134 protein-coding genes and 1 riboswitch (2 of these 135 running past the window's edge) are annotated in these 110,287 nt (G+C 49.3%); of the genes, 68 read left to right on the forward strand and 66 right to left on the reverse strand.

Annotated elements, in window-relative coordinates; all coding sequences use genetic code 11:
• The 5 genes from KNQ18_RS06085 to KNQ18_RS06105 form a co-directional block, all read right to left on the reverse strand.
• Window positions 1-159: the beginning of a hypothetical protein gene (locus tag KNQ18_RS06085; RefSeq protein ID WP_215084107.1), read on the reverse strand. The gene continues 189 nt to the left of window position 1, outside the view; 159 of the gene's 348 nt are visible here — the first part of the coding sequence; the start codon lies at window positions 157-159; the stop codon falls past the left edge of the window.
• Window positions 160-264: 105 nt separating this feature from the next.
• On the reverse strand, window positions 265-969 hold the full coding sequence (locus KNQ18_RS06090; protein ID WP_215084109.1) for an AAA family ATPase: 705 nt from the start codon (window positions 967-969) through the stop codon (window positions 265-267).
• A 10-nt stretch (window positions 970-979) separates the two neighbouring features.
• Window positions 980-1,687 (reverse strand): hypothetical protein, encoded by a 708-nt coding sequence (locus KNQ18_RS06095; RefSeq protein ID WP_214805014.1) that lies wholly within the window; start codon window positions 1,685-1,687, stop codon window positions 980-982.
• An 81-nt stretch (window positions 1,688-1,768) separates the two neighbouring features.
• A complete protein-coding gene (locus KNQ18_RS06100) occupies window positions 1,769-2,326 on the reverse strand; it encodes an alpha/beta fold hydrolase (RefSeq protein ID WP_215084111.1) in 558 nt (185 codons plus the stop codon).
• Window positions 2,326-2,487, reverse strand: coding sequence for a hypothetical protein (locus tag KNQ18_RS06105; protein WP_215084113.1), 162 nt, complete (start codon window positions 2,485-2,487; stop codon window positions 2,326-2,328). The genes KNQ18_RS06100 and KNQ18_RS06105 overlap by 1 nt, the downstream gene beginning before the upstream one ends.
• A gap of 90 nt (window positions 2,488-2,577) precedes the next feature.
• On the opposite strand from KNQ18_RS06105, the gene KNQ18_RS06110 reads away from it, so the two are divergent.
• A complete protein-coding gene (locus KNQ18_RS06110) occupies window positions 2,578-3,240 on the forward strand; it encodes a Type 1 glutamine amidotransferase-like domain-containing protein (RefSeq protein ID WP_215084115.1) in 663 nt (220 codons plus the stop codon).
• Window positions 3,237-3,794, forward strand: coding sequence for a histidine phosphatase family protein (locus tag KNQ18_RS06115; RefSeq protein ID WP_215084117.1), 558 nt, complete (start codon window positions 3,237-3,239; stop codon window positions 3,792-3,794). The genes KNQ18_RS06110 and KNQ18_RS06115 overlap by 4 nt, the downstream gene beginning before the upstream one ends.
• Before the next feature lie 5 nt (window positions 3,795-3,799).
• Here KNQ18_RS06115 and KNQ18_RS06120 read toward each other — a convergent pair whose 3' ends face one another.
• Entirely contained in the window at window positions 3,800-4,072 is a 273-nt protein-coding gene (locus KNQ18_RS06120; RefSeq protein ID WP_214770276.1) for a hypothetical protein, read from the reverse strand.
• Window positions 4,073-4,219: 147 nt separating this feature from the next.
• On the opposite strand from KNQ18_RS06120, the gene KNQ18_RS06125 reads away from it, so the two are divergent.
• Both KNQ18_RS06125 and KNQ18_RS06130 read left to right on the forward strand, forming a co-directional pair.
• A complete protein-coding gene (locus KNQ18_RS06125) occupies window positions 4,220-4,756 on the forward strand; it encodes a PadR family transcriptional regulator (protein WP_075642403.1) in 537 nt (178 codons plus the stop codon).
• 1 nt (window position 4,757) lies between these two features.
• Window positions 4,758-5,222 (forward strand): DUF4188 domain-containing protein, encoded by a 465-nt coding sequence (locus KNQ18_RS06130; protein ID WP_214770274.1) that lies wholly within the window; start codon window positions 4,758-4,760, stop codon window positions 5,220-5,222.
• A 35-nt stretch (window positions 5,223-5,257) separates the two neighbouring features.
• On the opposite strand, the gene KNQ18_RS06135 is transcribed toward KNQ18_RS06130, so the two are convergent.
• On the reverse strand, window positions 5,258-5,416 hold the full coding sequence (locus KNQ18_RS06135) for a DUF1272 domain-containing protein (protein WP_214770271.1): 159 nt from the start codon (window positions 5,414-5,416) through the stop codon (window positions 5,258-5,260).
• Window positions 5,417-5,552: 136 nt separating this feature from the next.
• On the opposite strand from KNQ18_RS06135, the gene KNQ18_RS06140 reads away from it, so the two are divergent.
• The 6 genes from KNQ18_RS06140 (at window position 5,553) to KNQ18_RS06165 (ending at window position 9,592) form a co-directional block, all read left to right on the forward strand.
• Window positions 5,553-5,978: an Lrp/AsnC family transcriptional regulator gene (locus tag KNQ18_RS06140; RefSeq protein ID WP_149427436.1), complete on the forward strand. Its 426-nt coding sequence runs from the start codon at window positions 5,553-5,555 to the stop codon at window positions 5,976-5,978.
• The gene (locus KNQ18_RS06145; RefSeq protein ID WP_215084119.1) at window positions 5,975-6,733 is read left to right on the forward strand and encodes an aminoglycoside phosphotransferase family protein; all 759 of its coding nucleotides are present in this window, start codon (window positions 5,975-5,977) and stop codon (window positions 6,731-6,733) included. The genes KNQ18_RS06140 and KNQ18_RS06145 overlap by 4 nt, the downstream gene beginning before the upstream one ends.
• Window positions 6,734-6,757: 24 nt before the next feature.
• Complete coding sequence (locus tag KNQ18_RS06150; protein ID WP_215084121.1) at window positions 6,758-7,381, forward strand: Type 1 glutamine amidotransferase-like domain-containing protein; 624 nt, start codon at window positions 6,758-6,760, stop codon at window positions 7,379-7,381.
• A 136-nt stretch (window positions 7,382-7,517) separates the two neighbouring features.
• Window positions 7,518-7,952 (forward strand): MarR family winged helix-turn-helix transcriptional regulator, encoded by a 435-nt coding sequence (locus tag KNQ18_RS06155; RefSeq protein ID WP_215084123.1) that lies wholly within the window; start codon window positions 7,518-7,520, stop codon window positions 7,950-7,952.
• 59 nt (window positions 7,953-8,011) lie between these two features.
• The gene (locus KNQ18_RS06160; protein ID WP_215084125.1) at window positions 8,012-8,995 is read left to right on the forward strand and encodes a ring-cleaving dioxygenase; all 984 of its coding nucleotides are present in this window, start codon (window positions 8,012-8,014) and stop codon (window positions 8,993-8,995) included.
• A gap of 54 nt (window positions 8,996-9,049) precedes the next feature.
• Window positions 9,050-9,592 carry an NADPH-dependent FMN reductase gene (locus KNQ18_RS06165; protein WP_050678013.1) on the forward strand — a complete coding sequence of 181 codons (543 nt, stop codon included), beginning with the start codon at window positions 9,050-9,052 and terminating at the stop codon, window positions 9,590-9,592.
• A gap of 59 nt (window positions 9,593-9,651) precedes the next feature.
• Here the strand turns inward: KNQ18_RS06165 and KNQ18_RS06170 are convergent, their stop codons facing one another.
• The 3 genes from KNQ18_RS06170 to KNQ18_RS06180 all read right to left on the reverse strand — a co-directional run bounded on the left by KNQ18_RS06170 (window position 9,652) and on the right by KNQ18_RS06180 (window position 10,464).
• Window positions 9,652-9,861, reverse strand: coding sequence for a hypothetical protein (locus tag KNQ18_RS06170; RefSeq protein WP_029341800.1), 210 nt, complete (start codon window positions 9,859-9,861; stop codon window positions 9,652-9,654).
• Between the two features lie 75 nt (window positions 9,862-9,936).
• A complete protein-coding gene (locus KNQ18_RS06175; protein ID WP_023468416.1) occupies window positions 9,937-10,107 on the reverse strand; it encodes a hypothetical protein in 171 nt (56 codons plus the stop codon).
• A 12-nt stretch (window positions 10,108-10,119) separates the two neighbouring features.
• Window positions 10,120-10,464 carry a DUF2200 domain-containing protein gene (locus KNQ18_RS06180; protein ID WP_050678012.1) on the reverse strand — a complete coding sequence of 115 codons (345 nt, stop codon included), beginning with the start codon at window positions 10,462-10,464 and terminating at the stop codon, window positions 10,120-10,122.
• Window positions 10,465-10,546: 82 nt separating this feature from the next.
• Between KNQ18_RS06180 and KNQ18_RS06185 the strand changes: the two genes are divergently transcribed.
• Window positions 10,547-11,251: a hypothetical protein gene (locus KNQ18_RS06185; protein WP_215084127.1), complete on the forward strand. Its 705-nt coding sequence runs from the start codon at window positions 10,547-10,549 to the stop codon at window positions 11,249-11,251.
• Here the strand turns inward: KNQ18_RS06185 and KNQ18_RS06190 are convergent, their stop codons facing one another.
• Entirely contained in the window at window positions 11,252-12,280 is a 1,029-nt protein-coding gene (locus tag KNQ18_RS06190; RefSeq protein ID WP_214770240.1) for an ABC transporter permease, read from the reverse strand.
• Complete coding sequence (locus tag KNQ18_RS06195) at window positions 12,280-12,996, reverse strand: ABC transporter ATP-binding protein (protein ID WP_215084128.1); 717 nt, start codon at window positions 12,994-12,996, stop codon at window positions 12,280-12,282. The genes KNQ18_RS06190 and KNQ18_RS06195 overlap by 1 nt, the downstream gene beginning before the upstream one ends.
• A 154-nt stretch (window positions 12,997-13,150) precedes the next feature.
• Here KNQ18_RS06195 and KNQ18_RS06200 point away from each other — a divergent pair, with 154 nt between their 5' ends.
• Together KNQ18_RS06200 and KNQ18_RS06205 are read left to right on the forward strand one after the other, a co-directional pair.
• On the forward strand, window positions 13,151-13,738 hold the full coding sequence (locus KNQ18_RS06200) for a TetR/AcrR family transcriptional regulator (RefSeq protein WP_215084130.1): 588 nt from the start codon (window positions 13,151-13,153) through the stop codon (window positions 13,736-13,738).
• Window positions 13,735-14,265 carry a nucleotidyltransferase family protein gene (locus KNQ18_RS06205; RefSeq protein WP_174316350.1) on the forward strand — a complete coding sequence of 177 codons (531 nt, stop codon included), beginning with the start codon at window positions 13,735-13,737 and terminating at the stop codon, window positions 14,263-14,265. The genes KNQ18_RS06200 and KNQ18_RS06205 overlap by 4 nt, the downstream gene beginning before the upstream one ends.
• A gap of 1 nt (window position 14,266) precedes the next feature.
• Here KNQ18_RS06205 and KNQ18_RS06210 read toward each other — a convergent pair whose 3' ends face one another.
• Genes KNQ18_RS06210 through KNQ18_RS06220 form a run of 3 tightly spaced genes read right to left on the reverse strand, consistent with a single transcriptional unit; the run spans window position 14,267 to window position 17,475 of the window.
• The gene (locus KNQ18_RS06210) at window positions 14,267-15,520 is read right to left on the reverse strand and encodes a hypothetical protein (protein WP_215084132.1); all 1,254 of its coding nucleotides are present in this window, start codon (window positions 15,518-15,520) and stop codon (window positions 14,267-14,269) included.
• Between the two features lie 30 nt (window positions 15,521-15,550).
• Window positions 15,551-16,807: a hypothetical protein gene (locus tag KNQ18_RS06215; RefSeq protein ID WP_215084135.1), complete on the reverse strand. Its 1,257-nt coding sequence runs from the start codon at window positions 16,805-16,807 to the stop codon at window positions 15,551-15,553.
• A 5-nt stretch (window positions 16,808-16,812) separates the two neighbouring features.
• Window positions 16,813-17,475 carry a hypothetical protein gene (locus KNQ18_RS06220; RefSeq protein WP_215084136.1) on the reverse strand — a complete coding sequence of 221 codons (663 nt, stop codon included), beginning with the start codon at window positions 17,473-17,475 and terminating at the stop codon, window positions 16,813-16,815.
• 157 nt (window positions 17,476-17,632) lie between these two features.
• Between KNQ18_RS06220 and KNQ18_RS17405 the strand changes: the two genes are divergently transcribed.
• A complete protein-coding gene (locus tag KNQ18_RS17405; RefSeq protein ID WP_255359375.1) occupies window positions 17,633-17,755 on the forward strand; it encodes a hypothetical protein in 123 nt (40 codons plus the stop codon).
• 201 nt (window positions 17,756-17,956) lie between these two features.
• Here the strand turns inward: KNQ18_RS17405 and KNQ18_RS06225 are convergent, their stop codons facing one another.
• Genes KNQ18_RS06225 through KNQ18_RS06250 form a run of 6 tightly spaced genes read right to left on the reverse strand, consistent with a single transcriptional unit; the run spans window position 17,957 to window position 25,758 of the window.
• Window positions 17,957-18,484, reverse strand: a complete 528-nt coding sequence (locus KNQ18_RS06225) for an HAD-IIIA family hydrolase (protein ID WP_064299819.1) — start codon at window positions 18,482-18,484, stop codon at window positions 17,957-17,959.
• A 17-nt stretch (window positions 18,485-18,501) separates the two neighbouring features.
• Window positions 18,502-21,120, reverse strand: a complete 2,619-nt coding sequence (locus tag KNQ18_RS06230) for an ABC transporter permease (RefSeq protein ID WP_215084138.1) — start codon at window positions 21,118-21,120, stop codon at window positions 18,502-18,504.
• Between the two features lie 14 nt (window positions 21,121-21,134).
• Complete coding sequence (locus tag KNQ18_RS06235) at window positions 21,135-21,551, reverse strand: NUDIX hydrolase (protein ID WP_214723299.1); 417 nt, start codon at window positions 21,549-21,551, stop codon at window positions 21,135-21,137.
• 51 nt (window positions 21,552-21,602) lie between these two features.
• Complete coding sequence (locus KNQ18_RS06240; protein WP_215084141.1) at window positions 21,603-24,245, reverse strand: ABC transporter permease; 2,643 nt, start codon at window positions 24,243-24,245, stop codon at window positions 21,603-21,605.
• Window positions 24,246-24,264: 19 nt separating this feature from the next.
• Window positions 24,265-25,035: a hypothetical protein gene (locus tag KNQ18_RS06245; protein WP_215084143.1), complete on the reverse strand. Its 771-nt coding sequence runs from the start codon at window positions 25,033-25,035 to the stop codon at window positions 24,265-24,267.
• A gap of 27 nt (window positions 25,036-25,062) precedes the next feature.
• Window positions 25,063-25,758 (reverse strand): ABC transporter ATP-binding protein, encoded by a 696-nt coding sequence (locus KNQ18_RS06250; protein WP_023468400.1) that lies wholly within the window; start codon window positions 25,756-25,758, stop codon window positions 25,063-25,065.
• Window positions 25,759-25,926: 168 nt separating this feature from the next.
• Here KNQ18_RS06250 and KNQ18_RS06255 point away from each other — a divergent pair, with 168 nt between their 5' ends.
• Genes KNQ18_RS06255 through KNQ18_RS06275 form a run of 5 tightly spaced genes read left to right on the forward strand, consistent with a single transcriptional unit; the run spans window position 25,927 to window position 30,601 of the window.
• Complete coding sequence (locus tag KNQ18_RS06255; protein ID WP_214804988.1) at window positions 25,927-26,784, forward strand: efflux RND transporter periplasmic adaptor subunit; 858 nt, start codon at window positions 25,927-25,929, stop codon at window positions 26,782-26,784.
• On the forward strand, window positions 26,784-27,461 hold the full coding sequence (locus KNQ18_RS06260) for an ABC transporter ATP-binding protein (protein WP_133207334.1): 678 nt from the start codon (window positions 26,784-26,786) through the stop codon (window positions 27,459-27,461). The genes KNQ18_RS06255 and KNQ18_RS06260 overlap by 1 nt, the downstream gene beginning before the upstream one ends.
• Window positions 27,458-28,603: an ABC transporter permease gene (locus KNQ18_RS06265; protein WP_133207333.1), complete on the forward strand. Its 1,146-nt coding sequence runs from the start codon at window positions 27,458-27,460 to the stop codon at window positions 28,601-28,603. The genes KNQ18_RS06260 and KNQ18_RS06265 overlap by 4 nt, the downstream gene beginning before the upstream one ends.
• 16 nt (window positions 28,604-28,619) lie before the next feature.
• A complete protein-coding gene (locus KNQ18_RS06270) occupies window positions 28,620-29,291 on the forward strand; it encodes a response regulator transcription factor (protein ID WP_215084145.1) in 672 nt (223 codons plus the stop codon).
• On the forward strand, window positions 29,288-30,601 hold the full coding sequence (locus KNQ18_RS06275) for a HAMP domain-containing sensor histidine kinase (protein WP_215084147.1): 1,314 nt from the start codon (window positions 29,288-29,290) through the stop codon (window positions 30,599-30,601). The genes KNQ18_RS06270 and KNQ18_RS06275 overlap by 4 nt, the downstream gene beginning before the upstream one ends.
• 67 nt (window positions 30,602-30,668) lie before the next feature.
• On the opposite strand, the gene KNQ18_RS06280 is transcribed toward KNQ18_RS06275, so the two are convergent.
• The 4 genes from KNQ18_RS06280 to KNQ18_RS06295 all read right to left on the reverse strand — a co-directional run bounded on the left by KNQ18_RS06280 (window position 30,669) and on the right by KNQ18_RS06295 (window position 33,632).
• Entirely contained in the window at window positions 30,669-31,475 is an 807-nt protein-coding gene (locus KNQ18_RS06280; protein ID WP_214770204.1) for a phosphotransferase, read from the reverse strand.
• A 164-nt stretch (window positions 31,476-31,639) separates the two neighbouring features.
• Entirely contained in the window at window positions 31,640-32,185 is a 546-nt protein-coding gene (locus KNQ18_RS06285) for a P-loop nucleotide/nucleoside kinase family protein (protein ID WP_215084149.1), read from the reverse strand.
• Between the two features lie 11 nt (window positions 32,186-32,196).
• Window positions 32,197-32,607, reverse strand: a complete 411-nt coding sequence (locus tag KNQ18_RS06290; RefSeq protein WP_215084151.1) for a group-specific protein — start codon at window positions 32,605-32,607, stop codon at window positions 32,197-32,199.
• Window positions 32,604-33,632: a serine hydrolase domain-containing protein gene (locus KNQ18_RS06295; RefSeq protein ID WP_215084153.1), complete on the reverse strand. Its 1,029-nt coding sequence runs from the start codon at window positions 33,630-33,632 to the stop codon at window positions 32,604-32,606. The genes KNQ18_RS06290 and KNQ18_RS06295 overlap by 4 nt, the downstream gene beginning before the upstream one ends.
• 134 nt (window positions 33,633-33,766) lie before the next feature.
• Between KNQ18_RS06295 and KNQ18_RS06300 the strand changes: the two genes are divergently transcribed.
• Genes KNQ18_RS06300 through KNQ18_RS06310 form a run of 3 tightly spaced genes read left to right on the forward strand, consistent with a single transcriptional unit; the run spans window position 33,767 to window position 35,165 of the window.
• On the forward strand, window positions 33,767-34,261 hold the full coding sequence (locus tag KNQ18_RS06300) for a sigma-70 family RNA polymerase sigma factor (protein ID WP_050677992.1): 495 nt from the start codon (window positions 33,767-33,769) through the stop codon (window positions 34,259-34,261).
• Window positions 34,258-34,713, forward strand: coding sequence for a hypothetical protein (locus tag KNQ18_RS06305; RefSeq protein WP_215084155.1), 456 nt, complete (start codon window positions 34,258-34,260; stop codon window positions 34,711-34,713). The genes KNQ18_RS06300 and KNQ18_RS06305 overlap by 4 nt, the downstream gene beginning before the upstream one ends.
• A 14-nt stretch (window positions 34,714-34,727) precedes the next feature.
• The gene (locus KNQ18_RS06310) at window positions 34,728-35,165 is read left to right on the forward strand and encodes a GNAT family N-acetyltransferase (protein WP_215084157.1); all 438 of its coding nucleotides are present in this window, start codon (window positions 34,728-34,730) and stop codon (window positions 35,163-35,165) included.
• Here the strand turns inward: KNQ18_RS06310 and KNQ18_RS06315 are convergent.
• A complete protein-coding gene (locus KNQ18_RS06315; RefSeq protein WP_133207323.1) occupies window positions 35,157-35,540 on the reverse strand; it encodes a GNAT family N-acetyltransferase in 384 nt (127 codons plus the stop codon). The genes KNQ18_RS06310 and KNQ18_RS06315 overlap by 9 nt on opposite strands.
• A complete protein-coding gene (locus KNQ18_RS06320) occupies window positions 35,537-36,202 on the reverse strand; it encodes an HAD family hydrolase (RefSeq protein WP_215084159.1) in 666 nt (221 codons plus the stop codon). Before KNQ18_RS06320 ends, KNQ18_RS06315 begins: the two co-directional genes overlap by 4 nt.
• A gap of 45 nt (window positions 36,203-36,247) precedes the next feature.
• On the opposite strand from KNQ18_RS06320, the gene KNQ18_RS06325 reads away from it, so the two are divergent.
• Window positions 36,248-37,093, forward strand: coding sequence for an alpha/beta fold hydrolase (locus KNQ18_RS06325; protein ID WP_215084161.1), 846 nt, complete (start codon window positions 36,248-36,250; stop codon window positions 37,091-37,093).
• Window positions 37,090-37,779 (forward strand): alpha/beta fold hydrolase, encoded by a 690-nt coding sequence (locus KNQ18_RS06330; RefSeq protein WP_215084163.1) that lies wholly within the window; start codon window positions 37,090-37,092, stop codon window positions 37,777-37,779. Before KNQ18_RS06325 ends, KNQ18_RS06330 begins: the two co-directional genes overlap by 4 nt.
• On the opposite strand, the gene KNQ18_RS06335 is transcribed toward KNQ18_RS06330, so the two are convergent.
• Window positions 37,741-38,604 carry a sensor domain-containing diguanylate cyclase gene (locus tag KNQ18_RS06335; RefSeq protein ID WP_215084165.1) on the reverse strand — a complete coding sequence of 288 codons (864 nt, stop codon included), beginning with the start codon at window positions 38,602-38,604 and terminating at the stop codon, window positions 37,741-37,743. The two genes, KNQ18_RS06330 and KNQ18_RS06335, sit on opposite strands and share 39 nt — an antisense overlap.
• 137 nt (window positions 38,605-38,741) lie before the next feature.
• Window positions 38,742-39,260: a DUF4256 domain-containing protein gene (locus KNQ18_RS06340; protein WP_215084167.1), complete on the reverse strand. Its 519-nt coding sequence runs from the start codon at window positions 39,258-39,260 to the stop codon at window positions 38,742-38,744.
• A gap of 197 nt (window positions 39,261-39,457) precedes the next feature.
• On the opposite strand from KNQ18_RS06340, the gene KNQ18_RS06345 reads away from it, so the two are divergent.
• From KNQ18_RS06345 to KNQ18_RS06355, 3 genes are all read left to right on the forward strand, one after another.
• Complete coding sequence (locus KNQ18_RS06345) at window positions 39,458-39,850, forward strand: hypothetical protein (protein WP_050677983.1); 393 nt, start codon at window positions 39,458-39,460, stop codon at window positions 39,848-39,850.
• A gap of 109 nt (window positions 39,851-39,959) precedes the next feature.
• Window positions 39,960-40,649 (forward strand): ABC transporter ATP-binding protein, encoded by a 690-nt coding sequence (locus tag KNQ18_RS06350; RefSeq protein ID WP_050677982.1) that lies wholly within the window; start codon window positions 39,960-39,962, stop codon window positions 40,647-40,649.
• Between the two features lie 62 nt (window positions 40,650-40,711).
• Window positions 40,712-41,680: an LLM class flavin-dependent oxidoreductase gene (locus KNQ18_RS06355; RefSeq protein ID WP_215084169.1), complete on the forward strand. Its 969-nt coding sequence runs from the start codon at window positions 40,712-40,714 to the stop codon at window positions 41,678-41,680.
• A gap of 73 nt (window positions 41,681-41,753) precedes the next feature.
• Here KNQ18_RS06355 and KNQ18_RS06360 read toward each other — a convergent pair whose 3' ends face one another.
• Window positions 41,754-42,482, reverse strand: coding sequence for an SDR family oxidoreductase (locus KNQ18_RS06360; protein WP_023468374.1), 729 nt, complete (start codon window positions 42,480-42,482; stop codon window positions 41,754-41,756).
• Between the two features lie 30 nt (window positions 42,483-42,512).
• On the opposite strand from KNQ18_RS06360, the gene KNQ18_RS06365 reads away from it, so the two are divergent.
• The 13 genes from KNQ18_RS06365 to KNQ18_RS06425 all read left to right on the forward strand — a co-directional run bounded on the left by KNQ18_RS06365 (window position 42,513) and on the right by KNQ18_RS06425 (window position 53,041).
• Entirely contained in the window at window positions 42,513-43,010 is a 498-nt protein-coding gene (locus tag KNQ18_RS06365) for a hypothetical protein (RefSeq protein ID WP_215084171.1), read from the forward strand.
• A 282-nt stretch (window positions 43,011-43,292) separates the two neighbouring features.
• Window positions 43,293-43,835, forward strand: a complete 543-nt coding sequence (gene amaP, locus KNQ18_RS06370) for an alkaline shock response membrane anchor protein AmaP (RefSeq protein WP_064299846.1) — start codon at window positions 43,293-43,295, stop codon at window positions 43,833-43,835.
• Window positions 43,836-43,850: 15 nt separating this feature from the next.
• Window positions 43,851-44,057, forward strand: a complete 207-nt coding sequence (locus KNQ18_RS06375; RefSeq protein ID WP_035397250.1) for a DUF2273 domain-containing protein — start codon at window positions 43,851-43,853, stop codon at window positions 44,055-44,057.
• Between the two features lie 42 nt (window positions 44,058-44,099).
• Window positions 44,100-44,537, forward strand: a complete 438-nt coding sequence (locus KNQ18_RS06380) for an Asp23/Gls24 family envelope stress response protein (protein WP_023468370.1) — start codon at window positions 44,100-44,102, stop codon at window positions 44,535-44,537.
• Window positions 44,538-44,831: 294 nt separating this feature from the next.
• Window positions 44,832-45,014 (forward strand): hypothetical protein, encoded by a 183-nt coding sequence (locus KNQ18_RS06385; protein WP_214723254.1) that lies wholly within the window; start codon window positions 44,832-44,834, stop codon window positions 45,012-45,014.
• A 107-nt stretch (window positions 45,015-45,121) separates the two neighbouring features.
• On the forward strand, window positions 45,122-45,880 hold the full coding sequence (locus tag KNQ18_RS06390) for an SDR family oxidoreductase (RefSeq protein WP_064299848.1): 759 nt from the start codon (window positions 45,122-45,124) through the stop codon (window positions 45,878-45,880).
• Between the two features lie 116 nt (window positions 45,881-45,996).
• The gene (locus KNQ18_RS06395) at window positions 45,997-46,911 is read left to right on the forward strand and encodes a methyl-accepting chemotaxis protein (RefSeq protein ID WP_231884657.1); all 915 of its coding nucleotides are present in this window, start codon (window positions 45,997-45,999) and stop codon (window positions 46,909-46,911) included.
• A gap of 160 nt (window positions 46,912-47,071) precedes the next feature.
• On the forward strand, window positions 47,072-48,589 hold the full coding sequence (nikA, locus tag KNQ18_RS06400) for a nickel ABC transporter substrate-binding protein (RefSeq protein WP_214723252.1): 1,518 nt from the start codon (window positions 47,072-47,074) through the stop codon (window positions 48,587-48,589).
• Complete coding sequence (locus KNQ18_RS06405; RefSeq protein ID WP_215084173.1) at window positions 48,589-49,524, forward strand: ABC transporter permease; 936 nt, start codon at window positions 48,589-48,591, stop codon at window positions 49,522-49,524. Before nikA ends, KNQ18_RS06405 begins: the two co-directional genes overlap by 1 nt.
• Window positions 49,521-50,348: an ABC transporter permease gene (locus KNQ18_RS06410; RefSeq protein WP_251133304.1), complete on the forward strand. Its 828-nt coding sequence runs from the start codon at window positions 49,521-49,523 to the stop codon at window positions 50,346-50,348. The genes KNQ18_RS06405 and KNQ18_RS06410 overlap by 4 nt, the downstream gene beginning before the upstream one ends.
• A complete protein-coding gene (locus KNQ18_RS06415; protein WP_214723248.1) occupies window positions 50,296-51,042 on the forward strand; it encodes an ABC transporter ATP-binding protein in 747 nt (248 codons plus the stop codon). Before KNQ18_RS06410 ends, KNQ18_RS06415 begins: the two co-directional genes overlap by 53 nt.
• A 35-nt stretch (window positions 51,043-51,077) precedes the next feature.
• Window positions 51,078-51,758: an ABC transporter ATP-binding protein gene (locus KNQ18_RS06420; RefSeq protein WP_215084177.1), complete on the forward strand. Its 681-nt coding sequence runs from the start codon at window positions 51,078-51,080 to the stop codon at window positions 51,756-51,758.
• Window positions 51,752-53,041, forward strand: coding sequence for an MATE family efflux transporter (locus KNQ18_RS06425; protein ID WP_215084179.1), 1,290 nt, complete (start codon window positions 51,752-51,754; stop codon window positions 53,039-53,041). Before KNQ18_RS06420 ends, KNQ18_RS06425 begins: the two co-directional genes overlap by 7 nt.
• Window positions 53,042-53,081: 40 nt before the next feature.
• On the opposite strand, the gene KNQ18_RS06430 is transcribed toward KNQ18_RS06425, so the two are convergent.
• Window positions 53,082-53,681 carry a TetR/AcrR family transcriptional regulator gene (locus tag KNQ18_RS06430; RefSeq protein ID WP_215084181.1) on the reverse strand — a complete coding sequence of 200 codons (600 nt, stop codon included), beginning with the start codon at window positions 53,679-53,681 and terminating at the stop codon, window positions 53,082-53,084.
• Window positions 53,682-53,791: 110 nt separating this feature from the next.
• On the opposite strand from KNQ18_RS06430, the gene KNQ18_RS06435 reads away from it, so the two are divergent.
• A complete protein-coding gene (locus KNQ18_RS06435) occupies window positions 53,792-54,319 on the forward strand; it encodes a hypothetical protein (RefSeq protein ID WP_215084183.1) in 528 nt (175 codons plus the stop codon).
• Between the two features lie 18 nt (window positions 54,320-54,337).
• On the opposite strand, the gene KNQ18_RS06440 is transcribed toward KNQ18_RS06435, so the two are convergent.
• A complete protein-coding gene (locus KNQ18_RS06440) occupies window positions 54,338-54,721 on the reverse strand; it encodes a hypothetical protein (protein ID WP_029341748.1) in 384 nt (127 codons plus the stop codon).
• 145 nt (window positions 54,722-54,866) lie between these two features.
• Here KNQ18_RS06440 and KNQ18_RS06445 point away from each other — a divergent pair, with 145 nt between their 5' ends.
• Window positions 54,867-55,274, forward strand: a complete 408-nt coding sequence (locus tag KNQ18_RS06445; protein WP_023468357.1) for a hypothetical protein — start codon at window positions 54,867-54,869, stop codon at window positions 55,272-55,274.
• A 25-nt stretch (window positions 55,275-55,299) separates the two neighbouring features.
• On the opposite strand, the gene KNQ18_RS06450 is transcribed toward KNQ18_RS06445, so the two are convergent.
• Entirely contained in the window at window positions 55,300-55,869 is a 570-nt protein-coding gene (locus KNQ18_RS06450) for a recombinase family protein (protein WP_064299856.1), read from the reverse strand.
• Between the two features lie 199 nt (window positions 55,870-56,068).
• On the opposite strand from KNQ18_RS06450, the gene KNQ18_RS06455 reads away from it, so the two are divergent.
• Both KNQ18_RS06455 and KNQ18_RS06460 read left to right on the forward strand, forming a co-directional pair.
• The gene (locus tag KNQ18_RS06455) at window positions 56,069-56,542 is read left to right on the forward strand and encodes a hypothetical protein (protein ID WP_029341746.1); all 474 of its coding nucleotides are present in this window, start codon (window positions 56,069-56,071) and stop codon (window positions 56,540-56,542) included.
• Window positions 56,532-57,254, forward strand: a complete 723-nt coding sequence (locus KNQ18_RS06460; protein WP_251133305.1) for a nucleotidyltransferase domain-containing protein — start codon at window positions 56,532-56,534, stop codon at window positions 57,252-57,254. The genes KNQ18_RS06455 and KNQ18_RS06460 overlap by 11 nt, the downstream gene beginning before the upstream one ends.
• A gap of 67 nt (window positions 57,255-57,321) precedes the next feature.
• Here KNQ18_RS06460 and KNQ18_RS06465 read toward each other — a convergent pair whose 3' ends face one another.
• Window positions 57,322-58,107 carry a pentapeptide repeat-containing protein gene (locus KNQ18_RS06465; protein ID WP_215084185.1) on the reverse strand — a complete coding sequence of 262 codons (786 nt, stop codon included), beginning with the start codon at window positions 58,105-58,107 and terminating at the stop codon, window positions 57,322-57,324.
• 44 nt (window positions 58,108-58,151) lie between these two features.
• Between KNQ18_RS06465 and KNQ18_RS06470 the strand changes: the two genes are divergently transcribed.
• The 4 genes from KNQ18_RS06470 (at window position 58,152) to KNQ18_RS06485 (ending at window position 59,920) form a co-directional block, all read left to right on the forward strand.
• Complete coding sequence (locus KNQ18_RS06470) at window positions 58,152-58,580, forward strand: GNAT family N-acetyltransferase (RefSeq protein WP_215084187.1); 429 nt, start codon at window positions 58,152-58,154, stop codon at window positions 58,578-58,580.
• Entirely contained in the window at window positions 58,580-59,203 is a 624-nt protein-coding gene (locus KNQ18_RS06475; RefSeq protein WP_215084189.1) for a hypothetical protein, read from the forward strand. The genes KNQ18_RS06470 and KNQ18_RS06475 overlap by 1 nt, the downstream gene beginning before the upstream one ends.
• Window positions 59,204-59,235: 32 nt before the next feature.
• Window positions 59,236-59,565: an antibiotic biosynthesis monooxygenase gene (locus tag KNQ18_RS06480; RefSeq protein ID WP_064299862.1), complete on the forward strand. Its 330-nt coding sequence runs from the start codon at window positions 59,236-59,238 to the stop codon at window positions 59,563-59,565.
• A gap of 118 nt (window positions 59,566-59,683) precedes the next feature.
• Complete coding sequence (locus KNQ18_RS06485; RefSeq protein ID WP_064299863.1) at window positions 59,684-59,920, forward strand: hypothetical protein; 237 nt, start codon at window positions 59,684-59,686, stop codon at window positions 59,918-59,920.
• A gap of 1 nt (window position 59,921) precedes the next feature.
• Here the strand turns inward: KNQ18_RS06485 and KNQ18_RS06490 are convergent, their stop codons facing one another.
• Complete coding sequence (locus tag KNQ18_RS06490) at window positions 59,922-61,178, reverse strand: hypothetical protein (RefSeq protein ID WP_215084191.1); 1,257 nt, start codon at window positions 61,176-61,178, stop codon at window positions 59,922-59,924.
• A complete protein-coding gene (locus tag KNQ18_RS06495) occupies window positions 61,175-62,443 on the reverse strand; it encodes a hypothetical protein (RefSeq protein WP_215084193.1) in 1,269 nt (422 codons plus the stop codon). Before KNQ18_RS06495 ends, KNQ18_RS06490 begins: the two co-directional genes overlap by 4 nt.
• Window positions 62,444-62,597: 154 nt before the next feature.
• Here KNQ18_RS06495 and KNQ18_RS06500 point away from each other — a divergent pair, with 154 nt between their 5' ends.
• Entirely contained in the window at window positions 62,598-63,416 is an 819-nt protein-coding gene (locus KNQ18_RS06500) for an alpha/beta fold hydrolase (RefSeq protein ID WP_215084195.1), read from the forward strand.
• Window positions 63,417-63,487: 71 nt separating this feature from the next.
• Here the strand turns inward: KNQ18_RS06500 and KNQ18_RS06505 are convergent, their stop codons facing one another.
• The 9 genes from KNQ18_RS06505 to KNQ18_RS06545 all read right to left on the reverse strand — a co-directional run bounded on the left by KNQ18_RS06505 (window position 63,488) and on the right by KNQ18_RS06545 (window position 74,402).
• On the reverse strand, window positions 63,488-64,519 hold the full coding sequence (locus KNQ18_RS06505; protein ID WP_215084197.1) for an NAD(P)/FAD-dependent oxidoreductase: 1,032 nt from the start codon (window positions 64,517-64,519) through the stop codon (window positions 63,488-63,490).
• A 55-nt stretch (window positions 64,520-64,574) separates the two neighbouring features.
• Window positions 64,575-65,297: an energy-coupling factor transporter transmembrane component T family protein gene (locus KNQ18_RS06510; protein ID WP_215084199.1), complete on the reverse strand. Its 723-nt coding sequence runs from the start codon at window positions 65,295-65,297 to the stop codon at window positions 64,575-64,577.
• The gene (locus KNQ18_RS06515; RefSeq protein ID WP_251133306.1) at window positions 65,269-66,798 is read right to left on the reverse strand and encodes an ABC transporter ATP-binding protein; all 1,530 of its coding nucleotides are present in this window, start codon (window positions 66,796-66,798) and stop codon (window positions 65,269-65,271) included. Before KNQ18_RS06515 ends, KNQ18_RS06510 begins: the two co-directional genes overlap by 29 nt.
• On the reverse strand, window positions 66,795-67,367 hold the full coding sequence (locus tag KNQ18_RS06520) for an ECF transporter S component (protein ID WP_215084201.1): 573 nt from the start codon (window positions 67,365-67,367) through the stop codon (window positions 66,795-66,797). The genes KNQ18_RS06515 and KNQ18_RS06520 overlap by 4 nt, the downstream gene beginning before the upstream one ends.
• Before the next feature lie 100 nt (window positions 67,368-67,467).
• A riboswitch (TPP riboswitch) is annotated at window positions 67,468-67,567 on the reverse strand.
• A 95-nt stretch (window positions 67,568-67,662) separates the two neighbouring features.
• The gene (locus KNQ18_RS06525; RefSeq protein WP_023468341.1) at window positions 67,663-68,340 is read right to left on the reverse strand and encodes a 50S ribosomal protein L25/general stress protein Ctc; all 678 of its coding nucleotides are present in this window, start codon (window positions 68,338-68,340) and stop codon (window positions 67,663-67,665) included.
• A gap of 291 nt (window positions 68,341-68,631) precedes the next feature.
• Window positions 68,632-70,182, reverse strand: coding sequence for a GNAT family N-acetyltransferase (locus KNQ18_RS06530; RefSeq protein WP_149427377.1), 1,551 nt, complete (start codon window positions 70,180-70,182; stop codon window positions 68,632-68,634).
• Between the two features lie 12 nt (window positions 70,183-70,194).
• On the reverse strand, window positions 70,195-70,725 hold the full coding sequence (locus KNQ18_RS06535) for a glycerol-3-phosphate acyltransferase (RefSeq protein ID WP_215084203.1): 531 nt from the start codon (window positions 70,723-70,725) through the stop codon (window positions 70,195-70,197).
• On the reverse strand, window positions 70,722-73,331 hold the full coding sequence (locus KNQ18_RS06540) for a DEAD/DEAH box helicase (protein ID WP_215084205.1): 2,610 nt from the start codon (window positions 73,329-73,331) through the stop codon (window positions 70,722-70,724). Before KNQ18_RS06540 ends, KNQ18_RS06535 begins: the two co-directional genes overlap by 4 nt.
• Window positions 73,332-73,361: 30 nt before the next feature.
• Window positions 73,362-74,402, reverse strand: a complete 1,041-nt coding sequence (locus KNQ18_RS06545) for a tyrosine-type recombinase/integrase (RefSeq protein ID WP_149427374.1) — start codon at window positions 74,400-74,402, stop codon at window positions 73,362-73,364.
• A gap of 429 nt (window positions 74,403-74,831) precedes the next feature.
• Between KNQ18_RS06545 and KNQ18_RS06550 the strand changes: the two genes are divergently transcribed.
• The 9 genes from KNQ18_RS06550 (at window position 74,832) to KNQ18_RS06590 (ending at window position 83,968) form a co-directional block, all read left to right on the forward strand.
• Window positions 74,832-75,233: a CoA-binding protein gene (locus tag KNQ18_RS06550; protein ID WP_023468336.1), complete on the forward strand. Its 402-nt coding sequence runs from the start codon at window positions 74,832-74,834 to the stop codon at window positions 75,231-75,233.
• Between the two features lie 178 nt (window positions 75,234-75,411).
• Window positions 75,412-77,382 carry a DNA topoisomerase IV subunit B gene (gene parE / locus KNQ18_RS06555; RefSeq protein ID WP_215084206.1) on the forward strand — a complete coding sequence of 657 codons (1,971 nt, stop codon included), beginning with the start codon at window positions 75,412-75,414 and terminating at the stop codon, window positions 77,380-77,382.
• A complete protein-coding gene (parC, locus tag KNQ18_RS06560) occupies window positions 77,375-79,780 on the forward strand; it encodes a DNA topoisomerase IV subunit A (RefSeq protein WP_215084209.1) in 2,406 nt (801 codons plus the stop codon). The genes parE and parC overlap by 8 nt, the downstream gene beginning before the upstream one ends.
• A gap of 300 nt (window positions 79,781-80,080) precedes the next feature.
• Window positions 80,081-80,551, forward strand: a complete 471-nt coding sequence (locus KNQ18_RS06565) for an NUDIX domain-containing protein (RefSeq protein ID WP_231681758.1) — start codon at window positions 80,081-80,083, stop codon at window positions 80,549-80,551.
• A 286-nt stretch (window positions 80,552-80,837) separates the two neighbouring features.
• Window positions 80,838-81,485: a hypothetical protein gene (locus KNQ18_RS06570; RefSeq protein WP_214804938.1), complete on the forward strand. Its 648-nt coding sequence runs from the start codon at window positions 80,838-80,840 to the stop codon at window positions 81,483-81,485.
• Window positions 81,482-82,276, forward strand: a complete 795-nt coding sequence (locus KNQ18_RS06575) for a DUF3307 domain-containing protein (RefSeq protein ID WP_214804936.1) — start codon at window positions 81,482-81,484, stop codon at window positions 82,274-82,276. Before KNQ18_RS06570 ends, KNQ18_RS06575 begins: the two co-directional genes overlap by 4 nt.
• 28 nt (window positions 82,277-82,304) lie before the next feature.
• Entirely contained in the window at window positions 82,305-82,874 is a 570-nt protein-coding gene (locus tag KNQ18_RS06580) for a histidine phosphatase family protein (RefSeq protein WP_251133307.1), read from the forward strand.
• Window positions 82,871-83,731, forward strand: a complete 861-nt coding sequence (locus KNQ18_RS06585) for a ComEC/Rec2 family competence protein (protein ID WP_069941047.1) — start codon at window positions 82,871-82,873, stop codon at window positions 83,729-83,731. Before KNQ18_RS06580 ends, KNQ18_RS06585 begins: the two co-directional genes overlap by 4 nt.
• A 21-nt stretch (window positions 83,732-83,752) precedes the next feature.
• On the forward strand, window positions 83,753-83,968 hold the full coding sequence (locus KNQ18_RS06590) for a DUF3006 domain-containing protein (protein WP_050677950.1): 216 nt from the start codon (window positions 83,753-83,755) through the stop codon (window positions 83,966-83,968).
• A gap of 33 nt (window positions 83,969-84,001) precedes the next feature.
• On the opposite strand, the gene KNQ18_RS06595 is transcribed toward KNQ18_RS06590, so the two are convergent.
• A complete protein-coding gene (locus tag KNQ18_RS06595; RefSeq protein WP_050677949.1) occupies window positions 84,002-84,229 on the reverse strand; it encodes a hypothetical protein in 228 nt (75 codons plus the stop codon).
• Between the two features lie 222 nt (window positions 84,230-84,451).
• Between KNQ18_RS06595 and KNQ18_RS06600 the strand changes: the two genes are divergently transcribed.
• From KNQ18_RS06600 to KNQ18_RS06610, 3 genes are read left to right on the forward strand one after another with little or no spacing between them, the layout of a single operon-like run.
• Window positions 84,452-85,360: an AAA family ATPase gene (locus tag KNQ18_RS06600; RefSeq protein ID WP_058265957.1), complete on the forward strand. Its 909-nt coding sequence runs from the start codon at window positions 84,452-84,454 to the stop codon at window positions 85,358-85,360.
• A 2-nt stretch (window positions 85,361-85,362) separates the two neighbouring features.
• Window positions 85,363-86,409 (forward strand): DUF58 domain-containing protein, encoded by a 1,047-nt coding sequence (locus tag KNQ18_RS06605; protein WP_050677947.1) that lies wholly within the window; start codon window positions 85,363-85,365, stop codon window positions 86,407-86,409.
• Complete coding sequence (locus KNQ18_RS06610) at window positions 86,406-87,380, forward strand: hypothetical protein (protein ID WP_215084211.1); 975 nt, start codon at window positions 86,406-86,408, stop codon at window positions 87,378-87,380. The genes KNQ18_RS06605 and KNQ18_RS06610 overlap by 4 nt, the downstream gene beginning before the upstream one ends.
• A 14-nt stretch (window positions 87,381-87,394) precedes the next feature.
• Here the strand turns inward: KNQ18_RS06610 and KNQ18_RS06615 are convergent, their stop codons facing one another.
• Window positions 87,395-87,748 carry a winged helix-turn-helix transcriptional regulator gene (locus KNQ18_RS06615; RefSeq protein WP_215084213.1) on the reverse strand — a complete coding sequence of 118 codons (354 nt, stop codon included), beginning with the start codon at window positions 87,746-87,748 and terminating at the stop codon, window positions 87,395-87,397.
• A gap of 111 nt (window positions 87,749-87,859) precedes the next feature.
• On the opposite strand from KNQ18_RS06615, the gene KNQ18_RS06620 reads away from it, so the two are divergent.
• Complete coding sequence (locus tag KNQ18_RS06620) at window positions 87,860-88,582, forward strand: SDR family oxidoreductase (protein WP_064299880.1); 723 nt, start codon at window positions 87,860-87,862, stop codon at window positions 88,580-88,582.
• A gap of 69 nt (window positions 88,583-88,651) precedes the next feature.
• Here KNQ18_RS06620 and KNQ18_RS06625 read toward each other — a convergent pair whose 3' ends face one another.
• From KNQ18_RS06625 to KNQ18_RS17470, 3 genes are all read right to left on the reverse strand, one after another.
• Window positions 88,652-89,170, reverse strand: coding sequence for a hypothetical protein (locus KNQ18_RS06625; protein WP_215084215.1), 519 nt, complete (start codon window positions 89,168-89,170; stop codon window positions 88,652-88,654).
• 326 nt (window positions 89,171-89,496) lie between these two features.
• Complete coding sequence (locus KNQ18_RS06630; RefSeq protein ID WP_050677942.1) at window positions 89,497-89,823, reverse strand: hypothetical protein; 327 nt, start codon at window positions 89,821-89,823, stop codon at window positions 89,497-89,499.
• 159 nt (window positions 89,824-89,982) lie between these two features.
• A complete protein-coding gene (locus KNQ18_RS17470) occupies window positions 89,983-90,987 on the reverse strand; it encodes a helix-turn-helix transcriptional regulator (protein ID WP_215084217.1) in 1,005 nt (334 codons plus the stop codon).
• A 113-nt stretch (window positions 90,988-91,100) separates the two neighbouring features.
• On the opposite strand from KNQ18_RS17470, the gene KNQ18_RS06640 reads away from it, so the two are divergent.
• A complete protein-coding gene (locus KNQ18_RS06640) occupies window positions 91,101-91,952 on the forward strand; it encodes an alpha/beta fold hydrolase (protein WP_215084220.1) in 852 nt (283 codons plus the stop codon).
• Here the strand turns inward: KNQ18_RS06640 and KNQ18_RS06645 are convergent.
• Window positions 91,940-92,608: a hypothetical protein gene (locus tag KNQ18_RS06645; protein WP_029341707.1), complete on the reverse strand. Its 669-nt coding sequence runs from the start codon at window positions 92,606-92,608 to the stop codon at window positions 91,940-91,942. The genes KNQ18_RS06640 and KNQ18_RS06645 overlap by 13 nt on opposite strands.
• A 145-nt stretch (window positions 92,609-92,753) precedes the next feature.
• On the opposite strand from KNQ18_RS06645, the gene KNQ18_RS06650 reads away from it, so the two are divergent.
• The gene (locus KNQ18_RS06650; protein ID WP_215084222.1) at window positions 92,754-93,290 is read left to right on the forward strand and encodes a flavodoxin family protein; all 537 of its coding nucleotides are present in this window, start codon (window positions 92,754-92,756) and stop codon (window positions 93,288-93,290) included.
• 79 nt (window positions 93,291-93,369) lie between these two features.
• Complete coding sequence (locus KNQ18_RS06655; RefSeq protein ID WP_029341705.1) at window positions 93,370-93,687, forward strand: hypothetical protein; 318 nt, start codon at window positions 93,370-93,372, stop codon at window positions 93,685-93,687.
• Window positions 93,688-93,728: 41 nt separating this feature from the next.
• On the opposite strand, the gene KNQ18_RS06660 is transcribed toward KNQ18_RS06655, so the two are convergent.
• From KNQ18_RS06660 to KNQ18_RS06710, 11 genes are all read right to left on the reverse strand, one after another.
• Window positions 93,729-94,028, reverse strand: coding sequence for a putative quinol monooxygenase (locus tag KNQ18_RS06660; protein WP_029341704.1), 300 nt, complete (start codon window positions 94,026-94,028; stop codon window positions 93,729-93,731).
• A complete protein-coding gene (locus KNQ18_RS06665) occupies window positions 94,028-94,393 on the reverse strand; it encodes a YciI family protein (RefSeq protein ID WP_215084223.1) in 366 nt (121 codons plus the stop codon). Before KNQ18_RS06665 ends, KNQ18_RS06660 begins: the two co-directional genes overlap by 1 nt.
• 93 nt (window positions 94,394-94,486) lie before the next feature.
• Window positions 94,487-94,948, reverse strand: coding sequence for a YflT domain-containing protein (locus KNQ18_RS06670; RefSeq protein ID WP_023468312.1), 462 nt, complete (start codon window positions 94,946-94,948; stop codon window positions 94,487-94,489).
• Window positions 94,949-95,034: 86 nt separating this feature from the next.
• The gene (locus tag KNQ18_RS06675) at window positions 95,035-96,708 is read right to left on the reverse strand and encodes an FTR1 family protein (protein WP_215084819.1); all 1,674 of its coding nucleotides are present in this window, start codon (window positions 96,706-96,708) and stop codon (window positions 95,035-95,037) included.
• Window positions 96,692-97,924 (reverse strand): iron uptake transporter deferrochelatase/peroxidase subunit, encoded by a 1,233-nt coding sequence (gene efeB / locus KNQ18_RS06680; protein WP_251133308.1) that lies wholly within the window; start codon window positions 97,922-97,924, stop codon window positions 96,692-96,694. Before efeB ends, KNQ18_RS06675 begins: the two co-directional genes overlap by 17 nt.
• Before the next feature lie 2 nt (window positions 97,925-97,926).
• Window positions 97,927-98,745 (reverse strand): iron uptake system protein EfeO, encoded by an 819-nt coding sequence (efeO, locus tag KNQ18_RS06685; RefSeq protein WP_149427363.1) that lies wholly within the window; start codon window positions 98,743-98,745, stop codon window positions 97,927-97,929.
• A gap of 134 nt (window positions 98,746-98,879) precedes the next feature.
• Window positions 98,880-100,583: a DUF2339 domain-containing protein gene (locus KNQ18_RS06690; protein WP_215084225.1), complete on the reverse strand. Its 1,704-nt coding sequence runs from the start codon at window positions 100,581-100,583 to the stop codon at window positions 98,880-98,882.
• A gap of 139 nt (window positions 100,584-100,722) precedes the next feature.
• Window positions 100,723-101,799: a C39 family peptidase gene (locus KNQ18_RS06695; RefSeq protein WP_058703424.1), complete on the reverse strand. Its 1,077-nt coding sequence runs from the start codon at window positions 101,797-101,799 to the stop codon at window positions 100,723-100,725.
• A gap of 183 nt (window positions 101,800-101,982) precedes the next feature.
• Window positions 101,983-103,032, reverse strand: a complete 1,050-nt coding sequence (locus KNQ18_RS06700; RefSeq protein ID WP_050677930.1) for an oxidoreductase — start codon at window positions 103,030-103,032, stop codon at window positions 101,983-101,985.
• A 73-nt stretch (window positions 103,033-103,105) separates the two neighbouring features.
• Entirely contained in the window at window positions 103,106-103,591 is a 486-nt protein-coding gene (locus tag KNQ18_RS06705) for a GNAT family N-acetyltransferase (protein ID WP_064299892.1), read from the reverse strand.
• 222 nt (window positions 103,592-103,813) lie between these two features.
• A complete protein-coding gene (locus KNQ18_RS06710) occupies window positions 103,814-104,686 on the reverse strand; it encodes an SDR family NAD(P)-dependent oxidoreductase (protein ID WP_023468304.1) in 873 nt (290 codons plus the stop codon).
• Window positions 104,687-104,846: 160 nt separating this feature from the next.
• On the opposite strand from KNQ18_RS06710, the gene KNQ18_RS06715 reads away from it, so the two are divergent.
• Both KNQ18_RS06715 and KNQ18_RS06720 read left to right on the forward strand, forming a co-directional pair.
• A complete protein-coding gene (locus tag KNQ18_RS06715) occupies window positions 104,847-106,310 on the forward strand; it encodes a potassium/proton antiporter (RefSeq protein ID WP_215084227.1) in 1,464 nt (487 codons plus the stop codon).
• An 82-nt stretch (window positions 106,311-106,392) separates the two neighbouring features.
• Window positions 106,393-106,803, forward strand: coding sequence for a hypothetical protein (locus tag KNQ18_RS06720; protein WP_214723189.1), 411 nt, complete (start codon window positions 106,393-106,395; stop codon window positions 106,801-106,803).
• A gap of 47 nt (window positions 106,804-106,850) precedes the next feature.
• On the opposite strand, the gene KNQ18_RS06725 is transcribed toward KNQ18_RS06720, so the two are convergent.
• Window positions 106,851-108,035, reverse strand: a complete 1,185-nt coding sequence (locus KNQ18_RS06725; RefSeq protein WP_214723187.1) for a hypothetical protein — start codon at window positions 108,033-108,035, stop codon at window positions 106,851-106,853.
• Window positions 108,036-108,056: 21 nt separating this feature from the next.
• The gene (locus KNQ18_RS06730) at window positions 108,057-108,653 is read right to left on the reverse strand and encodes a DUF1129 family protein (protein WP_029341691.1); all 597 of its coding nucleotides are present in this window, start codon (window positions 108,651-108,653) and stop codon (window positions 108,057-108,059) included.
• A 148-nt stretch (window positions 108,654-108,801) separates the two neighbouring features.
• Here KNQ18_RS06730 and KNQ18_RS06735 point away from each other — a divergent pair, with 148 nt between their 5' ends.
• Window positions 108,802-108,948 carry a hypothetical protein gene (locus KNQ18_RS06735; protein ID WP_023468299.1) on the forward strand — a complete coding sequence of 49 codons (147 nt, stop codon included), beginning with the start codon at window positions 108,802-108,804 and terminating at the stop codon, window positions 108,946-108,948.
• A 35-nt stretch (window positions 108,949-108,983) separates the two neighbouring features.
• On the opposite strand, the gene KNQ18_RS06740 is transcribed toward KNQ18_RS06735, so the two are convergent.
• Together KNQ18_RS06740 and KNQ18_RS06745 are read right to left on the reverse strand one after the other, a co-directional pair.
• Complete coding sequence (locus KNQ18_RS06740) at window positions 108,984-109,775, reverse strand: PP2C family serine/threonine-protein phosphatase (RefSeq protein ID WP_215084229.1); 792 nt, start codon at window positions 109,773-109,775, stop codon at window positions 108,984-108,986.
• A gap of 18 nt (window positions 109,776-109,793) precedes the next feature.
• Window positions 109,794-110,287, reverse strand: partial view of an alpha/beta hydrolase gene (locus KNQ18_RS06745; protein WP_215084231.1) — the 3' portion only. It continues 427 nt past the right edge of the window; the window shows 494 of its 921 coding nt (coding positions 428-921); its start codon lies off the right edge, out of view; it ends in the stop codon at window positions 109,794-109,796.

Genomic DNA, 110,287 nt, shown 5'->3' on the forward strand with positions numbered 1-110,287 from the left:
CTGACATTCCATAGGCTGCGAGAGAATGGTGGTAGATCGTTTTTGTAAGTGGATCGCTGCTGAATTCGCAGTGACGTATAAGACGTGTCGATTCCATTCCTCTTCGTTGAAAAGTGAATCCATCATCGTGATAAAAGCTTGACCGGAAATGAAGTTCATCGGACGACCTCCTTTCTTATAATGTGTATATCCTGTACATGTTTTTAGAAAACCTATATTTCAAATATTACAAAAAAACCACCTCCAAAAGAGAGGTGGTTAACGTTATCCTGCCAGTTCAAGCATCTGAACGAACGCGACGTCCGGATCGGTCGTCTCGAATCGGTTCAACCAATCCTTGAAGTCGCCTTCGTACAAAATACGACCTTGATGGAGAAAGATGACATGGGCATCGGTATGCAATAGATCGTGTAATTGATGGGTCGAGAAGAGGCACGTTTGACCGTTTGCTGTCATCTGCTCGAAGCGTCGCATGATATGAAGCCGTATTGCCGGGTCGACCCCGCTCGTTGGCTCATCAAAGATGTAGAGCGAACGTGGTACTGTCGTCAACAGGGTGACGAACAACCATTTCTTTTCGCCAGCGGACATTTTACCGATTTTCATCTCCCACAGATGAGCGAATAAATCGAGCTCTCGTGGCTGTTTCAGATGACGCGTATACGTCTCTTGCTTGCGATATGCTTTCAAACGAGCGAGCCGACCGACGAAGACGGCGACATCCTTACCCTTTAATTCATCCGAGTAATAGATGAATTGCGTCAAATAGAGAATGTCCGAGATATCGGGTAAGTCTAGTTCTCCGGACGTGATCGGTAAGGCACCGGTCATGCAATCAAACAGTGTCGTTTTCCCGGCACCGTTCATCCCGATCAAGACGTTCAATTTTCCGGGAACAAGCGAAAAGGAGACATCGTGTAACAGATCAGGTGATTTCGGATAGTTGAAGCGTACGTGTTGAACGTGCATCTGAATCCTCCTATCGGGTCAGCAATGACATGAGATTAAAGCGTTTGACAGAGAATAGACCAAGTAACAGATAAACGACGAGTACGACGGTCAAGATAAGTAACGATGCTCCCGTAACGTGCTCAGAGACGGCGAGACCAAGTGTTTTCATGACATAAAAAGGATTCAAGTAACTGTACCAGCGATCCGGTTGGTTACTTGCGAACAAGAACAGCGGATACATGACGATGTTGATTAATGTCGACATACTCGAAATCTTTGCCGGAAGCATCGTCAAGGCGATACTTGCAAAAGCAAGCGGGATACTGAGCAACAAGACGAGATAAGCGAGTAACAACGTCAAAGGTGAGAAGAAGCCGAATACAAGCATCAAGATCGTCGTAAAGACCGTCAAACTAACGGCTGCAAACACGAGCTGAACGAGTACGAGTGCGAGAATACAACCAATCTTACTACCGGAAATCATGATATACGTCTTCATCAAACCATGCTCCCGCATCCGGGCAAGTTGGAGTCCGATGCCATTCACGTAAATCGAAAGTAAGATATAGCCCCAAAAGAGCGCGAGGAATGAGAGGAAACTGTTCTCGGTGAAGTCGAGGCGTGACCCGAAGACAAAGGCGAGAATCAACGGGAAAATCAACGACCAAAAGACCGGAATCTTATCCGTCAGCATGATTTTTAAGTAGAGTATGAAGTAGCTAGGAATCGAATACATATGTGCCTCCAATCAGTGTGTCGAATCAAGCTTATATTAAGTATACGTTTGGAAATGGGAAATAGTTCCTTTGAAAAGAGCTTAAGAATCACCTGAAATCAAACGATGTAACGCATCGACAACAATATGGGGGGCATCCTGTTGAATGAAGTGCCGGCTGTTTGGAACTTCGATCAACAAGCCTTGGATCGACTGTGCAGCAGTTTGTCGTTGCAATTCGTGCCACAATAGTTGCGCCTCACGCGAATAATGATCTTTTTTACCAGCAGACAGAACAATGACTGGAAATGGGTAGAGGATATCAACGTTCGTCGCTTCAATACTCTCTTTAAAATCTTTGTATGTACATTCGAGCGTGAATTGTTTTTTGTATATGGATTGGAACGTGTTTGGCATCACTGGTAAGAAGCGTTGAATATAGGACTCTGGTGTTGCATCGATGAGCAATAGACCTTTCATTTCACTTGGATATTGCGATGCAAATTGTCGAACTAACGTGCCGCCATAGGAATGACCCACAAGAATAAAGGGTGGTTTGAGAGATAAGGTATGGATCAAACGGCGAAGGCGATTCACGCTCTGGCGACTAGTCTCGGAATCATGCTGCATACTACCACCGATGTTCGTACGGTCATACATCAAGATCGTCCAAGTCCTTCAACTTGATCCATGATTGGTTGCCAGGTTGAAAGATCTTGTCCATATCCATTTTCAAAGATAAACGTTGGTTGATTGGAAGTTCCGAGAATCAGACGATAGTGTAACGTCGTTTCAGGTAACGTCATTAAGTCGAAAGACATATGATTCCTCCTATTCTAGTGGGAATAAAAGTAAGGATACCAGAAAGAAACAAATATTGTAAACTGAAGCAAAGGACAGGAGGTATCATGATGGACTATTTATTAACGTCTGATGGGATACAAAATCCATCGATTCACAACGCGTTACGCGAGATGCTCAGAAAACCGATTGAGGAATGCCATGCCATCGCGATCACGACAGCTTCCTACGCATTAGGCAGAGGAACGGACCTCGCTGTCAACTTCATTCAAGGAAAAGATGAGGCACCGATGGTCGATTTAGGATGGAAGTCAGTCGGTCTGTTGGAATTATCAGCGGTCTCGGTAATTGATCCAGCAATTTGGCAACCAGCGGTCGAACAAGCGGATGTCATTCTCGTTAATGGTGGTGATCCACTCTTTCTATATCACTGGTTCGTCGAATCGGGCTTCGATCGACTATTACCGCAACTGACCGGTGTTTATGTCGGGATGAGCGCCGGTAGCATGGTCCTTACGCCACGAATCGGAACAGATTTCGTTGGATGGAAAAAGACGCCGGAGCAATCGGACGCAACATTAGGTCTCGTTGACTTTTCAATTTTCCCACACCTCGATCATCCGCAATTACCAGATAATCACTTACAAGCTGCCAAATCTTGGGCTGAGACATTGACGAATCCGGCGTACGCGATCGACGACGCGACAGCGATCCGTGTTATCGGTTCGAACGTAGACGTGATTTCTGAAGGAAAGTGGGTCCAGTTGCGATGAGGACGCTCTATTTCATTCGCCATTGCGAATCGATCAAAACAGGCAGTGATCGAGGGCGGGGATTAACGGATGCAGGTCAAGAACAAGCGCAGGAACTCGTAGCGTTCTTTGAAGCGCTGCCGATTGACGCCATCTACTCGAGTCCGATGCAACGGGCGATGGACTCCGTTCGCCCACTTGCTGAGCAACGAGGTTTGCCGATCTACGAGGCAGCGTTTCAGGAACGGTGTTTTCAGGAAACAGACGAACGTTTATCACCTGAACGGCTAGAAGAACTGTTGAAGCGATCATTCCAAAATGATGATTACGCGCAAAAAGGTGGAGAGTCGAATCAAATAGCACGCAATCGTGCTCTAGTAGCCATCGATCAGCTACGTAAAACCCACCCGCACCACCGATTGGTCGTCGCGACGCATGGTCTCGTGTTGGCGTTAGTGCTCGAACACTACACTGGGCGACCGGCAAATGAGTGGCTGGGCGCGATGGGGAGTCCAGCAATCCATCAGCTGACGTGCGATGCAGACGGGAAAACGTCTCATGAACAACTCTTGTAAAATGATTAAATCTGCCCGCTGAAGATGAAACCGAGAAAGAGCAATAGTAACACACCAAGTGGAACGGCACAGGCGAGACTAACGTATTTGAGAATTCCCGGTTCGCGTCGTTTGATGGCAACGATCCCGAGTCCGATTCCAAACAGATAAATGACAAGTCCAATCGGTATCGTAAGCATCGAGTTTGGTCCGAACGACCAGTTGAGCGGCGGGAAAATCATAGAGGCGATGAGCAGACCGAGCAAACTAAAGAAGAGAGAAGTTTTAGCATATGTCATGTGAGAACTCCTTTTAATTAAGTATGTGAACAAGAATTCGGATTTAAAATGAGAATTCCTGCTTCATCCAGTAAATTTCCTGTTTGGCATTTGAATGAACGGGAACTATATCTAAAAGATACTATCTTTTAGATATAGGAGGGACCGATGCCAAAAGAAAATATGACCCGTTATGCGATTCTCGGACTTCTTGCAAGCGGATGTACGTCTGGTTATGAGATGAAACACACGATCGATACGAGCTTGAATCACTTTTGGAAAATCAGCTTCGGACAAGTCTATCCGACGCTGAAACGGTTAGAAGCGGAAGGTTTGATCGTTGAAGAGGTCACGGATGGGGAACGGAAACAATTCGCCCTGACGGAAAACGGGCATGCAGAGCTCGAGAGGTGGGTCGCTGAACCGTCCGTCGAACTGCCGGTGCAACGGAACGACCTGTTGTTGAAGCTGTACTTCGCTCGACATGCTTCAAAAGAGGTCACCTTGCAGAAAATTCAGGAGCACGCGCGATTGCTCGAAGAACGACTTGAGACGTATCAAGCGATCGATGCGATGATTCGTTCTTATCCGGACTCGAATGATGCCGTCTATTGGTTATTGACGCTTGATTATGGCATTCGGAAGACACGTGCGTTACTCGATTGGTGTGACGCTTCCCTTGAGACCCTTGAAGGAGGAAATTGACATGAAACGGATCATTGCGACTCCGAACAAAGACGTCGTCGTGTTTATCATCGGTTTACGGATCAATCGTCTGCGTTCCGTCCGGCAATGGTTGCCGACGGTCCAGGCGATGGGACCGATGCTACAAGAGTGTTATGCAAACGATGTCGGTCTGATTTCGCATGAGTCACTTGTCGGTTGGCGTTCCGTGACGTTGATTCAATATTGGCGTTCGACGGAAGAATTGATGGCATATGCCCATGGTTCCCGTCATTTGACGGCGTGGAAACGATTCAATCAGAAGGCACGGACATCAGAAACGGTCGGGATCTTTCATGAAACGTTCGAAGTCAGCAATTATGAGTCGATGTATGTCAATCTTCCAACCCGAGGTCTAGCGAAAGCACTCGGGGAGTCGGCGATCAAGCCGCATCAAGAACAAGCAAAAGGACGCTTAGCCGAGCGGCAATCACAAGAGACGATCTAAATAGACAAAAGACGGGTGCCGAGGCATCCGTCTTTTTATGTCGCGACTGGCGTGACGGGTTCAAGCATCTCCCCGCAGTTTTGGCAAATATGCTCGAGCGTTTTCGTACACGGTTCGCAAAACGTACAAGCGTGCGAGCACTGATAGACTGTCGTTTCAATCGTTTCTTGACACCGGACACAGGTTGATTCCATATGTATCACCTCCTGTAATTAGTATAAGAAAAGCATTTTGAGGAGCACAGTAGGAGAACATAGGGAAAGGCTATATTTTCCTTTGATTCCGTGTTAATTTGAAGAAAGTGGTTTTAATTCGAAAGGGAGATGAAAAATGGACCAAATTGATCAACAGATTGTCCGGATTCTGCAAGACGATGCCCGGATTCCATGGTCGGAACTCGGACGACAGATCGGGTTATCGGCACCTGCCGTCATCGAACGGGTCCGAAAAATGGAGGACGCGGGAATCATCGAAGGATTCCGCGCTGTCATTAATCCAGAAGCACTCGCGCAAGGGTTACTCGCGGTCGTCATGTTCGAAGAGACACGCTGCGCAGGCTTAATTGAATTTTGTAAAGGACATCCAGAAGTCGTCGAGTGTCACCGCCTGACCGGTAGCTATAACTTCATGGTCAAGTTGCAAACCGCGTCCGTTGCAACACTGGAACGTTTTCTCGATGACGCATCGGTCTACGGCAAACCGTCGACCTGGATTCGACTGTCGACGCCAGTGCCGTTCACGGGATATACGGTATGACGGAAGCGACACTTGTACGGATCGAACAACTGACGGGAGATATCGAGCACGTCGAACAACTCGGTGAGCAAGGGGGAACTTCGATTGTGTACCGGATTGAAGCAAAGAAAGGGAGTTACTTACTAAAGACTGCTACGGAAGCGAGATACCTAGAATGGCTCGCAGAAGAAGCAATTGTCTTAGAAGAATGGATGCAACGAGAACCAGGGTTCCTACCTGAGTACGTTGGTTTTTTTAAGACGGAACAGCAAAACCATCTCTTGATGCAGTGGCGAGACGGGATGACGTTGACGACAGCTTTAAGACAGGCGACAAGCGAGCAACGGATTCAGCTGTGGCAAGCGTTCGGAACGTATCTTTTCCAGTTTCATCAACGTACGACAGGGGGAACGTCACAGGAGTGGTTAACGGAACGACTTATGACAGCGGAACGTTATGTCGCATCTGCTTGGACTTCCGGTACGTTGGATTTACTGAAACGATTAAAGTCCTCCTGTCCGGAGCCGATAACTGCCAGTTGGATTCATGGAGACTGTACGACGGACAATCTGTTCATCGCGACGGACGGAACGCTGTCGTTCATTGATGTCGGAGCGATGAGACCGGGCGATCGGCGGTATGACATCGCTCTTGCGATCAGTCCAATCATCGATGATCCGTCAGCCCTTGATGCCTTTTATGAAGGCTACCGTTTTGAGCGACTGACTAAACGAGAATTTGATTATTACGAACACGGACTGTATTCCTTTTTCTAAAAAGCGTTGCAAAGGAGAAAAAAGATGAACCTCATGCTAATCGGAGGCGGTCAACTGGTTGCTCCGTCTCATCAATTCATCAATCGGCATGTCGTTCAACTGACGAAACACGCGCCACATATCGTCTTCCTGCCGACGGCAAGTCGAGATGAATCGTTATACCAATACCAATTTCGAGATACATATGAAGCACTTGGAGCGATCGTCTCGGTCGTCACGCTATTTGACGACGAACTATCCATGGCGACGCAACGACGATTAATAGAGTGTGCCGACATTCTTTATGTCGGCGGTGGCAATTATCCGTTACTCGTTCAGATGCTTGCTCTAAAAGGCATGGATCTATGGCTTGAACAAGCCGTTAAGCGTGGAATATGGTACGTCGGTGTCAGTGCTGGAGCGATCTATGCGATGGAATACGGGATCCGTACGAGTGAGGACGAAACGGACTATTGCCTGGATACGGGGCAAGGCTGGCTGAGCGGTTGTATCTGTCCTCATTTAAACCAGGAAAAACGGGCAACCCGTTTTCAGGAACACCTGCCTCAAATGAATCACGCGATCGGATTACCTGATGATACGGCGTATATTCTTTCTGGGACAGATCACTATCGATTAGGAGAAGGGCACGTGCTTTGTTTTAAATGATGATAAACGCTTCGAACATCTAAAGTGTTTATCATCATTTAAAGTGATTCAAAACAGTTGACGAACAAAAATCAGGATGGTATATTTATCTCGAATTAAAGATATATGAATTGAAGATACAAAAGAGGTGAACGAAATGACACGACCGAATCCGAACTTGAAAGCATTGACGGTCATGGTGCGCGCAGTTGATGCGTTACATGAAGTCATCAAGAAGGATGTTGCGCAATGGGGATTGAACCCGACGGATTTTTCGGTTCTTGAGTTGCTGTTTCACAGGGGCAGGCAACCGATTCAATTGATTGGGAAAAAAGTCTTGATCACCAGCAGTAGCATCACCTATGTCATCGATAAGCTCGAAAAGAAAAATTACGTTGTCCGAAAAGCATGTCCAGAGGATCGGCGTGTGACATTTGCGGAACTGACCTCTGAAGGACACCAACTGATGGAAGCTATTTTTCCAAAGCACGAGCAAGCAATCAATCAAGTATTTCAAGGAATAGCCCCGTCAGAACTCGAAGCATTCATCGAGACAGCCAAAACGATCGGCTATCAAGCAAAAAAACAATAAAAAATTTTTAGGCTGATATCTCGAATTCAAGATAATAACCATTAAAGGAGCGATTTTTCATGAATGAATTAAAAGGAATCCACCACGTGACAGCGATTACGAGCAGTGCCGAGAAAAACTATGACTTCTTTACGAACCTCCTAGGGATGCGATTGGTCAAGAAGACCGTCAATCAGGATGACATCCAGACGTATCACTTATTCTTCGCTGATGATAAAGGATCTGCAGGCACGGATATGACATTCTTTGATTTCCCTGGTATCCAAAAGGGATCACACGGAACGAATGAAATCTTCAAGACAGCGTTCCGTGTCCCAACGGATGCGGCACTCGAATACTGGATCAAACGCTTTGACAAATACGACGTCAAGCACCGTGGTATCAAAGAACAATTCGGCAAGAAGACGCTCTCGTTCGTCGATTTCGATGAGCAACAATACATGTTGATTTCTGACGAGCATAATCAAGGTGTCGCTTCCGGCACACCGTGGCAAAATGGTCCGGTACCCCTCGAGTTCGCGATCACGGGACTCGGTCCAATTCACATCCGGATCGCGGAATTCGACAATTTAAAAGCGGTACTCGAACAAGCGATGTTGATGCGAGAAGTCGATCAAGCTGGTTCCCTGCACTTGTTCGAGATGGGCGAAGGAGGAAACGGCGCACAAGTCATCGTTGAGCACAACGTCGTTCTACCAAGCGGACGTCAAGGATTCGGAACGGTGCACCACGTCGCTTTCCGCGTTGAAGATACGGCTGCCTTACAGGAATGGATCGAGCGGATGCAACAACTACGCTTCAACACGTCCGGTTACGTCGATCGCTTCTTCTTCGAGTCCCTCTATGCCCGTGTCGCGCGCGGTGTTTTGTTCGAATGGGCAACGGATGGTCCTGGTTTCATGGGTGACGAGCCATACGAAACGGTCGGGGAGAAATTGTCGTTACCACCATTCCTCGAGCCGCAACGAGAACAGATCGAACAAATGGTCCGTCCGATCGATACGGTCCGGAGCACTCGGAAAATCGAAAAAGAATACCTTTAAGAGAACGCTACGATAACGTAACTAATCGCATCTAAATAAGAGGAGGAAATGAAGATGGAGAAATTAAACATTGGCATCATCTTAGGGTCAACACGTGAAGGACGTCTCAGCCCACAAGTCGGGAACTGGGTCAAACAACTGGCTGATCAACGAGGTGACGCGAACTATACGATTCTTGATATCGCGGACTACAAATTACCGCTCCTAGGTGAAAAGGATGGGGATGCGTCGGGTGCTGCTGCTTGGTCGAAGGATGTCGCAGCACAAGACGGATTCGTCTTCATCGTTCAGGAATACAACCACTCAATCGCAGCGTCACTCAAGAACGCGCTCGATTATCTACGGGTCGAATGGAACAATAAAGCAGCAGGGATCGTCTCTTACGGTTCTGTCGGTGGAGCTCGGGCGGCAGAACACTTGCGTGGCATCCTCGGTGAGTTATTGATTGCCGATGTCCGGGTGCATCCAGCGTTATCCTTGTTCACTGATTTCGAGAATGGATCGGTCTTAAAAGCGGCAGCCGTTCAAGAAACATCGGTCAACCAGATGCTCGATCAAGTCATTCCGTGGGCAACGGCATTAAAAACGATTCGCTAATTCGTGATTGATCAGAAAACCCCCTCATTTCGCTGAAATGAGGGGGTTTTCTATCGTTGTCATGTACAACACGACGTGACGCGGCGCAGATCCTTTTCTTGAATGTAAAGCGTGTGTTGGCGGACTTTATAAGGAATGTCAGCCGCTTGAAGACGTTCGAGATAGTGACCCGTCGGAGCGACCGTCCATTTCACATATGTTGTTGCGGCATTCGGTGAAGCAAGACAGATGAGTAGCAAAAGCGGAAGGATCCATTTTCGAATCTTCAATCGTATACCTCCTTCATTATTTCAAATACTGTATTAATGATTTTATTGTTTAAATCAAAAACTAAAAATCACGACTCACGTCAACAAAAAATAACTGACCATCAAGCCGACCAACAGACCACTAAAAGCAAGTCGATAGACGGGTGAACGATGGGTTCCTTTATTTCGTTTGACTTGATAGACGATGAAATAGGTCACACTGGTCACCATGACGAGGATCGCCAGTGTACTGAGTAAAGTAGACATCAGCATTTCTCCTTATCGTAAGATTTTAGCTAACGCTTTTCCTTTCGCCAACTCATCGACGAGTTTGTCGAGAATCCGGATGTTACGAATGTGCGGATCCGTTAGATTTTCCACACGAATCCCGCAGATGACGCCAGTGACTAAAAATCGGCGTTCGTTCAGGTCGGGTGCGTGCTCGAAAAAGGCTGCGACAGTTTGGGTTTGTATGGCTTGTTCAAGAGTTGATTGCGTGTGTCCGGTCAACCAGAACAGCACGTCATCAAGCTCGTCTTGCGTCCGTTGCTTGCGCTCGACTTTTTGACGGTATACCTGATACAGCTGCTGCATCGGCATTTGAAATACTTTTTCGTAACTCATCTGAATCGCCTCCTTTCATGGTAACATATGGGAAAAGGTCTTGTGTCAAGGATTTTAAGTCGGTTTGGAGGTGCAGGATGAAATGAGACGTCGAATCATTGGAATGACTTTCATGACGTGCCTAGTACTATTTTTAGGCGTCGTAGGTGTAAAACTATCGTATCAGGCATTGATCGATCCACCGATTGATCAATCGACAGGAAACTGGGTACGTGTTCCGAGTACGATTTTACCGACTAAAAAGGTCATCTATGCGAAAAAAGAGCAAATCATCAAACAACTGGATTCTTCAAAAAGCGGGCACGAAGGATATCGGAAGGAACCTAAAAAGAAAAAACCGATTGAGCTTGGACGAGGTTTCTTGACGGATGCGATCAATCAAATCGCTCGTGTGACTCCTTGGATTGTCGCTTTAGTGATCATCTTCTATCTGTATCGTCGACAACGATTCAACCGCATGCAGTGGTCATTTCCACCAAGGCATCAACCAAAACGAACCGCTCTATCGCTAACGCTAACGCCTGAAGTCCAGTCCTCATCAGAAGACAGTATTCTTGATTCAAAAATTCGTGAAGCAGTGCGCGCGTTCAATCGGTCACTTGCTCCAGCGCAACAGCGACGGACACATGAGACGCTGACGGAGTGGTTAACACGTTTAGAGGTCACGGTTCCGTATGAGATGTATCAGCTCGTTCGGTATGCCGACGTGGCAGAACAGACACTTGATCCTTCTCGACGGACTGTTTTCCTTGAACAGCTTAAGCAAAATCAGACACGGCTCGTGTAATCAGCCGTGTCTTTTTTGGTGTCCGCGATATTTATTGAGAGCGAGCATGTTCAACAGGAACAACACTGCACCATAGAGGAATAATCCAAGCCAGTACGGCCAGATGCTTGACCAACCGTTGCCGTAGACGAGCACCTCCTTGATCGCGCTCGCTCCGTAGAAAATCGGGGTGATATATCCGATGTTACCGAGTCCATACGGGATTAAATCAAGCGGAATCAAGCCCGAGAAGAAAATCTGCGGAATGATCGTAAAGGGAATCAACTGGACGACTTGTAATTCAGACTGAGCAAAGATTGAAATCGTTGCGCCGAACAAGACTGCGACGACGGCAAGTCCAAGCATCGTCAGAAAGACCCAGATGATCGAGCCTTCAGATGGTAAGTCAAGAACGGTCGTCGCGTACAGGACGACAAGAATTGCCTGGATGGAAGCGAAGACGCTATAGCCGAGCGTATAGCCGAAGATGACGTCGGTTTGGCGAATTGGTGTCATCATCAATCGCTCGAGCGTGCCGCCACTGCGTTCCTTGACGAGTGCCATTGCCGATAAGATAAAGACGAAAAAGAAGGAGAACAAGGATAAAAAGACGAAACCAAGCGCATCAAACGTCGATTGATCGACATTTCCGTAAAGATAGTTCGTCTCGAGTTGCATCGTCGGTTGCAGGGATGCCAATCCAGCTTGAATCTCACGTAACGCTTTTGAACTTTTCGTTGAAGGTTCGCGGAGGTTCAACGCTAGCTGATTGTCTTTCATATCTAAGACGACGTCGACCGTTTCATGATCCTTTAGATAGGCGTCAGCATCGCTGCCGTTATATGTTTTAATCGACAGATCCTGTTTTTCGATCGCTTGCGAGACTGGAGCCGGTACATCTTGACTGATAGCGACGACAGGCGTGTAATCATCGTTTCCAAGTAGGAAATAGATCAAGGTGAAGATTAGTAATGGAGCAAGCAAAATCAGTCCGACGCTTCGTTTATCGTTCAACGTTTGACGGATGACCCGTCGTGCGAGTTGCCACATTACGTCACGTCCTTTCCAGCGAGCAGGAACAGTTCCTCGACCTGACCGTTTTCAGTCTGCGCAAGTAAACGGTCGAGCGGATCGTAGGCGATGATCCGACCGTTATAGATCAGTGCTGCCCGGTCGCATTCGTTGATTTCATCCATGACATGGGTCGAAACGACGATCGTCGTGCCTTGCGTACGGATCGCTTGGAATTGATTCCAAATCTGGCGACGTAACACTGGATCGATCCCGACGGTCGGCTCATCCAGAAATAGGACGCTAGGGCGATGCAGGATCGAGATGGCGAGGGACAATCGTTTCTTCATCCCGCCGGAATAATGGCGAACGAGCTTTTTTCGATCATTCGTTAAATCGACGAGTGTCAAGACCTCGTCGATTCGTTTTGCTAAATCCTGACGGGACATATTGTATAAGGAACCGAAAAATTGCAGGTTCGCAAGGCCAGATAAATCCTCGTATAAGGCATCGTTTTGTGGCATGAAACCAATCTGCGATAACATCTTGAAATTTGGTATCGAAGTGTCGCCAATCTGAATCGAACCTGCGTCTGCTTGGATTGCACCAATCATTAAACGAATCAATGTCGTCTTTCCGGAACCTGACGGACCGAGCAAACCACAAATTTCACCGGACGGAATCAAAAGATCAATCTGTTGGAGGACATTCTGTTGATGAAATGATTTTGATACACCTTGTAATTGTAGATCCATCGTATTCTCCCTCCTTTTATGAAATAATTATTGAACAACGTGTTGATTAATTTCATTATAAAAGGGAGAGAAACTGGGAGCAATGACCAGTTAACGTTCATCTGTCGCTTAAGCGACACATCTCGATAAAATGTTGAAGAAAGAGGCGATTTCGATGAAAAAACAGGATTTACGCGTTATCCGGACCGACCGGAGGATACGCGAGACGTTCCTTCAGCTGATCGACGAAGTTGGATTTGACGCCGTGACAATTAAGTTGTTGACGGAACGGGCGGAAGTCAATCGCGGGACGTTCTACCATCATTACGCGGATAAATACGAACTGCTCGAGCGGATGACGAATGAGGTTTTTGAAAAGATCGAAGCGACGTTCGAACGCGAGATTCCATTCGTCCTGATCAACAAAACGGAGGACTCACCATACCGACGAATCATCCCGTTTCTAACGTTTCTTTATGAACACCGGACGCTGATGCGGATCTTACTCAGTCCGACGAGTGACGGGATGTTTCGGAAGCGAGTCCGTGATTACATGCAACAGATTCTGTTCTCGGGACTACCGGAACAAGGAAAACGGCTTGTTCCAGAAAATTATCTCATTGCCTATCTCTCAGCCGCCCATCTCGGTGTCATCGAATCCTGGTTGAGCCACCCAAACGAGACATCACCGGATGAAATTGCGCGAATCATCTTTACGATTTCGATGGAAGGACCGTTTCGAGCAGCGGGGTTCCGGCGATGAGTCTTGAGCAAGTCTTAGAAAAAGTCGTCGTTTGTTTGCAGCGAGAACGGATTCATTTTGGTATCGGTGGTTCATTATTGTTGGCGCAGCATGGACTACCAGTTGTACCGCGCGACATCGATCTCGTCGTCGCGTTAGCGGACGCCGAACGAGCAGTCCAACTGTTGGCGGACATGGGGACTGTCGTCGAACAAGACAAGACGTCACTTTATGCGACGGAAGTGTTCCAGGAATTTATCATCGAAGGAATCGATATCGATTTGATGAGCGGACTGCAGATTCGTCATGGTGAGGGCGTGTTCATCTATCCGTTTGATGAACAATCGATTGATTCAACTGGACGTCCGTTCATGGCACTCATCGATTGGTACGTCATCTATCAACTGATTCCAGGACGGGAACAAAAGGTCGCGATGATTGAACAGTATCTCACGAAACAGGAAGTGGACCATGAGCGACTGGAACAGCTGAGACGACTCGTTCTTCCAAAAGCAATAAGGAATCGGATAGATCAATGGCTGAACTAACTCATAAGTCGCGCAATAAAACTACTTCGTTCGTTGCCGGTAAGTAAGCATGAACGGAGTCGAGTAGTCCGCAGAGGACGTACTGATCGAGCGCATGGTCGAAGACATAATATGGCTTTAATGTCAGATAAGGCATGAGTGCGTCACGTATGGCTTTTTTCGGCACGCTATTAGGCAACGGTTGTGACGAGTCATGGTAGAGCGCGATAATCGACTCGTTATCAACGATTAGGCTGACTTCATAAGTTTCTTCAATCAGGAGAATCGTCAAACGACGTTTATGAGCGAGATTTGGGTCGTCATGTGTTCGGCGTACTTTCACGTTAATGAATGGAAAATCCCGATAGATTTCCTGAATCGTCCACGCTCCTGACTCCTCAGGATACTCCGCAGCGATGAGGTCTACAGCAATTGACTTACAAGTCATCAATGTCCCATCGGTCAACGGTCGGTAATCCGGGTGTGGCGTTTGAGCTTCGGCATCGCGTGCCGTGACGGCGTCTCTCCGTTTAATCAATTTGCGCGTGTAGGAGAACGTAGATGGTTTGTCCCATGTCACGATCTCATTCATGGCAACGGACGAAGTGTCTGGATCACTAAAGGGATACGTGAGCGAGTCGTTTTGAGAAACAAAGATTTCCTCGATTGTATGCGCCTGTATTCGTTGTTGATCACCAGGAGCTGAAAAGAACCGTATCTGTTCTGTAATGATCGGTGTGATTTGAACAGGTGACAGTGAAAACGATTCAGTCGGATAATTGTTGCTCAGGGCGGGGGTTCCATACACACTGAAAAAATCAAGCGCTCCGTCGTCCGTCAATTCAAGCGAAATGAAAAAACCAGGGAAGAGGCGAATTCCGTTTTGGCAGCTGACATACTGATACAGCGAATCTTGGTGCTTCAGTAACATGAACTCCTGGTCGAACGTCATTCCTAATTCTTGCTCTAGCCAGGAAGTTTGTGTGTCTGAATCACGCAAGTCCTCTGGAAGAGAATAAATTGTGACATCACCATGTTTGTTGATTGATGTCGTTCGTCGTGTAGCTGTATCGACTTGAATCTCTATCGTACCGTCTGGATAACTCTCGTCTTCAGACCAAGGGCCGTGATTGATGGGGAACCAACACGTCTCAAGCGAATATTGCGTTTCACCACGAATTTTTTCACGGCGATAGAAGGTTTCATGTAAAACATAATCGTTCAGTTGATATTTATCTTGAATATGGGAGATTAAATCTTTCGTTAATGGATGCAACTCGTTCACTCCTTCGTATCTATCTTCACTTTATAGATTGCGCAATAAAACGACTTCATTTGTTGCCGGTAAGTAAGCATGGTTCGAGTCAAGCAAGCCACAAAGAACGTATTGACCTTTTGAAGCGGCAAACACATAACGCGGCGTGAGTAAAAGGTACGGACGTAATGCGTTGAAGATGATGTCTTGCTGCTCATCTTCGAGCTCCGGTGCGCTAACGGAATCGCACACGGTATGGAGTTCCTGATCGTCGGTCAAGCTAATCCAGTGAAGCGTCTTTTCGTCAAGGAGAATCGTGACGCGCCGATGCTGATCAACATAGGACGTCGGATGCGCGCGTGACAATTTGACAGCAAGGTAGGGATGTTGCCGGTAAATGTGACGAATCGCCCATTGTCCTGATTCACTAGGGTAGACGTTTTGGACGATTTCTTGAATCGTAATTCGACAGGCGTTCACCGTCTTTTGCTGGATCGGACGAAAATCAGGATGTTCGGATTGCGTGATCACATCCTCTGCTGTCACGCTTGCTGCTGATTGGATAGGATGGCGTTTGAGAATTGAAGAGGACGGATTTGTCCACGTTAAGATGTCATTTCGATCGAGTGACGACGTGAAATCCAGTTTACTAGGCACAAGGATAGACCCTTCTTGCGTCACGACCGTCTCGACGACGGTATGCGCGTATTGATGTCCTGGTTTTGTATAGGAGAACCATTTTAGTTGTTGTTTAGTTAGCGATTCGATGTCCTCGAGCGTTAAGGCGAAAGGTTCCTGTTTCACATGATGATCAAGCGGATGAGGACCGTATAGGAACAACTCATCGAGTTGACCGTTGTCCGTTAACGTCAGATGAATGAAACAACCGGGAGACAGCCGAATCCCTTCATGACAACTCACATAACTAAAAAAAGTGTCGTTTTCTTCTTCTACCATAAAATGCGTACCATGGATCATGTCGGTCTCTGATTCGATCCAAGCCATCCGAGTGGTTGGATCACGTAAATCGTTCGGAACGGAATGAATCGAGGTCGGACCGTGTAAGGATAACGTCGTCGTTCGTTTCGTAACAGGGTCAATCGTAATCTGCACGGTTCCTTCGGGAAGCATCGTGCCATCCTCTTCCTCGATAACCGATGCACCTCGCGGAATCCAAAACGTTTCAAAAGAGTAGACGGTTTGGTCGTTTATTTTGTGTCGAGCGAAAGATGACTCATAGAGAATGTAATCATTTAACTGATACTTCTCGAGAATGTATTCAATTAGCTGTTTTGTTAAAGGATCCAAAGGATTCACTCCTTTTCTTGTACGTCTTCTGTATCGTCAACTAAGGTCGGAACGACGAAGTCGGGTAAGGTATTAAACAGGCGATCGGCCGTCTCAAAAAACGGTTGATTCGAAACAACATTCACGACATCTGCATCGTAGCTGAACGCAAAGATAGACATGTTTTCCTGCATGGAGACGATGACCGTTTTTTCTGGTCTTTCGGAGTAGTAGTGCGTTCGGTATTCAATCCGGAAGACATTTGGTTTGGTCGACCAGATGACAAGATCATTCCAACTCGCGTGGGAATGTAAGTAAGAATACAGGTGTTGAAAATCGGTAACATGTTTCAGTTCAGCGACGATGAAACGTTTGTCCGCAAGTGGTGTTAAATCATTATATGTAATTGAACAAAAGCGACATAACGCTTCAAACTCTTCTTTGTCATAACGATTCACCTCTACACAGACGAATAGTGGGAAAGCTTGTAATCGATGAAACCACTGCTCAAGAAATGAACTTTCAAACGAGGAGGATTCATCGTCTGGATTCGTAAAGATGCTAAAAGCTGACGTGTAGTCTTGTTCGATGACGAAGCGCAAATTATCAGGGTCTGAAAAATCATTTGGAATCAATTGAAGATCATCATCGTAATAATAAGGCATGTACTCAAATGTTAATTGCAACATATTCACCTCTGTTTCGTACGTTCAGTGTAACGTGAATCCCTTCATAATGAAGGAGAATTGAAAATTATTACATAATTGTAAGGGTTCAAAATATAGTGAATGTAATATTATAGTAGAATAAATATAAGAGAACCATTGAAATATAGGAGGAAAAAAAGTGTCAGATTTTAATCTAGCTATGAACGTGTTATTCGGAAGTGTCCATATCATCCTCATGGCGATGGCTGTTCCATCGATCATCTACGCGCTTTATCTATTACGAAAAATCGCTAATAAATGATTGCAGGGATTTATTGGTAATAAAAAGAAGATAGTTAAAGTACCTACGCATTATTTAAAGGAGGCGATAACATGTCATTTTGGACATGGTTTGCAATCTTATTTGTGTTAGCGGTTAGTGTCTACGCATCTTCTCAACCAAAACGTTCGAAGAAATAACAAAGGCGCGACTTCCATTGTGGAAGCGCGCCTTTTCGTTTATTCAGTTTTGCGTATCGAGCCAAGCGATCGCGTCCGTCAAGTTGTCGGCAATGTAGTCAACGTTTGCTTGTTCCATTCGGTCAGCGTAATCACGAATGGAGCTCTCTCCGGCACCGGTTCGAACTAAGATTTTGATACACCCGGCGTGCGCAGCAGCCATCATATCACTCCAGCGATCCCCGATGACGACACATTGCTCGAGTCGGAGATCGTGTTTTGCTTGTGCCTGCCATAATAAATTTGGTGATGGTTTGCGACAAGTGCAGCGATCTTCCGCTGCATGCGGACAAATCAGCGTATCATCAAAGCCGAAGCTCTGTAATTCTGTTCGAAAATCCTCTTCGCGGGCCAAGCCTTTTGAGATACCAGGTTGATTCGTAAACGCAATCAGTAAAATCCCTTGATTACGTAAGCGTTCGATTAGCGAAGGAACGTAAGAAAATAACGCAAACGTTCCAGGGTAGTGGACGGTGGCATCTCCACCAATCGTTCCGTCCCGGTCAAGAAATATTGCCTGAATAGAATTCATGTGTACAACTCCTTAGTTTACGAAGCATCTTTTAGTTCTTGATACGGTTGGACACGTGCGGCCAGTTGTGCTGGGATAAAGGCAGCGATGACACCGAACAGAATCGGTAAGGAAAGCGATACGCCAATCAACAACGGTTCATTCCACGGAACGAGATCGTACAAGACATAAATCGTCGAATAGGCAACGATCAGTCCAATGATGCCGGAAATTAAACCGACGAGGAAGCCTTCGAGGACGATCAACTGACGGATCGCGCCGTTCGTCCAGCCGAGTGCTTTTAAGACGGCAAGTGAAGCGCGGCGATCGGTGACGTTTTGCCACATAATCTCTCCCGTCGTCAAAATAGCGATCGTGATCGCAATACCCATCGTCACGTAATGCATCGGACCGACTTGCAGGGCAACGAATTGACCAAGCCAAGACGTATAAAGAACACCTTGTAAATGGAACGTCACGAATAAGAAGAACGTCAGCAGTGCCGTCGGTAGAGCGATTGAGAGGACGGACAGGCTATTGCGCTTCCATTTCCCGATCAGTTCCTTTAGTGCGAGTGTCGCGGTCGAACGAAGCTTTAGTCCGACACGAGCCGCCTTTGCATACTCGCCTGTTTTGATCGCTTCGTACGGTGAGATGCGGCGAATCGTCCACGCCGACCAAGCGGCGCCAGCGAGGTAGATGACAAGACTGAATAGCGCGATCCAGAGGAGGCTCCAGCCGTTCATCGCTTCATTACGGACATATGAGAAGATGCCTTCGACGATCAAGGCGATTGTTGAAACGAGTCCAGCGAGGATCGCCGCCTCGATCAAAACGATTTTGTAGAGGTCCTTCGTCCGCCAGCCGAGAGCGAGTAAGACGGCAAATTCTTTCCGGCGGGCGAGCATCGAGACATAGCTCGTCGCGAGGACATAGACGATGGCTACGGCAAGCATCGCGAAGATGACACCGGAGAACCCGACGCTCGTCTCGCGGAAGATTGTCATCGCAGCACCGATGTGGATCAAAGGTTGTTCAATCCAACCGAGCGTCTTCCCGTCATCGATCACCTTCGTGACGACCGGTTGAGGAGAGGAACCTTTGGTGATCGTAGCGATGAGACCGGTTTCTCGCTCGATTTGTTGCTTCACGTCTTGGAGTAATTGTTCGGACTTCTCACCCATCTGTTTGGCACCACTGATTTTTAAACGGATGGACGAAATGGATTGTTTTCCGTTGATCAGTTGAGCGGCGTTTAAGGTCGTTAAAATATTCGGTGAACCCGTCAATAGGTCAACCGGGTTATTCGATGAATTGATGGTAGGTGACGGATTGATCGGCTTTCCTGTTGCATCAAGGACCAGATTAGCGGTCGCCGGGCGATACGTTTCTAACGGTAGTTCATTCAACGGATCTTTGGATACTGTGATTTTTTTCGGGTCAAACAATCCGATGACATCAAAGTCGACGGTTGGAGTAAGTTCAGATACTTCTTTCGTGTCTGTATCTTTGACTTTCATCTTGCTGAACTTGACGGGACGGTATCCTTTTGAGGGGAGGATGGGAATATCAAAAAGCGATTGATCAGTTTGAAGCGTCTCGCTGTTCAACGAGTAGGCTTGACTCCATCGCTTCGGAAACGGGCTATCGGTTGCAGTATAGTTTAAAGCTCCCGTCCGGTAGAGTAGCTGTCCAGATGAGGTGACTTCAAGTTCTTTTCGTTTCACGGAATCTGGTTTTGCTAAAGCATTGAACAACAGTGAATCTAGACGTTTTGCGGAAATACGTTTCGTTTCGAGTGTTTTACTTTTAATCGTTCCTAAATAATCCTGTAGTTCTGATTGCTGTTGGAGGCGGTCGATCGTCTCCGTCTGTTGTTGTTCCGTTTTAAATGGTAAATCAAGCCGTTCGATTTTAAAGTCGGTATATCCCGCATCTGAAGTATTCGGATTGATGAGGATCGGTAACGTAAAACCGTTAACGACATTAGATGTCGGATTTGCTTGGTCCGTCTCTTCGAAATAACGGGATGTGGGACTTTTCTTGACGCTTTTATCGAGACCGACGAGGCGTGCTTCTTGTTCCGGGTCGATTGCGACAATCATCGCCATCTTCGAAGGGTTGATATCCTCGACGAAGAAGTTATCGAGGTTTGGGATGCGTAATTCAGAAGAGACGTCACTCTTGATGGCATGGATGTTGGTCGTGAAGAGCTTCTCCTTCTTCAATCCGGAATCACTGTACTCCGTGCGAGAAATGCGATAGAACCCAGGGGCTTTCGGAGCTGTCATCTGATCTTTGATGGTTAGACCGATATTGGCATATCCTATCACCGCTACTGGCGCGGCAATGTCCACATCCTCGATCTGTTTGATTTTTTCATACTGTGCGAAAGAAATACCACCTGTAATACTGTTTAAGTAGTTGGGCTCCAGCAAATCATTCGACTCCGTCGACATCTGACTGCCTTTCGGTCGAACGACGATATCATACGCGGACGACCATTTCTTTTGTAACGTCTGTTCGACCGTACCCTGACTTGAATCGGTCAAGTTGAACATCAGACTGAGTCCAGCGCTGATGATGAGCGCACCGACGAGCGTCAAAATGAATTTTCCACGTTGCCGGCGCCACTGGTTTAAGACAAAACGAAACATCGTCATTCCTCCTTTTATGGGGTAAAAGCTACGAAAAACGGATGAGACTGTTCATCTAAGATATGTATGATTCGTTCGCTGAAGTTCGACCACGTTACGCGTCGTAACACTTCTTCGAGCGGGAAAAAACCGACTGCTAAACTTTCGCTGCTCGTCTGCGGTTGACCACCAATCGCTTTTGCAAGCCAACAGGTCGCACAGACATTCGCCTCGAGATTTTGATAGATGCCGCAAAATTTCACGATTTCAATCTCAATTCCAGACTCTTCTTTGACTTCGCGAATGATACCGTCAGCTGCACTTTCCCCAGGCTCGACGATGCCACCCGGAAACTCCCAACCGCGATCTGGTCCTTGGATCAAAAGAATCTCGTTTTGGTCATTCAAGACGACCGCTCCTGCTGATAACGAATAAATCGATGTCGGTAACATAGATTTCCTCCTTTGGCGGAGGGACAACGTCTGTTGCCCCTCCGCCAAATATTAAGATGCATCTTTCAGTTCTTGATACGGTTGAACACGAGCGGCCAGTTGTGCTGGGATGAACGCCGCGATAACACCGAACAGAATCGGTAAGGCGAGCGATACGCCAATCAACAACGGCTCATTCCAGGGAACAAGATCGTATAGAACGTAAATCGTCGTGTAGGCGACAATCAGCCCAATGACTCCAGAAATCAGACCAACAAGGAAACCTTCGAGGACAATCAACTGTCGGATTGCGCCGTTCGTCCAGCCGAGCGCTTTTAAGACGGCGAGAGATGCACGGCGATCGGTGACGTTTTGCCACATGATCTCACCCGTCGTTAAAATAGCGATCGTGATCGCAACACCCATTGTCACGTAATGCATTGGACCGACTTGCAGGGCGACGAACTGACCAAGCCACGACGTGTAAAGGACACCCTGTAAATGGAACGTCACGAACAGGAAGAAGGTCAAAAGAGCTGTCGGTAAAGCAATCGAGAGGACGGACAGGCTATTGCGCTTCCATTTCCCGATCAGTTCCTTTAGTGTGAGTGTCGCGGTCGAACGAAGCTTCAGTCCGACACGAGCCGCTTTCGCGTATTCACCGGTCTTGATCGCTTCGTATGGTGAGATGCGACGGATCGTCCACGCCGACCAGGTCGCACCAGCCAGGTAGATGACGAGACTGAACAGCGTGATCCAGAGGAGACTCCAGCCGTTCATCGCTTCGCTCCGAACGATTGAGAAGATTCCTTCGACAATCAAGGCAATCGTCGAGACGAATCCGGCGAGGATTACCGCCTCGATCAAGACGATTTTGTAGAGATCCTTCGTCCGCCAGCCGAGTGCGAGTAAGACAGCGAATTCTTTCCGGCGGGCGAGCATGGAGACATAACTCGTCGCGAGGACATAGACGATCGCGACAGCAAGCATCGCGAAGATAACACCGGAGAACCCAACGCTCGTCTCTCGGAAGATTGTCATCGCAGCACCGATATGAACCCATGGTTGTTCAATCCAACCGAGTGTCTTGCCTTGTTCGACGACTTTTGTGACGACGGGTTGCGGGGAAGAACCCTTAGTGATCGTAGCGATGAGCCCGGTTTCTCGCTCGATTTGTTGCTTCACGTCTTGGAGTAATTGTTCTGACTCTTCACTGACGGTCGAAGCCCCTTTGATTTTTAGACGAATCGACGAAATCGATTTTTCACCATATGTCTCTTTTGCAACATCAAGTGTTGTTAGAATATGCGGTGAGTTTGTCAGTAGTCCGACCGGGTTTCCAGACGATTGAATTTTTCGAGCTGGATTGATCGGTTGTTGTTTTTCGTCAAGAACTAAATCAGCCGTTGATGGTCTGTACGTCTCCATCGGTAACTGATTTAACGGATCTTTTGAAACCCGAATGTTGTCAGCATCATATTGTCCGATGATGTCCATCGAAAAATAAGGTACGACGTAAGGGAGCATTCCCGGATCTTTCGAGTTAAATTTTTTACCCGTCGATTGAATCGAGCGATAACCGAATGTAGGGACATTAGTTTCAGAAAAACTCCAATTTTTTAATTTTGTTGGAGCTGTTTCAACGGCATACGCATTGGACCAGCGTGTAGGAAAGGGACTTTTAGTAGACTTGTATTTTAGTGGACTCGTTTTAAAGAATAGACCTACCTCAGTGGAACCAGTAGCGTCACGATTCATGAATCGTGTCGTTTTTCCATTCAATGAATTTAGAAAAATACGTTGCATATCCATGACGGAAACTGTTTCCTTCTGTAGAACTTTTGCTGGGTAGTCATTTAAAGATGAATTAAACGACGTTTTGTGCAGATCTTCTTTTGCAAGACGATTGATAAACGAGTGTTGCTCTTTGGCAGTCGAGAAAGGTACCTTTAATTTTTCGACTTTAAATGAAAAATTACCGCGACTCACGGCATCGGGATCGATGATGACTGGGATGGTATGGAATGAGCCATCACTTCCTCCTTTACGATATTGGTCCGTTTCTTTAAAATACCGTGAATTTTTACCTTTAAGAATACTCTTGTCTAGTCCGACAAGTTTAGCTTCTGCGTCTGGATCGATTGCAACGAGAAGTGTCAGGTGATTCATCGTAAGATTCGAAAACTCTTGTATCGGTCTGGTAGAGAATGTTTTCTTTTCTGGAGCAGGATTTTTTAATCCCTGGGCAATATGATAGGACTGATCATAAAGGCGCTCTTTTTTAATACCCGAGTCATCGTATTCTTGCGTCGTTAACCGATATACTCCGTCTTCTTTTGGGAATTTTAAGACCTTCGGAACGTTAACATTGATGCTTGCATAACCCATCACGGCGACGGGTGCCGCAATTTCAATGTCGTTCATTTTTTTGATGGTTTCGTATTGTTTGAAGGAAATCCCACCATCGATTCCATTCAAATAGTTCGGTTCAAGTAAATCATTTGACTCACTTGCAAGTTGACTTCCCTTCGGTCGCACGACGATGTCATAGGCAGACGCCCATTTTTTTTGTAATGTCTGTTCGACCGTTCCTTGACTGGAGTCGGTCAAGTTGAACATCAAACTGAGTCCGGCACTGATGATGAGCGCACCGACGAGCGTCAGGATAAATTTCCCGCGCTGCCGGCGCCAGTGATTGATGACGAAACGAAGCATATGTAGTCTCCTTTGCTTATTATTGGGAGATTTGCGTCTTTAAATAATGTGCAAGATCTTGTTCGAAATGGTGAATCGCTTGTGCATCGAGTGCTTCTGCTTCTGCTTGCGCCGCGTAGCGGGTGACGAAGTAAGGGGAGAGTGGCGTCACCAGATGAATGCGCTCCGTCCAGTCTGTCAACGATTCATGGCTTCGCCGCTTGAGGGCACGTGGTAAGCGTTGATTAAAATCAAATAGCATCAGGCGCAATGATTCTTCAGGCGGAGTAAGCATCGATTGAAGGTTTGCTTGTTGGACATAACTTTCAGGAGATGGTTGGACCCAATGGTTTGCTTCACTTTCAGATTCTCGTGATTGTGATGAACGTCGCCGACGACGAAGAATCCGGTATCCTACGAAAGCAATGAGTACAAGTACAGCGGTGAAGAATAGAAGTTTGTTGGAAGAAGACGTACTTTCTACGATATTCATTAACGAAAGCGGAGGGAGATTTTTTACTTTTCGATCACGTGGTGTTCCACCCGTATTTTTATTTTGTTCATCGGACTCACCTAAATCGATGCCGTCTTCTAGCTCATCGATTTTGTCATCGAAATTACAACTATTTTTTGTGAAGAATAAATTGTATAAGTCATTATGATTACATCCCCGCACGATCGTCGTCTCCTGTTCCGAGAAGTCCGCATTCTGAAACGCTTCATACGCGGACTGCGTCGATACCGATAGCAACAGAAAAACGACAATCGAGCCGATGAAGCTCGTGATTAATTTGGCACGAAACGATTGCAACGCGAGATACCTCCTCGTTAACAGTACTTAGACACTTTGCACCGTGCGCTTCCGGCGATCTTCGACGATTCGTCCATCCTGCATGAAGAGAATCCGGTCAGCACGTTCGGCGAGTTCTAGGTCGTGTGTGACAAATAAAACGCCACACTTGGCTTCACGATGCAGCTCTAGTAACAACTCGAAGATTGCGTCACCGGTTACGGAATCGAGATTACCGGTTGGCTCGTCCGCGAGAATCCATTGCGGATGATGAAGCAGGGCACGGGCAATCGCGACCCGTTGTTGTTGTCCACCGGATAATTGAGCCGGTAAAGCATTCCTTTTATCGTCGAGTCCAACCCGTTCGAGCAGCTCGAGAATCCGCTCCTCTTGATTGAAAGAGGTCTTTTGCTTTAACAAGGCGACCTTTAAGTTCTCGGACACCGTCAGTGCCGGTAATAAGTGAAACTGCTGGAAGATGAAGCCGATCTCTTGCGAGCGGAATTGCGATAACCGTTTGTTCTTCCAAGACGTGATGTCCTGTCCGTCATAAAGAATCTGACCGGACGTCGGGCGATCGAGTGAACCAAGGAGACTCAGGAACGTTGATTTTCCAGACCCGGATGGACCGACGAGTGCCGTCACCTCACTTTGCGAAAACTGACCGTTTAGTTGATGCAAGACGTCGGTCCGGACACCGCTTCGTTCGAATGTATGCGAAATATCTTGAAAGGTAATATCCATATGACCACTCCTTTTACATAATTTGGTTATGTTCAGTGTATTATTTTTAGAAAATTTTGTCTATTGCGTTTTTATTTCTGACCCAACCACTTTTTTTACATTTGTTCATAGTTGGTTCATAACTTCTCCTTATGATCGGATTAACACCAATCAAGGGAGGCATTTAACATGAAACGAACACGCAAGAAATGGTTATGGATCAGTGGAGGGGTCATCCTGGTACTCCTATTAATCGGTTCCACGCTCTTTTTAGGACGAGGAGAAGCACAAGGAACGAAGGAGGTCGTCGAGTCGAAGACATTAAAAACATTCTTCTACTTTTCAGGCACGCTTGAAGCGAAAGATCGACAGACGGTCATCAGTGATCGTGATGTCCGCGTCACCGACGTTCGCTTTGAAGAAGGGGATACCGTCAAATCAGGTCAAACGATCATCAGCGTCGAAGGAGGAGAAGATGTAAAGGCACCTCGCTCCGGACAACTCGTTCGTCTTGACGTCGCGGAAGGCGAAGCCTATGCCCCGAATACCGTCCTCTTCGTTGTTGCAGACAACAAAGAGTTGATCGCTCGTCTGAAAATTGATGAACAAGATATCGAACGGATTGAAGTTGAAGATGCGATTGAACTACAGACGGATGCATCTGATAAAACCATCAACGGGAAGGTCGAATCGATTAGTCCGGAAGCTGTGACGGAAAATGGAAGTACGTATTTCAATGCAAAGGTATCGATACCGAGCTCGTCAAACTGGTTACCCGGCATGACGGTCGAGGGACGTTTACCATATCAACTCGCACAAGATGTACCTGTCTTATCGCTCGATGTCATTTCGTATTCGAAGTCGGATCGTCCGTATGTGTATGTGAAAAAAGACGGGGAAACGACTCGTCAATACATCGAGACGGGCGTGACGGACGGACAGGATATTGAAATCAAGTACGGATTGTCCGCCGGAGACGAAGTCTTCCTGCCGAGTGAAGACGGTGGTTCCGGTCTTCTTCCGACCCCACCAGGAGGTGCGTCCTGATGCCGGTCGTTGACTTGCAAGAAATCCAAAAATCTTACGGCGAAGGAACCAATCGTCACATCGTCCTCGATCGAGTATCGCTGACGATCGAGGCTGGTGAATATGTGACGATCCTCGGACCTTCGGGTTCAGGAAAATCAACGCTGATGAACATCATCGGATGCCTCGATGTCGCTTCAAACGGCGTCTATCGCTTGCAGGAGCAGCTCGTCCACGATCTATCCGAGGATCAGCTAGCGACGATCCGCAATGAAGAAATTGGCTTCATCTTTCAACAGTTCCAGTTGCTACCGCGCATGAGCGTCCTACAAAACGTCGAATTACCGCTCATCTATGCCGGCGTCTCGCGCAAAGAGCGCCGCGCACGATCGCTTGAGCTCCTGGAACGTGTCGGATTGACAGATAAAGCCGATGCCTTACCAAGTCAACTGTCCGGTGGTCAACAACAACGGGTTGCGATTGCCCGGGCGCTCGTGACGCGACCGACGATCTTACTCGCCGATGAGCCGACCGGAGCGCTCGATCAAAAGACAGGGAAACAAATCATGGAGTTGTTCGAGAGCCTCTCAGAGGAAGGGAAGACGATCATCATGATCACACACGATGTCAATATTGCTAAGCAAGCCCGCCGGATCATCCGGATCGAGGATGGTCAGGTGACGGAGGTGACGACATGATTCGCGAAACGTTACGGATGGCATGGTCGAATATCTGGCATCATAAGATGCGGTCGTTCTTGACGACGCTTGGTGTCATCATCGGTGTCGCATCGATCATCGCCTTGATTTCGATCGTCAACGGCGCGACGGCCTCAATCAACGAAGAGGTCGCGTCGTTCGGTGCCAATAAATTAACGGTCCAAACGACAGAGACGCCGTTGAAAGAAGGATTATCACCTGCACAACTGGAAGAGTTAAACACGATTAAAGGAACACGCGGTGTCTCACCGACCGTTTCGACGGTCCGGGACGTCCGTGTCGAAAATCACACGCTCGACCAAGTGACGATCGAAGGACGAAACCACATCTATTACCGGGAATCAGAAGATGTCCCGCAAGGACGTGGTATCGTCATCAGTGATGTGAAACAACAGACGCATGTCGCCGTCGTCAGTCCGTCCGTCGCCCGGACGCTCTATCCGGGTCAGGTCGCGATCGGTAAGACGATCAAGCTCGATGGACTCGATTACCGGATCGTCGGTGTCAGTGACGCGGATGGCGATCAAATCGTCATTCCCTATACGACAGCCCTGCGGACGCTTGGGGTGACAGCCGTTAAGCAAGTGGATGTCTTCAAGACGGACGCGGCAGACGTCGCGACCGTCAAACGGGATGTCTCGGCAAAGCTGTATCAATTCTATAACGGACGCGACGATACGTATGACGTCGTCAGCTTGGATGAAGCACTCGATTCGATTGACCAAATCAATACGATGCTCTCGCTCCTGTTGACGGGTATTGCGTCGATTTCCTTGATCGTCGGCGGAATCGGTATCATGAACATGATGCTCGTCTCGGTCACAGAACGGACGACGGAGATTGGCTTGCGAAAAGCACTCGGTGCGAAACCACGTACGATCCGCCTACAGTTCCTCTTGGAATCGATCTTGCTGTCCTTGATGGGTGGGCTGATCGGGATTCTTGTCGGAGCGATGCTCGCATTTGGCGTCAGTTTGATGATTAGTACACCGTTTACACTCTCCGTGAGCACGATTCTGCTTGCCGCCGGATTTTCGATCGGTGTCGGCGTCTTGTTCGGTTATATGCCAGCGCGAAAGGCGTCCCGTTTGAATCCGATCGAAGCCTTACGAAATGTTTAAGTGAAGGAGGAGGACGATGGTAACGATTTTGATTGCCGAAGATGACCGGAATGTCCGTCTACTATTAGGTGAGACACTCCGGTCCGCCGGCTTTACGGTGATTGAAGCGAGAGACGGAAAAGACGCCCTCGATCAACTCGATCAGAAACACGTCGACCTCGTCGTGACGGATGTGATGATGCCGCACGTTTCAGGGATTGAACTGGTTGAACTGCTGCGTGAATTCGGGTACGAACAACCTGTCTTGATGTTGACAGTGCTGGATTCCTTTCAGGATAAGGAATCCGGATTCACGACCGGTGCCGATGATTATATGGTCAAGCCAGTTGATTTGGACGAGCTCTTACTGCGGATCCGAGCGCTGTTACGCCGGTCAAAGATCGTAGCAGCACAAGAATTAATCGTTAATTCCCTGCAACTACGGATGACGGATGCGACGGTCGTAACGCCTCGTGGTGAGATACCGTTGCCACAGAAGGAGTTTCAACTGCTCTATCGCTTGTTGGCACATCCGAAGCAGATTTTTACACGTCAGCAGTTGATGGACGAAATTTGGGGACATGATGTCGAGAGCGACAGTCGGACGGTCGATGTCCACATCAAGCGGTTGCGTGACAAGTTCAGTGCCTATGATGATTTTACGATCGAGACGGTCTGGGGACTCGGTTATAAGGGAGTGATCCAGTGAAACGCTTCGTCCGCTCGATCTCTGGTCGCTTTTTCGTCATCCTCTTCGGTTTATTGTTACTACCACTGCTGTTACCGTTCATCATGACGGTCTGGTTCCAGTTCCAAGAAGTCGATCAAGACCTAAATAATCAATTGCAACAACGAACGGATCAGATTGAACGATTGATGCAAGACCAAAACCTGTCGTTCGCTGAAGCGAGTCAATACATGGATCAGTCTTTGATTCAAACGACACAATACACGTCGCTCAATCAAGTACAGTCATTATCGGCGTCAGAACGTAACCAGTTACAGCAAAAGGGTGAGATCACGATCGATGGAACATGGATCGAACCGTCGCGATATATCCGTCAGATGGAGACAGGATATCTCGTTTCGACACCGATTGCCGGGCAACGGATCCTTGACGGATTACGAGCGTCAGCTGGGATCGGTATCGCAATCACGATCGGCGTCGCCTTCATCCTGACCTGGCTCGCCGTCACGCTCGTGACACGACGGATTCGTCGCATCAGTGAAGCGGCAATTGAAGTGACGAACGGGAACTATGATGTCTCGATCACGGAAGGCGGAAATGATGAGGTCGCGCTCCTCGTTGAAAACTTCAACCACATGACCGAAGCACTGCGACGAAACGACCATCTTGCAAAGGATCTCGTCGCCTCGATCTCGCATGAGCTGAAGACACCGATTGCTTCGATTCAAGGATTTTCTAGGTTGTTACAGACAGAAGAAAATCTGAATAAACGGCAGCAGTACTTGACGATCATGGAGCAAGAGAGCACCCGTCTATCACGCTTGACTTCGAATCTGGTCCGCTTGTCGCGGCTTGATCATCAGACGATCATCGAGCGGAAACGGTATCGCCTCGACGAACAACTTCGGACGAGTCTTTTGTTACTGGAACGACAATGGACGGAGAAATCACTTCGACTGGAGCTCGATTTACCGGAAGTGTCCGTCGAGTGGGAAGAGGAACTGATGCAGCACGTCTGGCTCAATCTGCTGGAGAACGCGATTCGTTATTCGCCAGAATCGGGAGTGTTAGAAGTGACTTTGCATGAAGGAAAGAACATTCGTGTCACGATTCGCGATGAAGGACCAGGAATCGCGGAACAGGACTTACCGTACGTTTTCGATCGCTTTTATCAGGGCGAACAGTCACGAGCGAATGAAGGACATGGTCTTGGTTTATCAATCGTTAAACGAATCATCGATTTACATGACGGTGAGTTGACGATTAAGAATCATCCAGATCAAGGAGCAATCGTGACCGTTATGTTGATGGCGCACGAGACGCGAGAATGAAGACAGACGAAAAGGAGCGTGAACTTACACGGTTTTATCGTGAAGTGTGACGCTCCTTTAGTATGTGTTAGCTTAAGTTATTTGCATTGGTAAACCACTTCTCCCCATGTTCCGCGATGAAACGGTATTCCGCGCGGTAATGTGTGTCGTGACCCTCTTCTTTCATCTTGATGAAGGCAGCATCACCTTCCGCAGCTCTTTGATCAATCAACAGATACAGGACTTCGATGCGCAACAATAACATGGATCGCAGTTCGGAACGCGGTCCTTCATAGCCATACGCATCAAGGAACCGACTCACTCGCTTGGCGAAACGTGTGTCATCTTGCTCCGGTGAATAAGCAAGAACGGATCCGTCAGGTGCTTGTCGTCTGCTGCTAAGCGGAACGAACGTATAGAGCGTGTAGACGATGTCCCAAGCACGTGGACCGGGTGCTGCGAGGTCAAAGTCAATCACGCCACTCAGTTTTTGATTCTGAAAAATCGTATTGTAGACGGCAAAATCGTTGTGGCAGATGACTTCGTGTGGAGTCGGTGTATTGAGCAACGGTGCCCAGTCCGGTGAGACGTCGAAGTCGACTGTCGCGTCATGATACTGGCGCATCAGATGCGCAACATCGTCTAATATGTCGTCATGCCACATGTATGCTTTTAGCGGATAATCGGCCGTTTCGCCAGGGAGGAAGGTCAGGATCTCTCGATTTTGTTCGTCGATGCCGACGAAACGCGGAACACCGGATAGACGTTTAGCTTCTAAGTGGCATAATAACCGTTGGACGTTGTTGCTGTTCTCCTTTTGTGAGCGATAGACATGCTCACCTTTTTGATAGACAGCAGAGACATTTCCACCAGTCAGTCGTTGTTCTTCAGACATGAGTGTTCCTTCTTTCTTTTGTAATCGGTTACATATTCGCTGGTCTTTTTGAATGCGTTTATGAAGAAGCGGGTGGTCATTGCTGCGAGACGGGAGGCGACGATCAAAATACCGAAAGAAGGTCGAATCTCATGCGGGTGCTTTACACGCGATTGTCATGTTCTTCAATCAGTCAACATCTCATCGAAAAGAGCATCAAGCGACGGATCCGTGACATGGTCGAGGAATGTGTCAACGTCTTCCGTCGAACGAAGACGAACGATTTTGTCCGCTTCACTGGAAACTGGCGGCTCGATTCGTTGCCGCTGATAGATGTCGTGGTACGACGAGTCGCCACGAATCTCTCGTCCATCGCGTTTGGAGTGAGTCAGTCGGTCTGCAATTGTCACTTCGGGTAAATCGAACCAGACGAGGATCGAGCGGAACGTCGAACGAGAGAATGGATCTAATAATTGTTTCCGACCAATCCGCGAGGTGTTGGCATTACATAAGATAATCGTCTCGACGGAAGACGTGATTGCCTGTTCGATCAACCATCCCGTCAAGTCATGTTTGATCTGATTCGGTCCTTCTGTTGGAACGAGGTCCGGATAATGTTCGAGCAAAAAGCGTGCTTGAAGATCCTGATCGATGACAAGGCTTGATGAGAGACGTTGAGCAAGCTGTCGTGCGAACGTCGTTTTCCCAGCATGGGTCGGTCCAGTCGTCAAGAGGACGGTCCTCATGACGTCAGTTGTTCTTCCGGTAAGCGATCGGCGAGAATCTGCGCGAGCCAGTCTTCCTTCGTCCCGAAGCAAGGAGTCGTCCGTCCGATATGATAAAACGTACTGACCAATGGTCCGGTGAAGTAGGTCGCATCCGGCATGCATAAGTAAATCGGGCGATTCGTCGCGAGCGCAATCCCGAGTTCGACGTGACTACTTTTTCCTGCTGGTAACACGAGGACGAAGGCGTCCGCTTGTTGCACGGCTTCGAATTCAGCAAGACCAATCTTTCGTAATGCTTCGGGATCCTCTGCCCGATCATTCATCGTCCAGTCGTATGTTAAATCGTGTCCACGCAAGCGGAGTTCATCGCGGAGCCAGCGGACGGTCAACGTGTGATCAAAGCGAGAAGCGATATAAAGGTTCATGTATGGATTCCTTTCTCAAGTAAAAGTAGTTCGATGGCCTGAACGAGCGCGTAGGCTCCGTCAGACGTATTCGATAAGACAGTGACGATCGTTTCCGATTGTGGATAATAGGCGGAATGAAAGCTGACACCCGGGTCGTAACCCATGATGTGCCACTTCTCGTGCGAGGCATCGAGTCGTTTCAGCCAGACGCCGTAACCATAAGACGCAACATCGTTGACTTTGACGTGGGGATGAAACAGTTGCGCGGTCATCGATTCAGACAGCAACTGATGCGTCAGAAGACTTCGCCAGAAACGTTCCATGTCTGATGCTGTGAGGAAGGCACCGCCATCTGGTCCGCCAATGATCGGTAACGCATAGTGATTCGTTCGCCACGTTCCGTCTTCATTCTCGATGTGGCCTGTGGCTGTATCCGCCGGTAGCGAGTCGAGTCGGAAGTAACCAGACTGTGTCATTTGCGCATGAGCGAATAATTCGTTCGTCACGTAATCCGAGAAGGGTTGTTTCGTCAATTGTTCGATCACGAGACCGAGCAGGATGTATCCCGCATTGTTGTAATGAAAACGTTCGCCCGCAGTGAACTGTCTTTTTTGGTCCTGAAACAACGGTAAAAAATCGATGGGACGACGCAAACGGTACATTGGGAGATCTTGAAAGACCTCCTCGAAATCGGTCATCGTCGCTTCGTCAAAATAATCACCGATGCCTGACGTATGGGTTAACAGATGATGTATGGTCACACCGTCTAGATTGATTCCTATGTCCGGTAGAATCGTCGCGACGTGTTCGTCGAGTGCAACCTTTCCTGCCTCAACTAACCGTAAGATGGCGACCGCCGTGAAGAGTTTCGCACCAGAAGCAATTCCGAATCGTGTCGTTTCTGTGTTCGATACGCGGTAGCCCCGATGTGCGAATCCGTTAGCATGGCTAAAAATTTGTTCACCTTGCTGGTGGATGGAGACCGCCCCTTCGAGGTGCGTAAGCTCCGGTAAAGCAATGAGTTTCTTGTACACGTTCATCATCCTCTCTGCTTCCCATCCTATCGAATTCATTCATGCAAGAAAAGGGAATTATAAGAAAAATTTGAAAAAATGAAACTTTTTAAACGTGTCGCGTATCTAATAGGGGAGTGATTGCAAAAAAGGAGGATGCCGATGTGTTTCGAAAGTCAGGTGCAGCATTATCCGACGCTGCTTTTGAAGCAGCTTTATTCGCAGAAGAAGACTATGTGTACCGTATTTCCTTCATTTATCTGAGAGAGGAGGCGGCAGCGCTTGAGAACGTCCAAGAGGTCGCGTACCGGGCATGGCGTGGACGAAAGAGTCTACGGAATGCTTCGTATTTTAAGACGTGGTTAACGCGCATCACGATGAATTGCGCTTTCCAGCAACACCGAGCGTCGTTTCAGCCGCTCGCGATCGAACCCAGTCAAACGACGTCGTTTGAAGAGCGTCTCGTCGATCGCTTGTACTTGGATGATTTACTGGATGTCCTCGAGCCGACCGAGCGTTCGATCGTCTACTTCCGATATGAAGAAGATTTGTCATTGCAAGAGATTGCGCAAACCTTCAATGTGCCACTGAGTACGATCAAAAGCACGTTGTACCGCGCACTCGAGAAAGTACGACGACAGAAGGGGATGAGTCTATGAATCACGATCCAAAAATCTTGATCGACGTACCGTCATCTGTCAGGCAACGAACAATCCAAGGTATCCGTAAAGCAAAACGGCGCCGGCGCTCGTTACAAGCTGCTTGTCTCGCTGCCGGTCTGACGATCATCGGTTTCAGCTCCTTGCATGAGACCGTTCCCGAACAATCATCGCAATCGATGAGGGTCGGCATGTATTATGATGAACAGTTTTACAAAGTAGCAAAAGAGATGACGAATTTAGACTGGCAACAGCTGAAAGGGAAACGACTTGGGGTCACGGATGATGTCTTGACCGATACGCAACTAGAACAGGACACATCTGATTTTGCGTCGAACCTTGATGCGTTTACCGTCTATCAAATCAAGGATGATCCGGTATCTGAGCACGTGCTGGTCGTCGGTGAGGAAGAGGGTCGAGAACGGGTGATGATTCTGTCGCCCACACGATAAGGGGGGAGAGAAATATGACCATCCGGTCTTGGAAAGAAGACGATCTACCGCAATTGGTCGGATTGATGACGCACCTTGGTTATCCGGCAAGCGAGGACGTCTTACGCGAACGATTTTCGCGGATCACTCGTCATCCGGATTATGAATTGCTTGTGTTAGAAGACGACGATATGCTTCTCGGCTGCGTCGGTCTCTTTCAGGCGCAAGCGTTCGAGCATGATACGACCTATGTCCGAATCGTCGCGTTTGTCGTCAACGCGAAACATCGTCGGCAGGGAATTGGACGCCGTTTGATCCGAGCAGCGGAAGACTGGGCGCATGCAAGAGGAGCAACTGCCGTTTTACTGAACAGTGGTAATCGACCAGAACGCGAAGCAGCCCATCACTTTTATAACGCGATGGGCTACAGCGTAACGAGCACGAGTTATTCGAAGTCGTTGGCTTCATCGTGATTTACGGAAACCATGGAAAGCACGAAATTCTTGTTGTTCATAAAAGGAAGCAGATTGACGGGTTGCCAGGAGATCGATCCGCGTCGGATAGGTGAGTTGCAAGTGATCGAGTAACTGTTGTCCGTACCCACGCTTGCGTGCGTTTCGGCTGACGAGGAGCTCACAGACGAACGTCGTCACTGAACCGTCCGTTAAAGCGCGGACATAGGCAAGGATTTCTCCGTCAGACTCAAGGACAAAAGCGGCATTCGCATTCATCCACGCGTTGCGGGTCCGCTCTTGATCAGCAACGAGATCCTGCCACCCTTCTAATGCGTTCAATCGATGAATCTGCTCAAAATCGTCAGGTTGGAAACGGCGAATCTGTTCCGTCATGGCTGGTTCTCCTTTCGTATCAGGTCTTGGAGTGGAGCAGGTAACTGGCACCAGTCCGAAAATTGCGTGTCGGTCAACGGAACATCGCCTGTGCGCTTCCAAAGCGCCTGCATGCCGAGGGCGCGCGCCGGTAAGATGTCGTGGTCGTAATTGTCGCCGACATAAAGGACTTCGTCCGGGCGAACACCTAAACGGTCCGTTAAGCGCAAGAAAAATGCCGGATCCGGTTTACGGACGCCTTCTTGTTCCGAGATCCCGATCTGCGTAAAGGAGGGAGACAGTCCGATTGCGTCACAGACGGCACGTTGGAACGTCGTCCGACCGTTCGACAGTAAGCCGATGGGTAGCTCAGGCGGTAATTGCGCAAAAAAGGCATCGACTCCCGGAAAGCTCCGTGCGAAGATCGGGTAACGCGTCATGTAGTCATGTAGCAGTACTTCAACAGAAAGCGACAACTGGAAGCGGCGAATCATTTCGGCATAGACGACGTCCTTCCAGACCCGACCGTCTTGATCAAGCAATAAGAACGTCGTGATGTAGTCGTCGATCGGAACATGCGCAACTTCACTAAAACGTTGATGCTGATCCCGAAGGAAACAGGGAAGAGAACCGGACCTGTCATGTAACGTCTCGTCTAAATCAAACAATAGCGCACGAATCAAGAGTAACACCACCTTTTTAATTATAGATATAGAGGAGCGATTGTAATGGAACGCTTTATTCAGAAGCAAGGAAAACAAGTGACGTATTATGATGACGGTTCGACAGGTCGACCGTTGTTACTCCTACCCTCGCTCGGTGGGACGTATCAAGACTGGGCGGACATTCTGACTAAACTGACACCGGACTACCGCGTCGTCAGCTTTCATCCGCACGAATGGTCGAATGATTACATCGACGGGACGACTGGCATCTTACGCCAAATCGACCAGTTCCTTAACGTGATAGATATCACGACTCCAGTCACACTCGTCGGTCATTCCTATGGTGGACTCGTCGCGCAAGCTTTTGCTTTACATCATCCAGAACGCGTCGCCGGTCTCGTCCTCGTGGATGCGACGTCCATTGATTTAGCAGAACTCGATCAGCTTGATACACCAGTGCTCGACCGAGAAGGGGATGACGCTGTCTGGATCGACCGGTTTGCGGAACTATCAAAAGCAACTGATTTACGTGACCGTTTTCCGGACGGGGATGACCGCACGGATTGGAACCCGGCGTATTACCGCTCGATGCATGCGATCATCTCGCAGTGGAAAGATGATGCGAAAGATCTTCAACCACGCATGCGCGATCTCGGTGTTCCGTTGACCGTTCTTGGACGGGACAAAGCGCAGTCAATCGAGTCGATGATTGCTGCTGGTTTTCCAAAAGACGAACTGGAGCGGATGGAAGAGAAATGGCAGGAATTGATTCTGCGACAGGCGAATCTATCCTATCAGACGAACGTGACGTTCGTTCCGGGAACATCGCACCTGATGCATCGCGATCGTCCGGACGTCATCGCAAACGCGATATTGACACTACATCAATTTAAGGAGTTTACCGTATGACACGTATGTATGTACTACATGGTTTAATGGGGACGGCAGCAACACACTTTGCACCACAGCTATCCGCTTTAGCGGATGATTTTACGTTCATTCCGATTGATCTGCCTGGTCACGGAATGACGACGGAGCCGGCAACGGAGGATTACTTATCACAAGCAACACGTGCCATCCGCGAACGGATGGCACAGGAAGGTCCAGGATGGATTCTCGGGTTGTCGCTCGGCGCGACGCTTGCGATGCAACTGGCGCTCGACCCACCGGACGAACTCGAAGGGGTATGTATCACGGGTTTTTCACCATTCATTCCTAAAGCGATGGAACCGCTGATGCGCAAGCAACGAGAGTTCTTCCTCGACCTCGAACAGCAGGTACCGGAGATTGCCGACCAATTCGAGCAGTTGCATGGTCCTGCCTGGAAAACGACGGCGCGGGCAGTTCTCGATTTGATGACGTTCCGTTTCCCGGCACTGACGGAAACGATGCTGCAGTCGATCACCTTGCCGGTCATCATCCTAAATGGAACGAATGAAACATACGAAGTCGACGCAACCGCGTTCGTTGCGGAACATGTGCCGAACATCATCGTCTTACCAGTCGAGGGAGCGGGGCATACAGCGAATCTCGATCAACCGGAACGCTTTAACACCTTATTGCTTCAAGCGCATCAATCCATGCTGACGACTTAAGCGTTCGTTTATCTTCTCTTGATACATCTGTTCATCTGCCTCATGCAGGACGTCGTCGACACGGCGTCCTGTTGTTGTATGAACGGCACCGATTGCGAGCCCGATTTCGTGCGTCGCGAACGTCGAGCGAACGTGTTCGACGAATCCCTCAAACGTCTCAATCGACGGACTCTCATCAATCAAGACGAATTCATCGCCACCGATCCGGTAGCCATGATCTGTCAAGCGGCGGATGCAAAGTCCTGTTTGTTCGAGCAAGGCATCACCGACCGCGTGACCGAACCGATCGTTGAGTTCTTTTAGTTCATTCAAGTCAAGCAGAATCAACCCATAAGTCGTCTTCTCTTGATCGAGTGTGCGGACAGCCTCGTTGAAGGCATGGCGATTCCCAAGACGTGTCAAAGCATCGATCCGGTATTGATCAAGCAATGCCTGTTGTGATTTCAACTGCTCGTCAATGTTACGGATCACCCCTTGGATGGCAACGATCTGTCCATTTTCACGAATTGGTGTCGCATATTCTTCGAACCAGATGTACGTTCCATCATTCGTCCGCCAGCGTTGCCGAAACGGCTGATCGTAGTCACAGTCGCCCGAAATCTTCGACATCAAGACTTCGATGTCTTCCGGATGAATCCGCGCGAAACACTCGTCTGGATCCATGTAGCTAGCTGCTGTCACGCCTTTCCCCATATGGTCATCGAGGGAAGGACTGATATAACAAAACCGATATTCCGGCTGGACTTCGAACACGTAGAAGATATCTTTGCACAATGCGATTGTATCCGGCTGTTGCTGGCGGAATAACCGGAAACTGATCAACATGAGAAGACCACCGACAATCAATCCCAATACAAATATGACGTCCACCTCCTCTATTCATCGACCATCATATCATAATTGGGTTTTATTACCTATAATTTACAAAAAACACTCTACTTTAATCGTAGAGTGTTTTTGGATTAGTCTAGCTCAATGCAGACACGAAATCCTCGGCTCGCATAATAGGAATCCGCCCCGTTGTGATAGATGAACGTCGTCTGATAACGACGATCTCCGAATAAGGCGCCACCTTTTTGACGAATCACGTCCGGCGTCTTAAGCCAGCTGGACGTTTTTTCGTCAAACGAAAACTGCGTCTGCAGTGTTTGATACTGTTCAGGTGTTAAGAGATGCACCTCTAGCGTCTCAATCATCGACTCGACACTTGCGGCAGGCGCATTTTTCTTTCGACCAAGCCGAGCGGATTCGTCCAGACAGACGCTTCGACGACCAGACGGACTCTCTTTGACAGTGTCGACGATGACGAATCGTCCATCAAGGGTTACGACATTCGGCTCTCCGCCTGTCTGTTCCATCCAAGCGAGGGCTGCTTGTTTCGAAGACGTCAGTCGTGACTCGACCTCGTCATACGAAAGACCCTCGTGGCGATCAGGAGTAGCTTCAAAACGATCACGAAAATTCGTGAATTGGTCCTCCATCGGTAAAACCTCACTTTCCTAGTTCCTTTTTTCCATTATTCAATGAATCCGCTCCCAGTGCAATTGTTTAGTGACTGAATAAGTCAATCTGAAGACAATTGACAAATGAAATCGGACTGCCTACACTAATTGTACATATCCGGTTTCTGTTGCGATTGCGCGAACAGGAACGACATTCAGGAGAGGAGCCCAACCGTATGCGCTGGATCAGTTATGCGGCTGTTGTGACGATTCTTTCGTTCTTAGCGTTCACAGCGTATTCGTTCTTGACGACGATCGACTTTGAGATCGTCTATCAGTTCGGAACGTTTGCGATGACGTTATCTTATTTTATCTTTGGTTTACCAATGTTGTGGATTGTTCGCCACTATCCGTTAACCCTTCGTCTACTCATCTACGTGACGACGAGTGCTGTCGTCTTATTTCTATTCATCGGTCTATATGAAGCGTGGCATGATGCGTCACTGTCTCCGTTACCACCATTCGGTAGCATGATCCAATTCACGGCTCTCGCTTGCCTATTGTTCGTCTTACCGTATGAACTCGTCTATCGTAAAAATTTCGTCTCCATTCAACCACGTGTTTCTTGACAGTATTCTTGTTCCTCAAGAATGCTGTTTTTTATTTCCTCTCATTTAGAAGGAATTCCCAATAAATTCTTGAATAGTACGTTATCACGAATATATGGAGGGCTTACATATGGAAGGAACATTTCAATGCAAACAGATGGGAAAATCATTTTCGGGAGACGGTGTCGAGACACATGCGTTACAAGACATCGATGTGACGCTTGAGGCAGGTGACTTCATCTCGATCATTGGACCTTCAGGATCCGGAAAATCAACGTTACTCAGCCTGATCGGAACCCTCGATCGTCCGACGAGTGGGGAGTTGCATTATGACGGAAAGCCGATCAATAAATTGAACAGTAAGGAACTATCCGATTTCCGTTTCGAAAACATCGGCTTCATCTTCCAACAGTTTCATTTGATTCCGACGCTGACAGCGCTTGAGAATGTCATGGCGCCTCTGTTCGGTCGGAAAGTACCATACGATAAAAAAGAACGCGCCGAGCAGTTACTCGCGCAAGTCGGTCTCGCTGATAAAGCAGGCAGTTTGCCGTCGCAACTTTCCGGTGGACAACAGCAACGGGTCGCCGTTGCCCGAGCACTCGTCCATGAACCGAAATGGTTGCTTGCCGATGAGCCGACAGGGAACCTCGATACGGATACGGGAGAAATCATCTTCAATCTTTTACGGTCATTAAACGAAGAGAAGGGCTGCGGCGTCTTGTTCGTCACCCACGATCCGGCACTCGCAGAACGGGCGAACCGAACGATCGAGATGCGAGATGGCGTCATCATCGAAGATCGTCTCGTGCGAGTCTGAGCCTCGTTTTTGAACTCCGTTCCTCCACCCTTTACACTGAAAGGGTAGAGGAGGAATGCGTGATGCGACTAGGAATATTGGATCAAGTACCGTTACATGAGGGCGATACGGTCGAAGCGACGATGGAAGCGACGGAACGACTCGTCTTAGAAGCCGAGCGACTCGGTTACGAACGGTACTGGTTCGCCGAACACCATAATACGAACGGTTTGCTCAGTGCGGCACCGGAGTTGTTCATCGCCCGAATGGGTGCGAAGACGTCAAAAATCAAGCTTGGTTCAGGTGGAGTGTTGTTGCCGCAGTATCATCCACTGAAAGTCGCCGAGAGCTTTGCGACGCTTGATGCGTTTTATCCGGGGCGGATCGAACTCGGGATCGGTAATTCTCCGGGCGGGAGTGAACGGACACGACTTGCGTTGACGGATGGAGAAGAAAACCGGGCGGCGGAGTTTAGTCGACTCGTCAATGAAACGGCGGGCTTCTTAACAGACAGTCTATCGAATCGACACCCGTACCGGATCGTCAAGACGACACCGCGTGACCGAAAACCGTCGCCGATCTCGATCTTGGGTCTGTCGCCACGTAGCGCGCGGATTGCAGCAGAACAAGACCGTGGTCTCGTGTTTGGTCACTTCATCAATCCGGATCGTTGGGAAGAGACGCTCTCGACATATCGCGAGGCAGGCGGGAAGAACGTCATCGCCTGTGTTTTCGTCATTTGTGCTCCGACACAAGAAGAAGCAGAACGTCTCGCTCGAACACAGGATGCCTGGATTCAAGGCGTCCGACTCGGGAATTCGATCGTTCCGTCATTTAAGACGACAGAAGCAAAGGTCTGGAATGACGTGCAAGCGGAGCGGATTCAGAAAGATCGCCGGCGAGCGATTGTTGGGACACCGGATGTCGTTGTGCGAGAACTTGAGGCGTTAGCAACCCGTTATCAAACGGATCAATTTTTACTGATCAACAATGCCTTTGATCAAGAAAAACGATTACAGTCGTACCACCTCATCGCGGAACGACTACTCTAAACAGAACAGGACCCCTCGTTAGCTGTTTGGCTAATGAGGGGTCCTGTCTACAAATCTACAAATCTACAAATAATTAACGTTGAGCCGTTGGACGAATCAAGATCTCGTTGATCGCGACATCCTCTGGTTCGTTGACGGCATACGCGATGGCACGCGCAATCGCGCTCGCATCGATCGCTTTCAAGTCACCAATCCCTTGTTTGATCTCGTCATCCGAGATATGGTCCTTCAGTTCTGTATCGACCGCTCCCGGTGAGATGATCGTTGCACGGATGTGATTGTCGACCGATTCTTCCTTGCGGAGACCTTCCGTGATCGCGCGAACGGCGAATTTCGTACCGCTATAGACGGCGCTCGACGGCATGACTTCGTGACCTGCGACGGACGAGATGTTGATGACGTGTCCGCTTTTTTGTTCGCGCATGTACGGCAGGACGGCTCCGATTCCGTGGAGAACACCTTTGATGTTGACGTCGACCATCGTATTCCATTCATCCTGTTGATTCTTATGGAGGTGTGATAGTGGCATCAATCCCGCGTTGTTGACGATGACATCAACTGAGCCGAACTTGTCTTTCGCAAGCTTAGCGAGTGCATCGACTTGTTCGCGATCCGTGACGTCCGTCACTTGATAGACGGCTTGACCACCTTCTGCTTCAACGGCTTTGACGAGTTCTTGCAAACGATCTTCCCGGCGTGCAGCAAGAACGAGTTTTGCGCCTTGTTTTGCAAGTTCTTTAGCGGTTGCTTCCCCAATCCCGCTTGATGCCCCTGTAATGATGACGACTTTATCCTGAATCATCTGAACTCCTCCTTTTGAATAACGTACTCCTTGAAAGGTATTGCCGCTTTTATTGATTTAAAAACATTTTGTAGGAGGTTGCCTCGTGAACAACAAACGTTTATTGGTATAGTGCTGATTAGTTTAGGGTTACTCTTCTCGATGGATCCTTTCCGCCATCAACCACCAGCACCTGACGTGACGATTGAAAATCGTGAAGCAAAGGTGTACTTAGGAACTTATACGTGGTCGGGACTTTTTTTAGGAGAGACAGCTGATGCAAAGGTTGGACCCGTTGAACAAGTAAAAAAGAAACAAAGTGAACGCGTTGCACCGGAAGAACAGATGTCGATTCTTTTTCGAAATGGTCCGCATCCAAAAACTGTTGCCGTTGAGTTATGGTCCGTTGCAAATGGAAAAAAGCTTAAAACGTTTCAGGACGTAGAAAATATCACTTTACCAACGACCCGTGGAAAATATGTCTATCAGATTAGAGCAGGGTGGGAAGAAGGAAACGGTTATTTTGCCATTCCGATCGAAGTAGAATGATCATTTTCAAAAAACGTGTTGACGAAGTATACGGGAAATGATAAATGGATTAAAGTGTTGACCTCTTTTTAGTTGAAAGAGGTCTTTTTTCGTTAAATATAGTAAATAATCCGCTTGTTTCGTTAATTATAGTCTGAATAATCAGAATATATGAACATTTTAACAAAAGTGTATGTAGATGTTTCGGGTTCGAATGAACGGGAATAAACACCATACACATAATAGTTCATGTGTTGAATCACCTAGGTGAAAGAAGTTAACAATCGTAAAGGAGAGGTGCAGATGAATGGGTTCAATCGATTCTTACTCGTCATCATAGGCATACTCGGACTCGTCAGTGTCGGGCTGCTTGTGCTCGGTGTGTATGATGTTCCACGGCTCAGTTCATTGATTGAGCAGTGGCAGGATCAGCAATGGTATAGCTATACCGTTCTATCCATCGGAGGATTTTTAGCATTCGTATTCGTCATTCTATTATTCACAGGATTATTCAGCCGCTCGAAAGGTCAACGTCTGTTGATTCAAACGGGTGACGGAACGATCACGATTTCGAAGGAAACGATCGAACGGACGGCACTGGAGTCGATTCGTGGGGTTGGTGGCGTACGGACACCGCGTGTCCATGCCGATATCCATTCGAAAAAAGAGACGGTTGCTTTAAAAGTCGACTGCTCAGTCTTCGGACAAGAGGGACTGCCGACGATCGCGAAGGATATCCAAGAACGCGCTAAACAAGCCGTCGAATCCTTACTCGAGTTGCCGGTCACGAGTACGAAGGTCACAATCAGTGACACGAAAACAAAAACATCGGAACGTGTCGTCTAAGAGAGGAGAGGGAACATGAAGACAAGGGAAGCACTTTACCCGTATCGGTTCCGACTGATCGGAGGACTTGTCGGTCTAATCCTCGCCATCTTATTCTTGACGATTGGCTTTGGTCCGACAATTCTCATCGTTGCCTTCGCAGCGATCGGATTCTTGATTGGGAAGTGGCGCGATGGTGCGCTCGATATCGAAGGGTGGATTCAGTTCTTTCAACGGGACTGATTCATATATATCTAACTACACATTCAAAAGGAGAGATTTCAAATGGCAAACGAAGTAAACACAACAACTGAAAACGAAGTGGTACGCGAGAATAAATTGACGTTCGAAGATCAAGTCATCAAAAAAATCGCAGGAATTGCGTCGAATGAAGTGACAGGCATCTTGTCAATGAGTGGTGGATTCATGAGTGGACTGACGGATCGTCTCCGGAGTTCGGAAGACATTACGAAAGGAATCGGAGCAGAAGTCGGCGAACGCCAAGTCGCACTCGATTTGAAAGTCATCGTCGAATACGGTAAAAACATTCCGTCAATCTTCCAAGAGACGGTCGCTAAAATCAAAAAATCGATCAGTGATATGACAGGACTTGAAGTCGTCGAAGTCAACATGCACGTCGAGGACGTCATGACACGCGCTGAATTTGAAGCAAAAAATAAATCGAACAACGAACAAGAAGAAAAGAGCCGCGAACTGCAATAAGGAAGTCAAAAGATCCGACGAACTCGTCGGGTCTTTTTTCATGTGTTCATAACATGACTTCCTCTCTAAAATAACGGTTGGATGGGTTACGATAGATATAAGAAAAGAATGATCATTATCTAAGGAGGCATCGTATCTTTGAAACCAAACGATCCGTATTATATCTGTCCTGTGTGTGGATGCAATAAACTTGAAGATCCACCATATTATGAACACTTTGCGGGGAGTAACGAAATTTGTCCATGCTGTGGTTTCGAGTTCGGTGTAGATGATTTCGACTGCGTGGAAATAGACATGAAACAGTTGTCAGACGAAGAAATCATAAAACAAGCACACGAAATCTATCGACAAAACTGGATCAATCATCAATTTAGATTATTTGATCCGAGCAAGTTCCGAGAATCGGAGAAATCCGGAAACCGGCTCAACGTTGATGTCGCATTGAAACAATTGCAACGCATTAACTGCAGGACCTGACGAAAATCGTCGGGTCTTTTTTTCATGGAATCGACACGACGTTTGACTAAACTAGAGCCTTTTTCGGGAATAGATTAGTATCACGATAAACGAAAGGATGATTCATGATGCGACTAACAGGTAAAACGATCATCGTCACGGGAGCTGGCTCAGGAATGGGTGAAGCCATGGCCAAATTGTTTGCACAAGAAGGCGCACGGATCGTCGCAGCGGACATTCGGTTGGAAACCGTTGAACGGGTCGTCTCTGACATCAAGGAAGCGGGTGGAGAAGCGATCGCTGTTGTAAGTGATATCGCCAAACCTAACGCAGCAACAGAACTCGTCCAACAAGCGCTTGAGGCTTACGGCAAACTGGACGTTCTCGTCAACAATGCTGGGATCATGGACGGAATGGAGGGAGTGGAAGACATCTCCAATGAACGCTGGGATCATGTTTTCGCCGTCAATACGACGGGAACGATGCGTCTGATGCGCGAAGCGGTCAAGCATTTCAAGGAAGTAAAAGGTGGTGTCATTCTGAATAACATCTCGATTGGCGGTCTGAACGGTGCCCGAGCAGGAGCAGCCTATACCGCTTCCAAACATGCCGTCATTGGTTTGACGAAGAATACAGCCTTCTTTTACGCCGGAGAGGGGATCCGCTGTAACGGGATCGCTCCTGGAGCCGTCGAGACGAACATCGGACAATCGATGACGAACCTGAATGAATTCGGGATGGGCCGCGCGATGCTCGGCATGGGACTCAATCCACGTGCCGGTCAACCGGATGAGATCGCAAAATTGGCATTGTTCCTCGTGTCTGACGAGGCGAGTTTTATTAACGGGGCGATCGTCGTCGCCGATGGTGGATGGAGTGCGTATTAAAAATCGTATCTTATTTACTAGATTACAGTTTAAAATGGCAGGAACCTGTCGATATAAGGGATAATATGACAATAGGAGCATTATGACCTTGAGTTTGAATCCAGGGAGGAATCGGCATGTCGATGCAGGAACAAGCAGCACACGTCACCGACACACAAGTCATTCGAGCAATCGAGCAAAATCTGGCAATCATCCGCTTTGACGATCGACGGAAAGTCGCATATGTCAACGAGTTGTTTGCCCGGACGATGGGGTATGAAGTGGAAGAGCTAATCGGTAAATACCACCGTGATCTTTGCTTTCCAGCGTACGTCAACAGTCCGGATTATGAGTTGTTTTGGCGCAAATTGATGCAAGGCATCACCTATCAGGACAAGATTGAACGCCGTGCTGCCGATGGGCAACAAAAATGGCTCGAAGCGACGTATATGCCGATCTATTCGGATGACGGGCGCCGGGTCGTCGGTGTCTCAAAAATTGCATCGGACATTACGATTCGCCAACAGGAAGTCTTACGGATGGCAGCTGAACTCAACGAGACATCCGCGTTCTTGACGGTCAAATCGGAGAGTGGTCGTCAGGACGGTCTGAACGTGCTGGCGACCGTCCAACAAGTCGAGGCGGAATCCGTCGAGAATCTGTCGAGCCTTGTTGCCTTACGAAAGGATGCGAACTCGATCACCGACATCGTGAAGACGATCCGTGATATTGCAGCGCAGACGAATCTGCTCGCCTTGAATGCGGCAATCGAGGCGGCACGTGCAGGTGAACATGGGCGCGGGTTCGATGTCGTCGCGACCGAAGTCCGAAACCTGTCGAACAAAGTGTCCCACTCAATCGGGGAGATCAAGAACAACATTGAAGGGATCGTTGAGCGGATTGAAGATGTTTCGCACAGCATCGAGCGCATTTCGTCTAAGGTCAAGGACAGTACGGGTCAACTCGAACATACGGTCAGTGAGTTTGATCAATTGGCTGATTCAGCGAAACAACTCGAGCGTCAGGCAAAACAATTCGTCCATGTCTTATGACACACATCGATACCGGATCACACGAGCTGTTCGTTTGTAGTTGATTCGGTATTTTTTTGATGGCGAATTCAATATAGAGAAATAGAAAAGACGCTTGTTAAATCGGAATCGTTACGATATGATGTAAAACGTAATTATTCCGAATTAAAGGTGGAGAACAATGTCTACATATAAAACTGCGAGCCTCATCGGTAGTGTCTTCCTCGGTTTGACACTTGCCGGTTGTGCTGCTTCTGATAAGCCACAAGAACAAAACCATTTGACGTTCGTCTATAACTTCGCGACACAATCGCTCGATCCGCATCGCGACAGCAGTTATGTTCCGCTTCGCGCAGGGGTGACGGAGACACTCGTCCGTCTTGATGACGAACGATTGACGGTCGAGCCGTGGCTTGCGAAAAAATGGTCCTATGAAGGAAAGCGAACATGGCGGATCGTCTTGCAGGAAGACGTGACGTTCCATAACGGGAAAAAACTCGATGCGGCAGCCGTCAAATCGTCTCTCGAACGCTCGATTGACGAAAATCCCGGTGTCAAGAATGCCTTGAACATCGAGACGATCAAAACGGACGGACCCGATCTGCTCATTCAAACGAAGACGACATATCCAGAGTTCATCTCGGAACTCGTCAATCCGAACACAGCAATCATCGACACGAAAGCGAGCGGGGTGACGAAGGAACCGATGGGAACAGGTCCGTTCCAAGTCGAGCGGTTCGCTCCGGGAACAAAAGTCGAGTTAAAACGTTTCAAGTCCTATTGGCAAGAACAAGCGAAACTTGATTCCGTTGATTTTGTCTTCAACGAAGATGCTGGCGCACGGACGAACGCTTTGCGTGCCGGACAGGCGGACATCGTCTATCGACCGGAAATCGAGAGTGTCAAGCAGTTGAAGTCTGAAGGATTAACAGTCCAAGCGACGGATACGTTCCGCGTCCATCAGTTGACGATGAATGTCGCGAACGGTCCGATGCAATCTCTTGAGGTTCGACAGGCAATCGACACTTTGGTCAATCGAACACAGCTCGTCGATCACGTCCTCCAAGGATATGCGGTGTCAGCGCGTGGTCCGTTCCTATCGTCATTCCCATTTGCTCCGAACTATCCGCAACAAGAGCAGAAGACGCCTGAGGAATGGCTCAAGCAAGCCGGTTATACGAAGCAAGACGGACGGATGCAAAAGGACGGTCGCCCTTTAAAACTGACCTTATTGACGTATGCGGCTCGACCAGACCTTCCGTTAATCGCCCAAGTCATTCAAGATGACGCGAAAAAGATTGGCGTGGCGATAACGATTAAACAGATCGATGTCCCAGAAGAATACATGGCGAGTAACCGGGACTGGGATATCGCGACGTACAGCAATCTGACAGCTCCGCGTGGGGATGCTGGTTATTATTTAAACGCGACCTATCATCCGAACGGGGGACTGAACTTCAGTCGTGTCGCGGATCCGAAGTTGACGAAACAGATCGAGACGTTGAATGAAACGATTCAGATCGAGGAACGTTCACGGCTTGCGGAGCAGATCGCGCGATATGTCGACGAGAAACGCTACAATAGCTTCTTGCTCCATCCTTCAACACTCGTTGCCTACGACGGCAAACGCGTCAAAGGATGGAAAACAGAAAAAAGTGAATACTACATGATCACGAACACGTTGCAGGTGAACGATTGATGTGTTCGATCGTCAAACGACTGCTGTCGCTGAGTCTATTCACTTTACTCATCACGTTCGGTTGTTTTGTCTTGCTGCGGTTACTGCCGGGTGATCCGGTCTTGACGTTATTGAATATCGATGAATTATCAGCGACGCCCGAACAAATCGAGGCCGCGCGCCGTGAATTAGGATACGATCAGCCGTTGCTCGTCCAGTACGTCCGTTGGCTGCAAGACATACTCACCTTACGTCTCGGAAACTCTTTACAGACGGGGCGACCGGTCATCGAGATGTTGCAAGAGAGTTATCTCGTGACGGCGGAACTAGCACTTGGCGGCCTTACCATCGCCTTATTGATCGCCTTACCCCTTGGGATCGGGAGCGCCTTGACGACGCGCCAAAGCGTCGTCCGTCTCGCCCACCTTGTCAGCATGAGCGGAGCGGCCGTGCCAGGCTTTTGGATCGGTCTGTTGCTCGTCGATCTGTTTGCCGTCCGTCTCGGGTGGTTACCTGTGATGGGACGGGAAGGGATGACGTCACTCATTCTCCCGGCTCTATCACTCGGCTTTCCGCTTGCGAGCGTCTATATTCCATTGATTCGACTGAATCTACGCCGTGAACTGAACCAACCGTACATCGAATTGGCACGGATGCGTGGGATATCTGAGCGGACGATCCTTTGGCGTTATGCGCTACGCGGCAGTTTGCCACCGGTCCTGTCCGTGTTCGGTCTGACGCTCGGCAGTCTTGCTGGAGGTGTCGTCGTCCTCGAAGTCTTATTTGCTTACCCGGGCGTCGGGAAGTTGATGGTCGATGCGATCCTACAACGTGATTACCCACTGATCCAAGGGTACATCTTGCTGACGACAGGAATCATTCTCGTCCTGCATCAAGGTATAAGATCGCTGAACCGAACATTACGACCAGATTGGCAGAAGGGAACACACACATGAAAAAAAGATGGCTCATTTTCGGAGGATGTCTACTATTATTTATTTCATATACCGTATATATTAATCCTTTTAATACCAACGTAGCGAAAAGACTTGAGCCCGCTTCATTCGAGCATTGGCTCGGAACAGATGGTCTAGGACGAGATTTCGCAGCTCGTCTTTTTTTAGCTGGTTTGATATCCTTAGGTTTCAGCCTGCTTACTGTGTTGCTCACAGCGTGCATCGGTACCTGCCTTGGTTGTCTAGCTGGCTTTTATGATGGACGTCTCAAGCGGTGGATTCATCGGTTAGAAGATGGTCTCGTGATTTTTCCAGACACCGTTCTAGCACTCGTTATTGCCGGACTATTTGGTGCTAGTCCTCAAAGTTTGATCTTTGCGATTTTACTCATCAAATGGATCTCCTACGCGAGATTAAGTGAGACACTCGTGACCGAGACGATTCAAAAACCATACATCAGCATGGCACGCATCAACGGGTTAACAGACAACATGATCTTACGACGCCACATCCTTCCGACTATCATCCGGCAAGTCGTCGTCTTGATGAGTTTGGATGTCGGCAAAGTCATCTTATTCTTATCGGCATTCTCTTATATCGGGCTTGGTGTCCAAGCACCACTGCCAGAGTGGGGAGCAATGTTGAACGAAGGACGTCCTTATTTCAGTTCCGCACCCCGGCTCATGCTTTTGCCAGGTGCGTGCATCGTCTTGACCGTCGTTGTGACGATGGGATGGACACGGTGGATGAAGAAAAAAGGAGGACAAGTAAATGATTCAGATTCGGAACTTACACGTTCGGGCGAAACACGTCCTTCTGCATGACATGAATCTATCGTTACCAGCTCATCGATTCATCTGTCTCGTCGGAGCGAGCGGGAGCGGTAAGACGCTCTTGCTTAAACGATTACTGGATCGATTGCCGGACGGGATGTCGTCGAGTGGAGAAGTCATCTCGGACGAACCTCTTCGGCGTGGTCTCGATATTGGTTACATACCACAGCAGTATACCGATGCGTTTCTTCCGTTTTTGACGATGCGTCAGATGTTACGGGATACATATCGCGCACATGGACGAAAGATGGATCATCCTTACATCGATGACGTCTTGCGAACGCTTGAGTTGGACCCGACCTGGTTGGACCGATATCCAGGAGAGTTGAGCGGTGGGCAATTGCAACGGTTCGCGATCCTGCTTGCCGTCGCCTTAAAACCACGGTTGATTTTAGCAGATGAATTAACGACGGCACTCGATCCCGTGTTGACACGTCGTTTACTCGACTGGTTGACTAAGTACCAACACCAGTACGGGGCAACGGTTGTGTTCGTCACCCACGAATTAGGACCTGCTTTACATTACGGGGAGCAACTCGTCTTAATGCAGGATGGACGAATTGTCGAGACGGGAACACCACAGATGATCGAGCAAAGTCGTCATCCGTTCACGATGAGCTTGATGCAAGCGCATCGTACATCACTGGAAGAAAGGAAGAGTTCATGTCACCAGTCTTATCCGTAACAGATCTTACTTATCAGATAAAGGGTCAGTCTATCTTGTCGAATATCTCATTTCACGTGACGAAAAAGGCGTCGATTGGCATCATCGGGGAGAGTGGGAGTGGCAAGACGACACTCGGACGATTGATTCTCGGTCTGCTCAAACCCACGCATGGTTTGATTTCCTTACATGAAAAGGCATTTCCGAGTGGGCACCGAAACGAGCGACGAGCTATTCAAGCCGTCTTTCAACATCCTCTCGCTTCCTTTAATCCAGAATGGACGGTGCGGGAATCGATTCTCGAACCGTTTCGTCAGCATCGTCCGATTTTGCAGCATTTCCCAGCGACGTCAGAAGTGGATCTTATTACGGCTCTCGCGTTTGCTGTCGGGGTCGATGAACAGTTATTCGATCGATTGCCCCATCAATTGAGCGGAGGACAAATTCAGCGTGCCGCGATTGCCCGCGCGATTTCGATTGAACCCGACATCATTGTGATGGATGAGCCGACGACGGGGCTTGATGTCGTCTCCCGCGCACAGATCATCGAACTACTAGAGCGCTTGCAGCAGACACTCGGTGTCAGTCTCGTATTGATCTCGCACGATATCGACTTCATCCGGCGCCTCTGTTCAAAAACACTCGTCTTACGTGACGGTCGTGCTGTTGATTTGATTGATCGATTGGAAACAGGTGGTGCGTATACCCAACGATTCGTCGAGGCCGGAACATGGTGAACGCACAACCGACGCACAAAACGTACTGGTTACTCGCGTATCCGCTGATTCTCTCAAGTATTGCGACACCCTTGCTTGGCGTGACCGATACCGTCGTCATCGGTCAATCCGGTGATCCGCGGGCAATCGGCGGCATCGCCGTCGGAGCCGTCTTCTTCAATACGATCTACTGGTTGTTCGGTTTCTTAAAAGTCAGTACGACAGGATTCAGTGCCCAAGCAAGCGGGGCGAATGACATACATGCCTTACGGACGTCCCTCTACCGACCGTTGTTTCTAGCAGCCTGTATCGGTCTGCTTATCCTGTTGTTTCGACAGCCGCTCGAGCAAATCGGACTGTACTTACTGGCACCACCTGCTGACTTGCTTGATGCGGTCAAAACGTATATCTCATACCGGATGATCGGCGCACCGTTCGTGTTGATGGGGTATGCGTTACTCGGTTGGTTGATTGGTACCGGTCAGGTCAAGCACGCCTTGTTCGTCCAATTGTTCAGTACAGGAGTCAATGTCGTTCTCGATATCGGATTCGTCTACGGATTGGATGCCGGTGTTGCTGGAATTGCGGTTGCGACCGTCATCGCGGAGATCAGCATCGTCGTCTGTGCTCTGTACCTGATTCGTGGTCATTTGGCGATGACGCGTGATGAATGGCGTGCCTTGACGGCGTGGCACGCGTACCGTCAATTCTTTCAAGTCAATCGTGACTTGTTCATTCGTACGATTTTCCTTCTACTCGTCACCGGCTGGTTCACACGTGCTGGAGGACAATTCGGACCGGATGTCCTCGCAGCCAACGCGATTCTGCTACAAATCCAGTATTTGATTTCGTACTGGTTCGGTGGACTCGGTCATGCGTCAACCGTTCTCGTCGGTCGGGCGAGAGGGAATCAGGATCAGGCAGGATACCGGACGAGTGTCCGTTTGGCACGGACGTTCGGATTCTACTCGGTCGTCTTCTGGTCACTAGTGCTCCTCTTCCTTGAGACACCGCTCCTTCAGTTGTTCACTTCAGAAGAGGCGATCTTAGACGCAGCGCGCGATTATTACTTCTGGATCATCATCCTACCGCTTCTCGCCGGTTGGGCGATGATTTATGAAGGCATCTTTGCCGGACGGGTTGAAGCAACACCCGTCCGAAATTCGATGATTCAAGCAGGCATTGGTTTTGCGGTCGTCCTCCTGCTGACACCGACTTTTGAAAATCAGGGTGTCTGGGCAGCGTTTTTGACGTTCTTCTTGATTCGTTCCTTATCGTTGATTCTCGTAGAAGCAAAACGATGAAAAACCCGCTGTTTCCCTCGTGCGTAAAGGGAACAGCGGGTTATTTGTCGTCGATCGCTAAAGGTCGGACGAAGAGGGCGTTCAAGTGATGGACGAGCACATGACGCAGGCGTTCTTTTGGTAATCGTTCTGGTCGAAACAAGGCATGAAAGGCTAACCCGTCAACGAGTGCTGCGAGGCGTTCACTCTCAAGCGCAATGTCTAAACCCGCTCGGAGTGTACCGTCCGGGATCCGTGTCAACAGTACCTGGACCATATGGTAGATATCATCCGGATTTTCCGCCGCTTGCGATGTATACGCGGACATCATGAATTGAAACCAGACCTGCATCTCGAGCTGATGCTCGGGTGCATAAGGCAAGACCTCAAGTAAGACGTCACATAACGTTTCTTCCGGAGTTCCTCCTTTCTCGAAAATGGTTGTGATACGTCCCTGGACCCTCTCTTGGACGAGGTCCATCGAGAAGCAGAGCAACTCGTCCTGGGTCGTGAAGTAATACCGCAAGGCACCCAGCGAGAGTCCCGCTTCCTTGGCGATCGTCCGGACACTGGCTTGTTCAATACCGACTTGAGAAATCGTGCGCCACGTCGCTTCCGCGATGAGGCGTTTGCGTTCTTCGTGATTGACTTGTTTTGGCATGTCTCAAGTATATCATCTTTTTTAGCACGAATGTATTAAAAAGACTAGTCAAGCGCTGAAAGAGGTGTTATCTTTATGATACAGTCGTATTAAAAAAGGAGAGGATTGATATGCAACTCGTCGCGTGGGCAATCGTCGGTTGTGAGATTCTATTTTGGGTATTCATTGTCGCCGGACTGATCGTGCGTTATGGATTCAGACGAGAGAAGCTTGGTTTTCGATTGATGGCGATGTCACCGGTGATTGATATCGTCTTACTGGTCTTAACGGTGTTTGACTTAAGTCGCGGCAATACAGCAACGCTCGCGCACGGACTTGCTGCGATCTATATCGGTGTCTCACTCGCATTTGGGAAACAAATGATTGCCTGGGCGGATGGAGTCTACCGCCGTTTTGTCCTAAAAGAGCACGTAGCAAAAGAACGGATATCGCGTGCGCGACGGGAACGCAACGGGTTCTATCGGCACGTGCTGGCCTTTTTGATTGGTGGGACGTTACTCGGTGCGATGATTTTGTGGTTGGGAGATGCTGAGCAGACGGAGAGTCTCTTACGGACGTTACAACTTTGGGTGCTCGTCCTCGTGATCGATGGGATCATCTCGATGAGTTACACCGTCTTTCCGGCTCGATCCAAATAAAAAAACGAACCTTGTCTGTCAGCGGTCGACAGTGAAGGTTCGTTCCCGAATCGTATTCGTATGGACTTGTTTCCGGGCGTCGATCGAATCCCGAATGTGGATGATGTAGCGGCGTCCTTTTTTGTATCCAGAGCGCGGTGGTTTGATTCGGATTTCTTTGCCGTCAAGGACTTCAATCTCCGTTTGCATCCGTTCACCGTTCGAATCCGTCACGGTGACTGTTCGGTTCGAAACTTGCTCCTTCCGTAGTCCTTTCGCGTATTCGATGTCGAAGGTATGATACGAGGAGATGGAGCGGGCACGTGATTTGAAGTGCGGCTCATCCGTCCGTTCATCGAGAGTGCAGTAGCAACCCGTGAACAAAAGACTCGCCGAGAGGAGTATCGAAAATAGATGTTTCACGAAAACGCTCCTTTATGTATTTGGTAATTTTAGTATAAGACAAATTTTGGGTTACGACAATCCTTCTTGAGACCGATTCGTTGATATCTATTAAATTCAAGCAGGTCCATGCTATAATCGACCGAGAGAAAGGAAGCGATACACCATGCCAGTACAACCAGACCAACGCGAGATCATCGTCTCGATTCGGACAAGTTATGATTTTAAAGCTGATACCGGTCGCGCAATCCGCGTCATCGAGTTTCACGGACGCCGGACGACACTGTTCGATACGTTCGAAGCGTCATCACCGAAACGGATGATCTTGATCGAGATGATTCGTGCCGTCCAATCGTTCAAGGAACCCTTCCACATCATCTTCAACGTCGAATGTAACTTCGGTTTCAAGTATTTGACGGATCAGCGGAAATGGGAAAACCGGGATGTCGGGAATACGTTCCTCGACTTGATTGAACAAGGTGGTCATACGTATGAATTACGAGACAGCTCGTTCTATGAAGGCGGAAAAGCCCTCCAAAAATGGCTCGGCAACACCTTAAAGCAAAATAGCTGAAAAAAAGGCTGATTCCATGATGGAGTCAGCCTTTATCCGTTGCATCGATTGTCTCGCTTTCGAGATATCGGTACAACGTACTTTTACTAATACCGGTCTGTTCGCGGATGTCAGCGAGTGAATAGTTTTTACTTTGATACATCGCGATCGCGCGGCGGACATTTTCATCCGGCTTCCGCGGTCGACCGGTCTGCTTTCCTTGTTCTTTTGCTTTTGAGAGTCCGGCACGTGTCGACATGCTGATGACGTCACTTTGCAGCTGGACCAGGTGGCGTGCCGTTTCAAGAAACGACAAGGAGGCACGCTCGCTCGTCCGAATCTGTTCGCGGAGTGACCACAGCGTCGCACCGCGTGTCTCCATGTGCTCGAGCATCTCGATCAAGTGCCGCGTCGAGTCTGCTAAGATGTAGAGATGCGTGACGATGACTTCGTCTCCCGTCTGAAGTGTCTCGAGCATCTGTTCTAATTCCGTCCGTCGTTTGGCCGAATCATGCGTCTCGATGACACGTGTCGTCACATCAATCTTGTCGGCTTCCTCTTGTTGCGTAGAACAGTCTGGATCATCCGGATAGGGTCTCATGTAGAAATATTGCATGAATGGAGCTCCTCTCTGTCGATCACGATCGACGTCAGTTCCTCATCAGTATACCGTATTCTCACCTCCGTGCCGCAGAAAACCGAAAACATGCCTTTCTTCTCATGTTCGTATCGACTAATTTGTGGTAAATTGAGTGGAAGTAAGTTTCTCGGACTCATCCCGATACCATTCATTCTTTTTAAATGAGGTGCTCATCATGAACAAAGAAGATCATCAACTCGCCCGTCAGCTCTTGACGACCTATTTCATCGGTACACAATTAGCCACGGTCCATGTCGCAGGCTACGTCACGCTCGAATTCATCAATTTATTCGATACGACAGCGCCTGAACTACGACTACGGATCGAGACGGACCGTCTGTTTTACGGCGATGTCGAGACGACACAGGATTGGGTCGTCCGCCATGCGACGAAAGAAGAGATGTTACATTTGATCGTCTCACTTCACGCGGAACGCATCACCGGTGTGCGAATCGGAAAGACGGCACCGCACTTATTCCTAACGTTTAGCAACGGACAAACGCTCGTCCTGAACGGATCGGATACATATTATGAATCGTGGGCGATCGATATCGGTCTCGCGCCACACCGAGCCGACGCGACGATCGTTGCCGTACCGGGTGACGAACTGGCCGTCTTCTCCGGAATCGGTGAACAAGTTGAAGACTAAGTGGACACGCATGGAGTGGTGCGACTGGATCATGCCGCTCGTTGCGTCACGGTACCCGAATCATTGTGCTGTTTTACTTGCCGGCAGCCATACGCGAGGGCAAGCGACCGCACAATCAGATGTCGATGTGATCATTTTTGAAGCAAGTCGAGGTCAGGCGTACCGGGAGTCGTTCATCCATGACGGTGTCCCGGTCGAAGCATTCGTCCATTCCTTTGAGACGATTGCACATTTTTTCGAGAGTGATCGGGAACGTGGTCGCCCGTCCCTGCAACGAATGATTGCTGACAGCTGGACGATCGAGGATCATCCGCGACTTGCAACTATTCGTCAGGAAGCGATTCAACAATTGGCGGACGGACCGATTGCGTGGACGACTTCGGAACAAGAGCGCGCACGTTATTTTTTAAGTGATTTGCTCGACGATTTCGAGAGTGTGACGAACCGCGCGGAAGGTCTAGCGATTGTGTCACGTTTATATGAACAGAGTATCGAGTTCGTTCTTCGCGCCAATCGTTGCTACATCGGACAAGGGAAGTGGGCGATCCGTGCTCTTTCGGAGTTTGACGAAGATTATGCTAGTCGACACACAATGGCATTCGAGTTGTATTATCAATCAGATGACCGACGAGAAGTCGTCGCGTTAGTCGATGATTATCTTGCCCCATTCGGCGGGCGTTATTTTGACGGCTTTACGCTCGGTAAACGATAACAAGCAAAAGGAGGTACGCTTTCGGATCAATCGACCGAAAACGTGCCTCCTTATCGTTCGCTTCTGTTTAACGCCAATGGGACGGACGGAGTAAGCGACGCGGTAACTGTGTCGCGGCATTACCGACTGCCGCATTGATTTGTGCCTGTGTCAAAAAGAGCGCGTCCGTCAGATCGGCGTCCTTGACGTTACAGTCTCGCAAATCAGCCCCAAGAAAGTTGACTCCGCGCAGGTTACTGTGCGACAAGTTCGTCGAAAGCAACCACTGGTTCTGAACACTGGCACCTGAGAAATTACGTCCTGATAACTTTTTTCCGACCCAGTCGCGTGGTGTCTGGTCGCGTCTTCCGCTATACTGAGCTTGAACACGTGACGCAATCATTTCAAGGAGTGGTCGGACGGTTTGACGAATAGGTATCAAGTCAAGTCGTTCAAATTGATCGGCTGGTAATGCCGCGTACCGGGTTAGTGCGGCAAGTGTCTCATCGAGTTGATCGTGGATGTCACGCGTGACATCGCGTTTCCCGTCGGTTATGTACCACATCATCTCAAACAAGTGAACCATCTTCGGGAAGGCAGCATAGATCGCTTGGCGTCGCTTGGGTGCATCATCGCCTTGAAACGTCTGCTGTGACAGATGCTGTCCGGCACCGAAACAATCATAGACGGTACAGCCTTTGTAGCCGCTGTCGCGTAACCGGTCATGGATACGACAGCTGTAATCGGCCTCAAGATTACGACACGGTGTCGCTTCTGGTTTATCGTGACCAAAATCACTGGATTTCGAAAAAGCGAGTGCTGTACAACATAAACCAAAACACTTCGTACAATCAATCTGGAACGTAGGTTCCATCGTAGTCACCTCCACTACTACTATAACAAGAAAGGAGTTTGGACATGCTGCAATTTCAACTCAAAGAAAATGAGGACGGACAGGACTGGCTCAGACAACAAGTACGCCAATACAATGTCGAGCGATCACCGTTTCATGCGACGAAACGCTCCGAGGGAACACAAGCCGTCACATTACTTGCGACGCATGATGATCAACCGATCGGTGGCATCTCAGGGGAAATGTACTGGGGCTGGTTACATATTGAATGGTTTTTCATCGTCGAAGAGGAACGGGGAAGTGGGCTCGGTACTCAGTTATTCCGTCAACTGGAGGAATGGGCACGAGCAGAGGGTGTTCAGCGAATTCGCGTCGAGACGTTCTCGTTTCAAGCGCTTCCGTTTTATGAGCGACAGGGATTCGTCGAAGTCGGACGAATCGATGATTATCCACCAGGGATGAGCTATCATCTGCTCGTCAAACAGGTTGACTGATGAAACGGCGTCTTTCCCTCATCTTATTGTTCGGTCTCGTGCTCGGAACGCTGACGGGGATGCATCCACGTCAAGAGACCGTTTCCTTTACAGCGAAGCAAGTCGCCAAGTTATATACAGAGATGACAAACACACTAGTCGAAGCGCGTGATGTCTATTTCGTCGAACGACTATCTGACCATTATGCCGTCGCGTATCTTGAAGCGAAGCACGACCGCTTGTTTTTGCTCCTGCAACAAACCGATGAGTCACAACGAATCGACCGAATCATTCGCTCAAAACAGACGAGGGAGACGGATTGGTTCGAAGGTCGCTTGTTGACGACGGACGAAGGGCGATACCTTGTCGCCTACGGCATGAATGGTTCGAAGCAAATGAAATCGATCCGGTTCGAGCCGTATAAGACGACGGCTGATAGGGAGGCACCACTACGTCCAATGCAACGCTCCTTGTCGGTAGCAGATCAGGAACGTTTCCATACCGTCCAACCGTTACCGGATGCCTTCCCGCATTCGCTCTATTTCGAGATGATCGCGACGAGCGTAGACGGGAAAGAGACGATCCAACGCTTGACGTTACCAAGCGATAACGCATCCGTGTTTTCTACGACCCGTGACTTCTAGTATACTGAAGACGAAAAAAGGGGGAGAAGAACATGTGGATCGTCATGAACCAGTTACACGTCGTCAAAGGTGCAGCAGATCAGGTCGCAGCGCGTTTTAAGACGACGAAAGGAATTGAACGGATGGAAGGGTTCCACCGGATGCAAGTCCTCGTCGATATCAGTCAGGAAGAAGAAGACATCGTCACGATCATGACGACGTGGTCGAATCAAGCAGCATTCCATGCGTGGCAAGAGAGTCAAGCGTACAAAGGCGTGCACCATAAGCGGGATAACGGAACGTCCGAAGTCAAACCGCTCGTGACGTCGAATACCGTCACGGAATATGCGGTCGTCGCTGATCACAGTGCCGCAACGGAATAACCAACAACACCCCTTGGGAGGAAGTCTCTCAAGGGGTGTTGTTTGTAACTATAGATTAGAGTGTTTTTCCGTAATCTGGGTATATTCTAACAAACTAGATGAAACGAGGTGACACCGCATGGTCTATCGTAAACCTGTCGTCTCTAGCCTGTCCGTCCTCGGGGGTATGATCCTGCTTTTCGGTTTCTTGACGAGCGGTGGCTTCATTTATCTCTACTTCTTCGTCTTGCTGTTTGCTTGCGTCTCTTTCTTACGTGAACCGTTGACGCGTAAAGAGTGGTTGCAAGAGGGGATTGCCTTCATCTTCTGGTGTTCCTTGATTTATTTGCTCCAGCATCTCGTCTTCATGGCGTGAGTCATTTTTCGTATTGCTCGAACAAAGGAAGGATGATGTCACGACCTGTTGCTGATAAGTGAATCGACACGTCACGTTTCGGATCCTTCAAGTAGACGTCGGTCTTTTTGACACGCTTGTCGAGATAAACTTCGTATTGCTGTCCTTTCGTCCCTTCTCGGAACGTCAGGTATTTCCACTTCGCCCGTTTTCCCCGCACATCAGACTGTTCACTCGTCTTGATGGCTTTTTGTAATTTTCCGGATTCATCACTCGTCATCATGATCATTTTGTCCCAATCGAAGCCTTTTTCCGAAGTAAAATCATCTTCTTCAAAACGGATATGCTGGAACTGCTCTTGATGGAATAGCGTCACTTCCAAGTTATCCGCTACGACGTCGTCTGCTGTCTGTTCCGGCTCTTGAAGTTCAGGCGGTCGTTCCATCGTATGTCGAATCGATAATTCATAGCGGAATTCGCGTCCGTTTTTCTCCGTTGCGATGAGCGTTCCGTAATGTTCCGGTGTCCCGTCACCCGGGATGAACCGGACCTTGCCCGGTTGTTTCATCGAATGAATCGGGCGTTCCACATGACGTCCACCGTATAACTCGGGTAAGCGCACCATCACGTCATAAGTCGAACCGAATTGTTGATTGTAGACGAGATAGAGTTTGACGTCACGTGTAAATGGCGTGAGTGAATGCGTGTACGTAAAGATCGTCGTCCGTGTATCTTTTTTCGTGACATCCGTCGCGTCGATGACAAGGTAACCTGAACCTGGGAGCTCTAATGTTCGAGCGGAGTGATCGGCAACCTTCTCATTACGAATGAACCGATCGTCTTTTTTTAATACAGTAGGCTTCATGTTAAAGTTCTGTCGTTGTGTAGTCAGAGCTGTCTTCTTGAAGACATCGTCTTTCTTTGCTAGCGGATAATATCCACTTTTTAATGGCGTTTCGCAATATAAGTAGGTCTTCTTTCCGGATTGAACGTAACGAACGGTTTGACCTGCATAGTCATCGAATGGATTCGCCATCATGACGGAATAGATGCCGCCGACAGAGTAATCTTCGGGTGCATCGCTCGCTTTCGACGCGCACGTTTTTTGGATGACGATTCGTTCCTTCGCTGACAAGGTTCTTGGACCTTGATCACTAAATTGTCCTCCATCATATAGTTGTGATAAGTAATCCCATTTAAAATTCGGCGCATCACTTTGACAACCGCTTAATGCTAGCGTTGCACCGAGTGTTAGTCCGATCCAGTAACGTCGATTCATTGATTGAGCACCTCACTAAGTGCTTCACTGGTCGTACCTGACAGCTTGGCACCGTTCTTTGATCCTGGTTTGACGACATAGATTTCAAGCTTTTTAGCGCGTTTGCGTTCGAATAGCTCGAACATTTGGCTTTTCCCTTCGCGCATCAACGTTAATTTTTTCTGCTTTAGTTTTGTGCCTTGTGGCTCCATGACGTCGGTCTCTTTTAATTCCTGAGCGATTTTTTTCGCTAGTTTATCCGGTATTGCTGAGACGAACTTATAATCGCTATCGATGAGCTGTTTCGGTGATTGATGGATGAAACCGACATAATCGCTTGTGGATGCTTGAAGGAATCCATAATTATAATTCACTGGTTTTGTGTAGGTTTTATTAAAACGCAAATATATCGATGTTTCTTGGACGACTTTTCCGTCCTCTTGTTTCCGAACGGTTGCGAACTGTACGGTCTGACCTATCGAAAGACTATCAGGAAGTTGCTTTCGCTCAATTTGATAGGTTTGTCCATTCATATATTCTTGAATCGTTGAAGGGAATCCGACACGGTCACCACTGAACATCAGCTCGATTGACGATTGTTGGAAACCACCAGTCGGACTATCACGAAAAGCTAAATTCAATTCGGAACCGGATAGTGACTCGGTCGTCTCATAGAGTGTTTGTTCTTTATCTTTGCCTTTCTCTTTCATGTAGACGACGAGTTGTCCTTCTGGTGGCAAAGATAGTTGATAGGACGGGAAGAGATACCGTCCGAGCTCTTTTAATTCTTTCTGATCTTCGTTTTCCTGTTTTTGTTGATCCGTGATTTCTTTTGGAACAGGTTTAAAGCGAATGACTGTCGATTTAGCTTTAACCGGTTGTTTTGACCAATCGACGAATGGATAATCACTTCGCTTGATCTGATGAACCGCATAATCCGCATGGCGAATCGGCTGACAGGCCAGATAGTCCTTTTTTTCGTCTGACAGGAAACGGACGTGTTGTAACTCGCGTCCTTGAACACTCCGGGGCAGGAAGTATAAGTCAAATTCTTCGTGTTGCACATATCGATCAGGTAAGTGCTTCATATCAGGTTTTTGCTGGCAAACCTTCAACAAAGCAGCGGTTTGTTTTTTCGGGAGATCCGGTATCTCTTGCCCATCAAAGGTAGTCGAAATACCGCCCCAGTAATTAACATCGTATGTAAGGTCTAAGTATTGTTCTTTACCGCATCCGGCAAGTAAGACTGCGCCTGCGAGAATACCGGTATGTATATAGCGTCTCATGAAAAACCTCCTTTATCCTATTGACTATATTTTACCATAACTTCTATAATAGACAGAATTTTCTATAATACTTTAACATTAAGATGTTTAACATATCTTGACTCGGGAATATTAGATGCATGCACGGTCAATCTATTACTATGGGGGTTTTATGATGGGTACATTCATTCAAGCAGTTGATGGCACGAAAATTTATGTCGAGGATGTCGGGTCGGGTCAACCGGTCGTCTTTTTACACGGCTGGCCGGCAAACAACAACATGTTCGAGTATCAAAAGAATCTGCTCGTCGAAGAAGGGTACCGTTACGTCGGGATCGATTATCGCGGTTATGGCAAATCAGATGCGCCGGCAACGGGATACGATTATAAGACGATGGCGTCCGACATTAATGAAGTCATCGAACAGTTGAAATTAACGAATGTCACGTTGCTCGGCTTCTCGATGGGAGGAGGAATCGCCTTGTCCTATCTCTTGCAATACGGGGATTCAAAAGTCAGTAAGCTCGTTCTCGCAGGAGCCGCAGCCCCTGTCTTTACGCAACGCGACGGTTATCCATACGGGATGACGAAAGAAGAAGTCGATGCGTTGATTGCCGACACGAAACAAGATCGTCCGTCGATGCTCAAAGGATTCGGGGAAATCTTCTTTGCGAAGGAACATCCAGAACCACTTCAACAATGGTTCCACGGTCTTAGCATCGCTGCTTCGTCCCACGGTACGATTCAGTCAGCAATCGCATTACGTGATGAGGACTTGCGTGGAAAACTCGAAAACATCAAAGTCGATACGTTAATCATCCACGGTAAAAAAGACCAAGTCTGTCCGTTCGAGTTCGCGGAAGAAATGCAAAAGGGAATCCCACTTGCACGACTTGAAGTCTTCGAAGAGAGTGGGCACGGTATGTTGCTTGATGAACAAGAGAAGTTCAACGAGACGTTACTATCGTACGTTAAAGGAAATCAAACCGTCTAATCCAACAAGCCATGGACACCCGTCCATGGCTTTTTTTATGTATAGAAAAAAGTATGCGCCGGCGCATACTTTTAAGGGCGATACTTCCGCATAAACCGTTGATCGATCCAGCGCTTCAGGTACCAACCGAATAGGTGAGTCGAATACTGATTGCCATACATTGAAACCGCATGACGTGGTCCCATCGATAAAATCGTCAAATAGTTCGTTTGTGGACGATACGTTTGCAGTGCCTCTTCCTGGACGTACCGTAAGAGGTTTGCCAGTAAGATCGGTGCTTGCCGGACAGCTGTGACGCCATTCTTCGGAATATCGGGATAAGCGACGAGGGTCGCTGCGTCACCCGCAGCAAACAGACTCGGATGATCGAGCGCTTGCAACTGTTCATTGACAAGTAGAAATCCGTCTTCCGTATAGAGCTTACTGTCCGCAAACAATGCCGGAGCTTTCGCACCTGTTAAGCGGATGATCGCATCCGACTCGATTGGAGGGTGATGCTTGAAGCGGAGTGGTGGTTCGTCATCTATTGGACGTTCCTGGATCCAATATACATCGAGTTCTTTTAACCGTCTCGCAATCGCTTCCGCTGCGGGGTGTCCTGAAAGTAACTCTGGATCCGTGATGAGTATAATCGGCACATCCGCTGTTTTCAAGGACGCCGCCATCTCGACAGCCGCTACACCACTTCCAATCACGACTGGACGCTTTGCTTGTTGCAGACACTTTAATGTATCTGGTAACCGGTAGTTCGGTTTAATCGATAATCGTGTCTTATCTTCCGCCCAATCGAACGAGCCGATATTCGTCGAGACGACGTCATAAGTGTAACGCCTGCCGGATGCACCGAAGACGACCTTTTCATCGGGGTCGATTTTGATGACGGTCTCTTCGATGAACTGTTTATCATTGGCGCGACACAGTGCGGCGACGTCGATACGGATCTCATCGATATCGTACGTTCCGTCAACAAGTCCGGAGTACATGCCCGAGTAATATTGGTACGTCGAGGCATTTAAAATCAGCCACTCGACGTCTTCTGTTGGTCCATTGGTAATGCAATGCAGGTGAGCGTGTCCTGCACCAATCAAGAGGATTCGTTTCATATCGTTCTCCTTCAATCTGTCTTGCTAGAATGTACCCGGATACGGGTGGCGGTAATCATAGCCAAAAGACAAGACTGATGAACAGGAGGATGACCATGAGATAGATAACATCCTGGCGCTGAACGACTGGCACTTCATAATATGTCCGTTCTGCTGAAAAATGACGGGCTTCGAAAGCGATCGCCATCCGTTCTGCCCGCTGAATCGATCGCGAGAAGAGCGGTAAGCCGATTGATAGGAACGCATCACCAGGAAAGCGACTGTGAACGTTCCGAATCATCCGGACTTGCCGTAAGACGCGGACTTCTTCGACCAAATGTGGAAGAAAGCGGATCCCGGCAAGAAATCCGTACGCGAAGCGAGGCGATACCTTTGCTTGGTGAATCAAGCTCATCACGAACCGGGTCGAATCGGTCGTCGTGACGAAAGCGAAACTTAAGCAGACGAACGTTGCCATCCGTAAGGCAAGTAACCAGCCGTGCATGACACTTTCCGATGTGACATGAAACCAACCAAACGACCATAGAGGATTCGTTCCTTTGCCGAAGGCTGCCATCATCCAGAACGTCAATAAGAATAATAGACTGTAAGGTGCGAGTCGTTTCAAGAAATCGCGAGGACCCCACCCGGAGAGGAGTAGCAGCGCGATAGCAAAACTCAGGAACACCAACGTCTTGACCCAGTCGTTCGTTGCAATCAAGGCAAACATGATCAAAAACAATCCGCTACCTTTGATGACAGGATTGAGTTTAGCGAACGGTGACGCGTTCGTCTGCATGGCGCTTCACCTCCTGGAATTGGTACGAAAGTGGACGTTGTAGCTGACAGCGTTCGAGTAACGGAACGTCAGCGAATAACTCGCTCGGACGTCCGTCAAAAGCAATACGCCCTTGCTCCATGACGAGGACACGATCCGCGTATCGGGCGACGAGTTCCATATCGTGTGTTGCCATGACGAGCGTCGTTCCGTTTTGTTGTTCCGTCAACAACTGTTCCATGAGCCGCCGTGTCGTCAATCCATCCTGTCCGAACGTCGGTTCATCGAGCAACAATAAATCCTTCGTCTGCCCGAGCATCGTCGCGACGCTGAGTCGTCGTTGTTGCCCCGTACTAAGCGCAAGCGGTGACTGCTGTTTGACGGATGCGAGTTCCAGCCGTCCGAGCAACGTCGTGCGCTCATCACTCGTCGCTGCTCGGTGACTCCAGTTGATTTCCGCTTCAACCGTTAGCTTGAGAAACTGCAGATCCTGTTGTTGAAAGACATAGCCGACGTGCTCATAAAAGCGTCTCCGGGAGTAACGCTGAACCGGACGTTCCTGGAACCGATATGTTCCACGATGGGGAAGCAACCGACCGAGTGTTGCAAGCAACGTACTTTTCCCGGATCCGTTTGCCCCGAGCAGCATCACCCATTCTCCTGTCTGCAGGGAAAATGTCGCATCGGTTAGCGGGTAAGGTGCTTTCGTCGATAATGCAGCAATGTGTAACAGGGGAATACCTGCTGTAGCGACTGGAGGAAGCACGTGAAGTCGCGCTGCTTGTGGTCCATCTATGGGTAACGTCTCTAACGTGTACGGATACAAAGAAGGAACAGCGATGCCTTTCGATTGAAGCTCTGTATAAGCCTGCGGGAACAAATCCTGCGGATGCGCCGTCGCAGTAATCGATCCGTCCTCAAGTAAGACGATCTGGTCGATGTACGGTAAACAGACATCGAGTTGGTGCTCGATCAAGACGATCGTTAAATCGTGTTCTTTCTGAATCCGAAAGATCAACGCCATCAGTTCGTGTTGTCCGATTGGATCAATCTGGGCTGTTGGTTCATCGAGTAATAAGATCGTCGGCTCGAGCGCTAGGACCGCGGCGAGCGCGAGGCGCTGTTTCATCCCCCCGGATAGACTTGCGATCGGTGTCGAGAAGGGGAGAGGGAGACCGACGAGTGCGAGTAAGCGTTCAATTCGTTCCTCCATCTCCGCACGTGGAATCGACCGGTTTTCTAAACTAAAAGCGATTTCGCGTCCAATCGTTTCCATGCAGAACTGTTCTTCTGGATTTTGAAATAAGACTCCGACCGAACCGGACCGGGTAACGGTACCAGTCTGTTCGACTTCGATCGTCTCCGGTGTCAGTCCGGCTAGGGCATGAAGCAGTGTCGTCTTGCCACTCCCACTGCGTCCAAGCAAAAGGGTCGTTCCTTGTTCGATCGTCAGCGATACATGATCGAGCACCGATTTCATCTGACCCGGATAGCGGATGCTGAGGTCGTCGACAGTAATCATGCGACTTCCCGTTTCGCACGTCCGGCCGCAAACCCGTTCAAGACACCGGTCGCAACAAGGCGACGGACGAGAATCGCTGCAAGCAAGCCGCCGAGTAATGCGCCACTAATCAATTGTAAGCCAGTTGTCGCAAGCAACGTCGTCGCCGTGTAGTAACCGAATCCGTTCGCGATCAGACTATAGACGATGCTACCAATTGCGGCTCCAACACCCGATAACATCAATGTCCAGGTGTCATAACGGCGATAACGCGTCATCGCGAAGACGAGTTCCGCACCAAGTCCTTGGCAGACCCCGATCAGTAGAGCCGATAAGCCAAAGTGACTACCCGTGAACAGCTCGACAGCTGCCGCGACGATTTCCGCGATGAGGGCAGCACCCGGTTTTTGAATGATTGCTGCGACGAGCGGGCTCGCGATGATCCAGATCCCAAACATCCAGTTGGCACCGACTGGCCCGAAGATTGCAGACATCGGTAACCAGAGTGTTGACCAACCGAGATAGATGACCCCGCAAGCGACGGCGAGCATCATCATGACCATGATTTCTTTCATTTTCCAGTGTTGCATCGTGTTCGTCCTCCTTTAAGTGGGGGAGACGCCAAAAAAGACCGCCCTCCGTAAAAAAGAGAGCGGTCCTCAGAAAAACTGCGCGCAGCAGGAGTCATTGGATGTGATCGCTCCACTTTCCTACGCTAGTATGAACTAGATCAGGTTCGAAGGGTCCGAAGTGAATCGTCTCAGCCAAATGGGCTCCCCTAGTGGATATGGTAATAGGTGATACGCTGTTCACTTTAGGCAATCTTCTGTCTATTGTCAAGACACAAAAAAACGATACGCCACGAAGGGCGTATCGTCAAACGACTTATTTGTTGTCTTCGTTCTCTTCTTTTGCTTCTTCTGAAGACTCTTCCGTAGCTTCCGCTTCGTTGTCTTCGCCAGCTTCCGCTTGTGCCTCAGCTTCTGCTTCTTCGATTTCCTCAAGCTCTTGTTCAAGCGTTGATTCGACGACAGCTGCGACTTGAATGTCACCTTCTGTGACGATACGGAAATCTTTTTGTTCCGGAAGATCAGCTACAGAGATCGAATCGCCGATTTCGAGGTTCGTGACGTCGACTTCGACGTTCTCTGGCAATTTATCTGGTGTTGCTGCGACTGTTACTTTAAAGAGTGTCTGTGACAGGAATCCGCCGACTTTAGCGCCAGCTGCTTCGCCGACGAGTACGACGTCTGCTTCGACTTCTGTCTCTTCATCCATTTTAACAGCGATGAATTCAACGTGATCGACAGTTGGTGTGAAGACATCCATATCACGACGGTTGATCAAGACGTTAATATTTTTACCGTCGAGTTTCAGTGAAATCAAGACGTTCTCACCGTTTTCTCGAACGATTTTAAGCAATTCTTTTTCTTCAAATGCGATTGGTGTACTTTCCACTTTGTAACCATACACGACACCAAGAGCTTTTCCTTCATGACGTAATTGTTTACGGAGTGAGCGTGGACGTACCTCGCGTTTTTCGGCTGTTAATTTAACTGACATGTTCATTTCCCCCTTGAATTTGGTATAGCCCTCAAAAGGTAATGAATGTAGGAGCAGGACAAGTCCTGAACAATATGAAACATGCTAAGACAATCGGTTTCAGACTCGCTTTGAATCTGACGCTTTCGTGACTTTGCATTTCTCTCCCAGGTCATTACGCTGATATTGAGAAACATGTGTGAGTAAGTCACCGTTTGATGCGGTGCTAGTGAGTTTATACCCCTATGTTTTAAATCCTTAAACCTCTAATTTTTATTTTTTAAAGTCGAAAGACCTCCAAACCGCTTGAAATCAAGGGTTGAGAGGTCTTTCGTTTTTTTCATTTTTTATGGTGATGCGTTGGTTTTCACGGACCAACACGCGGATGAGACGTTCGATGTGCCGCATCGTCGTCTGTCCCATCGTTGAAATTTGGAGCCATTGATTACGGACGAGATAGTCGCTTTCATATTGAACATGATAGCCCTGAATCCGAAGAGCGTCTCCTAAAGCGGTTGCCGACGGATGAACGATCGTCAGAATTCCCGGCGCTTGCGCTTCTTGAGTCGCAAGAAGGTTGAAACCAGTAGCGCGAACGGCTTGTTCGAGATAGGTCATCTTGATGGCTGCTTGATCGAGATCAATGGCATCGAGCGCTGCCTGACAAGCCAGCAACAAGTTCGATGAGCCGGAAAAGGCGACGCCTTCCGCATAGAGTCCGAGATCCAGATAACGTGGAATTCGTGGAGAAGGTAGGATGCTGTCTGTATGACCGATGAACGCAAGACCCGGTAAACCCCCAATTGCCTTTCCGGAGACGGTCGTGACGAATCTGCAGCCAGCGTATGAGAAACGTCCGGTCCCGACGGCGCTGATCGCATCGACGATGAGTGCGGTTCGTTGATCTAATAGCGCTTTTACCGCATCGAGATCGTAGAGAACGCCCGTAGACGTCTCACAATGCGTCAACCAAATCCAGTCGTACTCCGTTTGATGCAGTTGACTTGCGAGTTGTTCCAAGTCGATCGGGTGACCGGACGGAAGCAGGTGGATATCAAATGACTTTCCTGCTCGTGCCGCGTGATCGATCAAGCGTTGACCGAACTCGCCACCGTTTAGAATCAATCCATGTCCACTCAGTTGTTGTGCGACAATATCATTGGCGAGGGTGCCACTGCCAACAGCCATCGAGACATATGGCAAATCCAGCAACTGACACATCCGACCACGTAAATCTTGATCGAGCTGACGCATCGAGGCCGTCCGATGCGGACGCGGTGCTTGTTGTGCCGCTTGGCGGACTGTTGGTGCAACCTCGACTGGACCGGCTAGAAAATGCAGAGGACGTAAAACGTCCGCGATGACGGATCGTTCATATGTTGCGCGCGACAACAACATCGGTACGAACTGGGCATCGCCACTACCGAGCGTTGCTGCGATTGGTGTGAAGCCGAACCGCGCATATAGTTTAGCTTCCCGTGTCGTACCACTGATATAGACATGATCAATCGTTTCCCGCTCCAAGTAGACCATCAAAAAACGCATCAATTGCATGAACGTACGACTATTGCGGTATTCGGGACGAACGCTGAGTAAGCGGATTTCCGCTGGGTCCGTCAGTGTCTCATCTAGCGTCACGCCTTTTTCCTCAAGCGAAAAAGGACGATGCTTCCGAATGGCAATCATCGCGACGAGTCGATCGTCTTCCTTGCCGATCAGATAGGTATTTTGATCATGAAACCGGTCAATCCGTTTCCGTTCGGTGTTCGGTTGATGTTGCGGAATCTCTTCCGTGAAGGTGAGGTAGTTCAGTTCATGGATTGCTTCCGCGTCCGAAGCGGTAGCAATGGAAAAGTCGATCATGAGACGTCCTCCTTATGTAATGACTGGCTTGTGAAGTGCATCATGAGCCCACAGGACAAGTAGATTTACAGCAACGGTACACAAGATATTGATGGGTCCCGCGTCAAAGTAGACAGGGAGTAACGGGAGCAGAACAACCGGAATCAGCCCCGCTTTGACGCTATCTTTCGTTACGAGATAATACAGACCGAGTATGCCTAGTCCGGCAAGATATGCCCACGGCGTGATGGCGAAGACGATTCCGGAAAATACGGCATACCCTTTACCGCCGCGTCGCGGATGAAACAACGGAAACAAGTGACCGATAAGTACGGCAAGAGCGACGGGATAAAATGCGTCTGTTAGCTGTAGTGCAAGAACCGTCTTCGCGGCATCAAACAGGTACACGAATAAAAAAGCCGGGAGCCCACCGGCGCGATGGGCGTTGCGGGCACCGATGTTTCCGGAACCGACCTGTGCCAAATCGGTACGACTGACGTACTTCCAGAGCGTACCGCCAAGAATACTACCGATAAGGTAACCAAGCAGGAGATCAAGGATCACCGATGTTCCTCCTTTGTTTCTACGAGATGTACGAGTTCCTTGACGGTCAGGGCATCACTGTCTGGAGCCGTCAGGACGGCATCGACCATCTGAGCTTTTCGATCTTGTAATTCCGTCATCTTTTCTTCGATCGTTCCGCGTGTCAGCAGTTTGATGACCGTCACGTCGGACTGTTGTCCAAGCCGGTGAGCGCGATCGGCTGCCTGTTGTTCGACGGCCGGATTCCACCAACTGTCAAAGAGGATGACGGTATCAGCAGACGCGAGATTCAGTCCCGTTCCACCGGCTTTCAGGGAAATCAAGAAGAGATCGACTTCACCGTCATTGAACCGATCGCATAACGCCAACCGGTCTTCGAGTGGTGTCTCACCCGTCAACAGGAAGTGGGGGAGGTGACGTTGCGCGAGATCCGAGCGAATGCGTTCGAGCATTTGTGTATACTGCGAGAAAATCAAGATCCGCTTTCCGGCTGCCCGTTTTTCGGCAATTAATGAGAGTAGACGCGTTCGTTTCGTTGCTTCCCCTGTGTACTCCTCGACGAATAATCCCGGATCGTTGCAAATTTGCCGCAACCGCGTTAACCCAGCCAGTAATTTCAGACGATCTTCGCGTTTCGTCTCGTCTAAGTGTTGCAGCGTCTCGAGTTGCAATTTGGCGAGATACGACGCATATAAGCGTTTTTGGTTCGGACCGAGCTCGACATAATGATGCTCGATCTGTTTCTTCGGTAAATCCTGTAAGACATCTTGTTTCTCACGCCGTAATAAGAACGGTTGGATGAACTGTTGCATGTCATCAAATGACCATTTCTCAAACGTCGCTAAATCCGGCAGTAATTCTGGAAACAGAACATGGAAGATCGACCAGATATCACGCGGACGATTCTCAAGTGGTGTTCCCGTTAAGGCGAAACGGCGTTTTGCTTGCAGATGCCGTAGTTGACTGACCGTTTGTGACTGCGGATTCTTCAAGTGCTGTGCTTCATCAAAGAAGATGACGTCATATACGGGGTGGCGACGGACGTCGGTCCGAAGCGTCGTATAGGAGACGATCGTCACCGTATCTTCAGGTAAGTGCTCCAGTTCGCGGAGTCGGCTGGCTTGAGAACCAGTGACGACATGAACCGGTCGACCGGGTAAAAAGCGCTTCAGTTCCGCCTCCCAGTTGCGGAGTAGTGACGCCGGCGCGACGATGAGCGCGCGACGGTCAGGAATCGTCGCGACATAACCAATCGCTTGAATCGTCTTCCCGAGCCCCATCTCATCGGCTAAAATCCCGTGACATCCTAGCGCGTCTAAATTCTTCAGAAATTGAATGCCCGTCCGTTGATACGGATAGAGTCGTGATTCTAACGAATTCGGCAAGTCGAGCTGGAATCCTTGTCCGGATTTCAATTCAAGCCATTTCTCGAGCAAATCGGCGTGAAGATGGAGGACGGAAGCGCCAATCAGATGCTTCATGTTCCGGACGGCAGGTAAGACGATCCGTCCGTCGCGTAAGTCGCGTTCACTTGCTTCCATCTGGGCGAGAACCCGTTGTAACTGCTGAAAAGCCCTTGTTTCTAAAGAAACGAACTGTCCGGATTTCAAGCGGTGGTACCGTTTTTGTAAGACGAGCGACTTCAGGACACGTTTCAGCTCATCTTCCGGAATCCCGTCCATTGAAAAGTTGAACACGAGCCAGTCGAGGCGGTCCGTTACGTCGACTTCGATTCGCGGATGGAACGGACCTTTTGGTAACGTTGTCCGGATCGCTTGTGTTGCAAATAACTCCAGTTGACCGAGCGCAACCCGTTCGTCAAGCAGACTCCGCAAAAAGGCATACTGTGCGGCGTCACTCGTGATGATGTATCGCATGTCTCGTGGTGTTGATTGGAATTCACGTAAGAAGCGTAAGGCACTTTGCTCCGTTACCTGATCCCGTCCAGCGTAAATCGTCTCATCGAGCGGATTCAGCTGAATTCCTTGATAATCAAACGACACGCGGACTTCGACTTCTTGAGGCGTTCGGTCGAGATGAAGTTTGACGATTGGTGTCCCGGAAACGATTCGTTCTTGTAAATCAGGACTGAACGAAACATCGGCGAGTCGCTGCAAATACTCCGTCTGTCCAAGCAAACGATCGAAGTAGGGCAGGGACAGTTGATGCTGCTGATTGTCTGTCAATCGTTTGAGTGTCACGACGGGTCCTGTCAGTTCGAAATGAATCGCTACCCGACGATCAGGTGTGAGACTGCGTAAATAATGGCGCGCGCCAGCGTCATCGACTTGAAACGCCGTGAAGGGACGGATTTGCGGCGATAGCGGCGTCGGTGTACCGTGCACCTGTACATGATGCATCGCCAGTAAAACAGCGACGATATGTCCACAAAACGATGTATCCATCGCAAGCGAAGGACAATTACAGCCGGCGTCGACACCGTGCGCCTTGACGCGGACGGTCACCATGAATCGTTCCTCACCGTCGACACTCGCTTCGATCAGCTCGTCGCCCATTCGATAATTATGCAACGTGACCTTTCGAGCGGCGACATACTTCTTTCCCCGTCGAAAAGCATAGGCATCAGACATCTGTTTGATTTTGCGTTCACTGAGCCCGTAATTCATGACAACTCTCCTTTAGTTAACATAATATGATTATCGTTCACCATCAAATAAATCGACGGCGCGTTTTTTCTCCGAATCGCCGATATGGACATAGACTTGTGTCGTCGCGACGGATTCATGACCAAGTAACTGCTGGATCGTCAGAACATCGACCCCACCGGTCGCAAGACGTGTCGCAAACGTATGCCGCAATTTATGCGGTGTAATTTTTTTGCGCTCTAAAAAGGGTAGGACCGGTTTTAATCGTTCGGTGTGCCGCTGCAAAATATGCTGGACTGCCCGTGGACTGAGTGGTTTCCCGTGTTTTTGGAAGACAGGCACGGCGCCACTCGTTGGCATCTGATAATGAATCGCGTATTTGCGTAAGGCGATCCGGGCTGGTTTCGCGAGTGGAATCAGCCGCTCTTTATTACCTTTCCCGATGACACGGAGCGTGTTTTCATGGAAATCGACATCATTCCAGACGAGTTGGGTCATCTCACTGAGACGCATCCCGCTATAGCCGAGTAGTTGGAATAACGTCACGTCGCGGACGCGATCACGTTCATAATGCGACGCTTCCCGGGCATTCATCTCGACGTTCGACGGTAACAACTGAATCAATTCGTCCCACTCGCGTTTCGTCAGGTAGACCGGTTCCCGTTTCGCTTGTTTTGGTCGGTTGACTTTTGCGACCGGGTTTTCTGATAGCTGACCTGTATCGACCAAATAACGGAACAACGACTGTAACGCCGATAGCTTTCGGTTGATCACGCTTGGTGCATTTTGTTTCGTTAAGGCAAGGTATTCGGCATAGGCTTCGATTCCTGCTGCATCGATCTCGACGAACGCTTCAAGTGGAATATCTCGCGCCGTTACTTCTTCACCGGACGCCGCAGTGACGAATTGAAAGAACGCTTCGTAGTCATAGACGTAGCGACGCATCGTTGCTAATGAGAAATGTTTTGCTGCTAACTGATCCAAATAGGACTGAATGAAGCGTGGCATCCGCTCATAACCAGGAATCGCTGGTGCTGTAGCCGAAACGGTCGTTTTATGTATCGTTTTTCCTAGGTTTTTAAATAAACTCATCCGACAATCACCCCTCTAGTAGTAGTATACCAAACGTTGGTACGTCAGACACTTGTTTGCGTGAAATAGTTATTTCACGCAACGTTAAATTGTCAGACAGGGAGCGCTCAGTTGCATCGACAACGCACCAGACGGGTCGTTGATCAACTCGATGCACGTGAGAATTTAGCCTATTTTTATGGTTTTTGAGCTACAACATTCTCTTTAATAACAATAATAGTATTATGTCACCTAAATCATCAAAAAAGAATGAATATTCAATTTCGCTCTCAGTTGCATCGAGAAGTCGTTCGACGGGTCATTGGTCGACTCATTTGATTTCAAGACGATTTCTGAAAAACGTCGAAAACGTGCTCGATTTCGCATACTTCATCTTGGTTCGGGTATAGAGTGTTAGGTAAGAGTTATTTTCATAAGGGGGAGTTCTAGATGATTACCGATCAACAAGCACGTCAGTATTTGAAGGATGCCAAACGCATTGCCGTCGTCGGTGTCTCGAGTGATTCCGGAAAGACCGCGAACTGGATTGCGGACTACTTAGTCCAACATGGATACGAAGTCATTCCAGTCAATCCGACGTTAAACGAGTGGAACGGTCAAAAAGTCTATCCGAGCGTCGCAAGCATTCCAGGACACATCGATATCGTCGACGTCTTCCGTCGGTCTGAGTTTTTAGCGGATGTCGCCAAAGATGCTGTTGCTCACGGTGACGTCGGGATGATTTGGAATCAGCTTGGTCTCTCGAGTGTCGAAGCAGAAAGTCTCGCACTTGGTGCTGGTATTCCATATATTGAGAATCGTTGCATCAAAATCGAGCATCAATATCTGTGAGTCATCGCACGATTTCAGGCATCTTCACCCGTTCGTGAAGGTGTCTTTTTTCATGCGCTTTACAGGTTATGCTTGTCAGGAAGCAAGAAGATGCCTACAATTAGAGACAGACTACTCGAAATAACGAACGAACGTTTGTAAAAACGACGTCGTAATTTCGAATTTTGAGGTGAAATGAATGGCGACAGACTTAAATAACTACAATGATGATGCCATACAGGTGCTCGAAGGACTCGAAGCAGTCCGAAAGCGCCCAGGTATGTATATCGGTTCAACCGATCACCGTGGACTTCACCATCTCGTCTACGAGATCGTCGATAACGCAATCGATGAGGCACTTGCAGGATTCGGGGAACAAATTGACGTCACGATTCATAAAGATAATGCAATCACCGTCCGTGACCATGGACGTGGAATGCCAACGGGGATGCATGCATCGGGAAAGCCGACTGCTGAAGTCATCTTCACGGTCCTTCACGCTGGCGGTAAGTTCGGTCAAGGTGGCTATAAGACGTCCGGTGGCTTACACGGCGTCGGGGCGTCGGTCGTTAACGCCTTATCAACGGATTTGAAAGTAACGATCTTCCGTGACGGGAAACAATATGAGCAAACGTTTGAAAACGGTGGGATTCCGAAGACGACGTTGCTTGAAACGAGTACGACGCGTCAAAAAGGAACGAGCGTTTACTTTAAACCAGATGGCTCGATCTTCAGTACGTTGACATACAACTACGATACGCTCGCGGAACGCTTACGCGAATCCGCTTTCTTGCTGAAAGGTCTGAAGATTACGCTGACGGACGAACGGTCCGATAAACAGGACATCTTCCAGTACCAAGACGGTGTCAGCGAATTCGTCCAGTACTTGAACGATGATAAAGACACACTGCATCCGACGGTTGCGTTCGAAGGTACGGAAAACGAGATCGAAGTCGATATCGCCTTCCAGTTCACGGATGCGTACTCGGAAAACGTCCTGTCGTTCGTCAATAACGTCCGGACACGCGACGGTGGAACACACGAAGTCGGTGCAAAAACGGCAATGACACGGGTCATGAATGAATATGCCCGAAAAAACACGCTCTTGAAGGAAAAGGATAAGAACCTTGACGGAAATGATATCCGCGAAGGGTTGACGATGATCGTCTCGATCCGAATTCCGGAAGAGTTCCTTCAGTTCGAAGGACAAACGAAGTCGAAACTCGGTTCACCGGAAGCGCGGACGAGCTGTGACGCTGTCATCAGTCGTCGTCTCTCGACGTACTTGGAAGAGAACCCGCAAACGGCGACGCTGTTGATCAAAAAAGCGATCCGCGCAGCGCAAGCTCGTGAAGCAGCGCGGAAAGCCCGCGAAGAAGCACGAAATGGGAAAAAAAAGAAACGTTCGAGCATCTTGAACGGAAAACTGACACCTGCTGCTTCGAAAAACGCAGACAAGAATGAATTGTTCCTCGTCGAGGGTGATTCTGCCGGTGGTTCTGCGAAACAAGGACGAAACCGGACGTTCCAAGCGATTCTTCCACTCCGTGGTAAGGTCTTGAACACGGAAAAAGCGAAACTCGCTGACATCATGAAAAATGAAGAGATCAATACGATCATTCATGCGATTGGTGGCGGTGTCGGAGCCGATTTTGACTTGTCGGATTGTAATTTCGACAAAGTCATCATCATGACGGATGCCGATACCGATGGCGCGCATATCCAAGTCTTGCTATTGACGTTCTTCTTCCGCTACATGCGTCCGTTGATCGACGCTGGGAAGGTTTTCGTTGCCTTACCACCGCTCTATCGTGTCTCAAAAGGAAAAGGCAAATCGGAGAAATTTGAATACGTCTGGGACGAAGAGACACTCAAGAAAACGACGAAGAAGTTCGGTAAAGGTTATATGATCCAGCGTTACAAAGGACTTGGGGAGATGAATGCACCACAGCTCTGGGAAACGACGATGGATCCTGAGACACGGACGTTGATTCGGGTCACGATCGACGATGCTGCTGTTGCTGAAAAACGCGTCTCTGTCCTCATGGGCGATAACGTCGGGCACCGCCGGACGTGGATCGAGGACAATGTCGCCTTCGGTCTCGCGGAAGACCTCTCGATCATCGAGAATGAGCACGTGACGAAAGAGAGTGTGAACGAACATGTCTAATCTACAAAACATCCTGAACCTGTCGCTCGAACAAGTCGTCGGCGACCGGTTTGGTCGTTATTCGAAATATATCATCCAAGATCGTGCCTTACCGGATGCCCGGGATGGTCTGAAACCGGTTCAACGCCGGATCTTGTATGCGATGCATACGGAAGGCAACCTGTTCGACCGTGCTTACCGGAAATCAGCGAAGACGGTCGGGGTCGTCATCGGTAACTACCACCCGCACGGTGATTCATCGGTCTATGAAGCAATGGTCCGCTTGAGCCAAGAGTGGAAACTCCGTTACCCGCTGATCGATATGCAAGGGAACAACGGATCAATCGACGGCGATAGCGCGGCAGCGATGCGGTATACGGAAGCCCGTTTATCGAAAGTTTCGAGCTTGATTCTCGACGGGATCAACAAACAAACCGTCGATTATACGCTCAACTTCGATGATACGACGGAAGAACCACTCGTCTTACCGTCACTCCTGCCGAACTTGCTGATGAACGGTTCGACGGGGATTTCCGCTGGTTACGCAACCGAGATTCCACCGCACCACGCGGGAGAAGTCCTCGATGCTGCGATTGGTCGGATCTCAGGGACGGTCCAGAACGTCGATGACTTGTTGACGCACATGCAAGGTCCTGATTTCCCGACTGGTGGTGTTGTTCAAGGGCTTGACGGCATCAAAAAGGCGTTCGAGACAGGACGCGGGAAAGTCATCATCCGCTCGCGCTCAACGATTGAGACACTGCGGGGCGGTCGTCAGCAAATCGTCATCACGGAGCTCCCGTATGAGGTCAATAAAGCCAATCTCGTTAAACGGATGGAAGAACTCCGTCTTGATAAAAAGGTCGAAGGGGTTGCTGAAGTCCGTGATGAGACCGACCGCGACGGCTTACGGGTCGTCATCGAGTTGAAGAAGGAAGCGGACGCAGAAGGTGTCTTACACTTCTACCTCAAACAGACTGACTTACAAATTGCCTATAACTACAACATGGTCGCGATCCATGAACGGACACCGCGGCAAATGGGTGTCTTGACGTTGCTTGATGCGTATCTTGCACACGTCAAGGAAGTCGTCATCCGCCGGACAGCGTTTGATCTCGAACAAGCGAAACGCCGTCAGGAAGTCGTTTCTGCCTTGATGACAGCAATCTCTGTCCTCGATGAGACACTTGCCTTGATCCGTTCTGCGTCGAACAAAGCGGACGCGAAGGAGAAGCTGATCACGCGCTTCAACTTTACGGATCGCCAAGCAGAAGCCGTCGTCATGCTCCAGCTGTACCGGTTAACGAATACCGATATCGTCGAGTTGCAGGAAGAAGCTGCGAAACTCGAGAAGGAAATCGCTCGTCTCGAGAAGATCCTCAACGATGAAAAGACACGGAATCGTCTCATCATCAAGGAATTGACAGTCTTGAAGGAACAAGTCGCGGACAAGCGTCGCTCGACGATCGAAGCGGAAGTTGAAGAACTGAAGCTGAAGACGGAAGTCATGATCGCTGTCGAAGAAACGATGGTCTTCCTGTCGAAAAACGGTTACGTCAAACGTTCGTCGCTCCGTTCATTCGGTGCCTCGAACGACTTGCCGGACTTGAAGGAACAGGATCGTCCGTTGCTCCAAGGGCAAGCGATGACGACGGATCACTTGATCGTCTGGACCGTTCGCGGGAATTACTTGCTGATTCCGGTCCACCAATTACCGGATACGAAATGGAAGGATGGCGGTCAACACGTCGCGAACCTCGTCCCACTCGAACCGGGTGACCGGGTCCTCTCCGCAGATCTCGTCCGTTCGTTCGACGAAGCGCACCATTGCTTGTTCGTCACCCGTCAAGGGATGGTCAAACGTTCGAAACTGAGTGACTACAACGCCCAGCGGAAGTCAAAACCACTTCAAGGTGTTCGTTTGAAGGCAGACGATGAAGTCTTGTATGCTCAGGTCTCAACGGGTCAAACGGAGCTGTTCCTTGCAACACAGAACGGTTTCGGTCTCTGGTTCACGGAAGACGACGTTCCTGTCGTTGGTGTCCGGGCTGCCGGTGTTAAAGCGATCAACCTGAAGGATCAAGATGTCGTCGCGGGTGCAATTGGCTTCAAGGAAGCACCACAAATCGTCCTCTTGACGCAACGGGGTGCCTTGAAGAAGATGCGTCTCGCGGATCAGTTCCAAGTCTCGAGCCGTGCGCTCCGTGGCTTACAGTTGCTCCGTGATTTGAAATCGAAACCACACCAAGTCTCAGCATTGATCGACGTCACACAAGCGAAAGAATTGGTCCTCAGCGGAAAAGAGCAGGAGAAAACGATCCAAATCGGTTCGTTATCGTTCCTCGACCGCTTATCGAACGGTTCATTTGCCTACGATGAAGAGAAATTCGGTCCCTTACTCGACTGGTATACACGATAAGACGAGGCTCCTCCGGATAACGGGGGGAGCTTTTTTAGATCTAGCGGGGCAGGAGAGGGGGAATTTTGAGACGAATGCTCGGAATTTTGAGATTTATCGCTATAAATATCGTTTACAAATTGAAACACTGACCAATAACGGCTACAATAGAAGAAATAGTCAGGTCACGATTCGTCACGAACAAGCGTCGGGTCACGCGTCTCCGCAGCTTTGCTTATAGCGTCAATTGATCAAGCAGCTACGGGACCGTCCCTTTAGCTGCTTGTTGTGCAATCTGCCGACCTTGGAGAGGTGATGAAGATGAAATTCAGACGTCGCGAAAAAGTAGCAATCTATATCACTCGGGAAAAACCTAACGGATGGGAACTACTTGTTTTTCATCCACAATCGGCTCCTGAGAGTGATTGGCAGATCCCCGCAGGTACGATCGAAGATGCTGAAATCGCAAAAGAAGCGGCTGTCCGTGAGACGCTTGAGGAAAGTGGTCTCTCGTTAGCATCCGTCCAGTACATCGGCGAAGAAGAGATGCGCTATCCGGAGCGAATGCGGGTGCATTACACGTATTTCTACCATGCGCACATCGAATGCCAAGAGAACCGCTGGACGCATTGTGTGGCTGGTGACGGTCAGGATTGCGGTGATTTCTTTGATTTCGCGTGGTTGCCACTTGATCGGATCACGCAACTTGAACGCCGCCATCATATATTCCTGGATCGTTTGATTCATCGATTGGAACGGACACGTCCGTATGATTGTCGAAAACACGGTTAATTCCGTGTTTTTTTGTTTTGTCTCACTATCTTAAGTTTACCCTGATTATGAGACAAAATCTTATAACTATTGATAATATATGTTATGTTAACTTGAATAAAAAAATGATCTTTTAGTCAGATTCATCCATCCCCCCTGTCGTGTAAAAATCGGTCTATTGTCCTGTTGGTCTTCTTCTTCATTCTTTGTTACTCTAATAACAGTAACACTGCGAATGTTACCCGTTTAACGGTAACAAATAAAATGTTTCCATGATTGTGGCAACAAATGAACAGGAGGAATCGTCATGCAAGCTGTTGCCTTGTCGTTTGATGTCAAAGGCTCCCGCGATTATCCGAGCAAAGAAGCATTACTTCAAGCGCTCCGAGAACTCGCGAATGATCTGAATACGGCATTTCCTACGAGTATCGTCCCGTTCCAAATCAAATCCGGTGATAGCTTACTGGCGGTATTTGCGGATTATCCGGTTAGTTATCCGGTCATGCTGCACTTATTGAATCAAGAATTACCAGGTTACATTGGGATCGGATTTGGTCAATATGAGACGATTTCAACGACCCAAGCCGAAGAAGCCAATGGCAGTGCGATCATTCACGCTTTTGAAGCGCAAGAACAGGCGAAGACGCTTCCGTCACGGATCGCCTTTGCTGGACCGCCCTACTTACCGACCGCCCTGCTGAATGGCTATCTCGAAATGCTTTATCCGGCGTATTTCGGGAAAACGGACCGTCAGATTGAACTGCACCGGTTGATGGACCAATATCCGGATGATACGTATGAAGAGATTGGTCTGAAGATGGGCTTTAAGGAACAGGATGCCCGCGCGAATGTCGCAAAACTCGTTTCCCGCTCGCAGCGAAAGCAACGGAAGCGTCTTGAAGCTGCCTTGACACAGGCACTGGAGCAATTCCAAGTCTGGGAGGCGATTCGGTGACCGTCTTACTTAGCCTTATACTTGTCCATCTACTTGCTGATTTCCCATTACAGACGAGACGGATGGCGCTACTGAAACACCGACACCAACGGATCTTATTCCAACATCTTGCCGTTCATGCGGCTCTGATGCTACTTGTCCTTGCGTTCTTCGTCATCCGAGGGGGATTAACCATCGACATCGCCGGATGGCTTGGAGGAAGTATTCTCGTGTTTCACGCCCTACTCGATGCCTCCCCGCTTAAACGTCGCGTCAAGCAAGCGGCGGCGTACTGGATCGATCAAGCGTTACATATCGCTGCCATCATCGCTTTGACATGGATATTCATCCCGGTCGATTGGTCGTTGTCGTTCTCACGACCCGAGCAGGTCTTGTGGATTCTGTGCTTTAGTTTAGTGACGACGGAGTTACTCGGTCACGGGATTGCTTTAATGCTCGCACCATTTGCTCCGCGCTTGATCGAAGCGCATTTCGAGCGAAAAGTGACACGTAAGGAGCAATTAGACGGCGTTTCGCGGACCGTCACACATGAAGTCGAAGATTCTGCGCGCAGTTATACGACGGAATTAAACGGAATCGGGCGTTATATCGGTCTCGTCGAACGGGCAATCATTACCCTGCTCGTCGTCACGAACGCAACCGGAGCCATCGGGTTCATCATTGCTTTGAAGGCACTGGCACGTTTTAAACAGTTTGAAGATCGCCGCTTTGCGGAATATTACATCATCGGGAGCTTGCTCAGTATCTTAGGTGCGATTTTATGCGGACTCGCGATTCGCGTCGCACTCTAAACGATGAATGAAAGTGAGGGAGACGGTCTTGACCGTCGCACGAAGTATGAAACAAATTGGATTAGTGAGACATCACCGGGTGACGGAAGGATACCCGACGAAAGGCTGGATCAGCGCCAGCGATATTGAAAAATGGATTGAACGGTATGATACGTCAGACATCGATATTCAACCGGTCGAGCTTGGTCAGATCGACTGGACGGTCTGTTATGCCAGTAGCATGCCGCGTGCCGTCCAGACGGCACAAAGTGTCTACGATAAAGAGATCATCGTGACGGATCTACTACGGGAAGTACCGTTTCCGACGATTCAGTCGAATCTACGGTTACCGTTTCTTGGCTGGGCGGTCCTCGGTCGACTCGCAGCCCCGTTCAGCAAACGGATTCAAGCGGAGATCAAGGAAGCGAATGAACGGATTGAGGTCCTGTTGAATCAACTGATGTTCGAGGATGATGAACGGGTCTTACTCGTCGGGCATGGCGGTATGATGATTTTGATGCGTGCTGCCTTGAAACGGCGCGGTTACCGGGGGCCACGGTTCGGTCATCCGCGTAACGGCATGCTGTATCTGTTCGAGAAAGAGGAACCGACATGTTGAAATGGGGATCAACGATTCTGTTAGCACTCTGCCTGATCGTCATCTTCTATACGACACGGGACGAAGAGCCCCCAGCCCCAACCGCGGGACAGATGGAGGTCTACGGTTTTGACGTCGGTCAAGGAGATAGTACGTTCATCCGGACGAAGGAAGACGCGATCTTGATTGACGGCGGGAATAACGGCAAAGGCGAGGATGTCGTCCGCTACCTGCAAGAATTGGGTGTCAAACGCTTAACAGCAGTCATTGCGACACATCCGGACGCCGATCATATCGGTGGACTTGATACCGTCCTCGATGCCTTTCCAGTCGACAGCGTCTATGCCCCGCGTGTCACGCATACGACAGAGACATACCGCGATTTCCTCCTTGCCGTCAAACGCGAAGGGGTGACGATCAAGTCGGTTAAGGCAGGTCTTGAGATACCGAGTGAAGCTGCACGCTTTACGTTCCTTGCTCCCCTAACGGACGGGACACAGGATCTCAACAGCTGGAGTGCCGTCCTGCGGGTTGAACATGGACAGGACCGGTTCCTCTTCATGGGCGACGCACCGATCCGGACGGAACGACAATTGCTTGAGTCAGATGTCGATCTTAGCGCCGATGTCTTGAAGCTTGGACATCACGGAGCAGACACATCGTCCTCCCTGCCCTTCCTACAAGCCGTTGATCCGAAGCGAGCGTTGATCTCAGCCGGGAAGGACAATGCCTATCGTCACCCACGTCCCTCCGTCTTACAGGAGCTGAAGACAGAACGGATTACGATTGATCGAACCGATCAAAGCGGAACGATCCAGTATATCTCGACTGGTGACGGCATCAAGGAATCGAACCGGACCGACTTACGACCGGAATAACAAGACGTGGAGGTGCATCAGATGCGATTGACCCTAGCTGATTTTGAAGACGATCTAGCGATTTGCGAGACGGACGACCGCGAGACGATCACATTACCGAAAAGTCGTTTGCCGCGCCAGGCGACGATTGGCGACCGACTCGACTGGACCGGGCGCTCGATTCGGATCTTACGCGATGAGACGAACGCACGTAAAAAAGAGATCACCGATTTGATGGATGATCTCTTTGAAGAATGATGGGACTCCCTTAGAACGCTGAGGGAGTCTTTTTTAACCCAGTAGACTGATGACGAGACCAGCGATGATGCCTGCTGTGAATAAGGAACCGAGCGTATACGTCAGCAAACGTAATCCGAATGGGAGCCGACGAATCGCGGCAAAGGCTCGGCGATTCGGAGGTCCTCCGGCAACAATACGTTGATACTCGTCAATAGGACTGTGAGCAACATCCTGTTGCTGGTTTAGAGTAGAGTTCGATTCGGTAGTATGTGGTTTCATCTGTCCATCCTCCCTATTCCAATGACTATATCCTTCTATTCGCTAAGTAACTTCATAATCCTGTTTCAATTTTTTTGATATTTTACGAAACTTTTGGATGAAACTGGTAGTATAAAAGATAGACGTATTTCTTTATGCGTGATTCCTGGAAAATCACTAGCAGTTTTTTCTGAATTTTCGTACACTTTAGAAATACGATGCATCTTAAAGGGGGAATCATCCATGTTTCAAACGTTACGTACATCACTCAAACAATCTGTCCTTGGTCAGGACGATGTGATTGATCATTTATTGATGGGCTTGCTCGCAGAAGGTCATGTGTTGCTCGAAGACCGTCCGGGGACCGGTAAGACGACATTAGCAAAAGCACTGGCGCAGACACTCGAAGCGAAGTTCTCACGTGTTCAATGTACAGCGGATACGTTACCGACCGACCTACTTGGGATGGAGCTGTTCAACCCGCTGACAGGATCGTTTGAACAACGGTTTGGTCCGCTGTTCGCGAACATCGTCCTCGTCGATGAAATCAACCGGACGACTCCACGGACACAGTCAGCATTGCTCGAGGCAATGGCGGAAGGGCAAGTGACGATCGGGGATACATCTTATACGTTACCGCAACACTTTCTTGTCATCGCGACACAAAATCCGTTCGATGGACACGGTACATTCCCATTACCGCATGCCCAACTCGACCGTTTCTTGTTCAAGTTGTCGTTCGCTCCGCTGACACGTCAAGCGGAAAAAGCATTATTACGCGGGGCGCACTTAACAGCAGCCGAACTACAGATTCCGCTCGAACAACTCAATGACTGGAAAGAGGAAGTCGTTGCCGTCTCAATCGAGGATAGCGTCGAAAACTACTTACTTGATGTCTGTGACGCACTCCGCGCCCATCGTGACGTTGAGATCGGACCGAGTCCACGAGCGACGCTCGCACTCTTAAAAGCAGCAAAAGCACGGGCCTGGATGCAGGAGCGGACGTACGTCACACCAGAGGACGTCAAGCACTTGGCGACGCCATTGCTTGCCCACCGTCTCGTCTTAACGCTCGAAGCGACGCTGAAGCTATCGAACGAACGTCTCGTCGAGCAGGTCCTCGATTCACTCACTGTTCCGACTGAGGTGTAATCATGCAATTGATCATACCAAAAGGCTTTAACCTCATCATTCTTACGATGACAGGTGCAAGCGGCGTCATCGTGGGACTCTATGGTCCTGTCTGGATTGCGGCTTTATTACTCGCCTATACATTATATGGCTGGGTGATGCCGTATTATCTCGAATACGTTGCGAAGCGAATTCGCGTCCGCCTCCTTGAGACGGTTCGCGCTTTTCGAGAGGAAACGATCCAGATACCGTTCGAATTGTCGAACCCAACGAAATTACCACTCGGTCGCATCACGATCTCTGGCTTGCTCGGGGATCAGATCAAGCTTCCTGATGCGAGTAGTCAATTTTGGCGTCAACACTTATATGTCAGCAAACAGACAATTGTGCCGTTTTCAATCGATGTCATTGCCGCTCACCGGGGAACGATTCGCATTCAGTCGTTTGACGTCATGATCTCGGATCCGTTTCATTTGATCACAATTTATGTGACGCTTGATATCCAAGAGCTGGGGCACGTCTTCCCTGACTTTGCACCAGCGTCGGTCGAGTGGAATGAACGGATGATTCCCGGTGAGACGATTGATCGCTCGAGTCCGTTCACCGATCGCTCGAGTTTCCACTCCGTCGTCCCCTACTCCGGAGATGCGAAGTCGATCTACTGGTCCGCTTATGCGAAGACGAATGAACTGTACTCGTATCAATATGACCGGAAACGTAACCATGATTATGCCGTCATCGTCGATGGCTTGTCCGCAGACGGACTCGCTCTCCGCTCGGACTTCGAGAAACTATTATCGCGTGCCGCGACGATCATCCGTGAACTCGAGAAACAAGGGGCTTCCTACAGCCTCTGGATTTCGATGGTCAACCGATCCGGTCAGTGGTACCATGTTCCGTCTGGTATGGGAAAACATCAATTCCTACGGACGATGGAATGCCTTGCCCGGATTTCCGAATACGATCTACCGCTCGAGCGCCGGTACTTCACGAAGCGACTGCAACGTAGTGTACCGTCGACGACGGCGGAGATCCATCTCGGTCACCGGCAGAAAGGAGTGAGCGCATGATTCTCTGGTGGATATTCCTTGCGAGTCTGTTACCGGTTCCGTTCTATCTCGCGCTTGCTCTTCCGGCACTTGCCTTCGTGCCGCATCGTTCGCTGCGCATCGGATTACAGCTACTCGTAGCGGGATCCTTATATTTCCTCTCTCCCATAGCTAGCGTCTTAGCGCTCGTCTTCGTTGCCTGGACCGCGTTTCTTGATACGGTCGATTCGACGTGGCGATACGCTACGAGTGCGATGGTCATCGGCGTCGTGATGGTATTGTTCCCAGGAGTGACACCACCGATTGGCGCATTTTTAATTTTGGTCTTCGTCATTGCGTATCCATTCGTCGTCACGTACATGACAGAATGGCGGCGTATCTTCCCGACGATCGCGTTAGTCCTCAGCGCGGGGCTGATCATCGCTGTCGTCTTCCGGCTCACGAAAGAAGCGCTCGTCGGATCCGTCACGAGTGCGATTCGTCCGCTATTTGAAGCATTCGGTTCATTATTCCTTTGGACGGAACCACTTGGTCGGGAAGCGGACACGATGACGAACCGGGCAATGGGGCTAGAGAATATCAAAGGTGTTCAAGACGTGGAGCAAGCTGCCGTCCAGGCAGGAACACCGGATTGGATTTGGATCGCAACGACGCTTCTGACGGTGATCTTAGTTGCGGTTACGCTTTATGTCATCCGGAAGCGAAAAGTCATAGCAATCGAAAGAGAACAAACCGTCAAGCACTCCAAACAAGTACGGGCGCATGCGCCAAAGCGGCATAGTCATCATCCGCTTCTGAAGATTGCTTCTCAGCTCGAGCAAGCTTTCCCAAGACGCCATGAAGAGACGACGCTTGAATGGCTGACACGGATCGAGTTCCCGGATACGGTGCAAAACGCTCGTCTGATTGACGGGATTGAGTTCAGTCCAAGTGAACCGGCCTACGATATCCAGACGTTCCGCCGTCAAGTACGCGAACAAATCGAACGCTAACGAAAAGCCCCTGCTCATGGAGCGGGGGCTTCCTCGTCGCATAATGTGCGCATCAATTGGTTGCGTGGTGTCGTCGCAAGACCCCAGTCGCAGATCGCATCGAGTAAGGGAATCAAGGACGTACCTTTCTCGCTCAACGCATACTCAACGCGGGGTGGGATTTCTGGGTAGACGGTCCGCGTAATCAAGCCATCTTGTTCGAGTTGCTTCAGTTGCTGTGTCAGCGTCTTCGGTGAGACGTCCTGGATATAACGCTCCAGTGTATTAAAACGTACCGCACCTTCCTCATGCAGCTCGTACAAGATCATCACTTTCCACTTGCCTTGAATCTGACGCATCGTCGCATCGAACTCATTTAGATATGGCATACCGTTCCCTCCCTTACCAAAAGGTAACCGACTGACCTAAAAGTGCGTACTTCTCGGATTGGTTTCCCTCTGTTATCTTCAATTTATCATATCAAATAAGGAGACGATATCATGAAAACAGGATTCATTGCCATCACCGGTGCGACGTCAGGAATCGGGCATGCGATTGCACGAACGTTCATTCAGAAAGGGTACCGCGTCTTATTGCTCGGACGACGAATTGATCGTCTGGCGAGCCTTGCTTCAGACGATGTCTTGATTCGCCAAGTCGCAGCCACCGACCGAGTTGCCCTCGATGCTGCTTTAGCAGACGCGACGGAAGCGTTCGGACCGGTCGAAGCCATCATCAATAATGCGGGTCGGATGTTACTCGGTCAAATCGAGACACAAGATGCGGAAGAATGGGAAGAGATGTTTGATGTCAACGCGCTCGGTGTCTTACACGGGATGCAAGCTGTCCTTCCCTCGATGGTGAAACGGAAGACCGGCACGATCATCAACATCAGCTCGATTGCCGGTAAAAAGACGTTCGCAGACCACGCCGCGTACGTCGGCACGAAATTCGCCGTCCACGCGATGAGTGAGAACGTCCGAGGTGAAGTCGCGTCCCATGGTGTCCGCGTCATGACGATTGCACCAGGTGTCGTCGAGACAGAACTGCTCGGTCATACGACAAGTGACGCGATTAAGGACGGCTACAACGAATGGAAACAGTCGATTGACGGTGGACTCGATCCGCAAGTCGTCGCGGACACTGTCTTATTCGCCTTCGAGCAGCCGCAACATGTCAACATCCGGGAAATCGTCTTAGCCCCGACGAAACAACTCGATTGACGAAAAAACAGATCGAAGTGTTTGGATGTAGATGTACTTCCGAGCACTTCGGTCTGTTTCATTCAAGCGTTACTTTGCTAAGTGACTCTGTTCAATCGTTTGAAAGATTGATTGATAGATCTTCAGTTGCTCTGAACGATTCGGTCGTTCGATTCCCTCACCAAACAACCAGGTCGTCTCTTGTGTATCGTCATAGAGCATACCAGCCGCAAACGTCGAATTCGGCACCGAGATGCTTTCCTCATAGGATAGACTCGGGTCAAGAAACGGTTCGATGGATTTTTGAGAGCCGATGAAGAAAAAGGGAATCTGCGCCTTCCGGTAGACGGTAGCATAGTCACGTCCGGCTGCCGCGTTTAAATAGTCGGGCATAATCATGACAGCATCGTATCGTCGTAAATCCCCTTTGATCTCCTGCAGATCAATCGAGTGGAAGTCCGGTGATTGCGTAAGAACTGGAGCCGTTCCGACGACGGCGATGGTGAGATCGATGGTACTGGCTTTTGGCGTCAACGTTGGTTTTTTCATCATACATACGGTAAGCAGTAGACTGAGTGCAAGTAAAGTCATGACGGTTCTTTGTCTCATCTGTCCCTCCATGATTTCCTAATATTAGGTCTTTCGCCTAGTTCCTTTATACCATAGAAATGGGTGACGTTATGTTTTTGCACAATAGGGAAATCGCGTGAATAAAGTACCAACAGAAGCCAATAAAAAAAGACTCCCTGATTGGAGTCTCCTTACTTTTCAGCATCGATTTTCGAAGCTTTTTTTGCAATGACGACAATAAAGACGATGGCACCGACAGGAATCACGAGCGGCATCCAGTCGAGGATATACTGTGCGTTCATCGTATCCCCCCTTACCTAGCAAGCTATAAGCGTAGCATATGCCAATTGCTGGGGAGTTGCAAGTCACAGTCGGGGCAGAAGTTCGTTCACGATCGCGTAATAAATCAAGATACTTGTCGAGAGCGTATATCCGATGAATAAAAGGGGTGTGAATTTAGGTTTCATGCGTCGTTCGATCAAGCGTAGCGAGCCGATGGTGACGACAAGAGCGACGACCGGACTGAATCCGAACACGACGATATCTAAGGATGTCACGACATCTTCTGGAAACACGAGATGAAAGACAAAAAGTGAGAATAAGTACCACGATGTATAGGATAGACAAACGAAGAAGAGGAAAGCAGCTAGTTTCCGCATCCCGTTTGATTGGCTTTTTTCCATCTGTTGCATGTCGTTCCTCCTACATAAGTATCAGATACCCTTAATAGTAACTGGAACTATTCGCTTAAAATATTCAAATATGAATATCCGACAAAAAACGACAAAAAGTTTTTTTCTCGACAATTTAAAAAAGCAAGATCCACGGTCAAGTGAACCTTGCTTCAGCCCTTAAAGAGCAGGTGTTTCGACTTGGTACATCGTCGCAAGACCTGCCACCTTGTTCTTGAATGTCTCCCGACGTTCGACAGGCGCGATGATTTCCGCCTGGTTGCCGAATTGAATCAGCCACATCATGAACCCGTCGGAAAAGAGCGCATCGACCTTGAACTCGAACCAGAGGTCATCGAGGCGACGGCAGCGGATATCTGTCCCGAACCGGTCGACGACGGTTGGCATCAGACTCTCCTGGAATTTAAGCGTCAATTGCTCGTTCTCTCCCCCGTACATGTTGAACATGTTACTTAAGTAACTCGGCTCGACATGAACCGGTTCTTCCATCGGTTCGAACGCTTTACAATCGACGATTCGGTCGACCCGGTACGTCCGGATCTCTTTGATCCGCTCATCGCGACCAATCAAATAGTAATTTCCGTTATCCATCAACAGGTGAGCCGGAGAAACGAGATAATGCTCGCCATCCTTCCGTAACTCGAACTTCCGCGTCCGTTCATTGAACTTTCCTTGGTACTGGAAACTGATGACGAAATCATCGCTGATGGCTTTCTGGATCGTATCAATCGAGCGCGACGTCATTCCTTTTGGTTTTTTGACAGTATGTAGCACCGGTTGGAGTGACTCCGCCATCTTATCACTCGTCAACGACTGAATCGTCTGAACGAGCGACGTCGTCTCACTTTCCGAGATGAACTTCGCACTGGCGATGGCATCGACCAGCAATCGGAGCTGATGATGCTCAAAAGGACGACTGACGAGATGATACGGAATGGCAAGTCCATTCTTCGTCTCTTCCGCCACGACGTCGAACCCTGATTTGGCAAGTGCCGCAATATCATCCTTCAACGATTTTCGGGATAGCTTCTCGATCAGTCCTCGTTTCGAGAGTTCCATGCTCAATTCTTCAAGCGTTAACGTATGGTCTTCATCCGACTGACGTTCGAAGATTTCTCGTACAGCAAGTAAGCGGTCACGGTTCGTTAATTTTTCGTTAGACACTACGCATCCTCATTTCCTAAGTCACAATGGTTTGGTTATACTTTACAGTATACATGAAAATAAACACGAGATTAACAATAAAATGGTAAAAATTAAGAGATAGGAGAATTTGGATGCATTATATCGCAGAATGGAATGGTCAGCGCTTTGATTACCGGGATAGCGGGAGCGGTCCTGTCATTCTTTTGATTCATGGCACGCAGTCGGATTACCGAGAAGTCTACCATGTCGAGAAGTTAATCACGGCAGGATATCGTGTCATCGTACCGTCACGTCCGGGATATGGAAGAACGCCGCTTCAGCTCGCGGATAGTCCAGAGGCGCTTGCGACGTTCTACGCTGGGTGGCTTGCTTCCCGCCAGATTAAACAGTACACCGTTTACGGCATCTCTGCCGGTGGACCGACGGCAATCGCGCTTGCTGGAATGGATCCAGGCGTCCATGCCCTCGTTTTAGCGTGTGCGATGACGCACCGGATCTCGCTGCCGTATCATCGTCTTCTGATCCAACCGGTCTTACAACGTCCTTTACAGTTCATCCAGTGGGGGCTTTGGACGTATGTGAAGGATAAGATTCGCAAGTTTCCTGAAGAAGCAGCGGTGCGGATGGTCGAGATGACGAGTCTGTTACCACGCGAAACGATCCGTACCCACATTAGTGAGACGGATGCGTCGTTATTATATGAGGTTGGTCTTCAAAATGGTCCTGGGCGAGGTGTCTTGTTTGATATCACACAAGACATTGAACGAGAACGGCTTGAAGCCGTCACGTGTCCCGTCTTGATCGTCCATTCGAAGTCAGACCGTGCTGTTCCGTTCGAGCATTCGGAACACGCACGACGGAGTATTCCTCACGCGCAGTTCATTGAATCGAAAAGTCCCGGTCACCTGATCTGGATCGGTCCATCCGCGCGTCGGGATGAACGGATGATCGAACGGTTCATCGCTTTTAATCAGATGACTTGAAGGCGGAGCCGCATTTTTAGCTTCTCATCATCCTCTTCGATTGCGATCAGACCACGACGCGTTAGTTCACCAATCGCACGACGTGTCCGGTCTTGATTAAGTCGGGCACAGCGGGCAATCTCAGCGATGCCCATTCGGCACGACAGTTGGTTCGCCTTGATCTTTGAGGAAGGCTTCGCGACGGAGCGTTGTAAGAGACGCCAAAAGACGTGACGGGCATCCTCTGATAAAGCATAGGCATTTTTCTCGATCACCGGTGGCATGTAACGAACGTCTTCTCGAATCCGGCGAATCAGATAGAGACTAAGCCATTCTTCGAGCTCCGCTTGAATTCGTGAGAATTCGAACCACCAAAGCTGCTCGAGTGCCTCCTCTTCTTTCGTCGCCAGTTGCCAGCTAGCAGGAATCTCATCAAACTCTTCCTCGAGCCAGTCTTCGTAGTCGAGTGCCGTCTCATATAAGACTTGTGACGGGATCTGCTCGAGTGACGTCCGATGTTTATAGATATCAAAGCTCATCCGTCGAAAATGTTCGACGGATGCAGCCACTTGGCTCAAATGAATCAATTGTTTCGTGATGAGTCGCGCCAGTCCATCCATCTCGAGGTGGATGGCATATAAGTGTTTTTCTAGCGCAATGAGCGTACTTCTCTCCATTCGACCGTTCCTCCCCTATTTGTTTTTCGTCTTCTTGTCTTTTTCCGCAAAACCCTTATTCAAAACCAATTGTGAGCATATCGGTGTATTGACAGTGCAGTTTGGAATAGAATAGAACAATCGAATTCAAAAGGAGATGCACGATATGTATACGATTTTTGGTAGCTCACGCAAAGGAAACAGTGAATGGCTCGGGGAACAAGCATTGAAAGGAATCCCTCATGTTGCTGTCGATTTAGCGAACGTCTCGATTCAGCCGATTGAAGACCGCCGTCATCATGGAGGCTTTTTGCCGATTGGCGATGACTATCGCCGGATCGTCGAAGAGATGCTTGAACACGATGACATCCTGTTCATCACTCCGATTTACTGGTACTCGATGTCGACGAAGATGAAATTATTCATCGACCGATTCAGCGAGTCACTGCGCGACGAAGAACTTGACTTCAAAAGCCGGATGGCGGGGAAACGATTCCACTTGATTGCGGTCGGAGGAGATAATCCACGCGTCAAAGGACAAGCGCTCGTCATGCAGTTCGAGCATATCGCATCGTTTCTCGGCGCGACGCTTGAGACAGCGATTCTTGCCGAAGGGAATGCACCGGGAGAGGTCGAGTACGATCAAGAAGCGATTGCGGCAATCGCGGCGTTTCGTGAAAAAATGTCAGGAGCACGTGTTTAAGCACTGTTCGTGAAGGGAAATAACTGAAGCAGAGCGCACGACTATCTAACGTACGACTCAATTCAGGAGGTGGTCAGCCATGTTCGCATCTAAAAAACGATCGAATCGCAAGTGGAAACAACTGACTTCACGCCAGCATATCCTTCATCTTGAACATCTGTATCAATCACGCGAAGAGACGATTGTTCGTGATCGCCTCTCCTTACAACACATCATGGAACGTGCAGTCCGGACCGGACAGACGGTCCACGTCCGATTAAAACAACTCGATACGGTATCCGGTTCGATCCAAGCGATTTTTCATGACCGCGGAACGATTGAACTCGTCACATCGACAGGTATGCGCCGGATGGTGCGAGCGTCGGACGTCATCGATATCCAGTGGACGACAACCTAACAGCATGTAACCCCTTCTCGACTAGAGGAGGGGTTTTTGGTTTACATGAGTCCTTTGCCACCGAGCGGGTGGTCTTCGAGCACGCGTTCAACACGCTCGAGCAACGGACGCGCTTGCGTAATCAAACGCCGCGTCACCGGTAACTCTAAAGACGCGAGGTGTGCAGCGGCATCCGTCCAGATTTCACGGACATGTAGCACATCCGGTTCGTCAGAACTACTGATGATGTAGTGTAGACAACTCGGATGAGTCTCTAAAGAAGCCGCAGCTTCAAGTAACAGGGCGATGACGTGGTCGCGTTGTCCGGCTTGAGTCGTAAATGTCGTCCATAATCCATACATCAAGAGGTACCTGATAATGGACGGACTTCTGCGCGCCAACCGTAAGATTCCCCTTCTGCGACTTGAGTCGTCGGATGAAGGGAAGCCAGTTCCATCGCATGATCCAAATCACGTGCTTCAAAGACAATCAAACTGCCAATCTGCTCTCCATGCGTTCGATCCGGCTCTACTTTCTTCTGTACGACCCCATCCTGCCAGTAAAATGCTTGTGTCGTAAGACCCGGGTGCCAGTCTGATAGGACATCGACTTGTTCATTGAAGGTGTTCATCAACGCATCACAACGCGACATCAAAGCATCGATCTCTTCCTTCGATAAAGCATCCATTCGGTCTGCATTATAATAGCCGACATATAAGAATTGCATCGTCTCTCCTCCTCTCAATTTTCCCATTCCCTTCCATGAGCAGACTAAACAAAAGCCTCCTGTCTCTACGCTGAGAAACAGAAGGCTTATGTATCATTCATCTTTTAACTTGACGTTTTGATCGGCTGGTAACGTCGTCGTCGTTTCCTCGTCTTCGAGTTTCGGTACGCCAGCACCATAATCGGTTGCTTCATCCGTCACGTACGACGCCGCGAACGCTGGATTCAGTAAATCGGATTTCGAACCGACGATGACGATCCGACCGTGTCGGACTTCATCTTCTAGATCCTCAGCAACATCCTTTGTCATGCCAAGCTCGGACAATTGAGCAATCCGATCATTACGGTTACTCCGGACGGCTGATAATAACGTCTCGAAGAACGACTTCTTCGTCACGCGGTATGGTAACGTCTGCGTGTCATTCGCGATGCGTTCCGCGAGTTCTTCGTCTTTTGCAAAGATGTAGATCTGTTTATTCGAATAGCCACTTGATTTGAGGCTCGTCACTTCTGCGTCGACAGCGGTCATGTTTCGTACGATGCGTGTTTCAAGCATAAAAATCCCTCTCTTTCATGCAGCAAGCTGCTGATAAGAAGTTATACCCGAAACATAATAGTTGAAACCTGAAATTGAAAAATGGATCAAGCAGCAGTCTGGATTGCTGCTGTGCGCCGCTTTTGCCAGATCGTAAACAAGGCAATCAGAATCATCAGGACGACTTGCGGGATAAGCGTCTCGAGCGTTGGGTAGAAACCAATCCAGCCGGCGGTTCCGAGTCCATTGATCGGACGAATCGGTAAGACGTTCGTCAGTTGCAACGCGTGCAGACTCGTACCAAGAATCTTGAACGCCATCACATAAATCAACCAGGACGCGACTTGGAACAGACGATGGATCGGTAAACGAATACCAATCTGGATGACCGCATACGAGACCAGACCGATGATGACGATCGCGAGTCCGATTCCGGATAACAAGGCAGTTTTCGTCATCGCTGGTGCCATTCCGATGTAAAACAACAACGTCTCGGCGCCTTCCCGAAAGATCGTTAAGAAGCTGACGAAGAATAAGGACGTCGTCGAAAGCGTCGATAAAAAGTGTTTTCGTTTGGCGACGGCGCTTTTCGAGTGCAACCAGTAGCCGACGAACAACATGACAACGACCGCGACGATTCCTGTATAGCCTTCGATTTGTTCCCGACCCGTCGCCGCGAACGAGGCCTGAAAGACCGTCTGGAGGATGAGCGCTAACAGACCGCTTGCGATCAGACCAAGCCCAGCGCCTGCCCAAACCTTCCCTTCTTGTTTCGATCGACTTTTCCGCGCGAAGGCAACAAGCGCACTGACGATCAATAATGCTTCGAGACCTTCCCGCAGCATGACGAGCATTGCATCAACGAACGTATAATGCGTCTTCGTTTGTAATTGTGCAATAGCATTCTCGAACGACTGGAGTTCTTGTGCCGTTTTTTCGCGAGTTTCCGGCGTCAGTCGGGCAAGTAACAGTGGTACGTCTGATTCAAGCTGGGAATAGAGCCCTTCATTACGTGTCCGGACCTCACCTTCCGCTCGCGGCCAAGTCTTGAGAAATGCTTCTAGCGCTTCTTTTGCTTCCGGCAGATCATTTGCCGTAAGTGCGGTTTGCGCCTTTTCAAGTGGCGTCAACAGCGACTGCAGTCCCGTTTTCTTTGCCTGGACCTGCTTTCCGTCGAGGAAAGACTGGACAGCCGTATCGAACTGATCAAGTGCGGCTTTCCATTCCTTCGTATCCGCGGAATCACGCGCCGCCGCGATCCGGATCGACGCAAGTGCCATCTCGATGTTGCCATAATGACCGACACTGTCGTTGCGAACAAGACTCTCGTGCGTCGCCCATGCGGTCAACAACCGTTGCTCCGCTGCCGGACGATCGCTCGCCTTGACCTGCCGCATCTCTTTCGTCAACGAAAGCAATTGCTTCACTTTTGCTTTCGCAATCGGGTCCGTCTTCGGTTTCGTTGCTTCTTCCTGCTTCCGGACAGCAGCAGAGAGTGCCGTCAGTTGCTCGCGGACTTCCGGAAACGTTGCCTCCCGTTTCGTATCGACCTGTTTGACGGCTTTCGTGATTGCCGCTTGTTGATCAGGTAAGTCTTGAGCAGCTTGTCCTAGTTCATCAATCGCTTGATTCAGTGCTGCGCGATCTTTACTTGCGACGGCAGACAGGGCTTGTCCGATCGCGACATAGAGATCATCCGTCGAAGCAGCATAGACAGGCACCGTTTGTTGACCGGCTACAAGGAATACAAGTACAAGGACGAGATTACGCAAATAACGCATCACCGATGTAGCCTCCTTTCGAGATTCCACCGAAGCAAGCGAAGATGGCACTTCCACGGTGCGTGATGTATTCATTCAATCGGTCCTGTGCGGCAAGACGGCGCTGAATCTCGATGAATTGTTTCGGTGAACGCTGATACGATAAGAAGAGTAGACCCGCATCAAGGGCACCTGTCTTCTCATCGATGCCGTCTTGATACGAGTAGGAACGGCGTAAGATCGCTGTCTTTCCGTCCCCGTGCGCGACAGCGGTATGCGAGTCAACCGGTAAGGCAGCTTCGCCACGAGCTTGTCGTTTCGCCGGTGTGACGGAAGCGAATTCGTCTTTTGAGCCGAGCGGAGCTCCGGAAGCACGTTCGCGCCCGAAGGTCCGTTCTTGCTCTTTTAGGATCGTCCGGTCCCAGACTTCGAGATGCATCTGGATGCGACGGACGACAAGGAACGAGCCGTTCGTCAACCACGGTGTACCGTCTTGCCACTGACAAAAGAGCGATTCTTTCCGGACTTGCTTCTTCGAGACGTCAGGATTCCCCGTGCCGTCCTTGAAGCCGAAAAGATTGCGCGGCGTCCCACCAGAGGCATCTGCTGCTTTACTGCGCTGGAAACCAGCTTGGGACCAACGCATCGCGACCGTCCCGCGCCCGACACGGACGAGGTTACGGATCGCATGGAAGACGACTTGGGCATCATCACCACAGACTTGGACGACGAGGTCGCCTCCACTCCATTTTTCGTCCAGACGATCGAGGTCGAACGCCGGCAGCGGTTGAAGGGCATCCGGTCGTTTATGACGGATGCCGAAGCGACCGTCAAACAGACTTGGACCGCACCCGAACGTAAACGTCAAGTGACCGGCCGATAGTCCGTCCGCTTCCCCCGTATCTTCCGGTGGCACGTAACGGGAGTCGGAATCGCCGTATGGTAACCCGGCAGCAAGTCTGGCACATAACCGCGTCCAGCGTTTTAATAAATCGACCAATTCATCGCGGCGCTCCGTCTTGATATCAAACGCCACGACTTGGACGTGATTTTGTGGTGGTGTCAGAATTCCCGCTTGATACGTCCCGTAGAACGGCTCTTGATCACTTGCTTCAACAGTCAATGTCCGTGGAAGAAACTTCTCAAGACCACTGGCATACAGGGCGGCCCCGAGACTCGTCAAGCCTGCGACCTTCAGGACGTCACGCCGCGTGACGCCTTCTTGGATTGGTTTCATGCTTATCCCTCCAGTACGATGCCCATCTTCGAGAGCGGTTCCGCGAGTTCATTGATGGCGACACTCATCTGTTTGACGTCTTGTTTCGAGAGACTCGTATAGAGGACATAGCCGTCACCCTGTTTCTTCGCATCGAGTAACGCGTAGACATCCTTGAAGCGAGCAGCAATTTCTTTTGATAACGCCGCATCTTGTTTTTTCAGCGCCGGGTTCAACAGTTCGTAGATTTTTTCAGCCCCTTCGACGTTTGCCGCGAAGTCATATAAATCAGTATGCGAATAACGGTCTTCTTCCCCTGTCACTTTTGACGTCGAGACTTCGTTCAATAGATCAGTCGCCCCCGTGACGAGTAATTCTGGTGTCACCTCGACCGTCTCGACCTTTGCCCGCAGTAAATGAACGTCCTTCATCAATTGTTTCGCGTATGCTTCATAACCTTTTGTCGTTCCCTTTTCGAATAATCCTTGCTCGATCCGGTGGTAGCCACCCCACTCCGACGCTTTGACGTCGCCTGCTCGCGCATCGATCTTCGGATCAAGGTCACCGAATACTTCCGCGATTGGTTCTGCGCGTTCGTAATACATCCGCGTCGGTGCGTACAACGCTTTCGCTTCTTCAAGCTTTCCCGCTTGTACGGCATCCGTGAACTTTTCCGTCTCGCGGACGAACGTATCGATTTCGTTGATCGCATACGTCCGGTAATCCGTGACGACCTGGTCAAAATTCGTCTTTTTCGGTGCTGGTGTCTCCGCTTGTTTCGCTTCACTGCAACCTGCTAAAACGACGGCGAGCGCCCCTGTCATCAATAATACTTGTTTCATGTATAGTTCCCCCTGTTACTAATTAAGTCAGTTCCTTAAATAGTATAGACGACAATGATAATCGTTATCAATAAAAATTTTTAAGCAATTAAAAACGCTTGAACCGGTTCATTTCAACCGATTCAAGCGCTGTGTCAGGCTTGTTCTTTGCGTTTTTTGAAGTACGTCCGTGAAATGATGAACGTGACGATTCCGAAGCCAATGAAGACGAATGCTTTTTGGAATAAGCTCAGGAACGACAAATCGAATAGTAAAAGCTTGACGGCACTGATGGTCAGTAGCAACAACCCGGATAATCGCCACGTCGACGACGTCCGCATCCGACCAATCGCGACAAGGACGAGTGCGAGGACGATATAGGCCGCGGACAACGTCGTACTACGCGCCGTCTCTTCAAGACCGCGGTAAAATGGTAACTCCATGATGATCAACGTGTATGTCGTAAAGACACCGATTGCAGCTAAGACGAGGACAAGTTGCCATGACCCTTTCCAAACCGGATCACGATGTGTCTGAACGAGGAGCAAGACGAATGCCGTCGAAGCAATGACCATCGCGAGCACCGTCAACGCATACGACAGCCCTATGCTTTGATAAGATTCATAATCAACGACGGCTGAAAAGATAAAGACGACATACAACCCGACGTTAAACAACCGTTGATGCGGCATCCGCGCCCATGGAACGAACCAAAATGCAGCAATCAACCCGGCAATCAAGAAGTAGCGCAGTTGATACGTCCAGCTGAGGGCATCTGCCGGAATCAAGAGGACAGCGACGAGTAAGGCGACGTGACCGACGCCGTTTTGAGCCGGATCCTTTAATCGATCCGCAAGCACGTAGGCAATTCCGGCGAACAGAATCGCTACAAGCGTCCCGAACGACCAATCGAGGATCAGTAACGTCAGTAAGACGACAATCCCGGCAAGCCAGCTTGGCACGTTTGGCTGAAACTGGATGCGTCGTCCGACGAACGATGTCGCACCGTAACCGAAGAATGTCGCAAGTAAGAGAGACCATTCATCAAGTCGTGGTACCTGTTCATCAAGCCAGTAGAGCTCTAACGAGAGTAGGCCGAACGCGAGTGCGATCGTAAAGATCACCCAAGCGAAGACGAACGCTTTTTTGGCCTTCAGTCGGTCAACCGCAAAGAAGATCGCTGCGAACAGGACGACTTCGTACAATAAGAAGAGCGGTAAGTTCGGGTCGTCCGATAATTGTAGATACGGTAATAAGAAACCGGTGATGGATACGAGGACGAGCAAGGCTTGCGATCGCATCCAGAGCATCAAACCGTACGCGATGAAGACGACGACGAGCTCAAGTAAGAAGGCTAAAGACGGTGGATAGAATTGATATAAGGCCATCCCGGCGAACAGTGCCGCCAAGGCGACGATCGTACCGGTCGCGACGAGTCCGACCCCGAGCTCACGTCGTTTCTTCTCATACTGGTATTCTCCAAGGGCGATGACGAGTAGACCGATCAATACCCCACTTCCGATGCGGACAGGCGGACTGATCAGACCGGCAACCGAGGCGTAGGAGAACAGAAACAAGGCTCCGAGTGCAGCGAATATCGCTCCAATCCGGGGTAACCAGACGGTCGCGATGACCTGTTCCCATTCTTCGCGGGAGCGTTTTTCCTTAAATGTTGGTGGAGGAACAACCGGTTTTCGTTTCGTATAAGCGGGACGCGGTGCTGGGCGAGCGACCGTACTTACGTCTGGTTTGCTCGATTCAGGTGCGACAGGCGAAGTGTGCTGTCCTTCAAGGGCAGCTACTCGTTGTCGTAACGCCGCGACCTCCTGCTCGAGACGCGTGATCCGTGGATCTTCCATCTCTTCACTTCCTTTCATGGATACATTGTCATTCTTTTACACACCTAGCAGGTGAACTCCTTCATTTTACAGTAGATTTCGTATCGATATGCCTGAAAATGACAAAAATCCGGTCGCGTGGGAGCGACCGGATGAGGGTTTAACGAACAGATAACGCATATTGTCCCGTTTGATTGAAAACGGATGTGAACTGCGAGCGACTGACACTGTACTTGCCGCGGTATGGGTCCGAGACGTAGAACGAACCGCTTGAGACACCTGTCACGAGCATGACGTGATAGTTCCGGTAACCAGTAAATGTTTTACCGTCCGGTTTGATCCAAGAGAAGTAGCCATATGGATTCTTGAAATCGACCGTTGCCCAGACGATGACCGGGTTACCGCTACGAATCTCACTCTCAATTTTCGAGACGCCTTGTTTCGAGATATCAACGGCACCACTGCGGTATTTTTTCGCAAGTGGTAGGATCCCTTTCGGATAGATGCCCCAGTTCTTGTAGTAATCGAGCGTTCCGGCTGGATTCCCCGTGAACATTTTTTCTGGATCTGCCCAGTAATACTTTCCGTTCTTATACGTCGCGTTCTTCATGCTTTTCGGCATTTGATTATAGAGTGACGCAGCAGAGACGGCTTTTTTCTTGTATTCGAGTGCCATCTTCAACGAGACGAACTCACAACCAGATGGATACCCGAGTGAATATTGGTTGTAGTACGGAACATTTAACTTTTTCGTCGTCGTCGATGGTTTTGACTTCGAAACGTATTGCGTCGAGATATAGCGGTAGCTTCCCTTGTAGAGAATCCGTGTCCAGCTCCCTGACGTGCCGTATGTCGCAACGGCAACCCCTTTATTCAGCTGTCCTACGACTTTATACTTCGTTCCAGCACCCGTCCGGACGTTGAGTGTGCCGACCGTCGTATACTTCGTTCCCGTCGACGTATATTTCGACGAGGACGATTTGACGTAGTTCTTGTGTATGTAGCCTGTGCGGGATTTGTAGCTGATTTTATACCAGCTGCCGGACGTTCCCTTTGATGTGTAGACGTTCCCTTTGTAGACGTTACCGAGAATCTTACTCGATGTCGACGGTTTCTCGCGGACGCGCAAGACATCCGTCGTCACGGTCAACTTCGTCGCGGCCTCAGCGATCAACGAAGGGCTGAGTACCCCAACGATGACAGCCGCTACGAGCAATGCGGATAAGAATCGTTTCATGATAGACCCCCTATGTTTTGATTTGGTGAGACATTCCCTTATTCCCAACTTTTTGAAAAAATAATCAACATTTCTTTAGAAAAATCTGAAAAATAAGGAATGCACCTGTTCTTTATATCAAAAAAACCCGACCATGCCTATGGGCACAGTCGAGTTGTCATCAACCTGCAATCAAATTAAAATTTAATTTTGGATCGTCAAGATATAAGGTGACGGTTGCGCAAAAGCTTGTTCGAGCAGGTGGGCAACAAACAAGGTATCCTCTTCTTTCACCGGAAGCGGTGCATCTTCGACGATACTGCGGTAAAAGGCGCGATACATTTTACCGTAATCACCAACAGGACTCGGGATTCGGACGTCTTGCAGATGACCGTGTTCATCGTGATAGATCAAACGCCCATAATCGTCTTCTGAATCCTCACCGAACCCCTCTTCTCCCGGGAAGTAGTTCGCTTTCAGGTCGAGCTCTTGCCGGTCGACGTGTTGTTTGATGAACGTCCCGTTCGTGCCGTGTAACATCCACCGGGGTGCCGGGGCAAGTGCGACATGACTCGTCCGGACGCTGACCTTGAGCTCCGGATAATAGAGATCAATCGCAAACGCGTCGTCTGGATTATGCGGCAGTCGAACACTTCGTACGTCAAAGGCGACCTTGTCCGGTTTTCCGAACAAAGCGATGATTTGATCGAGCGTATGGACGCCGAGTCCGTAAAGCGCACCGTTCTCGTGACGCGCATCAGCTGACGCCGCTTCCGGGCGGAATAGATCAAATTGCGAGACGACCTCGACGAGACGACCAAGTTTCCCGGAACGGATGATTTGCGCGACGACTTGGAAGTCGCTGTCGTAACGTCGGTTTTGATAGGCGAGAATCTTGACGCCTTGCGCATGTGCTTCTGCAAATAGACGCTTCGTCTCCTCTTCCGTCACCGTAAATGGTTTTTCGACGAGAACGTGCTTTTGATGTTGCAGCGCGAGCAACGCGTATTCGAAATGTGTCGCCGGTGGTGTATTGATGACGACGACATCAAGTGCCGGGTCAGCGAGCATTTCGGACAGATCCGTCGTAAAACGGGCATCCGGCAGTCGATCCTGATAGGATGCGAACAGCTCCGGTTTTTCCTTCCGATTGTAAATCCAGGTGACGTGATAGTTGTCCTCGATCATCACGTACGGTAAATGGTAACGGGTCGTACTTTTGCCAAAGCCGATGAAGCCGATATTCAATCGCATCCGATCACTCCTTGAACCGTTCTTTTTCTATTACCATACCAAACGAAACGACCGTTGTCTTGATTGAACCGCTTCAGGCTGTCGCTTCGATGCGTTCATACTCATAAATCGAGAAGCCGTCCCGTGTTCCTTGATAGACGAATCCGAAGGACGTGTAATATGCATTGAGAAACTCGTTTGAAGCGACACAATCGAGTCGTAGGATTTCTCCTTCATCCTCTGTCACAGCAATCGCGTGTTCCAGCAATTTCCGACCGACCCCGCGTCCTTTGGCGCGGTCGCTGACGACGATTCTATGGATATACAGACCTTCTACATCATCCCACAAGGATTGATCCCATTCGAGCGAAGGAAGCAGGGCAACGGAACCAAGCAGCTCGTTCTGATCCTCAAAGACATACAGGCGGCCGGCTTCTAAATCTCGCGCGACGAGTTGTTCGATGTCTTGCTCCAGATAAGCAGACCACTGGCTACTGCCACTGGCTTTGAGGGAGAGCGCTTTTTGCTCAAGTAGGGTTGCGATGTTTCGAACGTCTTTTGATGTAGCTTGTCGTATCATGTTATTCCTCCTGTTACAAAAAAAATCTTCTCTATCCTAACGAATGTACAGCGAGAAGAAAACCTTTTTGCTTCAAGATTTCACGTTTGCCCATTATTTTGTGATTTTTTTCATATTCCACAATTTTATTTCAATGTAACGTATCCTTTAGGAGTGATCTGACCCCCAGTCGTCACAACGGATAAACGACCGGCTTCCCACGAGCCGGTCGTTTTTTGTCGTTCAGGCGAGTTCAACCCAGCGACGCGACAGATTCCGTGCTTGCGCCCGGTACTCGTCGTCTTCGACGATCGGATTACTGAGTCGTGGAGCGGAATCTGCATAGTAGCCGCCGTTATCGAGCGGATCGTCGGTCGTTGCGAGATAGAGTGCCGTCTTCGCGCCGTATTCTGGTGTATAGAGTTTTCCGGTCCAGTATCCGACTTGCGCGACCGGTTTGAGTAACGTCTTCATCACTTTGCCGTACTTGCCGCGATAGAACAGATCCGTATTGACGATCCCCGGGTGGACGCTGACGAACGTGATCCGGTCGCCGTGCTTTTCAGCCAGTTCACGCATATGAATCATTTGCAGGAGCTTTGATTCGCGGTAGGAACGCATCGGGCTATAGTGTTCTTTTTTGACGTGGGCGATCGCTTCGAGTTCGACGTCGGTCCGAATTAAGCCGCCTTCACCTGCGAGCGACGAAATCGAGATGACACGCGGATCGTTCCCTTTCTCAAGTAACGGCAATAAGCGCTCGATCAAATAGAAATGACTCAAGTAGTTGACCTGGAATTGTGATTCGAAGCCGTCCTTCGTGACATGATACGGCGGTACCATGACACCGGCGTTTAAAATTAAGCGGTCGATCCGACCGACTAAATCAAACAGACGATCCGCGAAGCGACGGACGGAGTCCAGTTGATCGAGTTGAACGATCTCGATTTCCAGGTGCGTATGCGATACACCATGTTCCCGCAGTAGTTGCACGAGTGCCGTCGCTTTTTTCTGCGAACGGACGGTAGCGATGACCCGATCTCCCCGCTCCAATAATTCTTGAATCGTGACCATCCCCATGCCGGAGTTGGCACCCGTGACGATACAGATGTTCATCCCTTTTCCTCCTTGTGTTCCGTATTGAACGCATATAGTTCTGCTTCTAGTTTTCCTTTTTCTTTTCGTTTGTACACCTCGTTTTGACGTTATTTTTCGAAATTTTCAAAAAGTAACGTATACTAAAAGGAGAACATGTTATCACGAAAGAGGTGGTCGGATGGAAGAAGGGACGATCTTATTCGTCGCAGGAACGTTACTATTGATTGCGATCATCACGACGAAGTTTGCCGTCCGGTTAAATGTACCGACGTTGATCCTGTTCGTCGTCGTCGGGATCGTGGCAGGGTCAGATGTCACAGGAATCATCAACTTTGGTGATTTCGAGCAAGCTCGTCTTTTTGGGACGATGGCGCTCGTTCTGATTCTGTTTGACGGTGGCTTGCATACGAAATGGGTACACTTCCGGAAAATTCTCCCCGCTGCCCTGTCGCTTGCGACCGTCGGGGTCCTTGCAACGACCGGGATCATTGCCATCGTTGCTTATCTATTACTTGATTTTTCTTGGCCGGTCGCGTTATTGATCGGCGCGCTCGTCGGCTCGACTGATGCGGCTGCTGTTTTTTCCCTGCTCAGTGGACGACCGGTCGATGCCAAAGTCAAACATACGCTCGAAGCGGAGTCCGGAACGAATGATCCGATGGCCGTCTTCCTGACGATCTTGTTCACATCGTTTGCGTTAGCGCCGGAATCGTTCTCGATCGGTGCGGGTATTCTGTCCTTCATCTACGAGATGGGACTCGGGACGCTAGTTGGTCTTGCGATCGGGTATCTCGTCACGCAACTGCTGAACCGGATTGAGTTGCCATCGTCCGCCCTTTATCCGACGCTTCTGTTCAGCGGTGCTCTCTTCTCGTATGGTCTCGCGACGATTTTGCACGCCAGTGGGTTTCTCGCTGTCTATTTGACCGGGATCTGGATCAACAATCATGACATGATCTACCGCGAGACGCTCAAACGATTCAGTGGCAGCTTGTCGCATTTAGCAGAGATCGGCATGTTCATCATGCTCGGACTGCTCGTCTTCCCGAAACAATTGCTCGATCCCCGGACTTTGTTCGTCTCGGCCGTCATCGTCCTGACGTTAATCCTGCTCGCTCGTCCACTTGCCGTCGTCTTGTCGCTGCTTCCGTTTCGGTACACGGTCAAAGAACAGAGTGTCATCACGGCAGCTGGTCTACGTGGAGCCGTTCCGATCATTCTCGCGACCTATCCGCTTTCAAGTGGTCTTGCGGAAGCGCCGCTTCTTTTCAATATCGTCTTCTTCACCGTTATGACGTCTGCTCTTTTGCAAGGAACGGCCTTGCCGTGGATCGTCCGGCGGATGGGGCTTGAGACACAGCGCGACACGACGGTCGAACCATTTCTGAAATTCATGACCGTCACCCATCCGCAAGCGGAGATCATCGAGGTCAGGGTCTCGACAAACAGTGTGATTGCCGGAAGAACGTTACAGGATATCGAGATGCCCCAAGATGTGCTCGTCGTTGCGATCATTCGTGAAGATGAAATCCTGACGCCACGTGGTCAGACACGTGTCCTCGTAGACGATCAACTGTTGATTTTAACACCTAAACAAGCGGATCAGGACGTTCGACGGTTGATCGCGTCACTCGGAATATAGATCATTTGACACATCCTCCAGTAGGGTGTGTTTTTTGATGTAGATTGGTATACTCAAAAAGGAAAATAAAGGAGGAACCTTGATGTTGAAACGATTACTTGCCGTCATCTTGACTACCACGCTCGTTTGCACCGTCCTAGCATACATATCCTATACACCGCTCCGAGATCGGACATCGGATACGATGTATGATTCATTCGGTTCAACATTTTTGTCATACGTCTTATTCGCCTTGCCGATCATCTTGCTGTCCGGCTTCTTACTCGACTTCCTTATCGGCATGATCATCAACCGGTCATCGACGACATTAGCGTATGTGCCGACAGTCTTCGGTTACGGAGTGTACGGTATAGTGATTGCGAGTCTTCTCATCGTATTGACGACGAAGGACGCATTTGATCTGCCACTTTCTTTTACAATCGCTGCTCTGACAGCAATGATCTATTACAGTCTGTCCGTCGTCTTTAATCGATTGTCACAGCACGCGCACTAAAAAAACGAACAGGCACGTCTGCTTACTCGCGGACGTGCCTGTTCGTGTTATTCTGCTTCCGTTCGTTCAATCGTGATGACACCCGGTGGACGATGCGGGAAGGTCAACGTCAGACCGGCAAAGCGACAAATATCATCTTCGTTCGGTGCCCGGTGCACCCACTCGATCGTCTCTTGCCTTGCTAGCGCGTGGCGGATCCGGTTATCGGCTTGTGTACGCGAGATGCCGCGGCAATCGACGTTCGTGATATACGTTGCTTCGTCCGACTCGATCTGTTGCCAAATCCCGAGGATCAGTTGACCAATCGGACTGACAGATTGACCATCCGGTTCTTCACTGCTGACGGCATCATCGAGCATTTCGATGACAGCGTCACAAGTCTCACCGGAAGCAAGCAATCGCGTCGATCCTTGTTGTAGAATCCGGTATCGCGTCACGCCGTTCTCGAGCCACAAGCGCTGTGCGAATGGATTGACCGGAACACCGTGGAAAAATGTCTGCGTCCCGCGCCAAGCAAAACCAAATGATGGATCGTACGCCCGAATCGTCGCCATGGCGCGATCATGGAACTTAGTGATCGTCTGTCGTTCTGTTTCCAGTAAGGTCCGGATCGCGTTATCGTCTTCTAACGATACCGACTTTGGTGTCACGGTGAATAATTCCGACTCCGGTAAGCGGTGTGGGGACAAAATCGTTCCGTCGAAACGATAATCGTTCGCCGGACGTCCAGTACGCCCGACAGATAAGCGCCACGTCCGTTCTTCCGGCATGAAGGCATAACTTTGATGGGCAAAAGGTGGTGCGACGAACAGTCCCGGAAACGGATCGAATGTGTCGACTCGCAGGACGTCACCGTCATACCAGCACTCTTCGATCAGACGGACGAGCCGTCCGACGGGTGCATTACGGTCCGTCAGGTAACGACCGGTATTCGCATGAAATCCGAGCAGGAACTCGCGCTCTTCTTCCTGAAAGGTCACCATCAAGAGTTGGAACAACGACGCAATCTGCTGCTCGACGAGTTGTGGCTCCTCCTCCGTCTCTGCTTCAAAGGCGACCATCTTCCAGCCGGACCGCTCATACAGATGGATTGTCACCGGAAAGAACAGGAAGGCACCATGTGTCGCTTCGAGCTTGACCATATCTTGCGATGCTAATCGTTCTGTCAGTAGGGAAAAGCCCATTCGTTCGAAATGATCTTGCAGCCGTCGTTTCCAATGTGTGAACTCCACGCAATCCTCTCCTCTCGCGAATTATGCGCCGCGCTTTCGTAACGGATTCTTTGACCAGTAGATGTAGAGACCAACGAGTCCCGCGATGCCGATGATATAAGACGGCGTTCCGCTGACTTGAATCAAGACGTCTGGTGCCGGGAAGACCGTCACGAGCAGTGCCTTGTAGGTTGAAAACAAAATGAAGCTGATGACGAATTGAATCCACACCCGCGGTTTGACTTGTTTAAGCTTCGGTGCCGTGATGACTTGTGACATCGCATCGATCAAGAATAGAGCGATGATCGAGAAGAATAAGTAGTCAATCAAAGCGAATTGGAACAATCCATCGATCCCTTCGATGAAGATGAACATCAGGATCGACGAGACATAGTTTCGCGTCCAGCGTTTTTGTGTCTCCATCCGGTGTCGTTGTGGTAATTCAGCGATCATCTGATCGAGGCGTGCTTCGACCGATAGACCGTGAATCTCTTCGAACGGTCGTTGTTTCCGCTGGGCTTCATAGATATCTGCCCGCAGACGGTCTTCAATCTCCGTCCGGTCCGGTTCTGCGACATTCAGATTCAAGCGTGGTAAAACGGTTTCTAATAGACGTGTGTTGGCTTTCGTTAATTTCAATCGATTTCCCCCTTTTTCATGTTTAAGTATACTGGGTTTTTGGGAAAAATACGTAGTGGAAGTAAAAGATTGCTTGACGAAACGATGAAGAATGTTCAGAATTATTAAAATATAGTGTCGGAATCAGACAGAAAGGACGTGTCGGACCATGCGTCAAACATTGACGAGCGCCGCCTTGATCACCTTGCTGACAAGTGCGGGCATCGCCTTCCCGTTGGCTGAAGCGAAGCCACCTGTGGACCAAGAACCGGTCGAACTCGATCAGCAACAGGAACAAACGCCTGAAACAGAATAACAATAACCCGCGCTCAAGCAGGAGCGCGGGTTATTTCATGTATCACTAGGTTGGGTGACGCGTTCGTCAATCGTTACGGTCCATGTAACGACCGTCGTACTGTCACGAACACCCTGTGCCTCGATCGTCGAGAGAAGTTCTTTGACACCACCTGATCGTAAAGTGTCCTCGATCTGCATCGCGTCAGCATATGGGGTTCCCGGGCACTCAAGCAAACCATCCGTCGTCACGAACAACTGATTCTCGCCTTGACGCAATTCGCGGATCCCACGCGCGTAACTCGGGACCGGTAACGCAAACGTGTTCGCGCGTCCAATCCATTCATAGAACTGCCGCTCATTCAAGGCGGCTTGTCCCATCTTCATCAGCTCCGGGTGAAACAGATACAAGACGACGTCACCGACCGAGAACCACCAGATGAAACGCCCTTTCCGGACGGCAATCAGACACGCTGTTTCCCCTTGCAACGTCGCACACGCCGCTAAAAAGTCCGGATCTTGAAATAGATCCAGCACGGTCGTCTCGATTCGTTGGAATGCGTCCGTAAGTGGGGCATCAAGATCAGTCCGAATGCGCGACTCGTGTTGTGCTAACTGCTGTAAGACAAGTACTGCACTATCCGCTGTCTTATGAGCGTCTAAGACGACGGTCATCTCCCAATCGTCGCCGATCAAGATGGCAGCCCCGTCTTCGTTTTTATATTGACCGCTTCTTGAGCAGCCTCCGAATCGACCGAGCGTCACCCGACCAATCTGGTCAATCTGCTTCGTGTCAACGAATGGTTCGTCGGATCCGACCCAGTAGTAGGATGATTGTGTCGTCTGCATGCATCAGTCTTCCCTTCTTTACATCTCCCGCAAGTACGGTTGCAAGAATAAACGTAATCGTTTTTCGTAGTTATCCGGGTCCATCGTATACGTCTCGTCATGATTGGCATCGCGAACCGGATACAATTGTTTTAATCCCGTTTTTGCTTGATACAGTTCGTACATCATCCGAACCGGAACGAGTTCGTCCTTCATTCCATGAATGAACATCGTCGGAACCCGACTCTTCGTTGCTTGACGGGTCACCGAGACGTCGCCATAAAAGAAATCTTGCTCGCCTTTGTTCCACATGCTCGCGACCGTCAGAGACGGCAGTGCCGGGTAACGGATTTGTTCATCCGCGAGTAGACTGAACCAGTCGTCGAGTCGGGCGTAAGCTCCTTCAGCAACGATCGCCCGGACTTGGGTCGGTACGGTCTCGCCAGAAGCGAGTAAGACGGTCGCTGCGCCGACACCGAGTCCATGATAGACGATCCGTGTATCGTCTCCGTTTTCAGCAAGCAGGCGTTTCG

It is taken from the genome of Exiguobacterium sp. s78, from assembly GCF_018618985.1.
Classification (GTDB): Bacteria; Bacillota; Bacilli; order Exiguobacteriales; family Exiguobacteriaceae; genus Exiguobacterium_A; species Exiguobacterium_A abrahamii.

Bases quoted from the DNA above. Each gene is read 5' to 3' on its own strand.
- KNQ18_RS06090 (WP_215084109.1), bottom strand. From the start codon at position 969: ATGCACGTTCAACACGTACGCTTCAACTATCCGAAATCACCTGATCTG.
- KNQ18_RS06095 (WP_214805014.1), bottom strand. From the start codon at position 1,687: ATGTATTCGATTCCTAGCTACTTCATACTCTACTTAAAAATCATGCTG.
- KNQ18_RS06100 (WP_215084111.1), bottom strand. From the start codon at position 2,326: ATGTATGACCGTACGAACATCGGTGGTAGTATGCAGCATGATTCCGAG.
- KNQ18_RS06105 (WP_215084113.1), bottom strand. From the start codon at position 2,487: ATGTCTTTCGACTTAATGACGTTACCTGAAACGACGTTACACTATCGT.
- KNQ18_RS06110 (WP_215084115.1), top strand. From the start codon at position 2,578: ATGGACTATTTATTAACGTCTGATGGGATACAAAATCCATCGATTCAC.
- KNQ18_RS06115 (WP_215084117.1), top strand. From the start codon at position 3,237: ATGAGGACGCTCTATTTCATTCGCCATTGCGAATCGATCAAAACAGGC.
- KNQ18_RS06120 (WP_214770276.1), bottom strand. From the start codon at position 4,072: ATGACATATGCTAAAACTTCTCTCTTCTTTAGTTTGCTCGGTCTGCTC.
- KNQ18_RS06125 (WP_075642403.1), top strand. From the start codon at position 4,220: ATGCCAAAAGAAAATATGACCCGTTATGCGATTCTCGGACTTCTTGCA.
- KNQ18_RS06130 (WP_214770274.1), top strand. From the start codon at position 4,758: ATGAAACGGATCATTGCGACTCCGAACAAAGACGTCGTCGTGTTTATC.
- KNQ18_RS06135 (WP_214770271.1), bottom strand. From the start codon at position 5,416: ATGGAATCAACCTGTGTCCGGTGTCAAGAAACGATTGAAACGACAGTC.
- KNQ18_RS06140 (WP_149427436.1), top strand. From the start codon at position 5,553: ATGGACCAAATTGATCAACAGATTGTCCGGATTCTGCAAGACGATGCC.
- KNQ18_RS06145 (WP_215084119.1), top strand. From the start codon at position 5,975: ATGACGGAAGCGACACTTGTACGGATCGAACAACTGACGGGAGATATC.
- KNQ18_RS06150 (WP_215084121.1), top strand. From the start codon at position 6,758: ATGAACCTCATGCTAATCGGAGGCGGTCAACTGGTTGCTCCGTCTCAT.
- KNQ18_RS06155 (WP_215084123.1), top strand. From the start codon at position 7,518: ATGACACGACCGAATCCGAACTTGAAAGCATTGACGGTCATGGTGCGC.
- KNQ18_RS06160 (WP_215084125.1), top strand. From the start codon at position 8,012: ATGAATGAATTAAAAGGAATCCACCACGTGACAGCGATTACGAGCAGT.
- KNQ18_RS06165 (WP_050678013.1), top strand. From the start codon at position 9,050: ATGGAGAAATTAAACATTGGCATCATCTTAGGGTCAACACGTGAAGGA.
- KNQ18_RS06175 (WP_023468416.1), bottom strand. From the start codon at position 10,107: ATGTCTACTTTACTCAGTACACTGGCGATCCTCGTCATGGTGACCAGT.
- KNQ18_RS06180 (WP_050678012.1), bottom strand. From the start codon at position 10,464: ATGAGTTACGAAAAAGTATTTCAAATGCCGATGCAGCAGCTGTATCAG.
- KNQ18_RS06185 (WP_215084127.1), top strand. From the start codon at position 10,547: ATGAGACGTCGAATCATTGGAATGACTTTCATGACGTGCCTAGTACTA.
- KNQ18_RS06190 (WP_214770240.1), bottom strand. From the start codon at position 12,280: ATGTGGCAACTCGCACGACGGGTCATCCGTCAAACGTTGAACGATAAA.
- KNQ18_RS06195 (WP_215084128.1), bottom strand. From the start codon at position 12,996: ATGGATCTACAATTACAAGGTGTATCAAAATCATTTCATCAACAGAAT.
- KNQ18_RS06200 (WP_215084130.1), top strand. From the start codon at position 13,151: ATGAAAAAACAGGATTTACGCGTTATCCGGACCGACCGGAGGATACGC.
- KNQ18_RS06205 (WP_174316350.1), top strand. From the start codon at position 13,735: ATGAGTCTTGAGCAAGTCTTAGAAAAAGTCGTCGTTTGTTTGCAGCGA.
- KNQ18_RS06220 (WP_215084136.1), bottom strand. From the start codon at position 17,475: ATGTTGCAATTAACATTTGAGTACATGCCTTATTATTACGATGATGAT.
- KNQ18_RS06225 (WP_064299819.1), bottom strand. From the start codon at position 18,484: ATGAATTCTATTCAGGCAATATTTCTTGACCGGGACGGAACGATTGGT.
- KNQ18_RS06230 (WP_215084138.1), bottom strand. From the start codon at position 21,120: ATGTTTCGTTTTGTCTTAAACCAGTGGCGCCGGCAACGTGGAAAATTC.
- KNQ18_RS06235 (WP_214723299.1), bottom strand. From the start codon at position 21,551: ATGTTACCGACATCGATTTATTCGTTATCAGCAGGAGCGGTCGTCTTG.
- KNQ18_RS06240 (WP_215084141.1), bottom strand. From the start codon at position 24,245: ATGCTTCGTTTCGTCATCAATCACTGGCGCCGGCAGCGCGGGAAATTT.
- KNQ18_RS06250 (WP_023468400.1), bottom strand. From the start codon at position 25,758: ATGGATATTACCTTTCAAGATATTTCGCATACATTCGAACGAAGCGGT.
- KNQ18_RS06255 (WP_214804988.1), top strand. From the start codon at position 25,927: ATGAAACGAACACGCAAGAAATGGTTATGGATCAGTGGAGGGGTCATC.
- KNQ18_RS06260 (WP_133207334.1), top strand. From the start codon at position 26,784: ATGCCGGTCGTTGACTTGCAAGAAATCCAAAAATCTTACGGCGAAGGA.
- KNQ18_RS06265 (WP_133207333.1), top strand. From the start codon at position 27,458: ATGATTCGCGAAACGTTACGGATGGCATGGTCGAATATCTGGCATCAT.
- KNQ18_RS06270 (WP_215084145.1), top strand. From the start codon at position 28,620: ATGGTAACGATTTTGATTGCCGAAGATGACCGGAATGTCCGTCTACTA.
- KNQ18_RS06280 (WP_214770204.1), bottom strand. From the start codon at position 31,475: ATGTCTGAAGAACAACGACTGACTGGTGGAAATGTCTCTGCTGTCTAT.
- KNQ18_RS06290 (WP_215084151.1), bottom strand. From the start codon at position 32,607: ATGAACCTTTATATCGCTTCTCGCTTTGATCACACGTTGACCGTCCGC.
- KNQ18_RS06295 (WP_215084153.1), bottom strand. From the start codon at position 33,632: ATGATGAACGTGTACAAGAAACTCATTGCTTTACCGGAGCTTACGCAC.
- KNQ18_RS06305 (WP_215084155.1), top strand. From the start codon at position 34,258: ATGAATCACGATCCAAAAATCTTGATCGACGTACCGTCATCTGTCAGG.
- KNQ18_RS06310 (WP_215084157.1), top strand. From the start codon at position 34,728: ATGACCATCCGGTCTTGGAAAGAAGACGATCTACCGCAATTGGTCGGA.
- KNQ18_RS06315 (WP_133207323.1), bottom strand. From the start codon at position 35,540: ATGACGGAACAGATTCGCCGTTTCCAACCTGACGATTTTGAGCAGATT.
- KNQ18_RS06325 (WP_215084161.1), top strand. From the start codon at position 36,248: ATGGAACGCTTTATTCAGAAGCAAGGAAAACAAGTGACGTATTATGAT.
- KNQ18_RS06330 (WP_215084163.1), top strand. From the start codon at position 37,090: ATGACACGTATGTATGTACTACATGGTTTAATGGGGACGGCAGCAACA.
- KNQ18_RS06335 (WP_215084165.1), bottom strand. From the start codon at position 38,604: ATGTTGATCAGTTTCCGGTTATTCCGCCAGCAACAGCCGGATACAATC.
- KNQ18_RS06340 (WP_215084167.1), bottom strand. From the start codon at position 39,260: ATGGAGGACCAATTCACGAATTTTCGTGATCGTTTTGAAGCTACTCCT.
- KNQ18_RS06345 (WP_050677983.1), top strand. From the start codon at position 39,458: ATGCGCTGGATCAGTTATGCGGCTGTTGTGACGATTCTTTCGTTCTTA.
- KNQ18_RS06350 (WP_050677982.1), top strand. From the start codon at position 39,960: ATGGAAGGAACATTTCAATGCAAACAGATGGGAAAATCATTTTCGGGA.
- KNQ18_RS06355 (WP_215084169.1), top strand. From the start codon at position 40,712: ATGCGACTAGGAATATTGGATCAAGTACCGTTACATGAGGGCGATACG.
- KNQ18_RS06360 (WP_023468374.1), bottom strand. From the start codon at position 42,482: ATGATTCAGGATAAAGTCGTCATCATTACAGGGGCATCAAGCGGGATT.
- amaP (WP_064299846.1), top strand. From the start codon at position 43,293: ATGAATGGGTTCAATCGATTCTTACTCGTCATCATAGGCATACTCGGA.
- KNQ18_RS06375 (WP_035397250.1), top strand. From the start codon at position 43,851: ATGAAGACAAGGGAAGCACTTTACCCGTATCGGTTCCGACTGATCGGA.
- KNQ18_RS06380 (WP_023468370.1), top strand. From the start codon at position 44,100: ATGGCAAACGAAGTAAACACAACAACTGAAAACGAAGTGGTACGCGAG.
- KNQ18_RS06385 (WP_214723254.1), top strand. From the start codon at position 44,832: ATGAAACAGTTGTCAGACGAAGAAATCATAAAACAAGCACACGAAATC.
- KNQ18_RS06390 (WP_064299848.1), top strand. From the start codon at position 45,122: ATGCGACTAACAGGTAAAACGATCATCGTCACGGGAGCTGGCTCAGGA.
- KNQ18_RS06395 (WP_231884657.1), top strand. From the start codon at position 45,997: ATGTCGATGCAGGAACAAGCAGCACACGTCACCGACACACAAGTCATT.
- nikA (WP_214723252.1), top strand. From the start codon at position 47,072: ATGTCTACATATAAAACTGCGAGCCTCATCGGTAGTGTCTTCCTCGGT.
- KNQ18_RS06405 (WP_215084173.1), top strand. From the start codon at position 48,589: ATGTGTTCGATCGTCAAACGACTGCTGTCGCTGAGTCTATTCACTTTA.
- KNQ18_RS06410 (WP_251133304.1), top strand. From the start codon at position 49,521: ATGAAAAAAAGATGGCTCATTTTCGGAGGATGTCTACTATTATTTATT.
- KNQ18_RS06415 (WP_214723248.1), top strand. From the start codon at position 50,296: ATGATTCAGATTCGGAACTTACACGTTCGGGCGAAACACGTCCTTCTG.
- KNQ18_RS06425 (WP_215084179.1), top strand. From the start codon at position 51,752: ATGGTGAACGCACAACCGACGCACAAAACGTACTGGTTACTCGCGTAT.
- KNQ18_RS06430 (WP_215084181.1), bottom strand. From the start codon at position 53,681: ATGCCAAAACAAGTCAATCACGAAGAACGCAAACGCCTCATCGCGGAA.
- KNQ18_RS06435 (WP_215084183.1), top strand. From the start codon at position 53,792: ATGCAACTCGTCGCGTGGGCAATCGTCGGTTGTGAGATTCTATTTTGG.
- KNQ18_RS06445 (WP_023468357.1), top strand. From the start codon at position 54,867: ATGCCAGTACAACCAGACCAACGCGAGATCATCGTCTCGATTCGGACA.
- KNQ18_RS06450 (WP_064299856.1), bottom strand. From the start codon at position 55,869: ATGCAATATTTCTACATGAGACCCTATCCGGATGATCCAGACTGTTCT.
- KNQ18_RS06455 (WP_029341746.1), top strand. From the start codon at position 56,069: ATGAACAAAGAAGATCATCAACTCGCCCGTCAGCTCTTGACGACCTAT.
- KNQ18_RS06465 (WP_215084185.1), bottom strand. From the start codon at position 58,107: ATGGAACCTACGTTCCAGATTGATTGTACGAAGTGTTTTGGTTTATGT.
- KNQ18_RS06470 (WP_215084187.1), top strand. From the start codon at position 58,152: ATGCTGCAATTTCAACTCAAAGAAAATGAGGACGGACAGGACTGGCTC.
- KNQ18_RS06475 (WP_215084189.1), top strand. From the start codon at position 58,580: ATGAAACGGCGTCTTTCCCTCATCTTATTGTTCGGTCTCGTGCTCGGA.
- KNQ18_RS06480 (WP_064299862.1), top strand. From the start codon at position 59,236: ATGTGGATCGTCATGAACCAGTTACACGTCGTCAAAGGTGCAGCAGAT.
- KNQ18_RS06485 (WP_064299863.1), top strand. From the start codon at position 59,684: ATGGTCTATCGTAAACCTGTCGTCTCTAGCCTGTCCGTCCTCGGGGGT.
- KNQ18_RS06490 (WP_215084191.1), bottom strand. From the start codon at position 61,178: ATGAATCGACGTTACTGGATCGGACTAACACTCGGTGCAACGCTAGCA.
- KNQ18_RS06495 (WP_215084193.1), bottom strand. From the start codon at position 62,443: ATGAGACGCTATATACATACCGGTATTCTCGCAGGCGCAGTCTTACTT.
- KNQ18_RS06500 (WP_215084195.1), top strand. From the start codon at position 62,598: ATGGGTACATTCATTCAAGCAGTTGATGGCACGAAAATTTATGTCGAG.
- KNQ18_RS06505 (WP_215084197.1), bottom strand. From the start codon at position 64,519: ATGAAACGAATCCTCTTGATTGGTGCAGGACACGCTCACCTGCATTGC.
- KNQ18_RS06510 (WP_215084199.1), bottom strand. From the start codon at position 65,297: ATGCAGACGAACGCGTCACCGTTCGCTAAACTCAATCCTGTCATCAAA.
- KNQ18_RS06515 (WP_251133306.1), bottom strand. From the start codon at position 66,798: ATGATTACTGTCGACGACCTCAGCATCCGCTATCCGGGTCAGATGAAA.
- KNQ18_RS06520 (WP_215084201.1), bottom strand. From the start codon at position 67,367: ATGCAACACTGGAAAATGAAAGAAATCATGGTCATGATGATGCTCGCC.
- KNQ18_RS06525 (WP_023468341.1), bottom strand. From the start codon at position 68,340: ATGTCAGTTAAATTAACAGCCGAAAAACGCGAGGTACGTCCACGCTCA.
- KNQ18_RS06530 (WP_149427377.1), bottom strand. From the start codon at position 70,182: ATGATCGACTTTTCCATTGCTACCGCTTCGGACGCGGAAGCAATCCAT.
- KNQ18_RS06540 (WP_215084205.1), bottom strand. From the start codon at position 73,331: ATGAATTACGGGCTCAGTGAACGCAAAATCAAACAGATGTCTGATGCC.
- KNQ18_RS06545 (WP_149427374.1), bottom strand. From the start codon at position 74,402: ATGAGTTTATTTAAAAACCTAGGAAAAACGATACATAAAACGACCGTT.
- KNQ18_RS06550 (WP_023468336.1), top strand. From the start codon at position 74,832: ATGATTACCGATCAACAAGCACGTCAGTATTTGAAGGATGCCAAACGC.
- parE (WP_215084206.1), top strand. From the start codon at position 75,412: ATGGCGACAGACTTAAATAACTACAATGATGATGCCATACAGGTGCTC.
- parC (WP_215084209.1), top strand. From the start codon at position 77,375: ATGTCTAATCTACAAAACATCCTGAACCTGTCGCTCGAACAAGTCGTC.
- KNQ18_RS06565 (WP_231681758.1), top strand. From the start codon at position 80,081: ATGAAATTCAGACGTCGCGAAAAAGTAGCAATCTATATCACTCGGGAA.
- KNQ18_RS06570 (WP_214804938.1), top strand. From the start codon at position 80,838: ATGCAAGCTGTTGCCTTGTCGTTTGATGTCAAAGGCTCCCGCGATTAT.
- KNQ18_RS06590 (WP_050677950.1), top strand. From the start codon at position 83,753: ATGCGATTGACCCTAGCTGATTTTGAAGACGATCTAGCGATTTGCGAG.
- KNQ18_RS06595 (WP_050677949.1), bottom strand. From the start codon at position 84,229: ATGAAACCACATACTACCGAATCGAACTCTACTCTAAACCAGCAACAG.
- KNQ18_RS06600 (WP_058265957.1), top strand. From the start codon at position 84,452: ATGTTTCAAACGTTACGTACATCACTCAAACAATCTGTCCTTGGTCAG.
- KNQ18_RS06605 (WP_050677947.1), top strand. From the start codon at position 85,363: ATGCAATTGATCATACCAAAAGGCTTTAACCTCATCATTCTTACGATG.
- KNQ18_RS06610 (WP_215084211.1), top strand. From the start codon at position 86,406: ATGATTCTCTGGTGGATATTCCTTGCGAGTCTGTTACCGGTTCCGTTC.
- KNQ18_RS06615 (WP_215084213.1), bottom strand. From the start codon at position 87,748: ATGCCATATCTAAATGAGTTCGATGCGACGATGCGTCAGATTCAAGGC.
- KNQ18_RS06620 (WP_064299880.1), top strand. From the start codon at position 87,860: ATGAAAACAGGATTCATTGCCATCACCGGTGCGACGTCAGGAATCGGG.
- KNQ18_RS06625 (WP_215084215.1), bottom strand. From the start codon at position 89,170: ATGAGACAAAGAACCGTCATGACTTTACTTGCACTCAGTCTACTGCTT.
- KNQ18_RS06630 (WP_050677942.1), bottom strand. From the start codon at position 89,823: ATGCAACAGATGGAAAAAAGCCAATCAAACGGGATGCGGAAACTAGCT.
- KNQ18_RS06640 (WP_215084220.1), top strand. From the start codon at position 91,101: ATGCATTATATCGCAGAATGGAATGGTCAGCGCTTTGATTACCGGGAT.
- KNQ18_RS06645 (WP_029341707.1), bottom strand. From the start codon at position 92,608: ATGGAGAGAAGTACGCTCATTGCGCTAGAAAAACACTTATATGCCATC.
- KNQ18_RS06650 (WP_215084222.1), top strand. From the start codon at position 92,754: ATGTATACGATTTTTGGTAGCTCACGCAAAGGAAACAGTGAATGGCTC.
- KNQ18_RS06655 (WP_029341705.1), top strand. From the start codon at position 93,370: ATGTTCGCATCTAAAAAACGATCGAATCGCAAGTGGAAACAACTGACT.
- KNQ18_RS06660 (WP_029341704.1), bottom strand. From the start codon at position 94,028: ATGTATGGATTATGGACGACATTTACGACTCAAGCCGGACAACGCGAC.
- KNQ18_RS06665 (WP_215084223.1), bottom strand. From the start codon at position 94,393: ATGCAATTCTTATATGTCGGCTATTATAATGCAGACCGAATGGATGCT.
- KNQ18_RS06670 (WP_023468312.1), bottom strand. From the start codon at position 94,948: ATGCTTGAAACACGCATCGTACGAAACATGACCGCTGTCGACGCAGAA.
- KNQ18_RS06675 (WP_215084819.1), bottom strand. From the start codon at position 96,708: ATGCGTTATTTGCGTAATCTCGTCCTTGTACTTGTATTCCTTGTAGCC.
- efeB (WP_251133308.1), bottom strand. From the start codon at position 97,924: ATGAAACCAATCCAAGAAGGCGTCACGCGGCGTGACGTCCTGAAGGTC.
- efeO (WP_149427363.1), bottom strand. From the start codon at position 98,745: ATGAAACAAGTATTATTGATGACAGGGGCGCTCGCCGTCGTTTTAGCA.
- KNQ18_RS06690 (WP_215084225.1), bottom strand. From the start codon at position 100,583: ATGGAAGATCCACGGATCACGCGTCTCGAGCAGGAGGTCGCGGCGTTA.
- KNQ18_RS06695 (WP_058703424.1), bottom strand. From the start codon at position 101,799: ATGAAACGATTCTTATCCGCATTGCTCGTAGCGGCTGTCATCGTTGGG.
- KNQ18_RS06700 (WP_050677930.1), bottom strand. From the start codon at position 103,032: ATGCGATTGAATATCGGCTTCATCGGCTTTGGCAAAAGTACGACCCGT.
- KNQ18_RS06705 (WP_064299892.1), bottom strand. From the start codon at position 103,591: ATGATACGACAAGCTACATCAAAAGACGTTCGAAACATCGCAACCCTA.
- KNQ18_RS06710 (WP_023468304.1), bottom strand. From the start codon at position 104,686: ATGAACATCTGTATCGTCACGGGTGCCAACTCCGGCATGGGGATGGTC.
- KNQ18_RS06715 (WP_215084227.1), top strand. From the start codon at position 104,847: ATGGAAGAAGGGACGATCTTATTCGTCGCAGGAACGTTACTATTGATT.
- KNQ18_RS06720 (WP_214723189.1), top strand. From the start codon at position 106,393: ATGTTGAAACGATTACTTGCCGTCATCTTGACTACCACGCTCGTTTGC.
- KNQ18_RS06735 (WP_023468299.1), top strand. From the start codon at position 108,802: ATGCGTCAAACATTGACGAGCGCCGCCTTGATCACCTTGCTGACAAGT.
- KNQ18_RS06740 (WP_215084229.1), bottom strand. From the start codon at position 109,775: ATGCAGACGACACAATCATCCTACTACTGGGTCGGATCCGACGAACCA.